The organism is Gordonia sp. NPDC127522 (genome assembly GCF_042672305.1).
Taxonomy (GTDB): Bacteria; Actinomycetota; Actinomycetes; order Mycobacteriales; family Mycobacteriaceae; genus Gordonia; species Gordonia hongkongensis.
Map to the genome: position 1 here is coordinate 1 of NZ_JBHXVK010000011.1, position 115,343 is coordinate 115,343.

Annotated in this window: 100 protein-coding genes, 1 tRNA gene and 2 pseudogenes (1 of these 103 running past the window's edge); 68 read left to right on the forward strand and 35 right to left on the reverse strand. The window is 68.0% G+C overall.

Annotation, left to right across the window (positions count from 1 at the left end):
- Positions 1 to 90: 90 nt before the first annotated feature.
- The 10 genes and pseudogenes from ACFVHY_RS16660 to ACFVHY_RS16705 all read left to right on the forward strand — a co-directional run.
- Positions 91 to 492, forward strand: a pseudogene (locus ACFVHY_RS16660) (transposase); the annotation flags it as partial.
- Positions 493 to 853: 361 nt separating this feature from the next.
- A complete protein-coding gene (locus ACFVHY_RS16665; protein ID WP_390273829.1) occupies positions 854 to 1,243 on the forward strand; it encodes a hypothetical protein in 390 nt (129 codons plus the stop codon).
- A gap of 51 nt (positions 1,244 to 1,294) precedes the next feature.
- Positions 1,295 to 1,483, forward strand: a complete 189-nt coding sequence (locus ACFVHY_RS16670) for a hypothetical protein (protein WP_390273831.1) — start codon at positions 1,295 to 1,297, stop codon at positions 1,481 to 1,483.
- A gap of 138 nt (positions 1,484 to 1,621) precedes the next feature.
- Positions 1,622 to 1,918, forward strand: a pseudogene (locus ACFVHY_RS16675) (ABC transporter permease); the annotation flags it as partial.
- Between the two features lie 320 nt (positions 1,919 to 2,238).
- Positions 2,239 to 3,144, forward strand: a complete 906-nt coding sequence (locus ACFVHY_RS16680) for a TauD/TfdA dioxygenase family protein (RefSeq protein ID WP_390273833.1) — start codon at positions 2,239 to 2,241, stop codon at positions 3,142 to 3,144.
- 183 nt (positions 3,145 to 3,327) lie between these two features.
- On the forward strand, positions 3,328 to 3,723 hold the full coding sequence (locus tag ACFVHY_RS16685; protein ID WP_390273836.1) for an ArsR/SmtB family transcription factor: 396 nt from the start codon (positions 3,328 to 3,330) through the stop codon (positions 3,721 to 3,723).
- Positions 3,720 to 4,214, forward strand: coding sequence for an SRPBCC domain-containing protein (locus tag ACFVHY_RS16690; protein ID WP_390273838.1), 495 nt, complete (start codon positions 3,720 to 3,722; stop codon positions 4,212 to 4,214). The genes ACFVHY_RS16685 and ACFVHY_RS16690 overlap by 4 nt, the downstream gene beginning before the upstream one ends.
- Before the next feature lie 2 nt (positions 4,215 to 4,216).
- Positions 4,217 to 4,834 carry a TIGR03086 family protein gene (locus tag ACFVHY_RS16695; protein WP_390273840.1) on the forward strand — a complete coding sequence of 206 codons (618 nt, stop codon included), beginning with the start codon at positions 4,217 to 4,219 and terminating at the stop codon, positions 4,832 to 4,834.
- The gene (locus ACFVHY_RS16700; protein ID WP_390273842.1) at positions 4,803 to 6,281 is read left to right on the forward strand and encodes a sigma 54-interacting transcriptional regulator; all 1,479 of its coding nucleotides are present in this window, start codon (positions 4,803 to 4,805) and stop codon (positions 6,279 to 6,281) included. Before ACFVHY_RS16695 ends, ACFVHY_RS16700 begins: the two co-directional genes overlap by 32 nt.
- Positions 6,282 to 6,429: 148 nt before the next feature.
- Positions 6,430 to 8,433: a VWA domain-containing protein gene (locus ACFVHY_RS16705; protein ID WP_390273844.1), complete on the forward strand. Its 2,004-nt coding sequence runs from the start codon at positions 6,430 to 6,432 to the stop codon at positions 8,431 to 8,433.
- Between the two features lie 60 nt (positions 8,434 to 8,493).
- On the opposite strand, the gene ACFVHY_RS16710 is transcribed toward ACFVHY_RS16705, so the two are convergent.
- Positions 8,494 to 9,144 carry a hypothetical protein gene (locus tag ACFVHY_RS16710; RefSeq protein WP_390273846.1) on the reverse strand — a complete coding sequence of 217 codons (651 nt, stop codon included), beginning with the start codon at positions 9,142 to 9,144 and terminating at the stop codon, positions 8,494 to 8,496.
- Between the two features lie 193 nt (positions 9,145 to 9,337).
- Between ACFVHY_RS16710 and ACFVHY_RS16715 the strand changes: the two genes are divergently transcribed.
- Positions 9,338 to 9,976, forward strand: coding sequence for a DUF1707 domain-containing protein (locus ACFVHY_RS16715; protein WP_390273849.1), 639 nt, complete (start codon positions 9,338 to 9,340; stop codon positions 9,974 to 9,976).
- 5 nt (positions 9,977 to 9,981) lie between these two features.
- On the opposite strand, the gene ACFVHY_RS16720 is transcribed toward ACFVHY_RS16715, so the two are convergent.
- Positions 9,982 to 10,917, reverse strand: coding sequence for an AEC family transporter (locus ACFVHY_RS16720; RefSeq protein WP_390273851.1), 936 nt, complete (start codon positions 10,915 to 10,917; stop codon positions 9,982 to 9,984).
- A 61-nt stretch (positions 10,918 to 10,978) separates the two neighbouring features.
- Between ACFVHY_RS16720 and ACFVHY_RS16725 the strand changes: the two genes are divergently transcribed.
- The 4 genes from ACFVHY_RS16725 to ACFVHY_RS16740 all read left to right on the forward strand — a co-directional run bounded on the left by ACFVHY_RS16725 (position 10,979) and on the right by ACFVHY_RS16740 (position 13,866).
- Positions 10,979 to 11,713 carry a DUF4190 domain-containing protein gene (locus ACFVHY_RS16725; protein ID WP_390273854.1) on the forward strand — a complete coding sequence of 245 codons (735 nt, stop codon included), beginning with the start codon at positions 10,979 to 10,981 and terminating at the stop codon, positions 11,711 to 11,713.
- Positions 11,714 to 11,864: 151 nt separating this feature from the next.
- Positions 11,865 to 12,785 (forward strand): DUF4190 domain-containing protein, encoded by a 921-nt coding sequence (locus ACFVHY_RS16730; RefSeq protein ID WP_390273856.1) that lies wholly within the window; start codon positions 11,865 to 11,867, stop codon positions 12,783 to 12,785.
- 180 nt (positions 12,786 to 12,965) lie between these two features.
- Positions 12,966 to 13,139, forward strand: a complete 174-nt coding sequence (gene rpmF, locus ACFVHY_RS16735; RefSeq protein WP_004020060.1) for a 50S ribosomal protein L32 — start codon at positions 12,966 to 12,968, stop codon at positions 13,137 to 13,139.
- A 118-nt stretch (positions 13,140 to 13,257) separates the two neighbouring features.
- Complete coding sequence (locus ACFVHY_RS16740) at positions 13,258 to 13,866, forward strand: trimeric intracellular cation channel family protein (protein ID WP_390273858.1); 609 nt, start codon at positions 13,258 to 13,260, stop codon at positions 13,864 to 13,866.
- A 124-nt stretch (positions 13,867 to 13,990) separates the two neighbouring features.
- On the opposite strand, the gene ACFVHY_RS16745 is transcribed toward ACFVHY_RS16740, so the two are convergent.
- Together ACFVHY_RS16745 and ACFVHY_RS16750 are read right to left on the reverse strand one after the other, a co-directional pair.
- Positions 13,991 to 14,872, reverse strand: a complete 882-nt coding sequence (locus ACFVHY_RS16745; protein WP_390274042.1) for a hypothetical protein — start codon at positions 14,870 to 14,872, stop codon at positions 13,991 to 13,993.
- Between the two features lie 127 nt (positions 14,873 to 14,999).
- The gene (locus ACFVHY_RS16750; RefSeq protein WP_390273860.1) at positions 15,000 to 15,770 is read right to left on the reverse strand and encodes an SDR family oxidoreductase; all 771 of its coding nucleotides are present in this window, start codon (positions 15,768 to 15,770) and stop codon (positions 15,000 to 15,002) included.
- A gap of 193 nt (positions 15,771 to 15,963) precedes the next feature.
- On the opposite strand from ACFVHY_RS16750, the gene ACFVHY_RS16755 reads away from it, so the two are divergent.
- From ACFVHY_RS16755 to ACFVHY_RS16785, 7 genes are all read left to right on the forward strand, one after another.
- Entirely contained in the window at positions 15,964 to 16,887 is a 924-nt protein-coding gene (locus ACFVHY_RS16755) for a diiron oxygenase (protein WP_004020056.1), read from the forward strand.
- Positions 16,887 to 18,506 carry an FAD-dependent oxidoreductase gene (locus ACFVHY_RS16760; protein ID WP_390273862.1) on the forward strand — a complete coding sequence of 540 codons (1,620 nt, stop codon included), beginning with the start codon at positions 16,887 to 16,889 and terminating at the stop codon, positions 18,504 to 18,506. The genes ACFVHY_RS16755 and ACFVHY_RS16760 overlap by 1 nt, the downstream gene beginning before the upstream one ends.
- A gap of 79 nt (positions 18,507 to 18,585) precedes the next feature.
- The gene (locus ACFVHY_RS16765) at positions 18,586 to 18,936 is read left to right on the forward strand and encodes a DUF2834 domain-containing protein (RefSeq protein ID WP_269552589.1); all 351 of its coding nucleotides are present in this window, start codon (positions 18,586 to 18,588) and stop codon (positions 18,934 to 18,936) included.
- A 115-nt stretch (positions 18,937 to 19,051) separates the two neighbouring features.
- Positions 19,052 to 19,399, forward strand: a complete 348-nt coding sequence (locus ACFVHY_RS16770) for a molybdopterin oxidoreductase (RefSeq protein ID WP_390273864.1) — start codon at positions 19,052 to 19,054, stop codon at positions 19,397 to 19,399.
- Positions 19,399 to 21,906 carry a nitrite reductase large subunit NirB gene (nirB, locus tag ACFVHY_RS16775; RefSeq protein WP_390273866.1) on the forward strand — a complete coding sequence of 836 codons (2,508 nt, stop codon included), beginning with the start codon at positions 19,399 to 19,401 and terminating at the stop codon, positions 21,904 to 21,906. Before ACFVHY_RS16770 ends, nirB begins: the two co-directional genes overlap by 1 nt.
- Complete coding sequence (locus ACFVHY_RS16780) at positions 21,903 to 22,238, forward strand: Rieske (2Fe-2S) protein (protein ID WP_390273869.1); 336 nt, start codon at positions 21,903 to 21,905, stop codon at positions 22,236 to 22,238. The genes nirB and ACFVHY_RS16780 overlap by 4 nt, the downstream gene beginning before the upstream one ends.
- Positions 22,239 to 22,524: 286 nt before the next feature.
- Complete coding sequence (locus tag ACFVHY_RS16785) at positions 22,525 to 22,833, forward strand: GIY-YIG nuclease family protein (RefSeq protein ID WP_390273871.1); 309 nt, start codon at positions 22,525 to 22,527, stop codon at positions 22,831 to 22,833.
- Positions 22,834 to 23,041: 208 nt separating this feature from the next.
- Here the strand turns inward: ACFVHY_RS16785 and ACFVHY_RS16790 are convergent, their stop codons facing one another.
- Positions 23,042 to 27,157 (reverse strand): molybdopterin-dependent oxidoreductase, encoded by a 4,116-nt coding sequence (locus tag ACFVHY_RS16790; RefSeq protein WP_390274044.1) that lies wholly within the window; start codon positions 27,155 to 27,157, stop codon positions 23,042 to 23,044.
- A gap of 240 nt (positions 27,158 to 27,397) precedes the next feature.
- On the opposite strand from ACFVHY_RS16790, the gene ACFVHY_RS16795 reads away from it, so the two are divergent.
- From ACFVHY_RS16795 to ACFVHY_RS16825, 7 genes are all read left to right on the forward strand, one after another.
- Complete coding sequence (locus tag ACFVHY_RS16795) at positions 27,398 to 28,084, forward strand: response regulator transcription factor (RefSeq protein ID WP_058251501.1); 687 nt, start codon at positions 27,398 to 27,400, stop codon at positions 28,082 to 28,084.
- Positions 28,084 to 29,622 (forward strand): ATP-binding protein, encoded by a 1,539-nt coding sequence (locus tag ACFVHY_RS16800; RefSeq protein ID WP_390273874.1) that lies wholly within the window; start codon positions 28,084 to 28,086, stop codon positions 29,620 to 29,622. The genes ACFVHY_RS16795 and ACFVHY_RS16800 overlap by 1 nt, the downstream gene beginning before the upstream one ends.
- Positions 29,623 to 29,828: 206 nt before the next feature.
- Positions 29,829 to 31,313, forward strand: a complete 1,485-nt coding sequence (locus ACFVHY_RS16805; RefSeq protein WP_390273876.1) for a S1C family serine protease — start codon at positions 29,829 to 29,831, stop codon at positions 31,311 to 31,313.
- A gap of 112 nt (positions 31,314 to 31,425) precedes the next feature.
- Positions 31,426 to 32,094, forward strand: coding sequence for a molybdenum cofactor biosynthesis protein B (locus ACFVHY_RS16810; RefSeq protein WP_058251498.1), 669 nt, complete (start codon positions 31,426 to 31,428; stop codon positions 32,092 to 32,094).
- A gap of 705 nt (positions 32,095 to 32,799) precedes the next feature.
- Positions 32,800 to 33,441: an MspA family porin gene (locus tag ACFVHY_RS16815; protein WP_390273878.1), complete on the forward strand. Its 642-nt coding sequence runs from the start codon at positions 32,800 to 32,802 to the stop codon at positions 33,439 to 33,441.
- A 70-nt stretch (positions 33,442 to 33,511) separates the two neighbouring features.
- A complete protein-coding gene (locus ACFVHY_RS16820; protein WP_390273880.1) occupies positions 33,512 to 34,198 on the forward strand; it encodes an MspA family porin in 687 nt (228 codons plus the stop codon).
- A gap of 186 nt (positions 34,199 to 34,384) precedes the next feature.
- Positions 34,385 to 36,286 carry an ABC transporter ATP-binding protein gene (locus ACFVHY_RS16825; protein WP_390273882.1) on the forward strand — a complete coding sequence of 634 codons (1,902 nt, stop codon included), beginning with the start codon at positions 34,385 to 34,387 and terminating at the stop codon, positions 36,284 to 36,286.
- Here the strand turns inward: ACFVHY_RS16825 and ACFVHY_RS16830 are convergent.
- The 3 genes from ACFVHY_RS16830 to ACFVHY_RS16840 all read right to left on the reverse strand — a co-directional run bounded on the left by ACFVHY_RS16830 (position 36,221) and on the right by ACFVHY_RS16840 (position 40,930).
- On the reverse strand, positions 36,221 to 37,174 hold the full coding sequence (locus ACFVHY_RS16830; RefSeq protein WP_390274046.1) for an alpha/beta hydrolase: 954 nt from the start codon (positions 37,172 to 37,174) through the stop codon (positions 36,221 to 36,223). The genes ACFVHY_RS16825 and ACFVHY_RS16830 overlap by 66 nt on opposite strands.
- Before the next feature lie 89 nt (positions 37,175 to 37,263).
- On the reverse strand, positions 37,264 to 39,165 hold the full coding sequence (locus tag ACFVHY_RS16835) for an ABC transporter ATP-binding protein (protein WP_390273884.1): 1,902 nt from the start codon (positions 39,163 to 39,165) through the stop codon (positions 37,264 to 37,266).
- Positions 39,158 to 40,930, reverse strand: a complete 1,773-nt coding sequence (locus ACFVHY_RS16840; protein ID WP_390273887.1) for an ABC transporter ATP-binding protein — start codon at positions 40,928 to 40,930, stop codon at positions 39,158 to 39,160. Before ACFVHY_RS16840 ends, ACFVHY_RS16835 begins: the two co-directional genes overlap by 8 nt.
- Positions 40,931 to 42,194: 1,264 nt before the next feature.
- Between ACFVHY_RS16840 and ACFVHY_RS16845 the strand changes: the two genes are divergently transcribed.
- A complete protein-coding gene (locus tag ACFVHY_RS16845; RefSeq protein ID WP_390273890.1) occupies positions 42,195 to 42,818 on the forward strand; it encodes a hypothetical protein in 624 nt (207 codons plus the stop codon).
- 658 nt (positions 42,819 to 43,476) lie between these two features.
- On the opposite strand, the gene mscL is transcribed toward ACFVHY_RS16845, so the two are convergent.
- Both mscL and ACFVHY_RS16855 read right to left on the reverse strand, forming a co-directional pair.
- Complete coding sequence (gene mscL / locus ACFVHY_RS16850) at positions 43,477 to 44,310, reverse strand: large conductance mechanosensitive channel protein MscL (protein ID WP_390274049.1); 834 nt, start codon at positions 44,308 to 44,310, stop codon at positions 43,477 to 43,479.
- A gap of 176 nt (positions 44,311 to 44,486) precedes the next feature.
- Positions 44,487 to 45,158, reverse strand: coding sequence for an SAF domain-containing protein (locus ACFVHY_RS16855; RefSeq protein ID WP_390273893.1), 672 nt, complete (start codon positions 45,156 to 45,158; stop codon positions 44,487 to 44,489).
- Positions 45,159 to 45,387: 229 nt separating this feature from the next.
- On the opposite strand from ACFVHY_RS16855, the gene nhaA reads away from it, so the two are divergent.
- On the forward strand, positions 45,388 to 46,665 hold the full coding sequence (gene nhaA, locus ACFVHY_RS16860) for a Na+/H+ antiporter NhaA (protein ID WP_390273895.1): 1,278 nt from the start codon (positions 45,388 to 45,390) through the stop codon (positions 46,663 to 46,665).
- Between the two features lie 45 nt (positions 46,666 to 46,710).
- Here nhaA and ACFVHY_RS16865 read toward each other — a convergent pair whose 3' ends face one another.
- The gene (locus tag ACFVHY_RS16865) at positions 46,711 to 48,258 is read right to left on the reverse strand and encodes an alanine/glycine:cation symporter family protein (protein WP_390273897.1); all 1,548 of its coding nucleotides are present in this window, start codon (positions 48,256 to 48,258) and stop codon (positions 46,711 to 46,713) included.
- A 221-nt stretch (positions 48,259 to 48,479) separates the two neighbouring features.
- On the opposite strand from ACFVHY_RS16865, the gene ACFVHY_RS16870 reads away from it, so the two are divergent.
- The gene (locus ACFVHY_RS16870) at positions 48,480 to 48,809 is read left to right on the forward strand and encodes an FmdB family zinc ribbon protein (protein ID WP_390273899.1); all 330 of its coding nucleotides are present in this window, start codon (positions 48,480 to 48,482) and stop codon (positions 48,807 to 48,809) included.
- Positions 48,810 to 48,890: 81 nt separating this feature from the next.
- On the opposite strand, the gene ACFVHY_RS16875 is transcribed toward ACFVHY_RS16870, so the two are convergent.
- The gene (locus ACFVHY_RS16875; protein ID WP_390273902.1) at positions 48,891 to 49,469 is read right to left on the reverse strand and encodes a 5-formyltetrahydrofolate cyclo-ligase; all 579 of its coding nucleotides are present in this window, start codon (positions 49,467 to 49,469) and stop codon (positions 48,891 to 48,893) included.
- A 163-nt stretch (positions 49,470 to 49,632) separates the two neighbouring features.
- Between ACFVHY_RS16875 and ACFVHY_RS16880 the strand changes: the two genes are divergently transcribed.
- The 3 genes from ACFVHY_RS16880 to ACFVHY_RS16890 all read left to right on the forward strand — a co-directional run bounded on the left by ACFVHY_RS16880 (position 49,633) and on the right by ACFVHY_RS16890 (position 52,858).
- A complete protein-coding gene (locus tag ACFVHY_RS16880; protein WP_065630200.1) occupies positions 49,633 to 50,577 on the forward strand; it encodes a UTP--glucose-1-phosphate uridylyltransferase in 945 nt (314 codons plus the stop codon).
- 159 nt (positions 50,578 to 50,736) lie between these two features.
- Positions 50,737 to 52,041, forward strand: coding sequence for a gephyrin-like molybdotransferase Glp (glp, locus tag ACFVHY_RS16885; RefSeq protein WP_058251484.1), 1,305 nt, complete (start codon positions 50,737 to 50,739; stop codon positions 52,039 to 52,041).
- Positions 52,042 to 52,201: 160 nt separating this feature from the next.
- A complete protein-coding gene (locus ACFVHY_RS16890; RefSeq protein WP_269552611.1) occupies positions 52,202 to 52,858 on the forward strand; it encodes a GNAT family N-acetyltransferase in 657 nt (218 codons plus the stop codon).
- A gap of 44 nt (positions 52,859 to 52,902) precedes the next feature.
- On the opposite strand, the gene ACFVHY_RS16895 is transcribed toward ACFVHY_RS16890, so the two are convergent.
- On the reverse strand, positions 52,903 to 53,673 hold the full coding sequence (locus ACFVHY_RS16895; protein ID WP_390273904.1) for an ankyrin repeat domain-containing protein: 771 nt from the start codon (positions 53,671 to 53,673) through the stop codon (positions 52,903 to 52,905).
- A gap of 89 nt (positions 53,674 to 53,762) precedes the next feature.
- Here ACFVHY_RS16895 and ACFVHY_RS16900 point away from each other — a divergent pair, with 89 nt between their 5' ends.
- Together ACFVHY_RS16900 and glpR are read left to right on the forward strand one after the other, a co-directional pair.
- Positions 53,763 to 54,428, forward strand: a complete 666-nt coding sequence (locus ACFVHY_RS16900) for an SIMPL domain-containing protein (RefSeq protein WP_390273907.1) — start codon at positions 53,763 to 53,765, stop codon at positions 54,426 to 54,428.
- 148 nt (positions 54,429 to 54,576) lie between these two features.
- The gene (gene glpR, locus ACFVHY_RS16905) at positions 54,577 to 55,851 is read left to right on the forward strand and encodes a gephyrin-like molybdotransferase receptor GlpR (protein WP_390273909.1); all 1,275 of its coding nucleotides are present in this window, start codon (positions 54,577 to 54,579) and stop codon (positions 55,849 to 55,851) included.
- An 80-nt stretch (positions 55,852 to 55,931) separates the two neighbouring features.
- Here glpR and ACFVHY_RS16910 read toward each other — a convergent pair whose 3' ends face one another.
- The gene (locus tag ACFVHY_RS16910; protein WP_390273910.1) at positions 55,932 to 56,675 is read right to left on the reverse strand and encodes a hypothetical protein; all 744 of its coding nucleotides are present in this window, start codon (positions 56,673 to 56,675) and stop codon (positions 55,932 to 55,934) included.
- Positions 56,676 to 56,750: 75 nt separating this feature from the next.
- On the opposite strand from ACFVHY_RS16910, the gene ACFVHY_RS16915 reads away from it, so the two are divergent.
- From ACFVHY_RS16915 to ACFVHY_RS16935, 5 genes are all read left to right on the forward strand, one after another.
- A tRNA-Ala gene (locus ACFVHY_RS16915) sits at positions 56,751 to 56,826 on the forward strand.
- Positions 56,827 to 57,206: 380 nt separating this feature from the next.
- Entirely contained in the window at positions 57,207 to 57,695 is a 489-nt protein-coding gene (locus ACFVHY_RS16920) for a DUF5994 family protein (RefSeq protein ID WP_390273913.1), read from the forward strand.
- A gap of 9 nt (positions 57,696 to 57,704) precedes the next feature.
- Positions 57,705 to 58,148 carry a hypothetical protein gene (locus ACFVHY_RS16925; RefSeq protein WP_065630194.1) on the forward strand — a complete coding sequence of 148 codons (444 nt, stop codon included), beginning with the start codon at positions 57,705 to 57,707 and terminating at the stop codon, positions 58,146 to 58,148.
- A gap of 109 nt (positions 58,149 to 58,257) precedes the next feature.
- Positions 58,258 to 59,202, forward strand: a complete 945-nt coding sequence (locus tag ACFVHY_RS16930) for an esterase/lipase family protein (protein ID WP_390273916.1) — start codon at positions 58,258 to 58,260, stop codon at positions 59,200 to 59,202.
- 59 nt (positions 59,203 to 59,261) lie between these two features.
- A complete protein-coding gene (locus tag ACFVHY_RS16935) occupies positions 59,262 to 60,548 on the forward strand; it encodes a family 1 glycosylhydrolase (RefSeq protein ID WP_390274051.1) in 1,287 nt (428 codons plus the stop codon).
- A gap of 15 nt (positions 60,549 to 60,563) precedes the next feature.
- Here the strand turns inward: ACFVHY_RS16935 and ACFVHY_RS16940 are convergent, their stop codons facing one another.
- Complete coding sequence (locus ACFVHY_RS16940; RefSeq protein WP_390273918.1) at positions 60,564 to 60,887, reverse strand: AzlD domain-containing protein; 324 nt, start codon at positions 60,885 to 60,887, stop codon at positions 60,564 to 60,566.
- Entirely contained in the window at positions 60,884 to 61,666 is a 783-nt protein-coding gene (locus ACFVHY_RS16945; protein ID WP_390273920.1) for an AzlC family ABC transporter permease, read from the reverse strand. Before ACFVHY_RS16945 ends, ACFVHY_RS16940 begins: the two co-directional genes overlap by 4 nt.
- 57 nt (positions 61,667 to 61,723) lie before the next feature.
- On the opposite strand from ACFVHY_RS16945, the gene ACFVHY_RS16950 reads away from it, so the two are divergent.
- On the forward strand, positions 61,724 to 62,287 hold the full coding sequence (locus ACFVHY_RS16950) for a helix-turn-helix domain-containing protein (protein WP_390273923.1): 564 nt from the start codon (positions 61,724 to 61,726) through the stop codon (positions 62,285 to 62,287).
- A gap of 411 nt (positions 62,288 to 62,698) precedes the next feature.
- Positions 62,699 to 64,327, forward strand: a complete 1,629-nt coding sequence (locus ACFVHY_RS16955; protein WP_280360978.1) for a DEAD/DEAH box helicase — start codon at positions 62,699 to 62,701, stop codon at positions 64,325 to 64,327.
- A gap of 371 nt (positions 64,328 to 64,698) precedes the next feature.
- On the opposite strand, the gene ACFVHY_RS16960 is transcribed toward ACFVHY_RS16955, so the two are convergent.
- The 5 genes from ACFVHY_RS16960 to ACFVHY_RS16980 form a co-directional block, all read right to left on the reverse strand.
- Positions 64,699 to 65,496 carry a maleylpyruvate isomerase N-terminal domain-containing protein gene (locus tag ACFVHY_RS16960; protein WP_390273925.1) on the reverse strand — a complete coding sequence of 266 codons (798 nt, stop codon included), beginning with the start codon at positions 65,494 to 65,496 and terminating at the stop codon, positions 64,699 to 64,701.
- 147 nt (positions 65,497 to 65,643) lie between these two features.
- Entirely contained in the window at positions 65,644 to 66,606 is a 963-nt protein-coding gene (locus tag ACFVHY_RS16965) for a DMT family transporter (RefSeq protein ID WP_390273927.1), read from the reverse strand.
- Entirely contained in the window at positions 66,603 to 67,088 is a 486-nt protein-coding gene (locus ACFVHY_RS16970) for a hypothetical protein (protein WP_390273929.1), read from the reverse strand. Before ACFVHY_RS16970 ends, ACFVHY_RS16965 begins: the two co-directional genes overlap by 4 nt.
- Positions 67,089 to 67,113: 25 nt before the next feature.
- A complete protein-coding gene (locus ACFVHY_RS16975) occupies positions 67,114 to 68,694 on the reverse strand; it encodes a 4Fe-4S binding protein (protein WP_390273932.1) in 1,581 nt (526 codons plus the stop codon).
- Positions 68,695 to 68,728: 34 nt separating this feature from the next.
- Positions 68,729 to 69,763, reverse strand: a complete 1,035-nt coding sequence (locus tag ACFVHY_RS16980; protein WP_078112166.1) for a diiron oxygenase — start codon at positions 69,761 to 69,763, stop codon at positions 68,729 to 68,731.
- Positions 69,764 to 70,296: 533 nt separating this feature from the next.
- Between ACFVHY_RS16980 and ACFVHY_RS16985 the strand changes: the two genes are divergently transcribed.
- The 5 genes from ACFVHY_RS16985 to ACFVHY_RS17005 are packed head-to-tail and all read left to right on the forward strand — an operon-like array spanning position 70,297 to position 76,832.
- On the forward strand, positions 70,297 to 71,928 hold the full coding sequence (locus tag ACFVHY_RS16985) for a hypothetical protein (protein ID WP_078112165.1): 1,632 nt from the start codon (positions 70,297 to 70,299) through the stop codon (positions 71,926 to 71,928).
- A 1-nt stretch (position 71,929) separates the two neighbouring features.
- Positions 71,930 to 72,379 carry a hypothetical protein gene (locus ACFVHY_RS16990; RefSeq protein ID WP_390273934.1) on the forward strand — a complete coding sequence of 150 codons (450 nt, stop codon included), beginning with the start codon at positions 71,930 to 71,932 and terminating at the stop codon, positions 72,377 to 72,379.
- The gene (locus ACFVHY_RS16995) at positions 72,376 to 73,878 is read left to right on the forward strand and encodes an FHA domain-containing protein (protein WP_390273936.1); all 1,503 of its coding nucleotides are present in this window, start codon (positions 72,376 to 72,378) and stop codon (positions 73,876 to 73,878) included. Before ACFVHY_RS16990 ends, ACFVHY_RS16995 begins: the two co-directional genes overlap by 4 nt.
- Before the next feature lie 16 nt (positions 73,879 to 73,894).
- On the forward strand, positions 73,895 to 76,018 hold the full coding sequence (locus tag ACFVHY_RS17000; RefSeq protein WP_390273938.1) for a cation:proton antiporter: 2,124 nt from the start codon (positions 73,895 to 73,897) through the stop codon (positions 76,016 to 76,018).
- A 1-nt stretch (position 76,019) separates the two neighbouring features.
- A complete protein-coding gene (locus ACFVHY_RS17005; protein ID WP_390273941.1) occupies positions 76,020 to 76,832 on the forward strand; it encodes a protein kinase in 813 nt (270 codons plus the stop codon).
- A gap of 428 nt (positions 76,833 to 77,260) precedes the next feature.
- Here ACFVHY_RS17005 and ACFVHY_RS17010 read toward each other — a convergent pair whose 3' ends face one another.
- Both ACFVHY_RS17010 and ACFVHY_RS17015 read right to left on the reverse strand, forming a co-directional pair.
- Positions 77,261 to 78,802 carry a serine/threonine protein kinase gene (locus ACFVHY_RS17010; protein ID WP_390273943.1) on the reverse strand — a complete coding sequence of 514 codons (1,542 nt, stop codon included), beginning with the start codon at positions 78,800 to 78,802 and terminating at the stop codon, positions 77,261 to 77,263.
- Positions 78,803 to 78,892: 90 nt separating this feature from the next.
- Positions 78,893 to 79,198, reverse strand: a complete 306-nt coding sequence (locus ACFVHY_RS17015) for a hypothetical protein (protein WP_390273946.1) — start codon at positions 79,196 to 79,198, stop codon at positions 78,893 to 78,895.
- A 203-nt stretch (positions 79,199 to 79,401) separates the two neighbouring features.
- Here ACFVHY_RS17015 and ACFVHY_RS17020 point away from each other — a divergent pair, with 203 nt between their 5' ends.
- The 7 genes from ACFVHY_RS17020 (at position 79,402) to ACFVHY_RS17050 (ending at position 86,582) form a co-directional block, all read left to right on the forward strand.
- Positions 79,402 to 80,265: a universal stress protein gene (locus ACFVHY_RS17020; protein WP_390273949.1), complete on the forward strand. Its 864-nt coding sequence runs from the start codon at positions 79,402 to 79,404 to the stop codon at positions 80,263 to 80,265.
- 76 nt (positions 80,266 to 80,341) lie between these two features.
- Positions 80,342 to 80,791: a redox-sensitive transcriptional activator SoxR gene (gene soxR, locus ACFVHY_RS17025; protein WP_065630178.1), complete on the forward strand. Its 450-nt coding sequence runs from the start codon at positions 80,342 to 80,344 to the stop codon at positions 80,789 to 80,791.
- A 56-nt stretch (positions 80,792 to 80,847) separates the two neighbouring features.
- Entirely contained in the window at positions 80,848 to 81,876 is a 1,029-nt protein-coding gene (locus ACFVHY_RS17030; RefSeq protein WP_390273951.1) for a patatin-like phospholipase family protein, read from the forward strand.
- Complete coding sequence (locus ACFVHY_RS17035) at positions 81,873 to 83,102, forward strand: MFS transporter (RefSeq protein WP_058251462.1); 1,230 nt, start codon at positions 81,873 to 81,875, stop codon at positions 83,100 to 83,102. The genes ACFVHY_RS17030 and ACFVHY_RS17035 overlap by 4 nt, the downstream gene beginning before the upstream one ends.
- A gap of 34 nt (positions 83,103 to 83,136) precedes the next feature.
- On the forward strand, positions 83,137 to 84,369 hold the full coding sequence (locus ACFVHY_RS17040) for an arginine deiminase (RefSeq protein ID WP_390273953.1): 1,233 nt from the start codon (positions 83,137 to 83,139) through the stop codon (positions 84,367 to 84,369).
- A 13-nt stretch (positions 84,370 to 84,382) separates the two neighbouring features.
- Positions 84,383 to 84,769 (forward strand): GntR family transcriptional regulator, encoded by a 387-nt coding sequence (locus ACFVHY_RS17045; protein ID WP_390273956.1) that lies wholly within the window; start codon positions 84,383 to 84,385, stop codon positions 84,767 to 84,769.
- A 31-nt stretch (positions 84,770 to 84,800) separates the two neighbouring features.
- A complete protein-coding gene (locus ACFVHY_RS17050) occupies positions 84,801 to 86,582 on the forward strand; it encodes a BCCT family transporter (protein ID WP_390273957.1) in 1,782 nt (593 codons plus the stop codon).
- Between the two features lie 63 nt (positions 86,583 to 86,645).
- Here ACFVHY_RS17050 and ACFVHY_RS17055 read toward each other — a convergent pair whose 3' ends face one another.
- Positions 86,646 to 87,959 carry an aminotransferase class I/II-fold pyridoxal phosphate-dependent enzyme gene (locus ACFVHY_RS17055; protein ID WP_390273959.1) on the reverse strand — a complete coding sequence of 438 codons (1,314 nt, stop codon included), beginning with the start codon at positions 87,957 to 87,959 and terminating at the stop codon, positions 86,646 to 86,648.
- Between the two features lie 91 nt (positions 87,960 to 88,050).
- Here ACFVHY_RS17055 and ACFVHY_RS17060 point away from each other — a divergent pair, with 91 nt between their 5' ends.
- Positions 88,051 to 88,467 (forward strand): DUF5313 domain-containing protein, encoded by a 417-nt coding sequence (locus ACFVHY_RS17060; RefSeq protein ID WP_390273961.1) that lies wholly within the window; start codon positions 88,051 to 88,053, stop codon positions 88,465 to 88,467.
- A gap of 24 nt (positions 88,468 to 88,491) precedes the next feature.
- Here the strand turns inward: ACFVHY_RS17060 and ACFVHY_RS17065 are convergent, their stop codons facing one another.
- On the reverse strand, positions 88,492 to 90,021 hold the full coding sequence (locus tag ACFVHY_RS17065; RefSeq protein WP_390274053.1) for a dolichyl-phosphate-mannose--protein mannosyltransferase: 1,530 nt from the start codon (positions 90,019 to 90,021) through the stop codon (positions 88,492 to 88,494).
- Positions 90,022 to 90,050: 29 nt separating this feature from the next.
- Here ACFVHY_RS17065 and rsmI point away from each other — a divergent pair, with 29 nt between their 5' ends.
- Positions 90,051 to 90,995: a 16S rRNA (cytidine(1402)-2'-O)-methyltransferase gene (rsmI, locus tag ACFVHY_RS17070; RefSeq protein ID WP_390273963.1), complete on the forward strand. Its 945-nt coding sequence runs from the start codon at positions 90,051 to 90,053 to the stop codon at positions 90,993 to 90,995.
- Here the strand turns inward: rsmI and ACFVHY_RS17075 are convergent.
- From ACFVHY_RS17075 to ACFVHY_RS17105, 7 genes are all read right to left on the reverse strand, one after another.
- Positions 90,919 to 92,166, reverse strand: coding sequence for a transcriptional regulator (locus ACFVHY_RS17075; RefSeq protein ID WP_390273966.1), 1,248 nt, complete (start codon positions 92,164 to 92,166; stop codon positions 90,919 to 90,921). The two genes, rsmI and ACFVHY_RS17075, sit on opposite strands and share 77 nt — an antisense overlap.
- 29 nt (positions 92,167 to 92,195) lie before the next feature.
- Positions 92,196 to 93,419 carry an aminodeoxychorismate synthase component I gene (locus tag ACFVHY_RS17080; RefSeq protein ID WP_390273967.1) on the reverse strand — a complete coding sequence of 408 codons (1,224 nt, stop codon included), beginning with the start codon at positions 93,417 to 93,419 and terminating at the stop codon, positions 92,196 to 92,198.
- 15 nt (positions 93,420 to 93,434) lie between these two features.
- Complete coding sequence (gene metG, locus ACFVHY_RS17085) at positions 93,435 to 95,009, reverse strand: methionine--tRNA ligase (protein ID WP_247451776.1); 1,575 nt, start codon at positions 95,007 to 95,009, stop codon at positions 93,435 to 93,437.
- Positions 95,010 to 95,167: 158 nt separating this feature from the next.
- A complete protein-coding gene (locus tag ACFVHY_RS17090; RefSeq protein ID WP_390273970.1) occupies positions 95,168 to 96,157 on the reverse strand; it encodes a HEAT repeat domain-containing protein in 990 nt (329 codons plus the stop codon).
- 2 nt (positions 96,158 to 96,159) lie between these two features.
- A complete protein-coding gene (locus ACFVHY_RS17095) occupies positions 96,160 to 96,855 on the reverse strand; it encodes a HEAT repeat domain-containing protein (protein WP_390273972.1) in 696 nt (231 codons plus the stop codon).
- 65 nt (positions 96,856 to 96,920) lie between these two features.
- Complete coding sequence (locus ACFVHY_RS17100) at positions 96,921 to 99,278, reverse strand: glycoside hydrolase family 65 protein (protein WP_058251451.1); 2,358 nt, start codon at positions 99,276 to 99,278, stop codon at positions 96,921 to 96,923.
- Positions 99,275 to 99,997 carry an HAD family phosphatase gene (locus ACFVHY_RS17105; RefSeq protein WP_058251450.1) on the reverse strand — a complete coding sequence of 241 codons (723 nt, stop codon included), beginning with the start codon at positions 99,995 to 99,997 and terminating at the stop codon, positions 99,275 to 99,277. The genes ACFVHY_RS17100 and ACFVHY_RS17105 overlap by 4 nt, the downstream gene beginning before the upstream one ends.
- A gap of 181 nt (positions 99,998 to 100,178) precedes the next feature.
- On the opposite strand from ACFVHY_RS17105, the gene ACFVHY_RS17110 reads away from it, so the two are divergent.
- The 4 genes from ACFVHY_RS17110 (at position 100,179) to rsmA (ending at position 104,161) form a co-directional block, all read left to right on the forward strand.
- Positions 100,179 to 101,012 (forward strand): PhzF family phenazine biosynthesis protein, encoded by an 834-nt coding sequence (locus ACFVHY_RS17110; RefSeq protein ID WP_137808869.1) that lies wholly within the window; start codon positions 100,179 to 100,181, stop codon positions 101,010 to 101,012.
- Positions 101,013 to 101,065: 53 nt separating this feature from the next.
- On the forward strand, positions 101,066 to 101,983 hold the full coding sequence (locus ACFVHY_RS17115) for a TatD family hydrolase (RefSeq protein ID WP_390273974.1): 918 nt from the start codon (positions 101,066 to 101,068) through the stop codon (positions 101,981 to 101,983).
- Between the two features lie 136 nt (positions 101,984 to 102,119).
- Complete coding sequence (locus ACFVHY_RS17120) at positions 102,120 to 103,271, forward strand: transglycosylase family protein (RefSeq protein WP_390274055.1); 1,152 nt, start codon at positions 102,120 to 102,122, stop codon at positions 103,269 to 103,271.
- Positions 103,235 to 104,161: a 16S rRNA (adenine(1518)-N(6)/adenine(1519)-N(6))-dimethyltransferase RsmA gene (rsmA, locus tag ACFVHY_RS17125; RefSeq protein WP_390273976.1), complete on the forward strand. Its 927-nt coding sequence runs from the start codon at positions 103,235 to 103,237 to the stop codon at positions 104,159 to 104,161. The genes ACFVHY_RS17120 and rsmA overlap by 37 nt, the downstream gene beginning before the upstream one ends.
- Before the next feature lie 262 nt (positions 104,162 to 104,423).
- On the opposite strand, the gene ACFVHY_RS17130 is transcribed toward rsmA, so the two are convergent.
- Positions 104,424 to 105,416, reverse strand: coding sequence for an LLM class F420-dependent oxidoreductase (locus tag ACFVHY_RS17130; protein WP_078112216.1), 993 nt, complete (start codon positions 105,414 to 105,416; stop codon positions 104,424 to 104,426).
- A gap of 140 nt (positions 105,417 to 105,556) precedes the next feature.
- Here ACFVHY_RS17130 and ACFVHY_RS17135 point away from each other — a divergent pair, with 140 nt between their 5' ends.
- Entirely contained in the window at positions 105,557 to 106,225 is a 669-nt protein-coding gene (locus ACFVHY_RS17135) for an HAD family hydrolase (protein WP_390273979.1), read from the forward strand.
- A 77-nt stretch (positions 106,226 to 106,302) separates the two neighbouring features.
- The gene (locus tag ACFVHY_RS17140) at positions 106,303 to 107,274 is read left to right on the forward strand and encodes a 4-(cytidine 5'-diphospho)-2-C-methyl-D-erythritol kinase (RefSeq protein WP_390273981.1); all 972 of its coding nucleotides are present in this window, start codon (positions 106,303 to 106,305) and stop codon (positions 107,272 to 107,274) included.
- A gap of 17 nt (positions 107,275 to 107,291) precedes the next feature.
- On the opposite strand, the gene ACFVHY_RS17145 is transcribed toward ACFVHY_RS17140, so the two are convergent.
- Together ACFVHY_RS17145 and ACFVHY_RS17150 are read right to left on the reverse strand one after the other, a co-directional pair.
- Entirely contained in the window at positions 107,292 to 109,199 is a 1,908-nt protein-coding gene (locus ACFVHY_RS17145) for an FUSC family protein (RefSeq protein WP_390273983.1), read from the reverse strand.
- Between the two features lie 11 nt (positions 109,200 to 109,210).
- A complete protein-coding gene (locus ACFVHY_RS17150) occupies positions 109,211 to 110,233 on the reverse strand; it encodes a linear amide C-N hydrolase (protein WP_390273986.1) in 1,023 nt (340 codons plus the stop codon).
- 730 nt (positions 110,234 to 110,963) lie between these two features.
- Between ACFVHY_RS17150 and ACFVHY_RS17155 the strand changes: the two genes are divergently transcribed.
- From ACFVHY_RS17155 to ACFVHY_RS17170, 4 genes are all read left to right on the forward strand, one after another.
- A complete protein-coding gene (locus ACFVHY_RS17155; protein ID WP_390274057.1) occupies positions 110,964 to 111,728 on the forward strand; it encodes an ATP-binding cassette domain-containing protein in 765 nt (254 codons plus the stop codon).
- 2 nt (positions 111,729 to 111,730) lie between these two features.
- Positions 111,731 to 113,695, forward strand: coding sequence for a YhgE/Pip family protein (locus tag ACFVHY_RS17160; RefSeq protein WP_390273987.1), 1,965 nt, complete (start codon positions 111,731 to 111,733; stop codon positions 113,693 to 113,695).
- A gap of 82 nt (positions 113,696 to 113,777) precedes the next feature.
- Positions 113,778 to 115,190: a glutamate decarboxylase gene (locus ACFVHY_RS17165; protein ID WP_390273990.1), complete on the forward strand. Its 1,413-nt coding sequence runs from the start codon at positions 113,778 to 113,780 to the stop codon at positions 115,188 to 115,190.
- A gap of 76 nt (positions 115,191 to 115,266) precedes the next feature.
- Positions 115,267 to 115,343: the 5' end (the start) of a hypothetical protein gene (locus ACFVHY_RS17170; protein ID WP_390273992.1), read on the forward strand. Its footprint extends 589 nt past the window's final position; 77 of the gene's 666 nt are visible here — the first part of the coding sequence; the start codon lies at positions 115,267 to 115,269; its stop codon lies off the right edge, out of view.

Below are 115,343 nucleotides of genomic sequence, written 5' to 3' on the forward strand. Positions count from 1 at the left end.
GATCCCCCCGACCGAGTTCGAAACGCTTCACTACGCTGGCCTCGGCCCCGAGGACCAGCCCATATTGGAGGCGGCACAGAACCTAGGGTGATTCACCTGTCCATGCCCGGAGTCGGTGACATCACCGGCGCCCGGATGCTCGGCGAGTTCGGGGACGACCCCGAACGCTATGCCACCGCCAAGTCTCGCAGAAACTACGCCGGCACCTCACCACGCACCATCGCCTCCGGCAAAGGACACGTCGTGCTGGCCCGCCATATCCGCAACACCCGACTCAACGCCGCCGCCATGTGCATGGCCCAAGGCGCGCTGACCGGCAGTCCCGGCGCCCGCGCCTACTACGACAGTCTCCGCGACCAAAAGAAATCCCACACCCAAGCCTTGCGTGCGGTCGCCAACCGGCTCGTCGGCATCCTCCACGGCTGCCTGGCCCACCGCACCCTCTACAACGAACACACCGCCTGGAACCACCGCACCAACCTCGCCGCTTGACACCTTGCACCCCTGGGATGTCTTCGTGACGCGCCCTCCGCAAGCTCCGGGCGCTCCTCAGGGAGCGGTGGGGTAGCGCGCTCCGCAAGCTCCGGACGCTCCTCAGGGACCAGGGGTTTTGCGGTTCTTTCGGATCAGGGAGCAGGGCTGACGCCCTCCCCGAGCTTCGGGCGCTCCTCCGGGAACAGGGCGGGCGAGTGGGCCGTGATTCTTCTGGAGAAGGGAGCGTGGACCATCTCGTTGCGTACGCTTCCGCGCCTAGGGCGCGGAGGCGTCTTGTCGCGCACCTCGGTCGCAAAGGGTTTGTCCCTCCGCGCGGCCGGGCAAATGTGAGATCCTGACCGATCGGGGGTGTGAAGAGATGACGAACAGCAACACAGCGCGGTCGGGTGGCGATGACGCCGGTGACGAGACACGCTTGAGACTCTTCGGTTTCGAGTACGACGGGGCCGGTTACCGCGCGGAGGTCCTCGACTACTCCGGATGTGATGTGACGACGGTGATCTCGGACGCGGATTACTTCTTCACCGATCAGGACAAGTTGTGGTCGCTCGCTGTCGTCGACGATCGAGCCGATCATGAGCGATTGATGTGGCTGTCGGGGTACGACTATCGGGAGCCCGCTCGTACACGGGTCGAGCGGGCAGGGCGAGCCGAGATGCAACTGCGATATCTTGCCTCCCGCTCCGCAGAGTCACGACCGGTGGTGCTTCCCGACGGTCTGCGGCTCATCCGCATGTTCCCCGAGTGAAGCGCCGGACCACTCTGGGAGAACTTCACCGAGAACTACCCCGCCGACCCAGTGCGCCTGGGCCTCGACCCCGAGTTGGCAGCGGAGCTCACCGAGTGGAACGACGTGTGGAACGCGCGTTCACACGACGCCGACCTCGACGACGAACCCGGATGGACAGCCGCCGGACTCGCTCTACACGCTCGCGTCCAGTCCGCGCTGGCCGGCGTCGCCGAGGTGACCGCGCAGTTCGTGTTCTAGGCAAGGCCCACGCGGACGCGACCAGAGAAACCCCACGCCACAAGCACATCGCCCCGGATCCGTTTGCATCCGGCGGGAGTTTTCCTCGCGGAGAGGGAAACTCTGGTCGCGGGGGTTCGCGATGTCTAGACATGCACGGTGACCTTGTTTGTGGACATCACCCCGGACGAAGCGGGTGGTGGGGCGGAGCGCACGTCGCCCGGCGGTTCGTCTCGCGCGCGATCACTGTTGACCCGGGTGGGACTCCCATTGCTCTCGGTGGTGGTGTTCGCCGCGGTGTGGCAGGTCGTCGCCGTCAGCGGGATCTGGAGTGAGACCTTCGTGCCGCGTCTGGGCACCGTGTGGCAGGCCTTCGTCGACATGTCCACCACGCACGACGGCATCCGCGGCTATGCCGACTACTACTGGTGGGGACACCTGTACATGACGCGCCGCGAAAGATGCTGAGGTGAAGGATGTCGCGGTCGCATGAGTGGCCGGCCTTTTCCTCAGCGTGGGCTCAACCCTGTGCGGTGGCGCGGCGGCCGGTTAGAAAGTGGGGGTGTCCTCCGTTCCAGCGTCGCCCGCCACCGCAGTGGCTTCGACTCGGCTCGTCGCCGGCTCAACCAGCGGAAATACGCGAGGCGCGTTCGGCTCGATCAGCGGACACCAGGGCACCCTCCACTCGATGAACTGGGGGGACGGATCGCATCACGGTTCGCCGCCGGCGCACCCCGCTCCGACCCCAGCCTGCATCGACCTGGAGAACGATCCTCATGACCACCACCTCTCGCCCCGTCGCCACCACGCACCGTCCTGACGCCGGAAGCATCTCCGGCGGAGTCGAATTCGACATCGACGAGTTCGGCCCGAGTTTCGGTGCCGAGATCCGCGGTGTCGACGTCGCGTCCGCCACCGACGCCCAGGTGTCCGCGCTGCGCCGGGCGCTGATCGACTACAAGGTCATCGTCCTGCGCGATCAGCACCTCGACGACGAGGCGCACATCCGGTTCGGAAACCGGCTGGGAGACCTGACCTTCGGGCATCCGGTGTGGAACAGCGGCGACGTCCCCGGCGAGGTCTACTCGCTCGACAGCGCCGACAACGGCTTCGCCGACGTGTGGCACACCGACGTCACCTTCATGCCGCGTCCGCCGATGGGCTCGATTCTGCGTCCGGTTGTGTTGCCGCGCAACGGCGGTGACACCAACTGGGCGGACGCCGAGCTCGCGTACCAGTCACTGTCGGAACCGGTCCGGCGGATGATCGACGGACTCAGCGCGGTACACGACGGCAACCGCGAATTCGGGTACTACCTCGAGCAACGACGCAACGGCCGCGGCAACACCTGGGACGGTGAGGAGGTCACCGAGCTGGTGCCGGTCACCCATCCGGTGGTGCGCATCCATCCCGAGACGGGCCGGAAGTCGTTGTTCGTCAATCCCGGTTTCACCTCGCACATCGACGGCGTCTCCGAGGCGGAGAGCCGTGGCATCCTCGACCTGCTCTACGCGCACATCACGAAGCCCGAACACATCGTCCGCCACCGCTGGCGTCTCGGCGATCTCGTGCTCTGGGACAACCGGAACACGCTGCACTACGCGAACCGTGACTACGGCGACGCCCGCCGGGTGATGCACCGGATCACCCTGCGCGGCGAGGCGCCCATCGGGCCGGCCTGACCGCGGCCTCCCGACGATCCCGAACTCCCACCATCGGCCACCCGGCCGGCGGTGGGAGTTCTCGTATGCCCCCTCGGTTCGTCTTGCACCGCGCTTAACCGGACCTGCTTATTCAACCGGGGGGTTGACAACGTCGTCGGTCCGGCGCACCATCGTATTCAACCAAACGGTTGAGGAGGTCGGATGGCAGACGAGTTGTCCAAGGTGTTCGCCGCACTCGCGGACCCGACACGGCGCGACATGGTTGCGCGGCTCGCGGTCTCGGATGCGACGGTCAGTCAGCTCGCCGAACCGTACGACGTCAGCATCCAGGCCGTCTCGAAGCATCTGAAGGTGTTGCAGGACGCCGGTCTGGTGACCCGAACCCGGGAGGCCCAGACCCGCCCGGTCCATCTGGAAGCAGAGGTGTTCGACCTCATGACCAAATGGATCGAGCGGTATCGGAAGCGGGCGGAGGAGCGCTACCAGCGCCTCGACGCGTTGCTCGCCGCGATGAACGACGGCCCCGAGGCCCAGCATCCGACGGTGTCGGACCCCGAGGTCGAACAACCACCCCACAAGGAAGGAAAGGTGTCATGACCGCAACGCAGACCCGCTATCCCGAGGCCGCCATCGAGGCCGACAAAGAGGTGCCCCTCATCCGCATCACCCGCGACTTCCGCGGGACGCCCGCGCAACTGATGAAAGCCCACACCGACCCCGAACTCTTCGTCCGGTGGATCGGACCGGACGCGATCAGCAGCCGGATCATCGACTGGGACGTCCGCGACGGCGGCAGTTGGAGCTATGTCTCCACCCACGAGGGGCAGGAGTTCGGATTCCGCGGGTGCTTCCACACCGTGGGCGAGGACAAGATCGTGCAGACGTTCACCTTCCTCGGCATGCCCGATGCGGTGTCGCTGGAGACCCTGTGGTTCGAGGATCTGGGCGACGGCACAACGCGGCTCCACGCCCAATCCCTGTGCGACAGCTTCGAAGCGCGCGACGGTTGGCTCGCCTCGGGCATGGAGGTCGGCGTGAACGAGGGATACGCCGCACTCGACCGCATGCTCACCGAGGGCGCGATCTGACCGTGGCCGACGTAACTCTGTCCGCACTCGACGCGTCCGGCCGGCACCGTGAGGTGGCGTCCGACTTCGCGGAGGCCATCGCCGACGTCCGCGACTGGGAGGCGCCGACGCCGGTCGACGGGTGGGTGGCGCGCGACGTCGTCGCCCACCTCGTCGACTGGTTCACCGGCTTCCTCGCCGCCGGTGGGGTGACTCTGCCCGCGGGCCCCGCTGTCGCCGACGACCCGGCCGGGGCGTGGTCACAGCACGCCGCCTCGGTGCAGGCACTCCTCGACGGGCCGGCCGCCGAGGACACGTTCACCCACCCGATGGCGGGCGAGCATCGACTCGTCGAGGCGATCGACCGGTTCTACACCGCCGACGCGTACATGCACACGTGGGATCTCGCCCGATCGCAGGGCGTCACCCCCGACCTCGACCCCGGATTCGCCGGACAACTGCTCGAGGGCATGGCGTCCATCGACGACATCCTCCGCAGTTCGGGTCAGTACGGTCCGAAGGTCGAGGTGGATGCCGATGCCGACCCGGTGAGTCGCCTCATGGGATTCATCGGCCGGGACCCGCGATGGACGCCGGCGACGAGGAGTGATGACGAGCACGCGCTCGACAACGCGGAGTAGCCTCGATGAGGTGCCAGAGGACAACTTCACCACGCATGGCTCCCAGTCGACCGAAACCCGGCATCCGTCACCCCGAACCCTGGGTGAACTGCGTGCCAGCGGTCACGTGCAGCGCAGTGTGCGCGACGAGATCCGCAACAACCTGCTGTCCGCACTCCGCGAGGGACGCGACCCCTGGCCGGGCATCGTGGGCTTCGAGGCGACGGTCATCCCGCAGTTGGAACGGGCGCTGATCGCCGGCCACGACGTCGTCATGCTCGGCGAGCGCGGCCAGGGCAAGACCCGCATCCTGCGCACCCTCGTCGGGCTCCTCGACGAGTGGACGCCGGTCATCGCGGGTTCCGAGCTGGCCGAGCATCCCTACGAACCCATCACCCCCGGGTCGATCCGAAAGGCCGCCAACCTGCTCGACGATCTGCCGATCGAGTGGCGTCACCGTTCGCAGCGCTACAGCGAGAAGCTGGCCACGCCGGACACCTCCGTGGCCGACCTCGTCGGTGACATCGACCCGATGAAGGTCGCCGAGGGACGCAGTCTCGGCGACCCGGAGACGATCCACTTCGGGCTCATCCCGCGCTCGCACCGCGGCATCGTGGCCATCAACGAGCTGCCCGATCTCGCCGAGCGGATCCAGGTGTCGATGCTGAACGTGATGGAGGAGCGCGACATCCAGGTCCGCGGCTACACCCTGAGATTGCCGCTCGACGTCCTGGTGATGGCCAGTGCCAACCCGGAGGACTACACCAACCGCGGCCGGATCATCACCCCGCTCAAGGACCGCTTCGGCGCCGAGATCCGGACGCACTACCCGCTCGAGCTCGACGACGAGGTGTCGGTGATCGAGCAGGAGGCGGATCTGACGGCCAGCGTCCCGACGTTCATCACCGAGATCCTGGCGCGGTTCACCCGCTACGCCCGTGACCATCCGTCGATCGACCAGCGATCGGGAGTCTCCGCCCGCTTCTCCATCGCCGGTGCCGAAACCGTTGCGGCCGCGGCGCTTCACCGGGCGACGGTGACGGGCGAGGACCAGGCGGTGGCACGCGTGGTCGATCTCGAGTCGGTGATCGAGGTGCTGCGCGGCAAGATCGAGTTCGAGTCCGGCGAAGAGGGCCGGGAACTCGAGATCCTCGAGCACCTGATGCGCAAGTCCATCGCCGACGCGGTGCGGGCCCACCTCGGCGGCGTCGACATGGCGCCGCTCGTCGCCGCCCTCGAGAACGGCGAGCCGGTGGTCACCGGCGACCGGGTGCGTGCCGACGACCTGCTGGGTTCCATCCCGTCGCCGGACACCACCTCCGGCGTTCTGGACCAGATCGCCGAGCGCCTCGAGGCGGACTCGGACGGGGAGCGTGCCAGCGCGGTCGAGCTCGCGCTCGAGGGACTCTTCCTCGCCCGACGGATCGGCAAGGAGGCCGACGAGACCGGGCAGACGATCTACGGGTGAGCGGCACCCTTCGTGGCTCGCTTCGCTCGCACCTCAGGGAGCAGGGCTCGCTGCGAGAGCGAGAGTGCAGGAACCGCCTTTGCTCCCTGAGGTGCGAGGAGCGTTAGCGACGAGCCACGAAGGGTTCGTGACGAAACGAGGAGAACACATGGCGCGCAAGAGCTTTCACCGTTCGCGCTACCAGCGGTACAGCGGCGGCCCCGATCCGCTCGCGCCGCCGGTCGATCTGCGGGAGGCGTTGGAGACGATCGGCGACGATGTCATGGCCGGCGTGTCGCCGCAGCGGGCGCTCCGAGAACTGCTGCGTCGCGGGACGCCGAACATGCGCGGACTCGACAAGTTGCGCGAGCAGATCAACCGTCGCCGGCAGGAACTGCTGAAGAAGCGCAACCTCGACGGCACCTTCGCCGAGATCCGTGAACTCCTCGACCGTGCGGTACTCGAGGAGCGCAAGCAACTCGCCCGTGATCTCGACGACGACGCCCGCTTCGCCGAGATGCAGATCGGGAGTCTGCCGCCGTCGACCGCCCAGGCCGTCGAAGAGCTGTCGGAGTACAACTGGCGCAGTCCGCAGGCGCGTGAGGACTACGGCAAGATCAAGGACCTGCTCGGCCGGGAATTGCTCGACCAGCGCTTCGCCGGCATGAAGGAAGCGCTCGAGGGGGCGAACGAGCAGGATCGGCAACGGATCTCGGAGATGCTCGGCGACCTCAACGAGCTCCTCGCCGCGCACAACCGGGGCGAGGACACCACCGAGGCATTCGACGAGTTCATGGCCAAGCACGGTGAGTTCTTCCCGGAGAACCCGCGCAACACCGAAGAACTCATCGATTCCCTCGCCCAGCGCGCGGCCGCGGCACAGCAGTTCTACAACTCGCTGACCCCCGAGCAGCGGGCCGAGCTCGACCAGCTGACGCAGCAGGCATTCGGATCGCCGGACCTCATGAATCAACTGGCGCAGATGGATTCGCAGCTCCGGGCGGCCCGGCCCGGTCTCGACTGGGACGACGCGCAGTCGTTCTCCGGCGACCAGCCGATGGGACTGGGCGAGGGGGCCGCGGCACTACGCGACATCTCCGAACTGGAGGCGCTCTCCGAGCAGCTGTCACAGCAGTATGCCGGCGCGCAGATGGACGACATCGATCTCGACGCGCTCGCCCGGCAGCTCGGCGACGACGCGGCGGTCGACGCGAGAATGCTGGCCGAGCTCGAGAAGGCGCTGTCCGAGCAGGGTTTCTTCGACCGCACCGCAGACGGTCAGCTCCGGCTGAGCCCGAAGGCGATGCGCCAGCTCGGTCAGTCGATCTTCCGCGACATCGCCGAGCAGCTGTCGGGCCGCCGGGGCGATCGCCAGACGCGCCAGACCGGACTGCTCGGCGAGCCGACCGGCGCTTCCCGGGAGTGGGAATTCGGCGACACCGACCCCTGGGACGTCACCCGGACCGTGTCGAATGCGGTGCTGCGCACCGTGTCCGAGACCCACGAACCGTCGCTGGCGACGTCGGAGATGGCGCGATCGGGAGTGCGTATCGACGTCCGCGACGTCGAGGTCTCGGAGACCGAGAGTCGTACGCAGGCAGCGGTGGTCCTGCTCGTGGACACGTCCTTCTCGATGGAGATGGAGGGCCGGTGGACGCCCATGAAGCGCACCGCGATCGCCCTGAATCATCTGATCTCGACGCGCTTCCGCAGCGACGAACTCCACCTCATCGCGTTCGGAAGGTATGCGCGGTCGATCGACATCGCGGAGCTGACCGGTCTGCAACCGCGGATGGAGCAGGGGACCAACCTGCATCACGCACTGTTGCTCGCCCAGCGACACCTCCGGCGGTTCCCGAATGCGCAGCCGGTGGTCCTGGTGGTCACCGACGGAGAGCCGACCGCGCATCTCGATCCGAGTGGGGAACCGTTCTTCTTCTATCCGCCGCACCCGCAGACCATCGCGCTGACGGTTCGGGAACTCGACCATGTCGCGCGAATCGGCGCCCAGGTCACGTTCTTCCGTCTCGGCGAGGATCCCGGGCTGGCCCATTTCATGGATCAGATCGCCCGCCGGATCGGCGGACGCGTGGTGGCGCCGGACGTCGACGGTCTCGGCGCCGCCGTGGTCGGCGACTATCTGCGGGCCCGGAAGGGACGCCGGCGCGGCTGATCGAGGCCCCGTCGATGAGCGCCGCGGCGACGTCGGTGCGAATGTGTCGACGCGAGAATGTCAGACGGTCTTCGGCTTTCGGCCGGCGATGATCCAGAGCACGATGCCCACCAGTGCGAGCAGGCCGCCGAATCCACCGCCGACGACTGCGAGCAGCACGCCGCCGACACCGCTGAGGATGCCGGACGCGTCGATGGATGCGACGACGGCCGGCGAATCGCACTGGAACGAGTAGGTGCCGGATTCCACGACCTCGAACGAATCGAACGATTCGACCCCGGAACCGTCGAAGGTGAACTCGGTCGTCGAGTTGGTACCCGACGCCAGCGCAGCGGGACCGGTGATCTCGCAGGCGGGTACGCCGTTCGTGCTGCTGCTGAACAGCTGGAACTCGTCACCGGCGTCGTAGTACTGCTCGGCGGTGGGGTTGACCTCGAACGCCTTGTCGGCCACGTTCCCGATACCGGCGATCGCCATGACCACCCCGACGGTGACCGACAGGACCAGGATCAGCACACCGAGCAGGGTCAGGATCTTGCCCCACCGTCGCATCCCGGCGCGGTCCTTGCGCGGGGCGGGGGGTGGCGGGTAGCCCGGGTACGCGGGTTGTCCATAGCCGCCCGATGGCGGGTGACCGCTGCCGGGGAAGGGCGACTGCTGATGGTTCGGCTGACCGTACGGGGACTGGCCCGGATCGTAGGGCTGACTCATCTTCGCCTCCGATGTACGCCGGTCGGCCGTCCCGCCCGGACGTGTTGGATTATGCCGCTCGGGCGGGCCTTTCGTCGGGCAGTTGGCCGGAGGGGTCGTCGGTGCGAGGCACCGGCCCGACGACTCCTCGGGGTCGTCTCCGGGGAAAGATCAGGGTGGTCGTGCCGGACTCGGGCAACTAGGGTTTCCAGACGTGACCCAACCCGGCGATTCACCGATGCCCGACGACCGTCGTGCCCGACTCCGCGCCGCGGATGCGGACCGCGAACTGGTCCACGAGATCCTCTCCGCCGCCATGGCGCACGGCAGCCTGTCTCCGGTCGAGTACGAGGAGCGAGCCGGGAAAGCGGTCCTCGCCAAGACCTTTGGTGACCTTGACGCCCTGACCGACGATCTCCCGGTGGCACAGCTCGGCGTCGCGATGCCTGCGGCCAGCCTGTCCCCGGGCCCGCGGGTGACGGGCGGCAGCGCGGACACGGCCGTCCGCCACCGGTTGGCCATCATGTCCGGGAGCGAGCTGTCCGGGACGGCGGTGGTCGCCGATCAACTCACCGCCACCGCCATCATGGGCGGGGTCGAACTGGACCTTCGCGAGGTGGAGTTCACCGCGCCGGTGCTGACGGTTCAGTGCGTGGCGATCATGGGCGGGGTCGAGATCAAGATGCCCGACGGAGTGACCGTCGAGATCGGGGGACTGGGCATCATGGGCGGATTCAGCGGCCGGTCGCAGAAGGCGTCCCGGCCCGGCGCACCGGTGGTACGGGTGACCGGACTGGCTCTGATGGGCGGCGTCGACGTCAAGTATGTGCCCCGGGACGAGCCCGACGCCTGACGAGTTCAGGCGAGCAGCAGGGCGATGATCATGATGGTGGGTATCGACGTGAGCGTCGTGATCAGTGCCGTGTCCCGGGCGAGGATCTGACCGCGCCGGTAGCGGGTCGCGTACACCAGGACATTCTGTGCGGTCGGCAACGCCGCGATGACCACTTGCGCGAACAACGCCTCGCCGGTCTGCCCGAATCCCCAACGGGCGATGGCGTAGACGGCCAGCGGCATGACGATCATCTTCAGCACGCTTGCCAGTGCGATGTCGCGGCGGGGGCTCGCACCCTTCTTGAACACCGCGACGCCGGTGAGCGACAAGCCGAATGCCAGCAGCGCCGCCGGCACGGAGGCGTCACCGAGCATCTTCAGCGGAGACATCAGGGCCGCGGGCGGGGTCCAACCGATCAGCGAGACCGACAGACCGGCGAGTCCGCCGACGACGATCGGATTGGTGATCGGGGCGACGAGCGAGTCCCGCAGCAGCGATCGCCCCGAATCCCGGTCCAGCGCGGTGAGATCCAGCGCGAGCAACGCGATCGGTGAGTAGATCAGGATCTGGAACAGCAGCAGCGGTGCGATGAACGACGCGTCGTCGAGAACGAAGATCGCGATCGGAAGACCCAGATTGACGCTGTTGACATACGACGACGACAGGCCGCCGATCACGAGTTCGGGAACCGCGCGTCGAAACCACAGTTTGGCGACGACGACGTACACCGCACCGATCAGAAACGCGCTGCCGCCCGCGATCACCAGCGTCGAGGAGAAGACGACCGACAGATCGGAGGTGACCATGGAATGGAACAGCAGCGCCGGGGTGAAGACGAAGAACACCAGGCGGGAGAGGACTTCGTGGGCGTGGTCGCCGATGACACGCGTGCGCCCGAGGAGATATCCCACCCCGACTACAATGAAGATCACCGTGAAGCCGGAGATGACGCCAGACACCGGTTGAGTCTAATCGTTAGGCTGGTGAACACATCGTGTCGGATCTACATGGGGGTTGTGCGTGAGTTATCCACCGGGACAGGGCTCGGGCCAGGGCCAGGACGACTGGGGTACGGTGCCGAGCTCGGGATCCTCGGGCAACTCGGGTCCCGACCTCTCCAAGGGTGACCAGGGCCAGGGTGCCGCACCGGAGTACGCGCCGACCGAATACGGCCAGACCTACCAGCCGGGTCCGTCGTCGGACCCCTACGGCCAGAACGCCTACGGTCAGAACCCGTACGGTCAGGAGCAGTACGGCCAGAGTCCGTACGGATCGCCGGCCGGCAACCAGGGCTACGGGACGCCGAGCCAGGATCCCTACGCACAGCCGCCGGGTGCGTCCTACGGTCAGGTCAACGATCCCTACCAGGCGCCGGCGTACGGCGGCGCGTACGGGTCGCAGAACCCCTACAGCGCGGCGCCCTACGGCGGCGGTTACGGATACGCGCCGCCGCAGAAGACCAACGGCAAGGCGATCGCGGCGCTCATCTGTGGCATCGTCGGCGTCGTCTCGCTGATCGCCTGCTTGTTCTTCTCGTTCTTCCTGTCGATACCGGTCGGCATCGCGGCCGTCGTGCTGGGGTTCATGGCGCGACGGGACATCGAACAGTCCGGTGGCACGCAGAGTGGTTCGGGGATGGGCTTGGCCGGGATCATCACCGGCGCGCTCGCCATCGTCGGTGGCGTGGTGTGGACCGTTCTGTTCATCGTCCTGATAGTCGCAGGCGACACGAGCTCCTCCACCTACTACTACTGAACGAATATCGGGCCGATCCGGGGTCATGTTCTTCGACTACGGCCCAGTTCGGAGCCCTTTCTCACTAAGCTGAGCCTGATGCACGGCCGGTTGGTCGTGCACGCATCTCCCCGCGTTTTCCCGCTGCGGCACAGCTTGTGAAAGGCATCCGATGACCACTCCGACCGGGGGTAGCGATCCGACGGATCCGGCCCAGGCACCGCAATCCCCACCATCCGGCCCACCTTCGGAAACCTCGGCAACCGACCCGTCGCCGTGGGAACCGACCCAGAAAGCGGCGGTCCCCGAGGCGGTGCCGGACTCGGTGCCGGTGACCTCGACCCCCGGGGCCGGACCGGATGACACGGAGATCCCCGAGTCGCACAGTCCGGCCGACGGTGTCACCCGGGTCATCCGCACCGGTGGACCGTCGAATCCGTCCGCTGCACAGCCGGTTCCGCCGCCACCCGCGCCCGGTGGCCCCGGCGGCCCGGGTCCGGGTGGCCCGGCCCCGTCCGGTTACGACGCCACGCGCGTGATCTCGACGCGGTCCCCAGCGGGAACGCCACCGAGACAAGCCCCACCACCTCCCCGGCCGGGATTCGGTCAGCAGCAGGGCTACGGACAGCCGCAAGGTTACGGACCACCGGGTCAGGGGCAACCCGGCCCCGGCCGGCCGGGATACGGCCCCCCGCCGGGGTACGGTCCGCCCCAGCAGGGTCCGCCCCCGGGTCGGCCCGGGCAACCGTTCGCCCCGCCCGGCGATGCCCGATCCCCGGAATCGGCGTCCGCCGAGTCCCGCGCCGAAGACGGCCGGCACGTCGACGCCGACGGCCCGTCGACCAACAAATTGGCCGTGGCCGCGCTGGTGGCCTCCCTGCTGGGTCTCCTGTGCGTCGGGGTCGGCGGCCTCGTCGGGCTGGTGCTCGGCATCGTCGCGCGGAAACAGATCGCGGCGTCGGGTGGCAGGCAGACCGGCGATGGGGTGGCGCTCACCGCGGTCATCATCGGGGCGTTCATCATCGTCGTGTGGGTTGCATACTGGGTGGCCATTGCGTTGACCGACCTCCGATCGCCGTGGGGCTACCTCTGAAGCAGGCGACCCCGGGCGCGTGCGGATCGGCCATTTTGGAATCGGGCGTCCTCGCCAGGTAGTCTGGTCGGGTTGTGTGCCGCGGCCGCGCCGGGTCGAGGGGTGCACTGATGGGGCCGATCCAGTGATGCCAGACGTCACCACCGGCCACGCAGACCACAGTAGGAGAAGGGCTCAACCATGGCTGTACCGAAGCGCCGGATGTCGCGGGCGAACACCCGTAGCCGTCGTTCGCAGTGGAAGGCGGAAAACCCCGCACTGCAAGAAGAGAAGGTGAACGGCGTCCCCGTGCGGATTCCGCGTCGACTGGTCAAGGCGGCTCGCGCCGGCCTCATCGACCTGGATCGTCGCTAGCCTCGTTCGGTCGCCGTATCGGCGCCGCACTGTCATACCGATGACCGCCCCTGGTTCGCCCGGGGCGGTCATTCGCGTGCTGACCGACCGGCCTGTCCCTGGATAGCGAGGTGATCTCGTGGTGCTCGATGTGCTCAACTTCGCGGGTATCGCGGTGTTCGCGGCGTCGGGGGCGATGCTCGGGGTCCGCAAGGACTTCGACATGTGGGGGATCATCACCGTCGGCGTGCTCACCGGGGTCGGCGGCGGCGTATTACGCGACGTCCTGCTGGGGATCACCCCGCCCGCGTCGATCAACGGGTGGGGTCCCATCGTCACCGCGACCGTCGCCGGCCTCGTCGTCTTCTTCTTCCATCCCGCCTTCACGGCACTGCACCGGTCGATACTCGTGCTCGACGCATTCGGGATGGGGCTCTTCGCCGCCACGGGTGCGAGCATCGCCCTCGACGTCGGGGCGAGCCCGTTCGCCGCGACGACCGTCGGGCTCCTCACCGCGGTGGGTGGCGGCATGCTCCGCGACGTGATCTCGAATGAGATCCCGCTCCTCCTCACACCCGCCGACCTCTACGCCGTACCCGCGGTACTCGGTGCCGCCATCGTCGCGGTCGGCGCGACGTACACCTCGGCGGCGCACTGGATCTGGCTCGTCGTCGGATCGGTCCTCGCGACCGCGCTCCGCCTGGTGAGCCTTCGGTTCGCGGTGCGGCTCCCGACCGCACGACGCTGACCTTGCTGCAAACCCACCCGTTCTCCGTGAACCCACCCGGTCCGAGCGCGGTGGATCTACGGAAAAGGGGTGGGTTTGCGGGTCACTCGACGCCGCCGAGTCGAAGCGCCTTCGTGATCTGCGCCTAGAAGCGCGCCTTGTCGGCGAGGTCCGGCCATGTCCACCGCACGAGGGCGTACCCCTGCGCGCGCAGCCTGTCCTCACGCGTCTTCTCTTCGACCACCGTCTGCCACGCGGGCTCGTCGCCGAGGCCGCCGCTGTACTTGATCATGCCGTCGAATTCGCCTATCACCCTGTTCGCCAGCAGGAAGTCGACGCGAGCGATGAACACGCCGTGGTCGTCGAAGATCTTGACCTGCTGTCGTGGGATCGGCAGGTCGGGGAACTCGAGCATGACTGCGCGACTGAGGGATTCGCCGATGCTCTCCGACAATGCGTTCGCGTGTGCCAGCGCGCGGCGGAGCATCTCGACCCCCTTGAATCCTCGGCACGAGTCGAGGATCTGTCTCATTCGGTCCGGATCGGCGTCACGTCGAAGCGCGGCGTCGAGCACCGCGAGGGCCTGCCGGTTGGTTCCCAGTCGGGCGACATCACATGCCGTGCGCTCGATGGATGTCACCGTGACCCCGTCGATGACGTCGATGTCCTGCGGCTTGACGGTGGCCTGATGTCTGACGATGTGCTTGGCCCGTTTTCCGACTTTCGGCGACGTCACATGGACCTGCGACAGGTCGGGCCACAGCATCGGCAACCTATGCATGGCAGCTGACGAAGTGTGACTGAAGATCCGACCGGGTCGTCCAGCCCTTGCCGCAGCAATGACGGTCAAGCGGTGCTTCTCGACTGCCTGGAGTTCGCTGACCGCGGTGAAGTCGGCCAACGCGCCCGGCCAGAGCCGCACGAGGGTCTTGTTGCCGACCATGTGCTGCAACTGTTCATCACTGATGTGGGTGCCGGCGGTTTCTTTGCGGAGAATCAGGCCATGCGGGTCGGTGGGTAGGTCCATACGAATCAGACGCACGAATGCGCCGTCCGGACCCACCTTCCGACAAACCCACCCCTTCTCCGTAGACCCACCTGGTTCGAGAGTGTTGGGTTCACGCAAAAGGGGTGGGTTTGCGAGTGGGGGTGGACTACTGCGCGATGTACTTGTTGACTGCCCGGTTCAGGAAGTTCGGGATGAACTTGGCGGCGTTCTGCAGGAACAGGGTCTGCGCGCCGACGGAGTAGCTGGTGCGGTGGAGCAGTTTGTCCTGACGGGTCGGGTGCACCGACTCCCAGATCTTCTCGGCGACCTGTTCGGGAGTGATCCGGATGCCCAGGGTCTTCGTCGACTTGGCGCCGCCGGTGGCGAGGGCGGTCTTCGCCCACAGGGGCCAGATGCTGACGACGCGGATGTCGTCGTGCTCCCATTCCAGTTCGAGCGCCTCGGTCAGGCCCGCGACGAAGAACTTCGTCGCCGAGTAGACCGCGATGCCGGGCTGGCCGTAGATCGCCGACGCCGATCCGATGTTCACCAGGTGCGCGCCCGGCGTCTTCTTCAGGTACGGGTATGCGGCCTGGGCGCCGAGTGCGACGCCGAGGGCGTCGATGTCGATCTGCCGCTTGATCTGGTCCGGCGTGATGTGGTCGATCTGGCCCTCGTGGAGGATGCCGGCATTGTTGTCGAGGACGTCGAGTGTGCCGCCGGTGTGCGAGGTGAACTCGGCGAGAGCTTCGGCCCACTGCTCCGGCTCGCGGACGTCGAGGGTGCCGGTGATGAAGTCGGGATGGTCGGCCTTCACCTTCGCCAGCGCGTCGGCATCGACGTCGTAGACGCCGACTGTCCACCCGTCGCGGCCGAAACGCTCCGCGGTGGCGAGACCGATTCCGGCAGCGCCGCCGGTGATGAAGATGGAGGGCATGGAGAACTCCTTGCAACTGAACGGACGGCTTCGACGCCGCTGACCTGCGAGGACGATCCTCGGCGCTGAACTTACCGGTGAGTATATTCGTCGATTCGTTTACTCGGTCACACGGCGGTGCTATCTTGACAACACGCATTGTCATTACATCGATCATTGTCACGATCGACGACGACCGGGAAGCGAGTTCTCCATGACCGCCGCGATGGAACGATCCGAGAATGTCATCAGTCTCCGGGACCAGGGCACCGAAGAGGTCTCGGCGCGGCTGTTGGCGTCGGCCGCCCGGCTGTCGCGCAACGCGATGACCGAGATCGACTGGTCGAAACCAATGGACCCCACCAAGTACGGGTGCAGTCCGGAATGGTCGTCGCTGTACGGGACCGCGTACTGGGACGAGCTCACCGAGGAACAGCGGATCTCGGTGACGCGCCACGAGTTCGCCTCGATCATGAACATCGGGATCTGGTTCGAGATGATCCTGCAGGAGATGGTCATCCGCGACCAGTACCTCGGCGACTACCACGGTTCGGAGTTCCAGTTCGCGCTCACCGAGGTCGCCGACGAGTGCCGGCACTCGCTGATGTTCGCCAAGGCGTCGGAGAAGATGGTCGGCGCCTCCTACCATCCGTCGAAGAAGGTCTCGCGCCTCGGCAAGATCTTCATGCAGACCGCGAAGAACGAGGTCGCCTACGCCGGCATCCTGGTCGCCGAAGAGGTCCTGGACGTCTTTCAGCGCGGCTGCATGCGCGACGACCGCGTGCTCGACTTCATCCGCACGGTCAACGAGATCCATGTGCTCGAGGAATCGCGCCACATGAAGTTCGCGCGCGAAGAGGTGCGTGACTCGCTGGAGGGCGTCAGCTGGGCGCGCCGCCAGTTCAGTGCGTTCGCGGTCGCCGTCGGTGCCTACTTCATCGTGACGAGTCTGGTGCAGCCCAAGGCCTTTGCCGACGCCGGGCTCGACGTCGACCGCGCGGTCCGAGAGATGCGCAGCAACTCGCACTTCCACTCGATGATCCGCAGCAGCTGCGCGCACCTCATGGAATTCCTCGACGAGGTCGGACTGTTGACCAAGCCCGCCATGCGGTACTACCGGAAAGCGCACATGCTCTGATGTTCGTCATCACCCAATCGTGTTGCAGTGACGCAGCATGCGTCGCCGTGTGCCCGGTCAACTGCATCCATCCGACACCCGAGGAGCGCGGCTTCGGCAGCTCCGACATCCTGCACATCGACCCCGAGGCGTGCATCGACTGCGGCGCATGCGCCGATGCCTGCCCCGTCGACGCCATCTATCCGGCGGACAAACTCGGCACCCGCGACAAGGTCTTCATCGACATCAACGCGGACTACTACAAGACCAACCCGGAGGTTCGCTCGGGATGGGCGCCCATCGGTGACGACTCCGCGTCGTCGATCACTTATCCGGACGTGCCGAAACTGCCTGCGGGACTTCGGGTCGCGCTGGTCGGAACGGGTCCCTCCGGCGGGTACGCCCTGCGCACGCTGCTCGACCGCACCGAGGCGCAGGTCACCGTCATCGACAAACTCCCCACTCCCGGTGGGCTCGTGCGCGCCGGCGTCGCCCCGGACCACCCGGGCACCAAGGGCGTGCTCCGCGGGTTCGACCTGCTTTACCGCGACCCGCGCGTCACGATGCTGACCAACGTGACCATCGGGGACGGCGCCGACCAGATCACCCCGGCCGAACTCGCGGAGCATTTCGACGCGGTGTTCTACGCGGTCGGTGCCAGTGAGTCACGGCGCCTGGGTATCCCGGGTGAGGACCTTCCGGGTTCGACGTCGGCCACCGATCTCGTCGCCTGGTACAACGGCGTGCCCGGTGTCGATGCCGGGCCACCGCTGCGCCGCGGAACCGCCGACGAGCCGGCGACGGGTCGAGCGGTCGTGGTCGGTACGGGCAACGTGGCCCTCGATGTCGCGCGAATCCTCGTGTCCCCGCCGGATTTGTTGGCCACCACCGATATCGCCGACCGTGCGCTCGAGCTGCTCGCCGAGCAGAACGTACACGAAGTGGTGCTGCTGGGCCGTCGTGACCAGGCGTCCGCGGCGTACACCGCGGCCGAATACCGTGCGCTGTCGGAGATCCCGGGTGTCGAGGTCGAGGTGATCGAGGACGCCGAAGGTGCCGATCTCGCCCGGTTCCGTCAACCCGCCGACCCGAAGCGCCGTCGGATCGTGTTCCTGTTCCACAGCAGTCCCGAAGAGATCACCGGTGATTCGCAGGTCGAGTCGATCACGGTGCGCACGGGCGAGGGGCGTCACCACGTCGCCACCGACCTCGTGGTGCGCTCGATCGGCTATCGCTCCACCCCGATCCCCGGCCTCACGTTCGACGACGCGCGCGGCGTCTTCAGCAACGTCGACGGTCGCCTCGTCGACGAGACAGGTGCGATCGTGCCGGGCGGATATGTGCTCGGCTGGGCCAAGCGCGGACCCAGCGGCGGCATCGGCGCCAACAAGATGTGTGCGACGCGGACTGTCGAGGACTTCATCGCCGACGCCGCGGCGGGCCGGCTGCCCCGGACCGAACGCGAGCCCGGAGCCTTCGGTGCGTTGGTGCGCACACGCGTCCGGACGGTGATCGGCTACCGCGGGATGCGGGCCATCGACCGTCGCGAACGGCGTCGCGGCCAAGAAAAGGGCCGGCCCCGTGTGAAGTTCACCCAGGTCGCCGAGATGGTGGGCGCCGCGGGATGGCGTCGGACCTGACGGCCACCGCTCCGGTTTCGGGCCGGGGTGTCGCTCTGCCGTGCCACCATCGAGGTTCCGACACGTCGAGGAGGGCCTGATGACCACCGATTCCGACCAGAAGTGGCGAGAGCGATCGTTGTTCGTCGTCTTCCTGTCCGCGCTGGTCACGCAGAACGCCATCGCGATCCCCTACGTACGACAGAACGGGCCGGGGTCGGTCAAGGACTTCTTCGTGGGGGACATCCTGAAGACGACGCCCGGACGGTTCGCGATGGTCGACCTGACGTTCGTCGTCATCGGCTTCCACGTGTGGGCCCTCGCGGAGGCCCGCCGCCTGCGCATCCTGCCGTGGTGGCTGGCGTCGGTCGTGCTGACCTTCGGCGTCGGCATCGCCACCGCGATCCCGTTCTTCTTCCTAGCCCGGGAGCGTGCGCTGGGTTCGCGGTAGCGGAACCGCGCGCTCGGTGGCGCTCTCGCGGGCGGGCCGGGCCGGTGAGAACCAGACAACGTCGCCGTAACACCGAGGCAAGTCGCATTTCATGCGCCTCGCGGATAGTGGCGGAATGTCGAGCACTCCACAATTCCTGCAGGGTGTCTACGCGTTCTCCGGCTCGGGCCTGTCGAAGCCGGGGCCGATCGATGCGTCGCTGATCTTCGTCGTCCCGCCCGGGATGACGGCTCAGCCGTTGTACTTTCGCGGCGGCAACAGCTCCGACGAACTCATCTGCGTGACCCTGGTTCGCGACGGCACGCCGATGCGGATGTTCCCGATGGGCGCGAGGTCGTCGGTCAACGTGCCGTTGCGGGTCGTCGAAGACGTGGAACCCGACACCACGCTGGAGCTCCTCCTCGCCGCGCCGGAGGGCGCGAGCGGTGAGGTCGTCGTCGATTTCGGGATGGTCATCTTCTGATGGGCGATGAGCACGTGACGCCGCCGGTTCCCACGCGTCGGCTGGTCGTGGTCGGCAACGGCATGGCCGGCGCGCGCACCGTGGAGGAGATCATCTCGCGCGGCGGCCGGGAACAGTTCGCCATCACCATGATCGGCGACGAGCCGTACGGGAACTACAACCGGATCATGCTCAGCCATGTGCTGGCCGGGGAGACCGCGGTCGACGACGACGACCTGATGCTCAACCCGATGGCGTGGTACCGGGAGAACGACGTCACGCTCCACTCCGGTGATCGCGCCGAGTCGATCGACCGGTTCGCCAAGACGGTGACCTGCGCGAGCGGACGGATCATCGAGTTCGACGTGCTGATCATCGCGACCGGGTCCCACACCTTCTTCCCCAACATGGACGGACTCCGCGAGCCCGACGGCAGGCTCGCACGCGGCGTGTTCGGCTTCCGCACCATCGAGGACACGAACGGCATGCTGCAGATGGCCGAGTCGCGCGACAACGTGCGTGCGGTGGTGATCGGCGGCGGGTTGCTCGGACTCGAAGCGGCCTACGGACTGCAAACGCAGGGTGTGGCCGTCGACGTCGTGCACTCGCCCGGGCACCTGATGAACCAGCAACTCGACGAGCGCGGCGGCAAGGTGCTGCGCAATCAGATCGAGGCGTTGGGGGTCGGCGTCCACACCGGCAAGCGGACGACAGCGGTGTTGCGCAACGACGACGGGACCGTCGCGGGAGTCGGTTTCACCGACGGGGATTCGCTGCCCGCCGACATGATCGTGGTGACGGCCGGCATCCGTCCCAACGTCGAGATCGCCCGCGGCGCAGGTCTGGTCGTCGAGCGCGGCATCGTCGTCGACGACCAGATGCGTTGCGAGGACGAGGCCTTCATCTACGCGGTCGGGGAGTGCGCGCAGCACCGCAGTGAGGTGTACGGTCTCGTCGCACCGCTGTGGGAGCAGGCGGTCGTGCTCGCCGACGTCCTCACCGGCGCGAATCCGGCTGCCGAATACCACGGTTCGCGACTGACCACCAAGCTGAAGGTCGCCGGTGTCGACGTCGCGGCGATGGGGGTCAAGGGACCGGAACGCGAGGACGACGAATTCGTCCAGTTCTACGAACCACGCAACGGCGTCTACAAGAGCGTCGTGGTCCGTGACAACAAGCTCATCGGAGCGATGCTGCTCGGCGACATCTCGAAGGTCAACTTCCTCACGCAGGCCTTCGACGACAAGGTACCGCTTCCCGACGAACGCATCTCGATGCTGTTCGACCTGGGCACCCCCAGCGCCGAGACCGGGGCGGCCGAGCTCGCCGACGACGTGCAGGTGTGCAACTGCAACGGGGTCACCAAGGGCGACATCGTGGCCTGCGTGGCGTCGGGGTGCACGAGCGTCGGTGAGGTGTGCGCGAAGACCCGCGCCGGCAAGGGATGTGGTTCCTGCAAGGGGCTCGTCGCCGACATCGTAGAACTCGCAGCGGGGGACGAGCTCACCGCCGACGCGTCCGCCGATTGGTACGTCCCGGCCATCCCGCTGACGAAACCCGAACTGATAGACGCCATCCGACGGCAGGACCTGCGGTCGGTCAGCGAGGTGTTCGACAAGCTCGCGCCCGGCGGCGAGGACGCGGCGGCGAAGATGCCGCTCGCCTCACTGTTGCGGATCATCTGGGGTTCGGCGTGGAAGCGCGAACCCGGTGCGCTGTTCGTCAATGACCGAGTGCATGCGAACATCCAGCGTGACGGCACCTTTTCGGTGGTGCCGCAGATGAAGGGCGGGGTGACCTCACCCGAGCAGTTGCGCAAGATCGCCGACGTCGCGGAGAAGTACTCGATCCCGATGATCAAGGCGACCGGTGGGCAGCGACTCGATCTGCTCGGCGTGAAGAAGGAAGACTTGCCGAAGGTCTGGGAAGATCTCGGCATGCCGTCGGGGTACGCGTACGGCAAGAGCTTCCGGACGGTCAAAACCTGTGTCGGCACCGACTATTGCCGATTCGGTCTCGGCGACTCGACGCAGCTCGGCATCGACATCGAGACGCGCTACCAGGGTCTGGAGTCGCCGGCGAAGCTGAAGCTCGCGGTGACCGGGTGTCCGCGCAACTGCGCGGAGGCGCTGTGCAAGGACTTCGGCGTGGTCGCGATCGGTGACGGCAAGTGGGAGATCTACGTCGGTGGCGCCGCCGGCGCGCACATCCGCAAGGGCGACCTGCTGGCCACCGTGGATTCGGCCGACGAGGTGATCCGGTTGTGCGGCATTTTCATTCAGTACTACCGCGAGCAGGGCAAGTGGCTGGAGCGGACGTACGCGTTCGTACCGCGCATCGGCATCGAGGAACTCCGCGCGATCATCGTCGACGACCGCGACGGACTGGTCGCCGGGTTGCAGGAGGGGATCGACGCCGCGGTCGAGGCCTACGTCGATCCCTGGCTGGACCGCGCCGAACCCAAATCGCCCGCGCAGTTCACCTCGGCGCTTCCGCTGCTGCCGCTGCCCCGGGTGCCGGTCCGATGACCAGTGTGTCGGCGGACGCCGGCGTCGTCGTGGGGCAACTGGACGACCTGCAGGTCGGCGAGAGTCGAGCATATGCGATGCAAGACAGGCAGATCGCGGTATTCCGCCTGACCGACGGGACCCTGCGCGCCACCGACGCCGTCTGCCCGCATCGCGGGGGACCGCTCGCCGACGGTCAGTTCGATCTGGGCAAGGTCGTCTGTCCGTTGCACCAGTACGCCTTCGAACTGGCCGATGGCCGATGCACCTCGGACGGTATCGACTCCATCGGCGTCTACCGCGTCGAGGACCGGGACGGGGACATCGTCGTCTGGTTGGACACCGCACGCTGACTTCGAAGGGTCGTCACCCCCCGCTCCCTGAGGAGGCCCGGAGCTCTGCGGAGGGCCGTCACCCCGCCGCTCCCTGAGGAGGCCCGGAGCTTGCGGAGGGCCGTCACCCCCCGCTCCCTGAGGAGGCCCGGAGCTTGCGGAGGGCCGTCACGAAGGGTCCTCGCAACCACAGCGATTGCGCCGACCGTTCGACCCAGCGATGTGGACCAACGCGACGAAGCCATACATTCATCCACAGAGGTGTGAGCACGTCGTCGGTGGTCACTTCCGCCCCGAGTATGGGTGGATGGCATGGGTCTATCTTCTCGAGTGCGCCGACGGCCTGTTCTACGTCGGGAGCACGCGCGATCTCGACGAGCGAATGCAACAGCACAGTTCCGCGCGAGTGGGGTTCACTTCCCGACGGCGCCCGGTGACACTCATGTGGGCGGCTGAACTCGAGTTACAGGACGCGTACGCTATCGAGCGTCGAATTCACGGGTGGTCGCGTGCCAAGAAGCGCGCCCTGATCGACGGCGACGTCGACCTCCTTCGACAGCTGGCGAGCCGCGCCCGCGGCAGCATCTCGGTCCGCTGTCGCCAAGACCCTTCGTGACGGCCCTCCGCAGGCTCCGGGCCTCCTCAGGGAGCGGGGGGGGTGACGGCCCTCCGCAGGCTCCGGGCCTCCTCAGTGAGCGGGGCAGGGTTGCGTGGACCCTTCGTGACGGCCCTCCGCAAGCTCCGGGCCTCCTCAGGGAGCGTGTGTGGTCACCCTCCGCAAGCTCCGGGCCTCCTCAGGGAGCGGAAGGCGTTGCGAGGGCTTGTCAGTACACGTCCCGCACATAGCGTTTGTCGGCTGCGAGTGCCTTGACGTACGACTCGGCGCTCGCGGGCGAGCGGCGACCGTACTGCGCGACAATGCCTTTCAGTGTCGCGTCGACGTCCTTGGCCATCCGTGTCGCGTCGCCGCAGACGTAGACGTGGGCGCCGTCGTGCAGCCACTGGTACAGCTCCTCGCCGTGTTCGCGCATTCGGTCCTGGACGTAGATCTTGCGATCCTGATCGCGCGAGAACGCGACGTCGAGGCGGGTGAGCAGTCCGTCGCCGAGCATGGTCGTCAACTCGTCGCGATAGTAGAAGTCAGTCGCCGAGTACTGCTCGCCGAAGAACAGCCAGTTCTTCCCGGTGTGCCCCAGGGCCTCGCGTTCGCGGAGGAAACCGCGGAACGGGGCGATGCCGGTGCCGGGGCCGATCATGATCATCGGGGTGTCGGGATCGGCCGGCGGCCGGAAATGGCTCGTGGAGGTGACGAACACGCCGATCTCGTCGTCGGCGCGGTCGGCCAGGAAGGTCGAGCAGACGCCACCGCGCGGCGTGCCGAACAGGTTGTAGCGCACGGCCGACACCGTCAGTTGGATCTCGTCAGGACTCTCCAGGGGGCTCGATGAGATCGAATACGACCGGGGGACCATCGGTTTGAGGACCTGCATCCACTCCGAGGCGTCGGCGGTGACGGGATGATCGGCCAGGACATCGACCGACTGTCGCCCCCACGCCCAGTCGTTGAACTGCTGTTTGTTCCCGGGTGCGATGAGCGTCTTGAGATCGGCGGAACCGGTACGGTCGGCGACGAAACGGACGAGATCCGGTGTCACACGAGCGAATTCGATGCGGTCGCGCAGGGCGGTGTGCAATGCGACCTCATCGCCGGCCACGGTCACCGACGTCTCGGCGTCGAGGCCGGTGCGGTCGAGGAACTCCTCGACGAGCGTCGGGTCGTTGCGCGGCCAGACCCCCAGCGCGTCCCCGGCCTGGTACGGCATCGTGCCGGCGGGCAAGTGGAACCCGAAGTTGCGCACGTCCTTACCGGACCCCTCGGAGTTGAGCTTGACGTTCCGCACGAGCGAGGTGAGCAGCGGCTTCTTTCGCGAATAGGCCGGCGCGGAACGTACCGAGGGTGCCGCCGCGGAGTCGGCCGGTTCACTGACCACGGTCACCCGGTCGCCGGTCACCCCGGAGGTGGGTGCCCGGTTCGACATGCTGATCGCCCGGATCACCTCGGTCAGCCAGCCGCCCGCCGTCTCCTCGAAGTCGGGTTCGCAGTCGACGCGCTCGAGCAGGCGACGGCCACCCAGTTCACCGATGCGGGTGTCGAGTTTGCGTCCGTGGCCGCAGAAGTCGTCGTAGTTGGAGTCGCCGAGCGCCAGCACCGCGTAGTCGACACCGGACAGGTCGGGTGCGTCCTCGGAGTTCAGCGCGTCCCAGAACGACGTGCCGTTGTCCGGCGGATCGCCGTCCCCGGTGGTCGAGGTGACGAACAGGGCCGTGCCCTTCAGTTCGCCGACCTCGACATCGTCCATCGACCGCGCGTCGACCCGGAGGCCGCTGGCCTTGACGCGCTCGGCTGCTTCTGCGGCGAGCTCCTCGGCGTTGCCCATCTGCGAGGCCCAGAGCACCGTCACCGTGTCTGTGTCCGGTTCCGACGACGATGAGTCCGACCGGGGGACAGCGGGATCGGGTGCGGCGGCCGCCCGGGAGTACAGGCCGGCGAGAACACCCGACACCCAGACGCGGAGCTCGGCACCCAGCGGCGCATCGGCCGGGAGCACCGGACTCCCCGCGGGTGAGTCGCCCACGCCGGCCACGAGGCCGGCGAGGTACAGGCGCTCCGCCGGCGACATGGCGGGCGGTACGACGCCCGTCACTCCCAGTGCTGCAGCCAGTTTCGTCGGGCCGGCGGCGACGACCGGCGCGTCGTCGACGTCAACGCGCGAGCCGGGCACCCGGATCAGGGTCACCGCACACACTTTCAGCTCCGGTTGCTGCGACAACGGATCCACCGCGTCGGACGTGACGGCATTGATCGCCAGGTGTTCACCGAAGACGTCGTTCCAGTGGAACGGTACGAAGCAGTTGCCGGGTCGCACGCGGTCGGAGATCCGCGCCGGCAACACCGCCCGGCCGCGACGGGACGCCACCTCGACCTTGTCCGCGCCGGTGATGCCCAACCGGTTTGCATCGTCGGGGTGTATCTCGACGAAGGGCTCCGGGTTGAGTTTGTTGAGCTTTGCCACCCGGCCGGTCTTGGTCATGGTGTGCCACTGGTGGGGCAACCGGCCCGTGTTCAGCAGGAAGGGGTAGTCGTCGTCGGGCATCTCGGCCGGGTCGAGGTGGGGGCGGGCGAAGAACTGGGCGCGGCGGCTGGGGGTGGCGAACGCGAGGCGCGGCGTCGACCCGTCGTCAAGGCGGTGGAGAGTCTGACTGCGACCGTCGTTGAGATATCGGATCGGGTTGCGGGCACCGGTGTCCACCGGATCGGGCTCGCCGTCTTCGGCCGGCGGGCACGGCCATTGCATCGGCGTGCGGCGGAGCCGGTCGTAGGTCACCCCGCGCAAGTCGTAGCCGGTGTTCGGGTTCGCGAACCGTTTGATTTCCTCGAACACCTCCTCGGCGCTCGCATAGTCGAAGGCGTCGGCGTACCCCATCTCGGCGGCGATGCGCGCGATGAGCTGCCAGTCCGGGATCGCCTGTCCGGGGGCATCGAGCGCGGGTTCGAACAGGGTGAGGTTGCGTTCGGAGTTGACCATCACACCGGTCGACTCCGACCACAGCGTCGCGGGCAGCACCACGTCGGCGTACTGGTTGGTCTCGGTGTCGACGAAGGTGTCCTGGGTGATCACGAGCTCGGCGCGTTCGAGTCCCTCGATGACGGTCTTGCGATTCGCCACCGAGGCAACGGGATTGGTGCAGATGATCCAGCATGCCTTGATCTCGCCGTCGGCCATCCGACGGAACAAGTCGATGGTGCCGCCGCCCACGTCGGTGCGCAGGGTCCCGGCCGGAACACCCCAGACGCCCTCCACGAACTCACGGTCCGCCGCGGACACGACAGCGCGCTGGCCGGGCAGGCCCGGGCCCATGTAACCCATCTCGCGTCCGCCCATGGCGTTCGGCTGTCCGGTCAGTGAGAACGGTCCGCTGCCGAGCCGGCAGATCGCGCCGGTGGCGAGGTGGAGGTTGATGAGCGCGTTGGTGTTCCAGGTCCCGTGGGTGGACTGGTTGAGGCCCATCGTCCAGCAACTCATCCAGTTGGCTGCGTTTCCGATGAGCTCGGCCGCGGCCCGCAGGTCCGACGCCGCGATCCCGGTGATCGATTCGACGACGTCCGGCGGGTACTGGGCGGCGAAGTCGGGGATCTGGTCGAAGCCGTCGGTGAACGATTCGATGAACTCGGTGTCGGTGTGGCCGTTCTCGATGAGCAGGTGCAGCAGGCCGTTGAGGAACGCGAGGTCGGTCCCGGACCGGATCTGCAGGAACAGGTCCGCCTTGTCGGCCGTCGCCGTGCGTCGAGGGTCGACGACGATCAGCTTCGCCCCGGCCTTGACCCGGTCCATCATGCGCAGGAACAGGATCGGGTGACAGTCCGCCATGTTGGCGCCGATGACCAGGAAGACGTCGGCGTGGTCGAAGTCCTGGTACGACCCGGGCGGCCCGTCGGAGCCGAGCGACAGTTTGTATCCGGTCCCGGCGCTCGCCATGCACAGCCGCGAGTTGGACTCGATCTGATTGGTGCGCAGGAATCCCTTGGCCAGTTTGTTCGCCAGGTACTGCGCCTCCACGGACATCTGGCCCGACACATACAGGGCCACCGCGTCGGGCCCGTGCTCGTCGACGATGTCGCGCAGGCGTCGCGCGGTGTCGGTGACGACGGCGTCGAGTTCGGCGGGCCGGAGCTGGCCGCCCCGGTCGTCTCGGACCAGCGCGGTGGACAGGCGCCCGCCGGCGGCGAGCATGTCCGCGGTGGTGGACCCCTTGGTGCACAGTCGACCGAAGTTCGTCGGATGATCGGGCCGGCCGATCGTTTTGGTGACGCGGTCGGAATCGTCGTCCAGCTTCATCTCCATGCCGCAACCGACACCGCAATAGGCGCACAGCGACATCACCGATCGGGACACGACAGATCGAGTCGGGGCAGACAGGGTCACGGGTTCCAGCGTCGGAGGTCGATGTTTCGCGACCCGAAGCCCGGCGTTACGCATCCATCAACTTGACCTCACAGAACTAGGTCCCCGATGTGAAAGGCCGCCGGAACCGCAGGTGAACGCCGACTCCGTCACTTGAACGGGTGGGTTTCGGCGTTGCTCAGCCGGATCTCAGCCGGGGTGGATAAGACTGTAGCCATGCGCATCCTCGTGGTCGATGACGATCGGGCCGTCCGGGAGTCGTTGCGACGGTCGCTCACCTTCAACGGCTACAGCGTCGAGACCGCGGGCGACGGCATCGAGGCACTCGAGAAGATCCTGGCCGACCGGCCCGACGTGGCGATCCTCGACGTGATGATGCCCAGGCTCGACGGCCTCGAGGTGTGCCGCCGACTCCGCTCTGCCGGTGACGACCTCCCCATCCTGGTGCTGACCGCTCGCGACTCGGTGTCCGAGCGGGTGTCGGGGCTCGACGCCGGAGCCGACGACTACCTGCCCAAGCCGTTCGCCCTCGAGGAACTCCTCGCCCGGTTGCGGGCGCTGTTGCGCCGTGCCTCGCCGGACGAGGACGCGGATTCGGAGACCCTGACGTTCGCGGATCTGTCGCTCGACCCCGTCACCCGCGATGTCACCCGCGGCGAGCGCTCGATCAGTCTGACGCGCACCGAGTTCGCCCTGCTCGAGATGCTCATGGCCAATCCGCGCCGGGTGTTGTCGCGCAGCCGCATCCTCGAAGAGGTCTGGGGCTACGACTTCCCGACGTCGGGTAATGCGCTCGAGGTGTACGTCGGCTATCTCCGGCGCAAGACCGAGGCCGACGGCGAACCCCGACTGATCCACACCGTGCGCGGGGTCGGGTACGTCCTGCGGGAGACGCCGCCCTAGTGATCGGCAAGTCGTCGAACTCGACGTCGCGACACCCGAAGACCCGGGATCTCCTCCGCGACCGCCTCACCCGGGCGATCACGGGGCACACCACCGGTGTCGGGTCGGACGAGAAGGAGATGCGGGCGCCGATGCCGCTGATGCGCGCGGTGTCGCTGCGTACTCGCGTGACGATCCTGTCGGCGACCGTCGTGCTGGTCTCGGTGAGTCTGATGGCCGCGGCCGCGTATTTCGTCGTGTATCGCGCGATGTACAACGATGTCGATCAGCAGCTCGAGAGTCGCGCCGACGGGATGGCCGCGCTCGCTCGCGCGGGGGTCCTGCGTACGCAACCCGAGCAGCTGGTGGCCGGAACGGTGTTCTCCACCAACATCTCCATCGCGCTGGTGACCCCCAGCGGCGAGACGTATCTCATCGGTCAGGTGCCGTTCGACGACGTCGAACGCGGCATCGTCCGCTCGCCGTCGGTGCCCGGTTCCACGCAGCAGAGCCTGCGCACCACGCGCAATCAGCGTGTCCTGACCCGCAAACTCGACGACGGCAACACCCTCGTGCTCGCACAGAGCCTCATCCAGACCGACCGGGTGCTCAAGCGTCTGGCCTGGGTGCTCTTCGTCGTCGGTTGCGGCGGGGTCGCCCTCGCCGCCCTGGCCGGGACGACGGTGGCGCGAGCCGGGTTGCGGCCGGTCTCGCGTCTCAACCGCGCCGTGGAGCGGGTCGCGCGGACCAACGACCTGACGCCCATCCCGGTGACCGGCAACGACGAACTCGCCAAGCTCACGGTCAGTTTCAACGCGATGCTGCGCGCCCTCGACGAGTCCCGGGATCGGCAGGCACGTCTGGTCGCCGACGCCGGACACGAGCTGCGGACCCCGTTGACCTCGTTGCGGACCAATCTGGAGTTGCTGATCGCCGCGAGTCGTCCCGGGGCGCGGGCGGTACCGGAGGAGGACATGGTCGATCTCCGTGCCGATGTGATGGCGCAGATCGAGGAATTGTCCACGCTCGTGGGCGATCTCGTCGACCTCGCCCGCGAGGACGCGCCGGAAGTGGTCTACGAGGAGGTCGATCTCGCCGAGATCGTGGAGCAAGCCCTCGAACGAGTTCGACGCCGCCGCAACGACGTCGAGTTCGAGGTCGACCTCGCCCCGTGGTTCGTGTTCGGCGAGGCACATGGACTGTCGCGCGCGGTGCTGAACGTGCTCGACAACGCGGCGAAGTGGAGTCCTCCCGGCCGCACGGTGCGCGTCAGCCTGACCCAGATCGGGATGTCGACCGCGGAGCTCACCGTCGCCGATGCCGGTCCCGGAATCCCCGAGGAGGACCGGGGTCTCGTCTTCGAGCGGTTCTATCGGTCGACGCAGTCGCGATCGATGCCGGGATCGGGTCTGGGACTGGCGATCGTGCGTCAGGTGGTCGAACGACACGGCGGCACCGTGGTCGCCGACACGTCGCCGCTCGGGGGAGCGCTGATCCGGATGACCCTGCCGGGCCGGGCAACTGCGGCGGAACCATCCCCGCAGGTGATTCGTCAGTAGAGGAGAAGCGGGTGGCGCCGGGCCGACGACTCGGTTGTCGACGACTGCGAACAGCCTTGAACTCGCCCGGTGTGACCTGGTCTCGGATCACCTAGGGTTGACCGAAGGCGCAGTTCGGGTACGACGATGCCGAGGTGTTGCGGTCCCGGCCCGGCCACTGACAACAAGCACCGGCGCATGGCCGGGCCGACGAGGAAGAGACGAAGATGACGACTGGCGGTTCGCACGGTGACAGCTCCTACGGGGGCGGTCAGCACGGCGGTGGTCAACACGGCGGTGGTCAGCACGGTGGGGGCCAACCGGGCGGGGGTCACCGCGCGGCGTCGGGCAACGAGGCGTCGGGACAGGGCGGTCCGTTCGGTCCGCCGTCGGGCTCCTTCCCCGCACCGGGCGGCCAGGGCTACCCGGGTACCAACGCGTCGACATCGTCGTACGGCAGGCCCGGGACGAGTCCGTTCCCGCCCCAGGGCAACTACGGTCCGGGTCCCGCGTACGGACAGTCGGGCCAGCCGCCGTTCGGCTCCCAGCCCGGCTTCGGGAACCAGGGCCCGGACGGCCCCTCGGCCGCACCCGCCAAGAAGAAGAGTGGCGGACGCCTCGTGGCGCTGGGGGTGGCCGGACTCGTCCTGGCGTTGGTCGCGGGCGGTGTGGGTGGCGTGGCCGGATACAACCTCGCCGAGTCCGACGGTGGTTCCAGCTCCAGCAACGGTCCGCTGGGCGGCGATCCCGGCAACGACAACACGACGCCGGTCGCCGCGCCGGCCGGTTCCGTGCAGGAGGTCGCGGCCCGGGTCACCCCGTCGGTGGTCTCCATCGAGGTCGCGTCCGGCGGGGCGATGGGTTCCGGCTCGGGCGTCGTCCTCAGCGAGGACGGCGTCATCATGACGAACAACCACGTCGTCAGTGCCGGCGGCAACGGCCCGGCGTCGAGGGTCGCGGTCAACTTCGCCGACGGTTCGCGGGCCGAGGCCCGTGTCCTGGGCGCCGACCCGATCTCCGACATCGCGGTCATCAAGGTCGACCGCGACGACGTCACGCCGATCACCGTGGGCAACTCGAACAACCTGGCCGTCGGGCAGGACGTGATCGCAATCGGTTCACCGCTGGGACTCGCGGGCACCGTCACCACCGGCATCATCAGCGCGCTCAACCGTCCCGTGCTGACCTCCCGTGACCCAGGGACCAACACCACCTCGGTCATCGACGCCATCCAGACGGACGCGGCGATCAACCCGGGCAACTCCGGCGGTGCCCTGGTGAACGCCCGGGGCGCGCTGATCGGGATCAACACCGCGATCGCCACCCTCGGTGGGGGCGAGCAGCAGGCCGGTGGCAGCATCGGACTCGGGTTCGCGATCCCGATCGATCAGGCCATCCGGGTGGCCAGGGAACTCGAGGCCACCGGCAAGGCCAGCCACGCCAACATCGGTGTGTCGGTACGGCCGAGCGGCGCGTCCGACGCACCCGGGGCCGTCGTCACCGCGGTGACGCCCGGCGGTCCGGCTGCGAACGCGGGCATCCCCGAGGACGCGGTCATCACGAAGGTCGACGACCGCGTCATCTCCTCCGGGGACGCCCTCGTCGCCGCGGTCCGGTCGCACGCCCCGGGCGACACGGTCACCGTGACCTACGTGGACAACGGCGCCACCAAGACCGCCCAGGTGAAGCTCGGCACGCTCGCGGCCGGCTGACCGACCACCACAACTGCATCGAGGAGGCTGTTCCGGCGCCCACCGCGGGCGCCGGCACAGCGCAGCACGAACGACCGTTTCGACGGTCCCACCCATCAAGAAAGGGCCTGTCATGTCCGACGCTGCTCCGCGCAACCCGGGTACCACCGCCGTCTCCGCCGAGACCGATCTCGACGAGAACTCATTGGACGTCCGCCTCGCGGGCGGGCCGGGTCCGGTCGACCCCGCCGACGTGGTCGCGGCCGACGCCGCGGCACGGGAGTTCGTCGCGCGCCACGAACAGGCCGCTCACCGCCCGCAGGGCGAAGAGATCGGTCGTGCGCTGGTCGTCGTCGTCGACGACGAGGCGGCCCACGGTGAGGACCAGCGTCTGCTCGGGCCGCTCGTGAGCGAACTGCTGGCCGAGGCGGGGTTCCACGTCGACGCCGCCGTGGTCGTCTCCGGGGACGAGGTGGAGATCCGCAATGCGCTCAACACCGCGGTGATCGGCGGAGTGGACCTCGTGGTCTCGGTGGGCGGCGTCGGCGTCGGCGCCCGGGATGTGACGCCCGAGGCCACCGAACCCCTTCTGGATCGGCGTCTGCGGGGTATAGAAGAGGCCGTCCGCAGTTCCGGACTGGCGGCGGGAGCCACCGACGGCGGACTTTCGCGCGGGCTGGCTGGAATCTCCGGACAGACACTCGTGGTGAACCTGGCCAACTCGCGGGCTGCGGTGCGCGACGGAATGGCAACTGCCGCGCCCCTCGCCAAGTACGTGATCGAGTCGATCAGCGAGTTCTGAGCCTGTCGCTCGGCAGGGCCTCCGAGCGGCCCCGAAATCTGTTCAGCAATACAAAGAAAACTCCTGGTTAACAGGGTGACGGGCCACTTTCGATGGGATATCCGACCGGTGGGAACAGAGTCTTCAGAACCCCGGAAATTGCCGATGAGCAGCGATGATGACGCCGCGCAGCACCGAGCTGCGCGGCGTCGTCGTCTCGATGCGGTGTTCGGAAACGCCCTTCCTGAACTGACTTCAGACGAGAGTGACGAACATCACACAGGGCGCTCTAAGGATTGGTACGAGGCGCAGCGGCCGCCGCATCACGGGTGATTTCGCTCTTTACGCACGTAGTCACATCAGCGTGTTTTCCTGTCGTTAACTTTCGCCGTTCTATCGTTGGCGAATCCGAGATTCACGCTGGTGCGTGGCCTCTTCGTGACACGCTCGAGTCCTCCTGTTGCTCGACTTGAGACCGCTCCGATAACGTTCGGCTCGACGACACGCCGGTCCCCAGAGTCGGGGACCGGGGGGAGTCCTGCGATCTGTCGCGAGTGACGACGCAGCAGTGACCAGGAATTCGATGGATTCTTAACGACGGCTAAGACATGCGTAAGAGCAGGCTTAGTGGTAACTGTGTGGGAGCCCATCGAACGTCGTGGGTCATGACTTGCGGGTGTGAGTGCATTCCGCGGGGTAACAGCCGAATCCTGTGAGAGGGAACGAATGAGCAAGTTCAGCAAGCTTGGGCTGCGCCGCGCCGCGGGCGCGGTCGCGATCGCCTCGGCCGCGGTCGTGGGCCTGGCCGGCATGGGCGTCGGCGAAGCGGCAGGTGCGCCGCTGCCGAACGGTTACAAGAACGCCACCGGCATCGACGGCGAGTCCATCCAGACCTGGCGGACCGGTGAGAACTCGTACCCGATCCCGACCGTGGCGAACAACCCCGCGTCGCGCGGCTTCGTGATCTCGGGTACCTACACCGCCAAGGCATCCGCCGGCGTCGGTGGCAAGCTGGCCGTGAAGTACATCGTCGGCTGCCAGGTCGATGTCAGCGGCATCACGCTGGACCTGGCTGGAGCGATCAGCCTCGAGGCCACCACGCTGTCCGGTTCGCTCGGCCTGCCGCTGGCTCCCGGGCAGGTCGCGGTCGTCGACATCACCGACAAGGACTTCTCCGACTCGGGCGTTGCCGCGATCCAGTTGTCGCAGCTTTCGTTCAACCTCAACCAGTGCGGTGGTTACGCATCGGCCCGCTCGGCCGTCAAGACCATCGGCGCCAAGGGCTACAGCACCGACGACGGCAAGGTGAGCGGCGAGGGCACCCTCATCCAGTCCACCCTGTACGGCAAGCCCTTCACCATCGGCTGATCAGCTCAGATAAACCAGCACTACCTGACTTATCTGCCCTGAGCAGATCGATATTCCACGAAGGGGAATCATGAAGAAGAACATCACGCGTCGCGTGGTTGCGGCGGCCGGTATCACCGGTGCCGTCGCGATGGGCCTCACCAGCCTCGGCGCTGGTGGAGCCACCGCCGGTCCGCTGCCGGGCGGCACCATCACCAAGACCCTGGTCGACGGCACCCCCGTCACCGTTCAGCTGTTCGACGAGTCGGTCAGCGTTCAGCGTCCGATCAGCAACGTGCCCACCACCCGTGAGGTGTGGCTGTCCGGCAAGGTCCGCGTGACCGTCGGCGGCAAGGCCGAGGGCGGCTCGATCAAGGTCGGTTACGACGTCGGTTGCCAGGTCAATTTCGGTGGCCCGGAAATCAGCGTGCCGGGTGTCTCCGGTGGGATCGACTACAGCGACCCGTCGAACATCACCGCTGGCGCCGGTATCGACGGTGAGTCGGTCGGCGGCGGCGTCTCGCTCGGGCCGGGTGAGGTCAAGCGCCAGTGGCTCATCAATGAGACTTCGGGCTCGGACAAGTCGTACGACGGTTACGAGGTCACCGCGTACACCTTCAAGGGCCAGAAGGGTGGCGTCGCCTACAGCCAGGAGCAGTTCAAGGTCGAGAGCTGCGCCGGTTACGCCGCGGCTCGGGCCTTCGTCCAGGTGACGGTCAGCACCGACGCCGTCAAGGGTGTCGTGGTGCTCAACGGAAAGCACTTCGGCCTCGGCTGATCGACTCTTCCCTCACGCCGCGGGGCGGGAATCCGAGAGGATTCCCGCCCCGCGGTCGTTGTTGTGGGGTCGGTTCGGTGTCGCTGTGAGTTTGCTGTATTCGCCTGTCTGACAGTGAAACTCATCAGTCCTCGGTCGTAGTCTCGGTGCCGGCGGTGCTCATCCCGCCGGTGAGGAGCCATCGACATGTCCACCGCCACCGAACCGAGGCCGGTCGACGATCCGAGCGTGGGCGACGTGGGCCCACGCGTCCCGACGTCAGAGGCCCTACCGGTCACTCTCTCGGTGCCGGCGACCGTCCGCCGTTTCGCGCCCCTGGTCGTCGGACTGCGATGGCGCCTCGCGGTCGCTGTCATCTGCCACCTCGTGCAGGTCGGCACCACGGTGGTCACCGTCGCGCTCTTCGCGCACATCGTCGACGACGTGCTGGTGACCGGCGATCTGAGCGCGCTGTCCACCCCGATGACGATCTGGGTGGCCGTCTCGCTGGTCGGCGCCGTGTCGTCGTATGCGGGCGGGATCCTGACCGCAGGTGTGACCGAGACGGTGCTGCTGCGTCTCCGGGGTCAGCTGTACGCGCACATCCAGCGACTCGCGCCGCACACGCGGGACCGGTTCGGTGACGGAGACCTGGTGTCGCGTACCACCGCGGACGTCGAGGCGGTCGACAGTCTCGTGTCGTCGGGTGTGGTCTCCGGCGTCGTCGCCGCCGTGAGCCTCCTCGTCTACGGTGCCGCCGCCTGCGCGACCAACTGGCAGTTGGCCCTCGTCGCCGCCGTTCTCGCGCCTCTTCTCTGGGTGACGGCCCGCCGGTTCGGCGCCGTAGTCAAACGTGCGTCGCGGCGCGAGCGGCAGGCCGCCGGCCGGATCAGTTCACTGATCGCCGAGGGGATCGGCAATATGGTGGCGTTGCAGGCCGACAACCAGACCTCGCACCACCGAGCCCGGGTCCTGGAGCAGAACCGCCGATGGCGGGAGGCCCGGTTGGCGGAGTCCCGCGCCGGGGCGGCGTTCGCCGAGGCGGTCACGGTCGTCGAAGTGGTCTGCATGATCGTCGTCATCGCGTTTGGGGCGTGGCTCATCGCCGGCGGTGATGCGCAACTGGGCACGCTCATCGCCCTGACCGGATATCTCGGGTACCTCTACCCGCAGATCCAGACACTCGGCGGTCTGCTCGTCGAGGTCACGTCAGCGACCGCGAGCGCCGAACGGGTGGCCGAGGTCCTCGACGCACCGGCTGGTGTCGCCGAACCGATTACGCCCGAATCGATGGCGTCCGAGTCGATTTCGTCCGAACAAGTGGCCATCGACCCGTTTCCGGCCCGTCGTCCGGTCGCGCCCGCCTCGGTGAGTCTGTCGTTGGCCGGGGTGTCCTTCGCCTACCCGGACCACGGGTCCCGAGTCCTCGAGGACGCCCACCTGGAGATCCGTGCGGGCGAGACAGTGGCGGTCATGGGTCCCAGTGGTGCCGGCAAGAGCACCCTGACCCGTCTGCTGCTGCGTCTGTACGACCCCGACGCTGGGTCGATCCGACTGAACGGCACCGACATTCGCCACCTCGACGTGAGCGACCTGAGAGAGCACCTGTCGGTGCTGCATCAACGGCCGGCGTTGATGCGTGGCACGATCGCGGACAACATCCGCTTCGGCTGCACCACGGCGACCAGAGCGGACATCGCAGCTGCCGCGCGGGCCGCAGGTGCCGCCGAATTCATCTCGCGGATGAACGGCGGCCTCGACGCCGAGGTCGTCGAACGTGGGGAGAACCTGTCCGGTGGTCAGCAGCAGCGAATTGCGCTGGCGCGCACGATCCTTCGAAACCGCCCGGTACTCGTCCTCGACGAACCGACCACGGGCCTCGACGACGAGACCGTCAGCGGGATCCTCGAACCACTCGCCAGGGTCGCGTCACTGCGGACCACGATCCTCATCACCCATGATCCGCGTGTGCTCGAGCTCGCCGACCGGACAGTCGAGTTGCGCGACGGACGGTTCGCCGAGGCGGCTCCGGTGGCGCCGCGGTCAGGCGAGGGCGCGCTCGTAGAACGACCACGAACGGTGCAGCTGGTCCTGCCAGTACAGCCATGAATGGGTTCCCGCGGGCGGGAGGTCCACCGTCGCCGGGATGTTCAACTGTCCGAGACGATTCAGGAGCTGGACGGTGCAGCCCAGGGTGGCGCCCTCGATGACTCCGCCCACGACGATCTGGTCGGCCAGGGTGTCCGGGTCCTTCACGTAGCGAGGATTGTCGTACTGCCCGGGCAGACCGCCGGCGTTCGAGATGTAGAGCTTCTGGCCACGCAGCTTGGCGGCGTTGACCACGGGATCGTGGGCGCGCCAGCCGGAGCCGCCGTACGGACCCCACATGTTGGTGGCGTCGCCGTCCCCGCGGATCTCCACGACGAGTCGGATGTACTCCTGACCGAACGGGTCGGACGTCGTCGGACATCCGCTGTAGGAGCCGACGGCCTGGTAGAGATCGGGATGCTCGATGGCGAGATTCAGCACCGACGTCGCCGACGACGAGATCCCGCCGATGGCGTTGCGCCCGGAGGTGTTGTAGGTGGCATCGACGACCGCGGGGAGTTCCTTGCCCAGGAAGGTCGACCACTTGTGCACGCCGAGAACCGGATCGGGCTTCTGCCAGTCGGTGTAGTAGCTGTACTGGCCGGCGTTCGGGATGACCACGTACAGGTTCTTGTTGCGCGTGAACTCGACGATGTCGGTCTTCTCCAGCCAGTTGGCGCGATCCTCACCGCCGCCGGCACCGTTGAGGAGGTAGAGCACCCCGCGCGGCTTGGACTCGTCGGCCGGCTTGATCACGGTCAGCGGTACATCACGGTTCATGGCGTCGGAATGCACGACGATGTCGGTCACGCGCCCGGGCGATCCGGCGTCGACGAGTCGTGGTGTGGCGCTCGCCCCGCCGGTCATCGGAGCGACGAGCGAGACACTGAGGGCGACCGCCGCTGCCATCCCGAGTTTGCGCAAACCTCTGTACACGTTTCCTCCTGATCGGGAGACGACGGGCCGGTGGTCCGACTCGCGCTTGCTCCTGCCTTCTGTCACGGGTCCGACCTCGCGTCCGGACCGCTGGGACTGCTGCCGCTCACACTCTCGTCGTCGCCGGCCGTGGCGTCCGCCGGCGGCAGTCCGCACCGTCGGGCGTAGATCCCGCCCGCCGCGAGCAACTCCTGGTGGGTCCCTGCCTCGGCAATCACCCTATCGTCGAGGACGACGATCTCGTCGGCCAACGCCGCGGTCGCCATGCGGTGGGTGATGAGCAGGGTGGTGGTCCCCGCACGCAGACGGTGCAGGGCACGTTGAACGAGCAACTCGGTGCGGGGGTCGGCGGCGCTGGTCGCCTCGTCGAGAATGAGGATCTTGGGCGACGCGGCAATCGCGCGCGCGACGGTGACCAGCTGTTTCTCGCCGGCGCTGAGATTCTCGGATTCCTGGCCGATCACGGTGTCGATGCCCTCGGGGAGTGCGGCGACGATCTGCGCGACGTGGCTGTCCGTGAGAGCCGCGTCGACGGCACGGCCGTCCTCGATGCCGAAGGCGATGTTCTCGCGGACTGTCCCGGTGAACAGCCACGGTTCCTGGGTGACGACGGCCATGTCCGCCCGTACCCGGTGCGGTCCGAGTTCGACGAGATCGACGCCGTCGATGGTGATCGAGCCCCGACTGGGTGCGTAGAACGCCTGCAGGAGATTGGTCAGCGTGGTCTTGCCCGACCCGGTGGTCCCCACCACGGCGGTGGTCGTTCCGGGCGCCATCCGGAAGCTCACCGAGTCGAGAACGGGGTTGTCCTCCTCGTAGGCGAAGCCCACGTCGTCGAAGACGATCTCGGGTGGGAGCTGGTGCCGCCCGGACGAGACGGGCACCGGCTGGCCGGTGTCGGCGCCGCCGTCTTCGGGAGCTTCGAGCACCTCGCGGACCTTGCTCGCCGACACGGTGCCGGACTGCACCTTGGTGACGAACCCGGCGAGTTCGCGAACCGCGCTCGTCAGCTGCTGTGCGAACACCACCACCACCTGAGCCGCCCCGAGACTGAGGTGCCCGTCGACCACCATGATCCCGCCGAGGACCGCCAGGATCAGGAACACCAGGGCGTTGACCGCGGTGAGGACCGAGGGCAGGGAACCGCCGATCCACTGGGCAGAGCGCACCGACGCGAAGAGTTTGTCGTTGAGGTCGTCGAAGCGGCGCGCGGCGGTCGGTTCGGCGTTGTACGCCTGCAACATCCGGCGCGCGCTGAGTTCCTCTTCGATGTGCCCCGTGAGGGCGGCCGTGGTCGTCCAGCGGGACTCGAGGTGCGGTCGTGCCCGGCGGGCGAGCAGGACCGCGGCCAGCGCCGACACGGGTGCTGCGACCAGGGCGACACAAGCCAGCACCGGGGAGATGACGAACAGCACGGCGGTGACGACGACAAGCGTCAAGGCATTCGTCGGAACGGTCACCAGCACTGGTGCGATCACCGTCGCGGCGTTGTCGGTGTGGGCTGTCAGCTTGCTCACCAACACACCGCGTGTGGTGTTCTCGAAGTAGCGCAACGGAAGACGGTGGATCTTGTCCTCGATGCGTGCGCGCAACCCGGCCACCGACCGCTGCACGGCGACGGTCAGTAATCGGCCCTGGGCGAGGCTGCAGACCGCGGCCGCCACGAACACCCCGACCTGGATCGCCAGCAGCGTCCAGAGCAGTCCCCAGTTCATCGGCGCGTCGCCGACCGTGCCGTCGACGATCACGTTGGTGACCGCACCGAACAGGATCGGCGCTACGACGCCGCCGACCGCGGCGAGGATCGCGAAGAGGGAGATGGCCGTCCCGCGTCCTCTGCTCAGGTCGAGTTGCCGGACGATCCAGCGCAACGATCCATCGCGCCGTCGAGGCGTCGGTCGGTCTGCCGACGACTGCTTCCCCTTCGGCCCGACCGCCGGCGCCTGCGATCTCTGGTCAAGCATTGGTCACCGCCTGCGCGTAGGCGATCTCCCGATAGATGTCGCTGCGTGACCGCAACTCCGAATCTGTTCCGAGGTCGACGATCCGTCCCGCGTCGAGCACCGCGATGACGTCCGCGTGCTGGACCGACGACACACGCTGCGCGGCGATCAGGACCGTCGCATCCGGATCGGTCCGGCGCAACCGTCCGATGATCTGGGCCTCGGTGTCGACATCGAGAGCGCTGAACGGGTCGTCGAGGACGTACAGCGCGGGCCGGCGGAGCACGGCACGCGCGAGTGCGAGCCGTTGGCGCTGACCACCGGAGAAGTTGCGTCCCTCCTGCGCCACCGTGGCGTCGAGAGCGCCGCGGCGAGCCGAGACGAAGTCGGCCGCGGCGGCGACCTCCAGGGCGTCCCACAGCTCGTCGTCGGTGGCGGTCGGTCGGGCGATCCGGAGATTGTCGGCGACCGTCCCGGTGATGAGCTCCGCACCCTGACCCACGAAGGCGCTGCGCGCGCGAACCCAGGCGGGCGCCAGGGCGGTCACGTCGGCGGCATCCCATCGGAGCACGCCCGACGTGGGGTCGGCGAACCGCAGGGGTAGGGACAGCAGCGTCGACTTGCCGCTTCCGGTTCCGCCGAGGACGCCGGTCACCGTGCCGGGTGCGCAGAACAGGGAGACCTGGTCGACGGTGGGGGACTCGGCGCCCGGATAGGCGACCGACACCGCGTCGAAGACGATCGCGGGCGGTGAGGGCGCCCGGCCGTCACCGGGGTCGCCGGGGTCGCCTCGGTCAAGCGGCTCGGTGTCGAGTACCTCGGTGATTCGTCCGGCGCTGGTCACCGCACGCGGGATGACCCCGGCGATCATGGTCAGCAGCGACACCGCCAGCAGGATCTGGGCGAGATAGCCGACCGTCGCGGTGATCTGGCCGATCTGCATCTCACCGCGGTCGACGAAGATCGCACCCAGTGCGGTCACCGCGACCACGGCGAGGTTCGAGACCACGGTGACCAACGGCAGCATCAGGACCTGCAGTCGGCCGAGGCGCAGGGCCACGTGGGTGAGTTCGTCGTTCTCCACCGCGAACCGGGCGCGTTCCCGGTCCTCTCGCCGAAAGGTGCGGATGATCGCGATCCCACGCAGCTGCTCGCGCAGCACCCGGTTCACGACGTCGAGGCGACGCTGCAACTGCGCAGCCCACGGCACCAGACGCCGGACGAGGACGGCGACGAGGACGACCAGCACCGCCCCGGCGACCACCAGCACGGGCGCCATCCGCCAGCCCTGCGCCAGCGACAACACCAGCGCGCCGAACAGCATCAACGGCGCGGTCACCACGACGGTCAGGCTGATGAAGAGGAATCCCTGGATCTGGCCCACATCTCCGGTGGAGCGCGTCAGCAGGCTCGAGAGGCCGATGGAGTGGACCTGCGGATCGCTGAAGGCGCTGATTCGACCGTGCACACGCGTGCGGAGGTCGCGAGCCGCGGTCGCCGAGATATGGGAGGCCAGGAATGTGGCACCGATCGACACCACCAGGTTGACCACGGCCACCACGACCATGAGCACCCCGACGCGCTTGATGGTCGCCACGTCACCGCGCAGGATTCCGTCGTCGATGATCGCGGCGTTGAGAGCGGGCTGGGCGAGCGTGGTGAACACCGACGCGAGCTGGAAGACGACGAAACCGGCGCAGGCCCAACGGGTTGTCCGGAGCGCGTCGAACAGAAGCGCGAGCAGCGCGCGTACCTCATCCTTGCTCATCGAGCGGGTGACGGGCATCTGGTGAGGCTACTCCGGGTCGTCGTGACGCTGGCCTATCGTGGGTGCGGAACTCCCACTGATATCGGTTTCGTGTGCGTGCCGTGAAGTGTTCCGAAGTGTACATGCGGCGGTTTCGTGCAGGGTGAGCCCGGATATGTGGGCCGCTGATCTCGTCGCTTCATCGCTAAATACGGATGAACAATACTTCGGGAATTGCTGTCGGAACCATAACCGGAACAGACGAAACCGCCCCGGACGCGTGTCCGGGGCGGTCGAGTCTCGATTCGAGATCTACACGGGTGCTTCTTCCGAACCCGATTCGATTGAACCCGTGACCAGTTCGACGATCGCGTCGGTGATAGCGCCCTGAATGATTTCCGCCATGAGATCTCCTTCGTCAGTGATGAGATGCTGGACGGGTATCGCATGCACGTGATCCACGCCCCCGTCGCAGACCTATGGATCATAGATGCTGAATTCGCCGCAGTGCTCGACCGATTGATGAACGAATTTCAAATCTTTCGTTCATGATGTCGCTGCGTCGGCTAATCAGCGCGCAATGCCGAACCGGCCCCGGAGTGCACCTGCGGAGCCGCTTGGCATCGGGCAACTGTCAGGCAGGCGGAGGCGTCGTCTCTTCTTCCAGTGAACCGCTGAAAACGTCCTTGAACAGCTCGTTGAGGTTGATCTCGATGCCAGTGGCCATATCGGTTCTCCTTGAGTCGGTTTGCTCGCTGTGCGGGATCGGGTCGACGTCTCAGTCGACCTCGACCTCTTCTCCGTAGTTGTCATCCGAGCCGCTGAACAGCGCCTTCAGCGCGTCTTCGATGGAACCGCCGTAGATTTCGCCCATGATGTTCTCCTAGGTGTTGATCGCTTTCCGGAAATTTCTGACCGGAGTAGATGCCTGCGCCGTCACGATCGGAAACGATCGAAAACGGCGAGAGTCGCTGTGCTTGCCTTACTCCGCTGCGTACGAGCCGAATCCGTCGTCGCCATCCGAATCGGTGACGATTTCCTCGAGGTAGAGGCGGATCCAGGAAATGCTGATCGCGTCGGACATGCGATTCTCCTAATGGGTGTCGACGATGTCGTTGTCTAGCACGGTCGTTCCGTCGCGAGGACGGCAACGCGGCTGACAATACCGCACGTTTCTACGCCTGTCCTGACCAGACAAGGTTGAATTCTCAATGAACTCATTCGGTTCTGACCCACGGAACGGTCCTGCCGGTCGCCGGTTGATGACTGGCCGTCGGCGATGTGAATGTGCTGGTATGAAGCGGTGACGCAGCGCGTGGAGGTGGGAGGCACGACGTCCCGGCGATTGGTCGAAACGGACATGGAGACGGCGCTCGACTTGCTCGAACGAGGTCTACGCGAGGTCCCGGTCTACCGCTGGCTCATCGGCGCTGACGCGGTCGCCGAGGCGTACCGCTGGTACGGCGAGATCCTGTTCATCGAGTACCTACCTGGTCTGCGGGGTGTATTCGACGAGAACGGAGAGCTGATCGCTCTGATCGCGGTCTCGGCCCCCACCGACGAGGCCGGGCGAATTGACGATGACCTCAAGGAGCGGACCAAGCAGATCGTGCAGGAGCTAGACGGCTTCATCCACCGCTTCACAGAGTTGCAGCAGAAGTCGGAGGAAGCGCAGGTCGCGGAGAATCCGATCAAGGTGATCTTCGCGCTCGTCCATCCGGATCATCGGCGAGGCGGGACCCTCGCCGGGCTGGTCGACCCGGTCATCGAGCGTGGCCGGCGCCAAGGCCTGCCGGTCACGTGCAGCACGAGTGACGAACAGCTGTCGGCCCTCTACGCGCGCCGGTGGGACGCGCAGGTCCGGGCTCAGTTCACCCTGACCGACGGGCCGACCGTCTGGGTGCAGCGCGTCGATCCGCCGGCGTGAACTAGCACTGCCCCTGAGGTGCCCTCCCCATGCTCCCTGAGGTGCCCTCCCCATGCTCCCTGAGGTGCGAGCGAAGCGCCCTCCCCATGCTCCCTGAGGTGCGAGCGAAGCGCCCTCCCCAGCTCCCTGAGGTGCGAGCGAAGCGAGCCACGAAGGGCTGACGAGGTAAGTCGCCAAACCCTTCGTGGCTCGTCGCTTGCGCTCCTCGCACCTCAGGGAGCAGAGGGCAGTGGCTTGCGCTCGTCGCACCTCAGGGAGCAAAGGGCAGTGGCTTGCGCTCCTCGCACCTCAGGGAGCAGAGGGCAGTGGCTTGCGCTCCTCGCACCTCAGGGAGCAGAGGGATCTGCTGGACTTCCTGATCGGAGCGCGTTCAACTCGGTGTGGTCAGCTACCGAAGAACCACGGGAACGTCCTGGGGCGGGCCTGCGCACGCGGTTGGGTGCGCTGCTGCGGACGCGCCGGACGCCGGTTCTGGGTCTGCGACTGACGGTTCGGTGCGGGCTTGTTCGGCATTCGTTCATCCTGTTCTCGTTCGGTCGCACCGGTCTTTCAGGTCCGGTGCGGTCGCACGTTCCGGCGACGAATCCCAAAGTAGGGGGCCGACCTTCGGGTTCGGATGGCTCCCGCTGTCAGCTTCCTGGGAGACGGGGCCCGCGTGTCAGCGCGAGTGACGCCCCGGCGCGTCCGGGCCCTCACCCGGGAAGTCGCCCGGGTATTGCTCACCGGGATAACCGCTTCCGGGGCCGGGAGGCGGGTAGTTGCCGGGGCCCGGGTAGTTCCCGGGCGGCGGGTAGCTACCGGGTGCCGGCTGCGGCGTCGGATACGGCTGGCCCGACGGGCTTCCCGGCGGCGGGCCCTGCGGAGGACGATTCTGCGGGACGGACTGGGACGGAATGTTCTGCGGGGGAACCGATTGCGGGGGAGTGGGGTGCGACGGCGGGCCCTGTGGTGTCGGCGGAGCCGAGATGCGTTGCGTCGTACCGGCTCCGGCGGGTGCTTCGTACGGGGCGAAGGAGCCCGACGGCGGACCGTACGAGTCGCCGACCGGACCGGACGGATCGGAGAGATGCGCCGGCAGATCACTCTCGGCCTCCGCCTTGGCCTTCGAGGTGCCGTCGGGGTCCAGCAGATCGCGGATCTCGGACAGCAGGGCGATCTCGGTGACCTCCGCCTTCTTGCCGAAACCGCCCAGCTCGGCCAACTTGTTGTACGGCAGGATGATGATGAAGTACACCACCGCGGCGATGATCAGGAAGTTGATCACCGCGGTGATGACACTGCCGAGGTCGACGAATGTCGATGGGTTGTCGGTGATCTGGAAGCCGAGTCCCTGCGCTGCGTCGGAGCCGACGGGAATCGAATTGATGATCGGCTGGACGATGCCGTCGGTGAACGCGGTGACGATCGCGGTGAACGCGGCGCCGATGATGACCGCTGTCGCCAACTCGACGACATTGCCCTTGAGTATGAAATCCCTGAATCCCTTGAGCACGGTGTACGGCCTCTTTTCGGTGATGTCCTGCTCTTGTCCGGTGATTCTGTGCACGATCGGAGCAAATCCGACATACGCTGTGCGAGCTCGTACTACCCTATCCACGATCGTGAACGAACCGATCCATTTGAGTTGATTGACTCGGCTGTGTCGTCATGCGGTGACCCGCCCGTTCGTCAGTGCAGGACCACCGCGAGCGCCGTATCGAGCCCTGCCGCCGCGACCCGATGGGCGGATGCGGCGTCCATCGCGAGCAGCACCGGGGCGGCCGCGGTCCCGCCGGGAGCGATACCACCCGACTGTGATTCGGCGGCGTGGAGTGCGACAACGGCGCGGCGGGCCAGCACTTCCGCCTCTTCGGTCAACACGTCGACAACGTCGCCGGGTCGCAGCAGCGCGGTCACGGCCTCGTCCGACAGTCGTATCGGTACGAGCCGGGCATCGTCGTCCCCGGTCAGGTCGGCGGGTAGACGTGACGACAGCAGGCGCGTGTCCGTCATGATCTCGCCCCGGCGGACATGCCCGGTCACGGTCTTTCCGATGGCCGGACCGGCATCGGCCAAGGCGCCGCCGGGAACTGTGCCTGCCACAATCCGCCGCGACTGCAGATCACCGACGTCGACCACCTGACCCGGCCGCAGTTCATGTGCGGCCACGACGACCTCGACATCGCCGTCGGCGCGTGTCCCGGTCACCCCGACGACGACAGCCGCGAGGACGAGCGCCGCCGCGACGACGCGTCGGACCAGGAGGCTGCGGGTCCATCCCGGCCGTAGTGCGGTGCCCAGCCGGTCGCGGAGCCGGGGAGCGAGGGAGTCGCGGTAGCGGTGCGTCGACGCCGGAGACATGTGGCGAACGGTAGGTCGGTGGTCGACGGCCGTCGGCCATCCGCCCCGCCTGTGGACAGAGCCGGGCCGCACGGCCGGCCCTGGGGAGAGCGGTGCCGCGGACGGGGTGCGGTGGTGCGCCGCGACGCGGTGGAGGAGAATCGTTCCCCGGTGTGCCGGGAAGTCTGGTCGGCCGTCGCCCGTGCGGGTGGCGCGACGATGACTTGTCCACTCGATCCAGAGGAGCGCGATGACCGACCAGACACCAGGCGATGTCACCGACGGCCCGGCACCGGCGAGCGGACGGACAGACCGCCTGCGGACATGGGCCGCCCTCGACACGACGAGTGGAGCGTTGCTGCTCGTGGCTGCGGCGGTCGCGGTGCTCTGGGCCAACTCGCCCTGGCGGGAGGCCTACGACTCGCTGCTCCACATCGAGGTGGGGCCCGAGGCGCTCCACCTCCATCTGTCGCTCGCGCACTGGGCCTCCGACGGCCTGCTGGCGATCTTCTTCTTCGTCGTCGGTGTCGAACTCAAACACGAGTTCGTCGCCGGGAGCCTCCGCGATCTCAAACTCGCTGGTGTGCCGATCGCGGCCGCCGTGGGTGGCATGGTCACCCCGGCCCTCTGCTACGTCGTGATCGTGGCGATCGGCGACCCCGAGGGACTGCGCGGCTGGGCGATCCCGACGGCCACCGACATCGCGTTCGCCCTCGCGGTTCTCGCGATCTTCGGGCGCGGGCTGCCGCTCGCCCTCCGGACGTTTCTGCTCACGCTCGCCGTCGTCGACGATCTGCTCGGCATCATCGTGATCGCGACCTTCTACACCGAGGAGATCGATTTCGTGATGCTGGCGGCCGCGCTCGTCGCGGTGGCCGTCTTCGCCGTGCTGGTGCGACGGGCGTGGAGGTGGTGGCCGCTGCTCATCCCGGTCGCCATCGCGGCCTGGGGGCTGATGCACGCGTCCGGTGTGCACGCGACCGTTGCCGGCGTCCTGCTCGGCTTCACGGTGCCCGCCGTCGCGATCCGCGGAGAGAAGCAGCCGCGCACCGAGAGGCTCGACGACGCGGTCCGCCCGTACTCCGCCGCGATCGCGCTGCCCGTGTTCGCGTTCGCCGCGGCCGGGGTGAGCGTCGTCGGCGGCGCAGGGTCGATCGTGCAGCCGGTGTCCATCGGGATCGTCGTCGGCCTCGTCCTCGGCAAGGTCGTCGGCGTGATGGGTTCGACGTGGCTGATGACCAGGTTCACACCGCTACGCCTCCCCGACGCGGTGGGCCTCCGCGACCTGCTCCCGGTCGGGCTGCTCACCGGCGTCGGGTTCACCGTGGCGCTGCTCATCGCGGAACTGAGCTTCGAGGCCGGCTCCGATGATCATGCGGCCGCGGCGAAGGCGGCCATCCTCGCCGGGTCCGTCGCGTCGGCGATCCTGGCCGCGATACTGCTGCGGTGGGACGCCCGCCAGGCGCGCGACCCCGACATGAACCGAGACAACATCCCCGACATCGACAAGGACGTCATCGGGGGATGAACCCGCGGGCCTCGGTTCGAGGCCCGCGGTTCATGTAAGACGGTCCTACTTCGCGACCGTGACCTCGTCGGCGCGTTCGTCGGTGCGACCATAGGATTCCCAGAACGTCGCCCCGACGATGCCGAGGGCGACGGGATCGAAGATCGGATCCTTGCCCTCTTTCTTCTGCTTCTCGTAGTCGCGCAGCGCCTTGAAGGCCGGCTGCTGCAGGATCAGGATGCCCACGATGTTGAGCCACGCCATCAGCCCGACGCCGATGTCGCCGAGAGTCCATGCCTCACTCGCGGTGGAGACGCAGCCGATCGCCACCGACACCAGGATCAGCGCCTGCAGGACCAGCGTGAGGTTGACGCCCAGCGTGCTGCGCAGGGGGCGGATGTAGAGGGTGGCGGACTTGCCCATCAGGAACCGCAGGTTGGTCTCGGCCATGTAGTAGTACGCGATGATCGTCGTGAGGCAGAAGAACGCCAGCGAGATCGCCACGAACGTCGAACCGGCACCGCTCCACATGCTGTCGAAGCCGACCTGGACGAAGGCCGGACCGACCTCGACGGGGCCGTTCAGCATCCCGCCGTCGGAAAGCACTGCACCGTCGGCACTCTCGCCCTCGAAGACGCGGTAGGCCCCCGTCGAGATGATGAGGAAGCCGGTCGCGGAACAGACGAACAGGGTGTCCACGTAGACGGCGAAGGCCTGCACGAAGCCCTGCTTGGCGGGGTGCGAGACCTCCGCGGCAGCGGCGGCGTGGGGTCCGGTGCCCTGCCCGGCCTCGTTGGAGTAGATGCCGCGCTTGACGCCCCACATCACGGCCGCGCCGACGATCGAACCGAACACGGAATCGATGCCGAAGGCGCTGGCGAAGATGAGCCGGAGGACATCCGGGATCTGCGAGGCGTTGGTGAAGACGACGACGAGCGCGAACAGGATGTACAGGACGGCCATGAACGGGACGACGATGGTCGCGAAGGTGGCGATGCGCTTGACGCCGCCGATGATGACGAACGCCAGCACGATGACGACGCCGATCGCGACGGCCCAGTCCGCGATACCCCACGCCTGGTTCATCGCGATGGCCATGGAGTTGGACTGCACGCTCGGGAGCAGCAGCCCGCAGGCGAGGACGGTCACGGCGGCGAAGATGAGCCCGTAGACCTTGAAGAACGGGGCCGCCTTGGTGTGGGCCAGCGCCTTGCTGAAGTAGTAGGCCGGACCGCCGCGGTACTCGTTGGTCAGCGGATCACGGGTCTTGTAGATCTGGCCCAGCGTGCACTCGACGAACGACGTCGACGCCCCGAGGAAGGCCATCGCCCACATCCAGAACAGGGCGCCGGGACCGCCGAAGGCGATCGCTGTGGCCACACCGGCGATGTTGCCGGTGCCGACCCGGCCGGCCAGCGAGATCATCAGCGCCTGGAACGACGACACGCCGTCGGGGGAGCTCTCGCCGTGCCGCATGACCCGGATCATCTCCGGTACGTGCCGGATCTGGAGGAACCTCGAACGGATGGAGAAGTAGACCCCGACACCGAGGCACAGGTACACCAGCGGATTGCTCCAGATGATGCTGTTGAGGTCGTTCAGGAAGTCGGTCATGGGACTCCAGCGTCGTGCGGGCGGCCGCTCAGGGCGTCGCTATCGGTCGTCATGCGGTGAACCGTTGGCTTCGGCTAGGGGAACACTTTGCACGACGGCGCGCGGCGGTGCGCGACAAGGTGCGAAATCCGCCGGTCGGAACTCGCGCTTAGCACTCGGAATGAGGGAGTGCCAAAGTCGGTTACACTGGTCATCGTTTACTGACATTCGGAGGTTTCGCGGTGCCCACCTACTCGTATGCCTGCACGGAGTGCGACAACAAGTTCGACATCGTCCAGTCCTTCTCCGACGACTCGCTGACCGAGTGCCCGCAGTGCGCAGGCCGCCTGCGCAAGCTGTTCAACTCGGTCGGCATCGTGTTCAAGGGCAGCGGTTTCTACCGCACGGACTCGCGTCCCGGCTCGTCCTCGGACACCTCGACGCCCTCGTCGGACAGCTCGTCGTCGTCGAGCTCCTCGTCGTCGGACAGCTCGTCGAGCAGCTCCAAGTCGGACTCCGCGAGCTCGGCGTCGTCGACCAAGAGCGAGACCAAGGCCGCGACCCCCGCCTGACCGGCGTCCCGCGACGACAACGTCATAAGCCGAACCCGGGCCGGTGTCACCCGACACCGCCCGGGTTCCGCTGTACCCGGGTCAGCCGAGTCGGCGGAACCCGTCTCCGGGAGTGAGAGTCCAACCGACCGGGACATCGTGGTCACCGGACGGCAGTGAGTCGACGACCTCGTCGTCATAGACCACGCCGACGAGGTCGGCCGACAGACCGTGCAGGGTCCGGTCGTAGTATCCGGCGCCGCGTCCGAGCCGCACACCGCTCTTGTCGATCGCGAGCGCCGGGACCAGGATCACCGACGCCGTGCGGATCGCGGTCACCCCGACGCGGTCGGTGGTCGGTTCGAGAAGTCCCCAGCGTCCGGGAGCCAGCGAGTCCGGCCCCGTGTACGGCGCCCAGTCCATCGGTGCGGGATCGCCGTCGGGAACCACCGGGACCAGAACCGACACGCCTCGGTCGACGAGCGCGTCGAGCATCGAATTCGAGCCGGGTTCGTTGCCGATGGGGACATGCGCGGCGACCGTGACGTCGTATTCGAGCCGGAATGGGCAGGAATACATCCATTCGGCGAGGGCCGCGGCGGACCGGTCCCGCTCGTCGGCGGACCGACGCGATCGTCGATCCTCGATCTCTTGTCGCAGTTGCTGTTTCAGCGTTGTCAAGACCCGACCGTCCTTCGCGTCGTCTCGAGACCGGTGGCATGTGCGCCCCGGCCGGGACAGCCGGGACGCCCGCACTGTATCCGACCGTCGGAACGAGCGTGGTGAGGTCCCGGTCACCGCCGTCTGTCCGGCCGGGAACCGGCACCTGTCCTAGGGTGGATTCATGAGTGCGACGGATAAAGCTGGTTTCAGTGAGTACGAAGGTGTACCCAACACTCCGCCGATCCCGCGTACCGCGGTCGTCCCGGCAGCCGGGTTGGGCACGAGGTTCCTGCCGGCGACCAAGACGGTGCCCAAGGAGTTGCTGCCGGTGGTCGACACCCCCGGCATCGAGCTCGTCGCCGAAGAGGCCAAGGCGGCCGGCGCCGATCGTCTCCTGATCGTCACCTCCCCGGGCAAGGACGGCGTGGTCGCCCACTTCGTGGAGGACCTCGTACTCGAGAACACCCTCGCCACGCGTGGCAAGGAGTCGATGCTGGCCAAGGTGCGCAAGGCGCCCAACCTGCTCGAGGTCGCGTCGGTCGTGCAGGAGAAGCCGCTCGGCCTGGGGCATGCGGTCGGTTGCGTCGAGAGCTACCTCGACGACGACGAGGACGCCGTGGCAGTTCTGCTGCCCGACGATCTGGTGCTGCCCGGAGGTGTCCTGGAGGTCATGGCGCGCACCCGTCAGCGCCGGGGCGGCTCGGTGCTGTGTGCCATCGAGGTCCCCGAGGAGCGCATCAGCGCCTACGGCGTCTTCGACGTCGAGCCGCTTCCCGATGCCAACAACCCGAATGTCATGCGCCTCAAGGGCATGGTCGAGAAACCCGAACCGCAGGATGCGCCGTCGAATCTGGCCGCCGCGGGTCGCTACATCCTCGACCGCAAGATCTTCGACGCGCTGCGCCGTATCGAACCCGGGGCCGGTGGCGAGCTGCAGCTCACCGACGCCATCGCGCTTCTCATCGAGGAGGGCGAGCCGGTCCACGTCGTCGTCCACCACGGCACCCGACACGATCTCGGCAACCCCGGCGGCTATCTCAAGGCCGCCGTCGACTTCGCGCTCGACCGCGACGACTACGGTCCCGATCTGCGCGAATGGCTCGAGAAGCGTCTCGCCGACAGCTGATTCCGCACGGGCGATCACCGGTCGCATCCGCGCGCCTCGCACGCTGCCGCGGGCGCGCTCGATAACGTTCTCCTGTGTTGTATCGAGTGCACGACGTGCCGAGCGCTGTCGGCCGCACGTCCCGGTGCACTGACCGGTTGAGACGGGAAGAGCGGTGAGATGCGGTCTGTCGAAGATCATCTGACGCTGGTGACCGCGGCGGCAGTGGCGCCGCGTCCGGTGCGCGTCGCGATCTCCGAGGCGCAGGGCCTGATGTGCGCCGAGGAGGTCGTCACCGAGCACCCGATGCCCGGCTTCGACCAGGCGGCCATCGACGGCTACGCGGTGCGTGCGGTCGACGTCGGTCTGGCCGGGGTGCTCGCACCCGAAGACCTGGAAGACTTCGACGCCAACGGCGCCGAGCTCGTCGACCTCGAACCGGGCGAACCGATGATCGTGTCCCTGCCGGTGGTCGGCGAGGTCGGGCCGGGCTCGCGGACACCGACGCGGCTGCAACCGCGTCAGGCGGTGCGCGTCGAGACCGGGGCCCCGATGCCGACGCTCGCCGACGCCGTGGTCCCGTTGCGCTGGACCGACGGTGGCGACCAGAAGGTCAAGATCGGACACGGCGTCGAGAGCGGCAACTACGTCCGGCGGGTCGGCGACGACGTGCAGCCGGGCGATGTCGCGGTCCGCGCGGGCTCGATCATCGGCCCGGCCCAGGTCGGGCTGCTCGCCGCGGTCGGTCAGGCACGCGTGATGGTGCACCCGCGCCCGCGCCTGTCGGTCATCTCGGTGGGCAGTGAGCTCGTCGACATCGACCGCACACCCGGTCCCGGTCAGATCTACGACGTCAACAGCTACGCGCTGGCCGCTGCCGCCCGCGACGCCGGCGCCGACGTGAACCGCGTCGGCATCGCCGAGCGCGAGGCGTCGCGGATGCGGGAGGTCGTCGAGGCGCAGCTCATCCGCTCCGAGATCGTGGTGATCTGCGGTGCCGTCGGGGGAAGTGCGTCGACCGCCGTCGCCGACGCCCTCGCCGACCTCGGCGACCTGGAGATCGTGCGGGTGGCGATGCACCCCGGGTCGGTCCAGGGCTTCGGGCGCCTCGGACGCGACGAGGTGCCGACGTTCCTGCTCCCCGCCAACCCGGTGAGCGCTCTGGTGACCTTCGAGGTGATGGTCCGGCCGCTCATCCGGATCGCGCTGGGCAAACGGCAACCGATGCGGCGGATCATCAAGGCGCGCACCATCGGACCGATCGCGTCGGTGCGCGGCCGCAAGGGTTACCTGCGTGGGCAGCTGATGCGGGACGAACGGTCGGGGGACTACCTGGTGCAGGTGCTCGGCGCCTCACCGACCGGGTCGTCGCACCTGCTCGCCGAACTCGCCGAGGCGAACTGCCTGATCATGGTCGACCCCGATGTCGAGGAGATGGGCACGGGCGACGAGGTGGAAGTGGCCTTCCTCGCGCAACGCGGGTGAGCTCACCCCCGCTGGTTGAGCCGGCACCGAGCGCAGCCGCCGGGCCGAGCAAGCGACGAAGGAGCGCGTCGAGGTCGAGGCGCCGAGTCGAAGCCACCACCCCGACGCGAGATCCAGGTCTCACGCCGTCGGCACTGTGACAGCGCATAAACTTCTTCTCGTGTTCAGGTGGTTGAGCGGCAGTCAGGGAAGTCCGGGATGGCCGGCCACTCTCGGGCCGCTGCGCACCCGGACCGGTACGGTCACCCTGCGGCCCGTGAAGGTGCGGGATGCCAAGACGTGGAGCGAGTTGCGGATCCGCAACCAGAACGCCCTGTTGCCCTGGGAACCGACGGGTGTGGGGAGCTGGGCCGAACGCCATCAGCCGGGGTCGTGGCCGCCGCTGTTCGCGGTGCTGAAGTCCGAGGCCAAACGAGGTGCGCTGCTCCCGTTCGTGATCGAACTCGACGGCCGCTACGTCGGGCAGCTGACGGTCGGCAACATCCAGCGCGGCGCGGTGCGGACAGCGTGGATCGGCTACTGGGTCGACTCGGCCGTCGCCGGCAACGGCATCGCGACCGCCGCGGTGGCACTCGGGGTCGACCACTGCTTCGGGGCCGTCGGCCTGCACCGGCTCGACGCGACAGTCCAGCCCGCCAACGAGGCGTCGCAGAAGGTGTTGACCAACATCGGATTCCGGCAAGAAGGTCTGCTGCAGCGCTACATGGACGTCAACAAACGCTGGCGTGACCACATGCTGTTCGCACTCACGGCCGAGGAGGTCGTCGGCAGTGCCGCCGAGGCGCTCGTCCGGGCGGGTCGTGCGTCGTTCCACTGACCCTCCGCTGGCGATCCGGCGGTCGCCCTGAGTTCGCGGCGGCGTCACCGCCCGGTTTCGACCGGGAAATCCCGTGCGCGCATCTCGGATTCGATCGCGTCACGCGTCCGGAGGTACGAACTCGTCCGTATCGAGTCGTCGGCGGTGTACAGCGACGGCATGAAGGTCGCATCTCGCTGATCCCGATGCGCACCGTCGGCGCCCGCGCGTAACAGGACGAGGCAGTGGTCGATGTTGAGTACGTCGGCCGCGGTGAACAGTGGTGTCCGGCCGGCCAGGGGCTGCACGGAGTCGAGGTCGGCGCCGCGGTCGATCAGCAGGCGCAACGCATCGTCGCGACGATGGCGCACCGCGGTGTGGACCACGTTGCCGCCGATCCGGTCGGATGCCTCGACCAGTCCCGCGTCGAACTCGATCAGGGTGCGGAAGGCGGCGAAACGGTCGAGCAACACGCTGTAGGCAACTGCGTTGTATCGGCCGGCGCCGGGGAGATGCGGGTCGGCACCCGCCTGCAGCAGTGCCGACACCGCCGCCGGCGGTTCGAACTCCACTGCCCACTGCAGCGGCGTGATGTCCACGCGGCGCGGGTCGGTGTCCGGATCGCCGCCGTGTTCGTCGAGGTCAGCGCCCTGTGCGAGAAGGGATTCGATCTGCGCCCGGTCGTCCCGCCGGGCGGCGTCGAGTAATCGAACGGTGGGGGCGGTGAAGTAGTCGGCCGCGTCCACGCGCGTCGAGACGACCTCGGCGATCCACCCGCACCCGGCGACCGCGCACGCCGACATCGCTGTCGCGAACAACGCAACCAGTCTTCTCATCCGCACCACGATCGTCCCTTCACGGCACTTGAACGATGTCCGATTTGTACGATAGTCCGCGCCGGCCCGCCGACGCATAGGCTCTTCGCATGACCGAGCACACCGACCATCTCGAGATCGTCGTCCGTGGCTCCGCCCGCGGGCGCTACCGGCCCGAACGCGGGATCATCCACCTCGCCGTGCGAGTGGAGGGTGCGGACAAGTCGGCCGTCTATACGCGGGCGGTCGAGGTCCACGCAGACCTGACGCGCGCGCTGACCGATCACGAGACGGGCGGCGCGGTGGCCCGCTGGTCCGCCGATTCGGTCCGGGTGTACTCGTACCGCCCGTACTCGGAGACCGGCGATCTACGAGACCCGGTCTACAACACGCGTATTCGCGTCGAAGCGGAGTTCGTCGACTTCGAGCGGCTGTCGGAGTTCATCGATGTCTGGGCGTCGGTCGACGCCGTCGAGATCGGTGACGTCGACTGGGACCTCCGCGCGGAGACCCGGCGGGACCGCGAACGGGAGCTGCGTCGTGCCGCGGTCGACGACGCGATCGTCAAGGCGCAGGCCTACTCCGACGCCGTGGGTCGAGGGCCGGTGGTTCCCGTCCTCCTGTCCGATCCGGACATGGCGCCGCGGGTGCCGCAGGCATCTCGTCGGGCCATGCCGATGGCGGTCGCGGCCGGCCCGCCCCCGCCGTCACTGGAACTGCGGACCGACGACATCGAGATCGGCGTCGCGGTCGACGCGCGCTTCCGCACGGCCTGACCCGCTTCTGCTGCCGGTGTTGCTGAGAGGCGCGTGTGAAACCACGCCGATTCGGTTGTCCCACGGCGCGTCTACCCGGGCGTGACTGCTCGCAGCCCTAGATTGTGGAGTGGCCTCGTGTGACCAGAGTGAATGAAGGGAGAGTCGCATGCCCAACTCCGTACTGTGGGTCTGTCTCGTCGCGGTCTGGCTCTTCGTGCTGGTCCCGATGGTCATCAAGGGACGCCCGCAGATCCTGAAGTCCACCGACGCGGCACGGAAGACGCGACTGCTGCATCGCGGAGGATCGCGTGCCACGACCGCGACGAAGAACCGCCGCCGGTCGTCGGCGCGTCACCCGCACGATCCGTCCTGGAAGTCCTCGCGCCGCAGCGCCACCGCGACGCTCGAGGCCGACGCCGACACCGAGAACGATGTCGACGCCGAGAACGATGTCGACACCGAGAAGGCCAAGCCCTCGACCCGACGTGCCGGCAGTGTGAAGGTCGAGAAGCCGACGGTGGAATCCGTGGATGGCGACACCGACTCCGAGACGGTGGACGCGGCTTCCGACGACGACTCCGTGAACGGTGACATCGCCGCCGACGCCGACGCGGACACCGACCGGTACCTCGATGCGGAGTCCGACGACGAGGCGACCGCGGACAGCACCCCTGCCGCCGAGGTCGATGACACCGACGAGCTCGACGACGAGTACGAGGACGACTTCGCCGACGTTGACGGAGAAGTCGAGAACGGTGAGCTCGAGGACGCCGAATACGACGACGACGCCGAATACGAGGACGACGCCGAATACGAGGACGCGACAGACGAACTCGACGAGGACGAGTACGACGACTACGCCCGCGGGTCGCGTCACACCGAATCGTCGTCGGCTCCCGTCGCGGAGTCCGAGGAGGACGACGCCGACGACGCCGACGTCGACGAGGTGGCCGACAGCCGCCCGGCGGCGCGGACGGCGAGCAACCGGCGGACGGGGCGCAGCGTCTATTCGTCGGAGAAGGAACGCGAGCTCAAATACCGGGAACGCCAACGGGTCACGGTGGGCCTGTTCGTCCTGGTGCTGCTGTCGATCGTGGCCGGCGTCGTCGTCGGGATGCCCGGCTGGGTGGCCACCGGCGTCCTCGGCCTGCTACTGGTCGGCTACCTCGCCTACCTGCGGCGCGCGGTGAAGACGGAGCAGCAGATCCGGGCACAAAGACTCGCCCGTGCCAAGCGGTCGGCGCGCGCCGAGGAGGAGCGCCGTCGACGCGCCGCCGCGGTTCCGGAGTTCGCCGCCGCCCCGCCCCCTCCGCGACTTCGGCGACCCGGTGGCGCAACGGTTCTCGAGATCGACGACGAAGATCCGGTGTTCGATCACATCCCGCCGTTCCAGCGTCGACGGATGGACCGCGAAGACCTGCAGTACCGCCGCGTCGGCTGACTCGTCGAGAGCACTTCGGCAGCAGATCCGTCCAGCAGTTGGTGTCGCCCGGCGACACCCACTGCTGACGCGTTCAGGGCCTACTTGGTGAGTGCCGGCTTGCCGTGCGCATCGAGCCACGCCTGACCGGCTTTCGCGGCCCGCGACAGTGCGAAACGCTCGCCGAGGTACGTGGCCGGCGCCCCGATCACGGGGATGTAGGCCAGCATGCGGAAGAAGGCCATCGGCTGCGGGCGCTTCTCGAACTCGTCGTCGACGGCGCGAAGCAACTTCGCCGCATCCCAGATCGCGGCGAACAGCGACTTCTCGCGCTCCTTGGGTTCGGACGGCAGGGATTTGCCGGACTCGGCGGTGACATCGGGGTTCATGAGGTCGCGCTTGCACAGCACCGACGCCAGCAACTGCACCTGTCGCTTGCGATCGGTGACCCCGTACTCCCGGGAGATCGCGACCAGCACCATGGCCTGGTTGGCGAACCCGAGGTAGGGCGTGATCGGCAGCCGCTTCGCCCACACCCCGAAGACGCCCGGGAACGCCACGGCGCCGGTGTTCAGGGTGCCGATCCGGGTCACCCACCAGCTCGCGCGCTTGTGCATCGACCGCTCGGACCAGCCCTTCGTGCCGGGCCACTCCGCGACGTCGAGCAGCTTCGACGCCGCGTGCTGAGCCTGCTGCAGGCGCGAGTCGGAATGGTCGTCATCGTGGAAGGTGTGGCCCTTCAAGCCGAGCGGATCGCGCTCGGCGAGGGCATCGAGCACCGGGTTGATCACCCCCACGACATTGTCGAGAACACCGGCCAACTGCTGATCAGACATCTGAGGCACCCGACCAGCCTAGCCGTTTGGGAGTCGGCGGCCCCGGGCTGATAAAGTGGCTCGCGGTTGGTCGCAAGGCCTCCCGGGGCTATGGCGCAGTTGGTAGCGCGACTCGTTCGCATCGAGTAGGTCTGGGGTTCGATTCCCCATAGCTCCACCACACGAGAACCCCGTACGCCCAAGCAGCAGGCGTACGGGGTTCTCGTTGTCTGATGTGCTGGTGGTCCAGCCACGGCCCAGAATTCGAGAGACCGGTCAGCTGATCGCAGCGATCCCGGTCGAACAGACCGTGGGGTGCGACGTCGACCTGGTCACGGTTGAGAAGCCTGACGGTCCCCACCGACAGCCGCGGCGGTGTTCACAGGTTTCGCGCCGGGCGTACACTTCGAGCAACTGGATCGAACATCTGACAGACCCCTGTCGGCGTCGCCGGGGTCAGATGATCGCCCGCGGGTGATCAAGACAGGTGGCAATGGTGATGGTTGTTCCGCGCGTCATGGGTCTTCGTTCACGAGTCTCGTCAACCACCAGGCGAACGCGATGAAGCCGCTGCTCGGCCCGGTCCGAGTGCGATTCGGCGTCGATCCCGCAGCCGCGGTGGCCGGTGCGTGGTATCCGTACACACTTCAACTCGCCGACGAACTACCCGGGATGCTCACGACTGTGCGGGCGATGGTCGGTGACGTCAGCGGGATCGACGTGAACTGGAGCAGCTTTCGCCGTCTTCCCGGCCTGGACTCGCCGGACTCGCCGGAGACGCCTCCCTTGATGACACTCACCACGCCCGCGCGGTCGGTGACCCTGTTGGTCATCCCGCCTCGGACGGTGTCCTCGCTCGCGGCGATCCTGCTGCGACAAGCGAGTGGCAGTGTCATCGCGGATGGGCGGTGTCATTCGTTGGAGTTCCGTCGCGCCGAACGAATCCTGGTGCGTGCCTGCCTGGCGGCCACCAGTTGTCGCACAGACGCTCAAACCTCCAGTGCCACTCACGAGGTCGCTTCCAGGATCGTGCCGGGCCCTGCGGTGTAGATTTCGCACATGACCGCCGCGATGCTGACGTTCGCCGGAACGCTGCTCGTCGCGATGATCGGCGCGGTCATCGCGCGGCTCGACGCCAATGACCGGCACCAGAAGCTCTCGCAGAAGGTCGACATCCTGGCGAAGCTGCCGCACGACTCGGCGGCACATGCACGGATGAGCGGAATCGTCCTCGACGCCATCGACGAACTCGCGGAGTACGAACACCGGCGGCGGAGCGCGGTCTTCCAGCGTCGGGCACTCACCATGGCGTTGCTGGCCTGGCTCGTGGTGGTCGGCCTGCGCATCGCGGCCGAGCAATTCGACGTCGGGCACTACGAGCAGATCATGCACTACGTCGCGGTCACGCTTCTCGTGCTGGGATTCGTGCTCGTTTTCGCCTCGGTGGTGGCCACCATCCGCGACATCCGGCACCGTCACGACGAGGAAGCCGCGTCCAACTGACGACGTTCCGCTCCCGGAAGCCGAGGTCTGTCGCGCTGGGATCTGCCATTTCACAGTGGGTCCTGTGAAACACACATCGTGCCCTGAGACGGTTTGTTAGTTTCCGTCCATGAGATCGCCGAGGATCGTGTGGGGCCTGGTCGTCGCCGTGATCGGGGTGCTGGTCGTGACCGTGGCACCGGCGCGCGCCGACCCGCTGCCCGTCACCTACAACTTCCTGGCCGGGATACCGAACGAGCTCGCGAACCCTGGGGATTCGCTTCCGGGGTCGAACGACTGGAACTGCAAGCCGTCGGCGCGTCATCCCAACCCGGTCATCCTCGTGCACGGGACCGGCGGATCGCAGCAGACCAACTGGGGCACCTACGTCCCCCTGCTGAAGAACGAGGGTTACTGCGTGTTCGCGTTGACCTACGGCGCGGTGAAGGGAACCCCGTGGCCGATCAGCGCGATCGGCGGCATGGGTGAGATGTCCGCCAGCGCAGCCCAGTTCGGTGCATTCGTGGACAAGGTCCGCCGGACGACCGGCGCGTCCAAGGTCGACATCGTGGGCCACTCCCAGGGGACGGTGGTGCCCGCGTACTACGCGAAGTACCTCGGCGGACGGGACGCCATCGACAACTATGTGTCGCTGGCGCCGGCGTGGCGGGGCTCCGGGGTCGGCGGGAACGATGTGATCATGCCGATCGTCCGGTCTCTCGGATTGCGGCCCGAGCAGGTGCCGTTCTGTCAGGCCTGCGCCCAGCTCGACCCCGGGGCCGAGGTGATGCGCAAGATCGCCGCCGGCGGCTTCTACCTGCCGTCCATCCGTTACACCAACATCGCCACGCGGTACGACGAGCTCATCGTGCCCTACACCCTCGGACTGCCTCCGGGCGGATCGAACGTGCGCAACATCGTTGTGCAGGACGGGTGTTCGGTCGACTACACCGAGCACGCCGGGATCGCGGGTTCACGGCGCGCGGCGTTCTTCGTGCTCAACGCGCTCGATCCGGCGAATCCACGACCGGTTCCGTGCGATCGCGCCGCACCCATCACCGAGAGTCCGTTCTGAACGTGAGCAGGCGACGTCTCGGTGGTGGCCGTCGGCGGGTGCGGGCCGGCGTCGTGGCCATGTCGTGCGCCGCGATGCTGCTCGCGATCTGCGGTCTCGGCGGTGTCGGAACCGCCTCGGCATCCGTTCCGCCGCTCGGCCCCGCCTTCGAGTTCGGCGTCGCCCAGTCCGGCTTCCAGTCCGAGGGGTACAACCGCGACTCCAACTGGGTCCGTTACGGAAACCAGGGCCGGGTCGCCCACCGTGTCGGCAACGCCGTCGACTTCTACCACCGCTACACCGAGGACATCGCCCGCGCGAAGAGTCTGGGCGTCGGCATCTATCGGACCTCCGTCGAATGGTCGCGAGTGGAACCGTCACGCGGCCGGGATGATCCGGCGGGGTGGGCGTTCTACGATCGGGTGATCCGCGCGGTCGTCGACGCCGGGATGCGACCCATGATCACCCTCAACCACTGGGTGCACCCGGGCTGGGCGGTCGACCTCGGCGGTTGGAACCGTCCGCAGATGTCCGCGGACCTCGTGCGTTTCGCCGAGCGGGTGGTCGACCGGTACTCCTGGGCCGATCCGTTGTGGATCACCTTCAACGAGCCCACCGAATACGTTCGGCGCGAACTGATGTACGGGGGAGTGGCACCACAGAACGTGGGGCTCATGGCCGACGGGATCGTCGCCGCGCACCGGTCGATCCACCGATACATCCACCGCGTGCAGCCTGGCGCCCAGGTGTCGTCGAACATGGCGTACTATCCGATCGCCGGCCTGCAGACATGGCTGGAATCGGTCTTCCCGCAGCGAATGCGCGACACGCTCGACTTCGTGGGCGTCGACCACTACTACTCGTTCTCGGTCACCGACGCCTCCGTCGCCAATGGTGCCTCCGGTGAGTTCTGGAAGAGTTCGCAGGCACCGGAGAGCATCTACTACGTACTACGTCATGTCTCGCAACAGTTCCCGGGTAAGCAGATCCGGGTGATCGAGAACGGACTGGCCACCGACCCGCAGGGCCGGCGGCCCGACGGTTACCGCCGGGCCGATCACCTTCGCGACACCGTCTACTGGTTGCAGCGCGCCCGACAGGACGGCATCGACGTGGCGTCCTACAACTACTGGAGTCTCACCGACAACTACGAATGGGGCGACTTCGATTCGCGCTTCGGCCTGTACACCGTCGATGTGGAGCGTGACCCGACTCTCGCCCGTCACCCGACCGATGCAGTCGCCGCCTACCGTGAGATCACTCGCGACAACGGCGTTCGCCCGGGGTACCGCCCGACGCGGATGCCGGTGACGTGTTCGCTCGTGGCGGTGCCGGACAGTTGCGCGAATCCGGCTGTCGTGCGGTGACTTTCTCGCCGTCACTCACGCGACGCCGAGGGCCCGCAGGCCGGCGGCGGTGGCCGCGGCGAGGATGACCACGACCGCGAGGGGCGCCCTCAACAGCGCCGCGATCACCCCGACCGTCACGGCGGCGGGCCGCGCCCAGCCGGCGAAGTCGTGGTCGACGAAGAACGCGCCGGTCAACGCGACGGCGACGAGCAGGACCACGGTCGCCCGATCCATCAGCTTCTCGACCGCGTCCGAGACCGAGATGCGATTTCGCAGAACGGGTCCGGCGGCGCGCATCGCATAGGTGCCGACCGCGAGGACCGCGATGCCGATGGCGAGGGAGATGCCGGTACTCATCGACAACCCGGAGCGCTGTTGTGCTGGAGCGCCTCTCGCGACGATGCGGTCTCGTTCACGGTGTCCGTCCTCGTGCCGGGTAGGGCCGGTGCGCTCGGTGGGGTCCGCCGAATCCGGCGGAGTGACTCCACGGCGGCGAAGCCCACAAGCGCTCCCATGATGGGCAACCCGGCCGGTAGGAACGGCGTCGAGGCCACGGCCACCGCCGCGCCGACGGTCACGGCCGCCCAGGTGGCGCCGTCGCGCAGGGCCGGGATGGCCAGCGCGGCGAGCAGAGCGGGGAAGGCGGCGTCGAGCCCGAGGCTCGCGGGATCGGCGACCACACCGCCGAGCGTGGCACCCAGTGCTGCGCCGACGGGCCATGAGACCAGAACGCCGAGTCCGCACAACAGGAAAGCGGCCCGTGCCCGACGCGGGTCGGATTCGGCGGTCGCCAACGCGGCCGTCTCGTCGTTGATGAGGTGGGCGCCGAGGACGATCTCCGGGGTGCCGCGCAGGTGCTTGCCGACGGCGAGGCCGTACCCGAAGTTGCGGGTGTTGACCAACAGGCCCGCCAGTGCGGCGAGGATCGGCGCCCCGCCGGCGGCCAGGATGCCGACGAAGACGAACTCCGACGATCCGGCGAGGACGACCGTGGCGATCAGGACGATCTGCCAGAGGGCGAGACCCGCGCCGTGCGCGGCCACCCCGTACGACGTCCCGATGACCAGAACCGACAGGGACATCACCACGACGGCGCGCAGGGTCGCCGTGTCGAGTGTTCTCCAAGCCGAACGCATGACTATCATAGTGAACAACGGAAGTGTGTTCGTCAAGATGGACGATCGGACGGTTTGATGAACGAGGCTCGGTCGGTGAACCCCAAAGAACTGGTCGCCGCGTCGTTGAAGAGGGAACGCACACGAGCGGGTCTGTCGCTGACCGAGCTCGCGCGTCGTGCCGGGATCGGGAAGTCGACGCTGTCCCAGCTCGAATCGGGGGAGGGGAACCCCAGTGTCGAGACGCTGTGGGCGCTCTCCACGGCGCTCGGTGTGCAGTTCTCGGCGTTGCTGGACTCGCCCACCCCAACCGTCGAGGTCATCCGGTTCGGTGAGGGGCCCGTGATCCCCGCCGCGGACGCGGACTACTCGGCAACCCTGTTGTCCACCGCGTCGCCGGGGTCGCGGCGCGACATGTATGTCATCCGCGCCGAGCCGGGCAAGCCTAGGGTGTCGGCACCACATGCGCGCGGGATCATCGAACACGTCGTGATCAGTTGCGGCCGAGCGCGTCTCGGACCCACCGATGCCGCCGAGGTGTTATCGGCCGGTGACTACATCTCGTATCCCGGCGATGTCGAGCACGTCTTCGACGCGCTCGAGCCCGGCACTGTTGCCGTGATGCTCAGCGAGGCGTTCTGAGGTTGCGGGACACAACCTTTCAAGTTCGTGCAGGCCTGGGAAGCGCCGGTGAAAACCGCCCTCGGGCGGCGCAGCGTCGACCGCATGCCCTCGTGAGCACCGTCCTGGGCGGTCTTCGGTCGGATTTTCGACGACCCTGCCGGTGTGGGCGAAACGCGACGTGCATCACAGCGATTCGCGGTATCGATCACCGACGCGTACTGTTGCCAGAAGTGATGCGCCCGTACAGGCCGCGTCTAGCGTCGTAGAACGCCTCTCTCGCAGGTCCGGACATCCGACACCGGTCGGCCACCTGCCATTGACTTCATACGGCGAACGAGCTCGCGCACCCGCGTGTTCGCCACCGGCACCGCCCTTGCACGTCAGTCGTGCTGTTCGCGTGCCAAGCACAGGAAGAAACCTGCACACCACATGACTGCTGTCCTCGAAAACCCGGCCACCTCCACCGATGCTGCTGCGTCGGCGCCTGGTGTGTCGTTCGAATCCCTCGGTGTCCCAACCGAACTCGTCAAGGTTCTCGCCTCTCAGGGCAAGACCGACGCCTTCCCGATCCAGAAGGACACCCTCCCCGACACCCTCGACGGCAAGGACGTCCTGGGCCGCGGCAAGACCGGCTCGGGCAAGACCCTCGCCTTCTCCATCCCGCTCGTCGCCGGCCTGGCCGAGATGCAGGTCAAGCGCTACGTGGGGGCACCCACGGGGCTGATCCTGGCGCCGACCCGCGAACTCGCGACCCAGATCGCCGCGGTCGTCGAGCCGCTCGCCGCCTCCGTGGGACTCACCGTCACCACCGTGTTCGGCGGCGTCAAGCAGACCCGCCAGGAGCAGGCGTTCCGGCGCGGTGTCGACATCGTCGTCGCGTGCCCCGGACGTCTCGAGGACCTGATGCGTCAGGGCATCGTCCGGCTCGACGAGGTCGAGATCACCGTGATCGACGAGGCCGACCACATGGCCGACCTCGGCTTCCTGCCCGTCGTGACCAAGATCCTCGCCGCGACCCCCGCCGACGGTCAGCGGATGCTGTTCTCGGCGACGCTGGACAACGGCGTCGACAAGCTCGCCAAGCGGTTCCTCGACAACCCGGTGCTCCACTCGGTGGATTCGGCGGAGTCGCCGGTGGCCGCGATGACCCACCACGTCTTCGAGGTCTCCTCGGCAGACAAGCAGGATCTCGTCGCCGAGCTCGCCTCCGGCACCGGTCGACGCATCCTGTTCATGCGCACCAAGCACCAGGCCAAGAAGCTCGCCAAGAAGCTGACCGAGGCCGGGATCCCGGCCGTCGACCTGCACGGCAATCTCAGCCAGGCGCAGCGCGACCGCAACCTGGCCGCATTCGGCGAGGGTGACGTCCGCGTCCTCGTCGCCACCGACGTCGCCGCCCGTGGCGTGCACGTCGACGGCATCGAACTCGTCGTGCATGTCGATCCGCCGGCCGAGCACAAGGCGTACCTGCACCGCTCGGGCCGCACCGCCCGTGCCGGGTCGGCCGGCGACGTCGTGACCGTCTGCCTGCACGAGCAGCGTCGTGAGGTCGCACAGCTACTGCGCAAGGCCAAGATCAAGGTGACACCCATCGCTGTCGACGCATCGTCGGCAGCCGTCGACGAACTCGTCGGCGAGCGCGCCCCCCGCGTGTCCGCGGCGGCACGCGCAGCCGCCGAGGCCGCTCGTGGTGGCGGTGCACAGGGCGGCCGGTCCCAAGGAGGTCGTTCCCAGGGCGGCCGTGCGCAGGGGAGTCGACGCGGCGGTCGTGGTCGAGGCCAGGGCGGCAACGGCGGCGCTCGCGGCGAGAGCCGGAGCGCCGGAACCGGCGGCGGCCGGAACGCCACCGGCGGTGACTCGCGCGGTACTCGCGGCGAGGGCCGCGGCCGTCCGGCTCGGAGCGACTCGCGCGCGGGCGGTTCGCGCTCGTCGGACGCACGAACCGGAGGCCAGGGACGCGGCGCCGGGCAGTCGCGCGGCGGTGACCAGCAGCGGGCGGGCGCCCGCGGGCAGGGACGCCGGGCGAGCCGTCCGGCGGGTTCGCCGACCGGTCGCTGACCGGGCCTCACCCGCGAAAGACAACTGAAGAACGATGTCGAGCCTCGAGGGGCCGGTGACCACGGTTGCCGCCCTTCGAGGCTCGTCGCTTTCGCTCCTCGCACCTCAGGGGGCAAGTGCGCTCGTCGTTGTTGCGCGCCGGGAGTATCTGCGGCCTGGCGGAGTCGTTGTGGACTACGAAAGAACACCCGTGAGCGTCCAGATTCATGCTCCCTGAGGTGCGAGCGAAGCGAGCCACGAAGGGCGAGGTGCAACGCTCGCCAGCCCTTCGTGGCTCGTCGCTATCGCTCCTCACACCTCAGGGAGCAAGGGTTATGTGCTTCTTTCGGAACAGGGAGCGGGGGTTGGTCGCGCGCTCTGCAGCGGGGCGATCAGGCAGGCAGGAACCGCTGGGCGAGTCGCGGTGCGAGCCACGGCCGGGCACCCCAGGCGATGCCCTTCCCGGTGAGTCCGACCCACCCCGGTGACAGGCGACCGTAACCGGCGAGGAGAGCGGTCGCGGGGTCCACGCTGATGTGGACGTCGGGCCGGCGTGGCTCCGGCGGATCGATCTGCAGCTCGCCGTCGGTGAACTCGTAGACGTGCCGTTCGCCGCACCCGCGGAGCCGGATGTCGTAGGTTCCGGAGTGCCCGGCGGCGTGCACCGGATCGACCCAACTGGGCAGGATGTGTTGGCGTGCCCGGATGATCATCAGCACCACGTCCGGTTCGACCCACCAGCGGGCCCCGACAGCGCGTGCGATGTCGTGGGCGTGCACCACGAACTCGCCGATCAGCAGGCCGAGAGCGGCGTCGGCCCGGATGACGCGGTCGCCGTCGAAGTGCATCTTCGGGACCTGCGCGTGGAAATGCGACACCTCGTCGACGAGTTCGCGGAGGTCGTCGGTCAATCGTCGGCAGAGCACTGTCACGTCGCGCGTCGGCAAGTTGGCGATCTGTTTGGCATTGAAGTCGGGTACGTCGACCGCCGAACAGCACCACTCACCTTCGCCGCGCGCGAGTTCGAGAAAGCGCGACGGCGCCATCGCGACATGGCCGACACAATCGGTCAACGTCCAGGCGGGGGTGTCGGGGAGCCGGGTGTCGGGGTCGCCGACACCAAGCACGAGATCGGTGAACCGATCCGCAGTCGTGAGCGCGGCGTCGATGTAGTCAAACCTCGAGAACATCCCCGTCGCGCGTGGTTCCTCCCCCCACATGGGGCACGAGATTACCCCGGCCCGTTGCGACGTGCGACACATTCCGTGCCAACACGTCGAACCTGTGGACAGATGTGCAAGGTGCGCAACATTATTCACAAACGCGCACGGTGATTCTCAGTCGCGCGACACCGCCGGGACGGCTTCGCCGAGCCGCACGCAGACGACGCCGAGCACGATGAGCAGGCCGCCGGCGAGTTGGATCGGTGCCGGCAGTTCGTCGAGTACGAGCCAGGCGAAGACCACCGCGAACAGCACCTCGGACAACGCCACGAACGACATCACCCGCGCGCCGAGCAGCCGACCGCCCGCGATGCCGAAGCCGTAGGCCATGGCGGCCGAGACCACACCCAGCAGCACGAGCGGGATCCACCAGGCCACCTCGAGCGCACCGACCTTCACCGGGTCCGTGGTCATGGTCATCGGCAGGATCCCGGTCAGTCCGGCGACGACGAGGGCCAGTGCGCCGATGAGCAGGCCACCCGCGGCCAGGCTCAGGGGCGGCCAGCCCGTGCGGTCGTCGGCTGAGATCACGAAGTAGGCGGCGGCCCCGACCATCGCGGCGAGCGCCCACAGCACCCCGATCGCGTTGATCGGGACGTCGCCGGTCAGGTCGAGGACGAGCGCGAGTCCGCCGATCGCGAGTGCCGCGCCGAGCACGGTGACGCGACCCGGACGCTGACCGTGGCGCAGCCACATCCACACCAGCACGGCGACCGGGGCGGTGTATTCGATGAGCAGCGCGACGCCGACCTGCAGGTAGGTCACGGCATAGAAGTAGGCCAGCTGACAGCCGGCCACCGCGAGGAGTCCGTAGGCGACGAGCACCGTCCAGGACCGTCGGCCCGGCTGCTCGGGCAGCGGCTGCCGACGGTCGCGAAAGGCGAGGAAGCCGGGAATGGCCAGGACCAGACCGCCTAGTGCGATGCGGACGGTGACGGTCGCACCGGCCGTCCATCCCGCCTCGATCATGGCCCGGGCGAGCACCCCCGAGATGCCGAAACAGGCCGACGAGATCAGCGCGAGTGTGAGACCCAGCGCGGGTCGCGAGAGCGGCGCAGTGCGGTCCGCGGTCCTCACGGATTCTTGGCGGCGACGATGGCCGAGCGAACGGCTTCCCGGCATTCCGTGCCCGCCGGCTCACCCGTTCCGAGGTAGAAGCTGCCCGGACGTCCTTCATGACCGGCGAAGCCGGTCACCGAGAATCCGTCGGACTCCGGGACATACGGGGTCGACGACATCGACGCGACGGCGAGCGGACACGACAGCGCCGACACCCCACGCTCGGCCCCGGACACCACGACGATCAGGTGGGTCGGATGCAGCACGATGAGCGTCTGGTGCTCGGAATCGGGGTCGACGGGGTTGCTGCGTCGTCCGAAGAGCTTGCCGAAGAACGTGGTCGACGGCGGGTTGATGCTCCGGGTGATCCACGCCGGCAGGCCGTCGGTGACGGTGAGCTGTGTCGACTCGGCATGGTCGCGCAGCGTGGCGGCGACGTCGGCGGGTAGATCGGACAGATCGGCGCGCACGGTGGTGCGCTGGTACGCGGGGAGCCCCATGGCTGAAATCTAGCGCAGCAGTCCGTCAATCGAGGCCGGCGACGGACGACGCGACGCCGAGGCGTCGGCCGAGCAACCGACGGCGACGCGGTGCCGAGGCCTCGGTCGCGTTCGACTCGAGGTCGTCGAGCAACGAGGCGACGGTCTGCGCCGAGTCGGTCTTGTTGGTGCCGATGAAGCCCGACGGACCGCGCTTGATCCAGCCGGTCACGTACATCCCGGGTACGGGCTCGGTCCCGTCGAGCACGCGGCCGTCGAGGTGCGGGATGATCCCGGCCGCGTCGTCGAACGGGAGACCCGGGACCGCGACACCGCGGTAACCGACCGAGGTGAGGACGAGCCCGGTCTCGAGCCCCACCGTCTCGCCGGTGGGTTCGATGCCGACCGCGGCTCCGGAGTCGTCGGTGACCGGGCGGTTGCGGCCCGCGGTCAACGTGCTCGCGCGGCCGTCCGCACCGGCGGTCACCTCCATCGGAGAGGCGAAGAACGCCAATCGGATTCGATGGCCCTCGGGTTCGGGGCGGGCGGCGCACTCGGCCAGGAGATCGAGCTTGGCACGAGTCGTGGTGTCCAGGTCGGCGGGTGCGGGCAGCGCTTCGAGGTCGGCGGCGTCGACGGTGACCGGGACCCCCGAGTCGACCAGTCCGATGAGTTCGGGCAGGGTGAAGGCCGCGTGCGCGGGTCCGCGACGGCCCATCACCACCACCTCGCGGACCGACGAGGACCGCAGCTTCGCCAGTGCGGGACGGGAGATGTCGGTGGCGGCGAGGGTGCGCGGGTCGGCGACGAGGATGCGTGCGACGTCGAGGGCGACGTTGCCGTTGCCCACGACCACGACGCGTTCGGTGTCGAGATCGACGTCGAGGTCGGCGAAGTCGGGATGGCCGTTGTACCAACCCACGAAGGACGTCGCGCTGGACACTCCGGGGAGATCGAATCCCGGCAGCGCGAGTTGCCGGTCGGTGGGTGCCCCGCCCGCCCAGATCACGCCCTGGTGACGGTTGCGCAGGTCGGCCAGGGTGAGGTCCCGCCCGACCTCGGTGTTCAGCAGGATCTCCAGTCGGGGGTTGCGCGCGATGTCGTCGAACAGCTCCATCACTTTGCGGGTGTGCAGGTGATCGGGCGCGACGCCGAACCGTGCCAGCCCGAACGGCCGGTCGAGACGTTCGTACATGGTGACCGAGACCTGTGGCTGCCGCAGCAGCTCGTCGGCCGCATACATCGCCGACGGGCCCGAACCCACGATGCCGATCGAGATCGAGGTGTCGACGGCCAACTGCCGCGGACGATCGATGGGCGCGAGGGGCAGCCGACGGGCCGGGTCGACGGGGAAGCGCGCGGCTCCGTCGGCCGGATCGTGGTACTGGGTCGCGTTGACCTCGACGAACCGTTCCTGTCCAGCCGGCAGGCGATGTCCCGGGACGATGGCGCCGACTGGGCACGCACTGACACATGCGCCGCAGTCGACGCAGGTCGCGGGGTCGATGTACAGCATCTCGGCAATGCTGAAATCCGGCTCTTCAGGTGTGGGGTGGATGCAGTTGACGGGACATGCGTACACGCACGACGCGTCGCCGCAGCACGCCTGGGTGACGACGTGGGGCATGGTCTCGGGTTCTACCTGCGTTCGGGGTTCGGGTTCAGGCCGCGGTGTAGGTGGGCTCGCTGCGGAACCGCGACGGGCGGCCGCTGATGCCGAGCGCGCGCCACAGCAGGCGCGAGACCGGGTTCATCAGTCCGCTCTGCTCGCCGAGCATGCGGACGTCACCGAAGACGTTGCGCAGGAACCGCTTCGACTCGGGTGACCGCCAGAAGATGTCCTTCATGACCGCGTCGGGTACGTCGAACCGCTTGGCGAAGCTCCGCGGCGGCACCACGATGGCGCCGCAGAGGATGCGCATGGTCAGCGGGAGCATCAGCGACAACAGGAAACGCTGGACGCGTCCGCGCTGCGGCACCTGCTCGCGGATCAGGTGGTGGGCGAAGGAGATGTGGCGTGCTTCCTCGGCGACGTGCAGCTGCATCACCGCGGCCATCGTCGGGTGCAGGCTCGCGCGGGTTCGCAGGAAGTCCTTCTGGATGTGGTCGATCGGCTCCTCGCCGCCGAGCACACCGAAGAAGAAGACGGTGGGGAAGACCGTCGAGACCAGCGGAACGAGAGGAGAGATGAGGCGATAGCCCAGCTTGGCCCCGGGAACGTCCATGCCGGTTCGGTTGACGAACTCCTGGAACATCAGGGTGTGGTTGCACTCTTCCTTGGATTCGTGCGTGGTGTAGCGGAATTCGCGGGCACCGTTGGGGAGTTTGAAGCTGTACTGCATCAGGCCGCGGATCAGGACCGACTCGAACTGCAGGCCGACCTTGGCCACATTGGCCTGACGCCACATGCCGATCTCGATCTGCTTCTCCTGCGGCAACTGCTGGTACCACGGGTGGCGGCCGATCGGGTCGACCTCGTAGGACAGAATCCACCGCGGATCGTTCTCGACGATCGCCATATCCGGCGCGTCCCAGTCGATGTCGACGTACGGGTCGAAGTTGCGATGGACCGACGCCGCGGACAGGTCGTCGAGGACCTGGTCGTAATCGTGGTCGCTGCCGGACTTGTCGTGCTGCGGCACGTAGCGGGCGGGGGCCTCGTGCTCCCGGTCGGTCGGGGTCAGTGCTTTCGTCATCGTCGCATCCCTTCGGGGTGGGCGGCTCGGCCGGTGAAACAGACCACAGCGGATGACTCGAACGTATTTCGACGAGCCGCTATTTGTCAACACTCGATGTCACGTTCGATACCGGCACAATGCACCGGTGCGTTCACCGGCAGACCTGCCCGACTCCGCGCAGTTCAGGGGCTGACCTGGTGCGACGGGTGTAATTCGTTCGGGTTATATAACCCCGTCGCGGGCATCGCCGCGGGTTAGAGTTACCGCACCATCCGTGCCCGCGTCTGCTCACCTGGAGGAGCGATGTCCCGTCGTGTTCCGCACGCGTCCCGGCGTTCTCGGGGCGCGACGCATGCCGCCCGCGTCGGTCGACGCGGCCTGCCGGCGGTACCACGCACCCGGGTCCGGTCGTGACTCAGCCGCCGCACGGTCCGACGCGTGTCGTCCCCAACCCCGGCGGGCCACTGCCGGGCGCACAGGGTCCGCGGCCACCGGGGCCCTCCCCGCGTCGCCCGGGACCTCCACCGCCCGTTCCGCCTCGTCCCGGACCGATGCCCGGCCAGGCGCCCCCCGCGCCGCGGCCGGGCCCTGGGCCTGTTCCGGCGCCCGGACGAGGCGCTCCCGGGCCCGCAGGTGCAGTCGGTGATCTGACACCGGGGCTGGTCGACACCGACATCTGGACCGATGCGATGGTCGAGGCCGCGGGCATCCCGATCGTCGACGTCCCGTTCGTCACGGTCGGCTCGGGCATCGGGTCATTCGTGACCGTCGACTATCTGCGCATCTGCGGGGTGCCGCTGGACCGGATCGCGGTGCTCGGCCCCCAGGACGTGCCCTGGCACAGCTACGAGTACCTGACCCGGGTGTCGCAGATCCCGCGCACGGAGCGCCTGCGTTCGGATTCGGCGTCGACCCCGGACAACATCTGGGGTTTCCCGTCGTACGCGGTGCGGGAGGCTTGGGCGGACAAGAAGCTCAAGCCACTGTGGAATGTGCTGGTGGAGCCCGTTTTCGCGAACTTCTACACGCCGAGGGCCGGGCAGGCATTCGAGTCGATGCAGAAGGAATGCGAGCGGATCGGCTACCTGAAGTGCCTGCACCGTGGTCAGGTCCGGATGATCCGACGCCGCGCCGCCGGTGGCTACTTCACGATTCTCACACCGCCGCAGGGGACTTCGCCCACCAAGCGGGTGGCCTTCCGCAGCCAGTGGGTCCATGTCGCGATCGGATACCCGGGGATCAAGCTCCTGCCCGATCTCCAGGCGTTCCGCGAGACCTACCGCGACGCCAGCAAGGTCGTCAACGCCTACGAGTCGCACGAGCACATCTACCAGTCGCTGCAACGCAAACCCGGCACCGTGGTGATCCGCGGAGCGGGGATCGTCGCGTCGCGGGTCCTGCAGCGGCTCATCGACGATCGCGACGCGTACGGGCTCCAGACGCAGATCGTGCACCTCTTCCGCACGTACTACGACAAACCCCACGGCCCGCACATCTTCATGCGGCGCAAGGGCAAAGACGGTTGGGCCTATCAGGGCTTCAACTATCCGAAGTCGGTCTGGGGCGGGCAGCTCAAGGCCCGCATGCGCAAGCTCGAGGGACACGAGCGCGCGGAGGCGTACAAGCAGATGGGCGGGACGAACACCCCTGTCCGCGACGACTGGCAGGAGCAGTTGGCCCGTGGGCGGCGCGAGGGCTGGTACCGCGTCGCCGTCGGCAAGGCGGAGAGTCTGCTGCCGGCTGCGGGCGGGCAGGGGGTGGTGACCACCGTGCGGGTCGACCCGCACGCACCGATCCGGCAGGACCACCGGCCCGACGGCACCTTCGAGATCTACGCCGACTACGTGATCGACTGCACCGGACTCGAAGCCGACGTCCGCGAGCACCGCCTGCTGCGTGATCTGCTGGACCACACCGGCGCCGGCATCAACCCGGTCGGCCGCATGGACGTCGAACGCGACTTCGAGCTGAAGGGGACACGCAGCGGAAACGGCAAGCTGTACGCCTCGGGCAGCGCGACGCTCGGCGGTTACTTTCCCGGCGTCGACACCTTCCTCGGTCTGCAGATCGCCGCCCTCGAGATCGTCGACGACCTTGCCCGCCAGGGGTTCTGTCGACGACTGACGCCCTGGCGATCGACCGCCCAGTGGTGGCGCTGGATGAACAACAAGGGAGTCGACTGACATGTTGCCCACCCTGTGGGGGCGAATCCAGACCCGCGTGCTGGTGCTCGGCATCCTCGGCGGCCTGTGGACCATCGTGCTCGTCCCGTTCCTGTGGCTCATCTCCTCGGGGGACCCGTCGATCCTCGACGTCTACCGGGTCGCCTTCACCGTGCTCGTCACCGTCATCGTCCTCGGGGTGCTCTGGGAATTCCTGTACCACTTCCTGCAGCAGTTCCGCTGGGAGAAGGACTGGCCGACGCTCTTCGGGCTCCTCACGGCGATCAACGAGGGCATCCTGGTGTGGATCGTGATCGATGGCACGGGACTGATCCGGGAGTCGCTGCAACCGTCGCCCGTCGTGTTCACCGTCCAGTTCGTCACCACCTGGTTGCTGGTGTGGGTGGCGGTCAACGGTCCACTACGCGCCGTCTTCCCCCACTGGCGATTCCAGGGAGGACGATTCCTGTGACCGGTCCGGGCGACATCCCGAGCGTCACGCCGACGGTGACGCTGATCCCCGGGGCGGGGATCGTGATCCGCACCCCGGCGTTTCTGTGCCTGACGAACGACGCGGTGCCCGCGTCCTTCCTCACCGATCTGCTCGACATCGAATCTGCGGTGGCCGTGCCGGATTCGGCACCGCGGCGGGGCCGGCACCTGGTACGGGCGCTGGCTCAGCTGGTGGCCACCGCCGACGACCCTGTCGACATCGCCTTCGCGGCTCCCGACAATGCCGGCATCGCGATCTTCCTCACGGGTCGGGTGTACGGGGAGACCGACGGCAAGCGGATCGAGCCGCCCGCGGGCGACTCCTATGACCGCGCCGTGCCGTGGCCGTTCGAGGGTCTCGGGCTCTACCTCGCCGGCACGAAGCCCGCGGAGGTCGGTGACGAGCGCTTCGACCTGGTCCAGGGCACGGTGCCCGCCGCGGGCGCGCTGCTGCACACCCCACTGGGGTTGCGCGGCACCGAATTTCACTCCCTGGCCGAGCGCCCGCCGCAGCCGCGGCCGGAACCGGCGGCGGCGCGGCCGGAACCGGCCGTCGAACCGTCCCGACCCGACCCGGACGCGGGTCCACCGACCGAGGCCCTGGACGATCTCGACAAGCCCGGGGCGCCGGAGCCCCCGGCGCCCGAGCCCATCCGGAAACGGTCACCCTTCGACGACTTGCCGCCGGAGCCGGACCCGATGGGCACGACCGAGCGGATGGCGCCCGGCGCCGATGGTGGTGCCGACCTGCCGGCACCCGATCCGTTGCCGTTCACCTCGACTCCGCTGGGCGGTCCGTTCGAATCGGAACCGTTGTCCCCGAACGTTTCCCACCCACCTGAGCGGCCGCCGCGGGACGCCACCCCGCCGAGCGGCCGGCCTCGCGTCGAGCCGGCTCCCGCGCCGAATCCGTTCGCCGAACCGCTCGAACCGCGCGCGCCGCTGCCCAAAGAGGAGCATCAGAAACCCGCGACCGAGGTCGTCAAGATCGAGGCGTCGCGGGCCATGGTGCACGGCATCCGTTGTTCGCGAGGCCATCTGAACCATCCGCAGTCGTGGCTGTGCGGGGTCTGCGGAATCCGGATGGACCAGTTGACGACGTTCCTCGTCGAGGGCGAACGGCCCCCGCTGGGCTGGTTGCTGCTCGACAACGGGTTCACCTTCCTCCTCGACGAGGACCTGGTGATCGGCCGGGAACCGGGATCGGCCGGCGGTGGACCGGCGGGTTCGCCCAAACCGATTCGCGTGCAGGACGAGACAGGTCAGCTCTCGCGCCGCCACGTGGAGATCCGGCTGGTGGAGTGGACGGTGCAGCTGGTCGACCTCGGGTCGGCGAACGGCACCTTCGTCACCGATCCGAGCAGCGGCAACCGGGAGACCCGGCTGCTCCCGCATCGTGCCCACGTGCTGGTGCCGGGGTCGCATGTCCGGATCGGGGGGCGCCACTTCATCTTCGAGTCACACCACGCCCGTATCTGAGAACGGATCCGAGGTCATGGACAAACACACGGTCGCCTTCCTGCTGCTCGACGTCGCGATCGTTATCGCCGCCGCCCGGGTGGGTGGGATGATCGCGCGCGCCTGCCGTCAGCCGGCCGTGGTGGGCGAGATCGCCGCCGGGATCGCGTTGGGTCCCAGCCTGCTCGGGCTCCTGCCCGGCAATCCCGACCAGTGGCTCTTCCCCGACGACGTCCGGCCGCTGCTGGGAGCACTGGCCCAGATCGGCCTCGTGCTGTTCATGTTCATCGTCGGCCTCGAACTGGACATGCGGCTGACCAAAGGGCGTGAACGCGCGGCGGCCAGCATCTCGGCATTTTCGATCGCGCTGCCGTTCGCCCTCGGCGCGGCCCTCGGCCTGCTGCTCTATCCCTCGCACAACATGGTCGGGGGAATGGAGATCGAGCGGCTGGGGATGGTGCTGTTCATGGGTGTCGCGATGTCCATCACCGCCTTCCCGGTACTGGCGCGGATCCTCACCGACCGCGGGATGATGAGAACGATTCCCGGGGTGTTCAGCCTGGCCGCGGCCGCCATCGACGACATCCTCGCCTGGACACTGCTGGCGTTCATCATCGCCATCATCCAGGGCGGCAGTCCGCTCGAGGTCGCGAAGATCGTCGGACTCACGCTCGTCTACGCCGCGGTGATGTTCGGTGTCGTCCGTCCACTGCTGGCGAAGCTGATCGCCTGGCGCGACAGCGCCGGCCGGCTCACGCCGGACATCCTGGCGGTCATCCTGATCGGGCTCTTTCTCTCGGCGACGGCCACCGACGTCATCGGCATCCACCAGATCTTCGGCGCCTTCGTGTTCGGCGCGGTGATGCCGAAGGTGGGAGCCGAACAGCTGCACCGGGAGATCCTCGAACGGCTCGAGCAGGCGAGCGTGCTGCTCCTGCTGCCGATGTTCTTCGTCGTCACCGGCCTCAACGTCGACCTCACCCAGATCGGCGTCGCGGGCATGGGGCAGCTGCTGCTGGTCCTGCTCGTCGCGATCGCGGGCAAGTTCCTCGGCGCCTATGCGGGCGCGCGGGCGAGCGCCATACCCACCAGACAGAGCGCGGCCATCGCGGTGCTCATGAACACGCGCGGACTCACCGAACTGGTGATCCTGGCCGCGGGGCGCGAACTCGGTGTGCTGAGTGACGAACTGTTCGCGATGCTCGTGGTGATGGCGCTCGTGACCACGATCCTGACCGAACCCCTACTGCGCGTGGTGTATCCGGACAAGGTGGTGGCCAATGACATCGCCGCCGCCGAACGTCGCGCCCTGGCCACCGCCACCGCCCCGCGGGTCCTGGTGCTGATGCGCGATCCCGTCGGGACGACCGCCGACCTGCGGGCGCGGCATCGGCGAATGCTGGACTGCACCACCGGATTCGACGTCGTCCTGGCCGGGTTGCTCACCGCCCCGGACCGGTCCGTGCGCCCGCTCGAGGTCGGGATCCCGGTCGTGCCGGACTTCGCGGCGATCGCATCGGCCGTCGAGCGGCTCAACGAGCTGGGCGCGTCGCTGACCGGCGCGGGTGCGGTGTCGGTGCTGTGCCGGTTCAGCGCCGATCCGGCTGCCGACCTCGAGGCCATGTCGGAGAACGCCAATGCCGACCTCGTCCTCGTGGACAGTGGCGACCGGCCCCTGGGGGAGTCGCTGCGATCGGCTCCGGTGGCCGTCGTCGACGAGACCGCCGACGACACCGTGGCACCGAGTCGTAGCACCATCACCTGTATCGCCGCGGACGATCGCAGCGGCCGGACCGCTGCGCTGATGGCCGCGGGTCTGGCGCTCTTCGGGTCGCGGTCGCTGACCGTCGTCGCATCCGGCTCTCGGCGTCGCTGGCTGGCCGACCTCAACGCTGTTGCCGAACAGGGGGTTTCGGTGTCGGTGCAGGATCCGCGCCGGCACCGCGACAACGCCGTGTCGTTCACCGTCGCCGGATCGGACGAAGGCGATCCGGCCGTGTCCGTTCCGGTCACCGTCGTTGACAACACCGAGACGAGCGAGGAATCGCTGGGCGACCGCGTCGCGATGCTCTACCCGTCTCCGGCCGTACCGTCCGCACCCACGACGGCGGCCGACGATCCGTCCAGTCCGAACATCGGTTCATCATCGGAGAGGCACTGACATGCCAGAAGTCGAGATCCCGCAGCAGCTGGCGGATTTCACGGTGCTCGAGAAGCTCGGCATGGGGGGCAACGGCACGTTCTATCTCGCCGTACCCCCCGCGCGACTGGGCCTGGCCACCGACCGCGTCGTGGTGAAGGTCTTCGGCGGCGTCTGCAGCGACGACGCCTACCGCCGCGGGGTACGCGAACTGCGGGCGTTCGCCGCCGTCGTCTCGCCCTACCTCGCCGGGCTCTACGACGCCGTGCTGCAGGGCCAGTTCATGTATGCGATGGAGTATTTCCCGCTCGGCTCGCTGGGTAGTCCGGCGCGCGAGCTCAGTCGAGACGAGAAGCTGGCGGCGATCGCGGACGCGGCGCGCGGCGTGGACGCCTTGCACGAAGCCGGTATCGCGCACGCCAACGTCACGCCGTCGAGCATCATGGTCACCGAGACCGGCGGCAAGATCTCCGATCTCGGTCTGGCCCGGGTGCTGGCGGCCGACGAGCCCATCACGAGCTTCGCCCAGCCCGGGGCGGTGCAGTACATGGACCCCGCATTGTTGGCCGGCGATGTGCCGTCGCGGGCGACCGACATCTGGTCGCTCGGGGCGTGTCTGCACCGTGCCCTCACCGGCGACGGGGTGTACGGGGAGGTGCCGGACACCCAGCCGCTGCTGGCAATCCGGGCGGCGCTGTCGACGCCGCCGGCCCTCTCGGAGAACCTGGACCGCGACGAGCGCACCCTGATCGCCAACTGTCTGGCCCTCGCCGGCTCCCGTCCGTCGACCGCGATGGAGGTCGCCGGCCGGATCGACGGGCTGCGCGGGCGCTGACGACCGGCGTCATCGGGCGGTTCTCGCCCCCTGCTCCCCAATCCGAGAGAATGACCTGCCCTCGGCTCCCTGAGGAGCGTCTGGAGCTTGCGGAGGGCGCGTGCTCCCTGCTTCCTGAGGAGCGTCTGGAGCTTGCGGAGGGCGCGTGCTCCCTGCTTCCTGAGGAGCGTCTGGAGCTTGCGGAGGGCGCGTGCTCCCTGCTCCCTGAGGAGCGTCTGGAGCTTGCGGAGGGCGCGTCACGAAGGGTCTTCGCAACCCGACTCACCAGGACCCTTCGTGACGCTCGCAAGCTCGCTCCTCAGGGAGCAGGATGACGCTCGCAAGCTCGCTCCTCAGGGAGCAGGGGTGACGCTCGCAAGCTCGCTCCTCAGGGAGCAGTGGTTGGGCTCGCTTCAACACAACGGGTTCTTTCGTCCCGGTTACGGTCGTCAGCCGAGCGGCGCCGTGCGCCACCATTGGTCGAGGATCTCGCGGCCGGTGTGTCCGGGCCACGTCGTCACCAGGGTGTACTGCGCATGCGGTGGCCCGCTGAAATTGGTGACGACCCAACCGTCGACGACGCTGTCCCGGCTCGCCGAAGCCGGACCGTCGCGCCAGCTGATCTCGTCCCCCGGGTAGCCCTTGAGGCCGGTGGTGACGGCAGCGCGTGATGGTGACGTCGGCGTGTGCCACACCGCGAATCCGACGTTCGCGGCGTCGGTGCACGAGATCCCGTCGATGCCGTCGCGGACGACGGGCGCACAGTCGGCATCTCCCCACCCGGACGCCTCGGGCGTCTCCGGCAGGAGTTGCGGGAAGGCGGCAGCGATAGGGGCGACACCCGCCGGCCACGGCGGCGGTGTGGTGCGCGCGCCGAGCAGCATCACCGTTCCGACGACGACCGCGACGATCGCCGTGGCGACGAAGAACGGCGCGATCAGCCGTCGTCGACGCATCGACCGGGAGGCCGCCGGCGGGGTTGGCGTCGGTGGGGGTGTCGACGGCCGGTTCACCGGCCCGGCCCGCCGCGGCCGGTCGGTGACGACCTCGGTCGGCCGATCCGGGTGACCGACGGGCTGGAACACGCGCGGGACGCCGGCGGCCTCCCCCGCGCTGTCCACGACCTCCGTCGTGTCGGAATCCATTGCGGCGAAATCATATTCGGAGTCAGGGTGGCTCGCGGGGATGACCTCGGTCGGTGGTTCGCCGTCGGAGTGGGTGAGGTGCAGGGCGAGCTCGGCCGCTCGGACGAACTCCGCGCAGGTGCGGTATCGGTGTTCTGAATCGGCGTCGAGCGCCCGTGCCAGCACGGCGTGGAATGCCGGCGACACCGCTCCCGACACCCGGTGCCGAGCGACCGAGCTTGTGCCGGTCAGCATCTCGACGAGGGTACGACCCAACGAGGCGACATCGGCTGCCGGGTGCGGCATCTCGTCGCCTGCCGTCGGTGCGGTGAGGCCGAAACCGGTGAGCGTGACGGCGCCGGGCACCGACGCCGCGGCGACGCTCGGGTTTGCGGAGCCGGTGAGCAGGATGTCGGCGGGAGAGACGTTGCCGTGGACCAGGCGCCGGCGATGGGCCGCGTCGAGCGCCTCGCCGACGACGGTGACGATGCGCACCGCCAGATCGATGTCGATGCCGTCGGGGTGGCGCCGGATCAGCAGGGCGGCGTCGGAGGCGGGCACGGGAGCCACCGCCACCCAGGCGCGGCCGTCGGCGACGCCGTGTCCGGTGATGCGCGCGATCCCGGGATGCGCCATCGCGGAAGCCTTTTCGATCGCATCCGGGAACCAGTTGCGGAACGCGGGAATGGCCGAGGCGGCCCGGTCCACGACGGTGAGCAGCACGCGCTCGGCGGGCGCCCCCGGATATGGGGCCGTCGCCAGGTAGTCGGTGCCGGCGACGCGTCTGCGCAGGAGGCGCTCGATGCGGTGACGCCCGACGAGAGCGCCCGAAGGAAGTGGTGCGTCGTGGGTCGGACCGACGGACACGGCGCCTCCCTCACCTCACGTGGAAGACCCGACTCTACCGGCCAGGGGGCGTCGACCGGGGCGAACAGGCGGCGGTCGACCCCGCCCGGGTCATTCGAAGAGGACCGGCGCGGAGTTGAACAGCATGACGATGAAGAAGAACAACAGGAACCACGCCGCCCCCTGCCACACCTGCCAGCGACCGTTGCGTTTCCAGACCCGGTACGTGCGGTACAGCATGGTGCTCGCGCCCAAGAGGACCACGACGGGAGAGGCGACGACCAACACGGTCTGCAGGGGGTCCGACGACGCATGCGCGGAGAACAGCAGGCCGAGTCCGAGTGCGACGGTGATCCCGATGTGGATCATGATTGCGCGAAAGTCGTTGGTGCCGTTCCGCGGAAGGGGTGACGTCATGGTGTCCACCAGGTTACACGGCGCCCGAATCGTGGAGAAAGCGACGGTGGTCGGGACCTCGTACTCATTGCCGCGGCAACGGCGCCGGGGCAGGATGGGGGCCGGGGCCGACACCGGGCCGCCCGGGGCGAGCCCGGGCCGACCCGCGGCCGAACCGAAGACCCCGCCAGGGGCCGTCGCGATCAGAGGAGATGAGCCACAACATGAATGCGATACTCGTCGGCGTGGACGGGTCGGACGCGGCCACGGGCGCGGTGCACTGGGCGGCGCGGGCGGCCGCTGCCGAAGGTCTCGACCTCAAGGTCGTCGGTGCCTATGACGCCAGCACGAGTGACTACGCCCCCGGCCTGATCATCCCGCAGGACGTCGTCGACGCCATCCGCCAGGACGCCTCCGACGCGGTCCATGCGGCCGCCGACGCCGCGAAAGAAGCGGCACCCGGCGTGACGGTCGCCACCTCGATCGTCGACGGCGACGCCGCGCGCGTGCTGCTCGAGCTGGGCAAGGACGCCGCGATGATCGTCGTCGGCACGCGCCGTCTCGGCAGCGTCAAGGGCCTCTTCCTGGGTTCGGTGAGCACCAGTGTCGCCGCTCACGCACACGGCCGGGTCACGGTCGTCGCCGCCGAGGGCAACCCCGACGGACCGGTGGTCGTGGGGGTCGACGGTTCACCGGTCAGCGATGCCGCGGTCGCCGAGGCGTTCCGGCAGGCCTCGCTGCGCAATGTGCCGCTCCGCGCGGTACACACGTGGACCCCACTCGACGCGGACGCGCTCCACGGATACGGCATCGGCGCCGACGAGGTGGCGCGGATGACCCAGGACGCGGTCGAGGTGCTCGCCGAGCGACTCGCCGGCTACGCGCAGGACTACCCGGACGTGACGATCGAACGGTCCGTCCTGCCCGAGGAGCCGGCGAAGGCGCTGCTCGACGAGGCGGGCGCGGACGCGTCGCTGCTCGTGGTCGGCAGTCGCGGCCGGGGTGGCTTCCGCGGACTCCTGCTGGGCTCGACCAGCCAGAAGGTGATGCATCACGCCGACTGTCCGGTGATGGTCGTCCGCACCTGACCCCACGGTGAGCGCTGCCCGTCGTCCCCGGTCGCGCACCGGGGACGACGCCATCGGTGGCGCTTACCATCGACCCATGACGCTGAAGAAGCTGGAGCTCTCGGTCGGCGAGCTGGCCCAGCGAGCCGGGATCGCCCCGTCAGCGGTCCGCTTCTACGAGGACCAGGGCCTGATCTTCAGCCGGCGCACCTCCGGGAACCAGCGCCGCTATCACCGGGCGATGCTGCGGCGCGTCGCATTCATACGCGCGTCGCAGGTCGCCGGGATTCCGCTGTCGGTCATCGGCGAGGTGCTCGCCGAACTGGGCGACCACGAGTCGCCCCCGAAGTCGATGTGGGAAGCGGCGTCGAAACGCTGGATGGACGACATCAACCAGCGCATCGCGCTGCTCGAGAACATGCGGGACATGATCGGGTCCTGCGTGGGTTGCGGTTGCCTGTCGCTCGGGGAGTGCCATCTCCTCAACCCCGGCGACGAACTGAACAAACTCGGCCCGGGGCCGCGGCGACTCCTCACCGAGCAGTAGCCGTCTCCGCCAGTTGCGATGTCGGGGAGCAGAACAGGCGGCGGTACTGTTGGCCCATGGCTCGACCGTCGCGCGTGGCGCTGGCTCTGGGAAGTGGCGGCGCCCGCGGTTACGCGCACATCGGGGTGATCGCCGAACTCGAGGCGCGGGGGTTCGAGATCGTCACCGTCGCCGGCTCGTCGATGGGTGCTCTCGTCGGCGGGCTGTACTGCGCGCGGAAACTCGACGACTACGTGGACTGGATCTCGGGTCTGTCCCAGCTCGACGTCGTCCGGCTGCTCGACGTCTCGCTGACCAAGCCGGGCGTCATCGGGGCCGAGCGCATCCTGCTGCGGGTGCGGGAGATCCTCGGGGACACCGCGATCGAGGACCTGCCCGTCCCGTTCACCGCGGTCGCCACCGATCTGAACGCCGGCCGCGCGGTCTGGTTCCAGCGCGGTGTCCTCGCCGACGCCCTGCGTGCGTCGATCGCGATCCCGGGCGTCATCAGCCCGCACGAGCACGGTGGGCGGCTGCTGGCCGACGGCGGGATCCTCGACCCGCTGCCGGTGGCACCCACCTCGACGGTGCCCAGCGATGTGACCATCGGCGTCATCATCGGTTCCGACGGCGGCCCGGAAGCGGGCGCCACGCGCGAACAGAAGGCCAGGGGACTGCTGCGACGCAACGTGGCGCCGATCCTCGACAACGAGTTCATCCGCGCGGTGCGTGACCGGCTCGGCCACGAGATGCCCTCGGGGGAGGCCGAGGCGTCCGATGCGGCGGTGGCCGCGACCGGTGGCGGTGCCGTCGCGGTCGATGCCGCGGCCGAGCCCGGCTCCGTCCCGGCCGCCGAGCAGACGGCGCCCGTGCTCGGCGTCGACGAACCGGCCCGGATGGGACGCGTGGAGGTGCTGAGCCGGTCGCTCGACATCATGCAGGAGGCCCTGACCCGCTACCAGGTCGCCGGCTATCCGCCCGACGTGCTGATCCGGGTACCTCGCCGGACGGTCCGCACGCTCGACTTCCACAAGGCCTCGGAGATGATCGAGCTCGGCCGGACCCTCACCGCGCGGGCCCTCGACGACCTCCCCGAGCTGCCATGAGGCAGATCCCCCGCGGCATCTGGGTGCTGCTGTCGGCGAACGTCGTCATCGCACTCGGATACGGGTTCATCGCGCCCGCGCTGCCGACCTTCGCCCGCACCTTCAACGTCTCGTTCACCGCCGCGACCGCGGTCATCTCGGCGTTCGCGGTGATGCGCCTGGCGTTCGCGCCCGCAACGGGACGGTTGGTCACCGTCTTCGGCGAGCGGCGCATCTACCTGACCGGTCTGCTGATCGTCGCGGCCAGCACTCTGGCGTGCGCGTTCGCCCAGTCCTACTGGCAGCTGCTGATCTTCCGCGGTCTCGGCGGCATCGGGTCGACGATGTTCAGCATCTCGGCGATGGCCTTGCTGATCCGTATGGCGCCGAGCGACATTCGCGGTCGCGTGTCGGGCTTCTTCTCGGCGGGGTTCCTCATCGGCAGCATCACCGGTCCGCTCATCGGGGCGGCGCTGGTCGGCTTCGGACTCCGGGTCCCGTTCGTGGTGTACGCGGTCGCGCTGCTCGTCGCGTCGACGGTGGTGGCGACCCAGTTGCGGGAGGTGATCGCACCGGATCAGGCCGACGGCCCGACGGGCGGGCTGATCGGTTTCCGTACCGCCCTGCGCGACAGCGCCTACCGGGCGATCCTCGCGTCCAACTTCACCCAGGGCTGGGCGTCGATGGGGGTCCGGGTCGCGGTGGTGCCGCTGTTCATCACCGAGAGTCTCGGTGCCGGAGCGGGAATGGCGGGAATCGTGCTGGCGATCTACGCCGCGGGCAACGTACTGGCGATCCTGATCGCGGGCCGTCTGTCGGACCGGTTCGGACGGCGGCCCATCATGCTGCCCGGACTCGTCATCACCGTCGTCGCCACCATCGCGCTCGGGTTCTCGCCGAACGTGGGCGTCGCACTGGCGTTGTCGGTGGTCGCCGGGGTGGGCTCGGGACTGTTCGCACCCACCCATCAAGCCGCTCTCGCCGATGTCCTCGGCAACCGTCAGCAAGGCGGTTCGGCGTTGGCGGCCTATGGCATGTCGTCGGACCTCGGTGCCGTCACCGGTCCGGTGATCGTGGGATTCGTCGCCGATCGGGTCGGCTTCGGGCCGGCGTTCGTGCTGACCGGGGTGGTGGCCGCGGTGGCGCTGGTCCTGTGGATCTTCGCGCGTGAGACCGCGCCGGTGATCGTGGGCGACGGTCCGACGATGACTCCGACCGACACGAAGGCCCGCGCAGACGATGAGTGATGTGCGCGGGCGGACGACGAATTACGGTTGAGCGATGACCGCGCCCGCCTACGACTACGCCCTCGGCGCCGACTCGGAGGTCGGCACCCTGCGAGCGGTCATGCTGCACCGCCCGGGCGACGAGTTGCGCCGGCTCACCCCGCGTAACAGCGACCAGCTCCTGTTCGACGGGCTGCCGTGGGTCGGGCGTGCGCAGGAGGAGCACGACGCCTTCGCAGAGGTGCTGCGCGAGCGGGGAATCGACGTCTATCTCCTCGGTGACCTGCTCGCCGAGACCGTCGCGCACAGCGGTGCGGCCCGCATCCAGGGCATCGCCGCGGCGGTGAGCGCGCGGCGGCTGGGCACACACCTCGCGGAAGATCTCGCGACCCATCTGCGGGGGTTGTCGCCGACCGACCTCGCGTACGTGCTGACGGCCGGCATGACGTTCGACGAGCTGCCGATCACACCCTCTGCCGAGCGGTCCTCGCTCGTGCGTCGGATGCACCACGGACCCGAGTTCGCGATCGAACCGCTGCCGAATCTGCTGTTCACCCGCGACAGTTCGTTCTGGATCGGCGGCCGGTTCGCGATCACCTCGCTCGCGCTTCCCGCCCGCGCGCGGGAGACGTCACTGACTGATCTCATCTACGCCCACCACCCGCGATTCACCGGGGCGCGGCGGGCCTACGAATCGCAGGTCGCGCCCATCGAAGGCGGTGACGTGCTGTTGCTCGCCGCCGGTGTGGTGGCCGTCGGGGTCGGCGAACGGACGACGCCCGCCGGGGCGGAAGCACTGGCGCGCAGTCTGTTCGACGACCACCTGGCGCACACAGTGCTGGCGGTGCCGATCGAGCAGTCGCGCGCCTTCATGCACCTCGACACCGTCTGCACGATGGTCGACACCGACGCCGTGGTGATGTATCCCAACATCCGCGACACCATGTCCGCATTCACCCTCGTGCACGACGCCGCGACCGACGCGGTCCGGATCACCGGGGAGCGGCCTTTCGTCGACGCCGCCGCCGAGGCGATGGGCATCACCAAACTGCGTGTCATCGACACCGGGCTCGATCCGGTGACAGCCGAGCGGGAGCAGTGGGACGACGGCAACAACACCCTCGCCCTCGCACCCGGGGTGGTGGTGTCCTACAACCGGAACGTGGAGACCAACCGGCGACTCCGGGATTCCGGCATCGAGGTCATCGAGATCGAGGGTCGGGAACTGGGATCGGGCCGCGGTGGGCCGCGGTGCATGTCGTGTCCGTTGGCCCGTGATCCCCGGTGAGGAGGAGTATCCGGTGACCCCCGACACCCCGGTGGCGCTCGATTCACTGCAGATCGACCCGGCCTCCGACCGGCCGCCCTTCGAGCAAGTACGAGTCGGCATCATCGAGCTCATCGAGTCCGGCGAACTGCTCAGCGGCGAGCGTCTGCCGACGGTCCGGGCGCTCGCCTCGCGGCTCGGCGTGGCCGCCAACACGGTCGCGCGGAGCTATCGGGAACTCGAGGCGGCCGGCGTCATCGAGACCCGCGGGCGGCAGGGCTCGTTCATCAAGGCGGGTCGCCACGATGCGCTCGACGCGGGTTTCGCGGCTGCGAAGCAGTATGTCAAAAACGCTCGCGAGCTGGGCCTGGACGATCCCGTGATCGTTGAGATACTCAACCGTGCGCTCGGGCGAACTTGAATACCTGAACCGAGATTGATTGGCTTGACGAATGACAAGTGAACAGGATGTGATCACCGGGCGTCCGAAGCAGACACTGGACCCGGTGGTATTCACGGTCACCGCGGTACTGGTCATCGCGTTCGTGATCTGGGGGATCGGGGACAAGGAGAGTCTCAACACGACGACCACCGAGGTGCTGGGTTGGATCACCAAGAACCTCGGCTGGCTGTTCATCCTCTCCGCCACTGGCTTCGTGATCTTCGCGGTGTTCCTCGCCGTGTCCAAGTACGGCCGGATTCCGCTCGGCCGCACCGGGGAGAAGCCGCAGTTCCGCACCGTGAGCTGGATCGCGATGATGTTCAGTGCCGGCATGGGCATCGGCCTCATGTTCTTCGGTGCCTACGAGCCGCTCTACCACTTCGCCAGTCCGCCACCGGAGATCGGCTCCGACGACATCCGCGCGGCCATGGCGACAACCATGTTCCACTGGGGCTTCCACCCGTGGGCCATGTACGCGGTCGTCGGGCTGGCGCTGGCCTACAGCACGTACCGGCTGGGCCGGACCCAGTTGATGAGTGCGGTGTTCACCCGGCTCCTCGGACCGCGGGTGGCCAACGGCCCGGGCGGGAAGATCATCGACATCCTCGCGATCTTCGCGACGCTGTTCGGGACGGTGGCATCACTCGGCCTCGGCGCGCTGCAGATCGGATCGGGACTCGACACCCTCGGTTGGGTCAACGAGCCGACGAAGATGCTGCTGGTCGCGATCATCGCCATACTCACCGCCGCGTTCGTCGCGTCGGCCGTGTCGGGGATCGCGCGCGGCATCCAGTGGCTGTCCAACATCAACATGGTGCTCGCCATCGTGCTGGCTCTGTTCGTGTTCGTCGTCGGACCGACGATCTTCATCCTGAACCTGCTGCCGACGACCCTCGGCGCCTACTTCACCGATCTGACGAGCTTCGCAGCCCGCTCGGACGCCACGATCATGACCGAGGAGGGTCATCAGTGGCTGGCGGACTGGACGATCTTCTACTGGGCGTGGTGGGTGTCCTGGACCCCGTTCGTGGGTCTGTTCCTCGCGAAGATCAGCCGCGGCCGCACCATCCGCGAGTTCGTGATCGGTGTGATGGTGGTACCCACGACGGTCTCGCTGGTCTGGTTCTGCGTCTTCGGCGGTACCGCGATCCATCAGGACATCGAGGGCACCCTGGCGTTCGATCCGGCCACTGCGGCCAGTGAGAGCACGCTGTTCGACGTGCTCGCCCACCTGCCGTGGACCGGGGTGGCCTCGGCGCTGGTGATGATCCTGGTCGGCATCTTCTTCGTCTCCGGCGCCGACTCCGCGTCCCTCGTGATGGGCACTCTCTCGCAGCGCGGCGTCGAACACCCGTCGCGTCCCCTCACCGTGTTCTGGGGTGTGCTGACCGGTGTCGTGGCTGCGCTGCTGCTGGCCATCAGCGGCGACGACGCCCTCGACGGCATCAAGACGATGGCGATCATCGCCGCGTTGCCGTTCGTCGTGGTGATGATCGGCATGTGTCTGTCGCTCTATCTCGACCTCCGACACGATCCGCTGATCGTCTCCCGCCACGTGCTGACCGCTCAGGTCGACGAGCATGTCCGGGAACAGGCCAACGCCATCGCGACCGGCGAGCTCGAGGCGATCGATGCCGACGCGATACGACACCTCGAGAAGATCGACCCCGACTACGTCGACCAGGCGAACGGATCGGCGCCCGCCGAGCCGACGGTAGACCCGGCGCCGGACGACGAGCCTCGGGACAAGGGCACTCACGGCACCGACCGGTTGACCGGACCGGCGGTGTGACAACCCCCACCGGGGTCGGCAACCGATCCCGGTGGGTGAGCCCGTCGTCGGGTCGGTGGGTCCTCAGCCCTGTCCGACCGCCCCGGCGAGCGCTGTGCCGAAGGTCTTCGCGGTCGCCCGGTCGAGCCGGGAGGTGGTGACGCGCAGACCATTTCGCTGCTCGGCGCCGTCGACGGCGAAGACCGTCCCGGGTTGCACGGCCCACCCCAGGCGCGCCAGTTCGACGCCGACCCGCTCCGCGGGCACCTCGGGCGGGAGATCGACCCACACGTTGATCCCGTCGGGCGGTCCCATGGTCGACGCCACCCCCCGGGCATCGAGCACGTCGATGAGAAGTCGTGTGCGACGGGCATATTCGAGGCGTGCGGTGGCGATCAGCGCGGTCGTCGCCGGATCGGTGAGCAGATGCGCCGCGGTGGTCTGCAGCAGGTGGCTGACCCAGGGGCGGCCGGAACGCAGCCGGGCGTCGAGCGCGGCGGCCGTCGTCGGGTCGGCATCGACGAGCGCGACCCGCAGATCCGGACCCAGGAATTTCGCGACGGACCGGACGACCGCCCAGTGTCGGCTGTTGTCCGGGATCACCCGCTGATAGTCGCGAACCGACAGGAGTGAGAAGTGGTCGTCTTCGATGACGAGCACCTCGGGGTATCGCTCGAGAACCGTGCGTAGTTCATCGGCACGAGCCGCGGAGAGGGCGATCCCGCCGGGGTTGTGACCACGGCAGGTGACGATGACCGCTCTTGCGCCCGCTCCGAGCGCCCGCGCCAGATGATCGGGCCGCATGCCGTGCTCGTCCAATTCCATTGGTAGCGCCCGATAACCGTTGACTCGGATCGTGCCGACGCTGGCGAGGAAGCACGGATTCTCCACTGCGACGCAGTCGCCGCGGACGAGGTGGGTGTTCAGCAGCCGTTCCATCGCGTCGACGGCTCCATGGGTCGCGATGAGTTCCCCCCGCTGTGGGTGCTGACCGAACAGAACCGACGCCGCCTCCCGCAGTGCCGGCGCCACCGCGGCGGTTCCGTACATCGTCGGTCGGTAGGGGGCCGCGGCGATCGCGGCGCGCAGGTCGGGCAGGAGATCGGGATCGGGATTGCCGTCGGCGAGGTCGATGGTGTCCGCCGGGGCGGCGAGTTCACTGCCGGGGTGGAGCCGGTCGGCGACCACCGTTCCGCCCCGGCCGCGGGTGTCCGCGGCGCCCACCGAGACGAGCTGCCGGTACGCAGCGGCCACGGTGTTGCGGTTGACTCCCAGCTCGGCTGCGAGTTCACGGATCGGCGGCAAGGAGTCGCCCGGTCGCAGACGACCGGAGACGATGGCGTCTCGCACGCTCTGGACGATGGCCTGCACCGTCTGCCCGGTGATCACGACGCTCACCAGAACCTCCCTGCTGATCAAGATCACGGTCTTTTGTCCTAGGACAAATGCTACGGTGGTCGCACGGCACCGAGATCAGGAGTTGTGCGCCATGAACCGAAATCCCGAATCCGCCCGTCCGACCTGGGGTCGCCAGGTCGCCTACTGGTACGGCGGGCGACTGCCCGCCTCGATGACGGAGTGGGTCGGCAACGACCTCGCCGGTCCCGGTGCGTCCGTGCGGATGGTCGCCCGGTGGTCGATACCGTGCATCCTGCTCCTGCTGCCGATGTTGTTCGTCCCCGCCCCGTGGGGAGTGCGGATCACCATGACGATGCCGATCCTGCTGTCGTACCTGTTCTTCTCCATCGCCCTGAACCGGGTCTACCGTCGCTACCGACTGGTCCAGCACGGACTGGACCCCGAGCTCGTCAACGCCGTCGATCGTGTGAAGAACGCTGACCTGTACGCCGAGTACCACCGGAAATACCGCGGCGAGAACGGCCGGCCGGTGTCCGTCTCCCGGTAGGGGACCAGGCCGCGTCACGGTTGCTCAGCCCCAGCTCGGCAGCCAGATCTGCTGCCGCCACAGGCCGGGCGAGATCGGGGAAGCGGTGAGGATCGGCCACAACCACACGAAGTTGGTGACGACCAGACCCACGTAGATCGCCACCACCATGATCGCGAGGGCCCGACGCTCGGGCCGGGCGCGGGCGGTCGCCGCGGCCGAACGCAGCAGGTCGCCGCAGCACAGCGCGAGGCCCATCACCAGGAACGGCGCCAGCACGGTCGCGTAGAAGAAGTACATCTGCCGGTCCAGGGCGAGGAACCACGGCAGGATCCCGGCGAGGTAGCCGACCAGGACCGCCGCGTACCGCCAGTCACGCCGCACGATCCACGACCACAGTCCCCACAGCAGCATCGGCAAGGCCAGCCACCAGAGAGCCGGTGACCCGATCAGCATCTGCGCGCGCACGCACTCGCCCGCGCCGCACTGGTCGGGACCGTTCTCGAGCGCGTAGAGCATGGGGCGCAGGCTCATCGGCCACGTCCACGGCTTGGACTCCCACGGATGCTGGTTGCCCGCCGAATTGGTCAGCCCCGAATGGAATTCGAGGATTCCCGACTCGTAGTACCACAGCGATCGCCAGGCGCCCGGGACCCAGGCGAACGGTCCGTCGGAGCCGATCGTGTTGCCCACCTGATAGCGGTAGACGGCCGTCTCGCTGTTGAACCAGGGCAGGTAGGTCAGGAAGTAGATGACGACCGGCATCACCGCGAGGCTCGCGCCGCTCGGCACGACGTCGCGCACCAGGGTGCCCACCCAGGGGCGCTGCACGTGGTACGCCCGGCGGGCGGCGACGTCGAAGCCGATCGCCAGTGCGGTGAAGAAGATGACGTAGTAGATGCCCGACCACTTGGTGCCGCAGTTGAGCCCCAGCATCACGCCGGCGACGAACCGGTACCACCGGAAGCCGAGGCGCGGCCCGAAGGGACTGTCGGCGATGCGGCCCTCGCGGTACACGCGGTCCATACGCGCCCGGACCTGGTCGCGGTCGGCGACGAGCGCGGCGAAGGTGGCCACGATGAACAGCGTCTGGAAGATGTCGAGCATGCCCATCCGCGACTGCACGAACAGCACGCCGTCGCAGATCGCGAACACACCCGCGATCGCTCCGACGAGCGTCGAACGCGTGAGCCGCCGAACCGCACAGTAGATCAACACGACGATGAGGACGCCCGAGATGGCCGGTGCGACGCGCCATCCGAGCGGGCCGTAACCGAAGACCGCCTCCGAGGCGGCCAGCATCCACTTGCCGACCGGCGGATGCACGACGAGGCCGTACGCCGGGTTGTCCTCGATCCAGTTGCCGCCGGTCAGCACCTGCCAGCCCTGCGGGACGTAGTGCTTCTCGTCGAAGACCGGTGTGCCCTTGTCGGTGGGGTGGGTCAGGGCCCAGAAGCGGGTGATGGTGGCCAGCAATGCGATGACCACGCCGACGAGGAGTCCACGCCCGCGGTCGGGGGCACCGAAGAGCGGTGCGGGCACGTCCGGGCCCAGGCGAGGTGGCACCCGATCGATCCTAGTGGTCCCTCGTAAGCTGGCTGTCGATGAACGCCGCCCAGTCCGACTCGCCCCAGCTCGACGACGATACGACAGTGTCTCCTGACGCCACCGGGGGCGCCGATCCCGGTCCCGGTCACTCGTCGGACGCGCGCGGCCGGCTGGTGTTGGCGGCCACCCCGATGGGACAGGTCGACGACGCCTCGCCGCGTCTGCGTGCGGCGCTGCGGACCGCGGACATCGTCGCCGCCGAGGACACCCGTCGCGCCCGTGCGCTGGCCGCGGCGCTCGATGTCGAGATCGGCGGACGGTTGGTCAGCTATTACGACCAGGTCGAGGCCGCTCGGACGCCGGGTCTCGTCAGCGCGATCGCCGAGGGGCAGACCGTACTGGTCATCACCGACGCCGGGATGCCGTCGGTCAGCGATCCCGGGTACCGCGTCGTCGTGGCATGCGCGGACGCGGGACTACCGGTCACGGCACTGCCCGGGCCGTCGGCGGTGACGACGGCCCTCGCGGTGTCGGCCCTGCCCTCCGAGCGGTTCTGTTTCGAGGGGTTCGCTCCCCGCAAGCCCGGCGCACGGGCCGCGTGGCTGCGTGAACTGGTGTCCCAGCCCCGGACCGCGGTCTTCTTCGAATCACCGCACCGGCTCGCCGACACGCTGGCGGCCGCGGCCGAGATCCTCGGTCCGGACCGTCGCGCGGCGGTGTGTCGTGAGATGACCAAGACCTACGAGGAGGTCCGGCGCGGCGGACTCGCCGAACTCGCGGAATGGGCGAGTGGGGGCGTCCGCGGCGAGATCACCGTCGTGATCGCGGGTGCGGTCGCGGCCGAACCCGACATCGACGACCTCGCCGATCGAGCGGAGGAACTCGTGGCCGGCGGCATGCGCCTCAAAGACGCCTGCGCCGCGGTCACGCAGGGTTCCGGTGCCTCTCGACGCGACGTCTACCAGCAGGTGCTCGAAAGACGTCGAGCTGATCCGGGCTGACGCGCAACTCCACCCGCGGCGCGAGGCGGTAGGGGCGGCTCGAGACGAGCGCGCCGACCACCCGGCGCAGCCGTGACAGTTCGGCGCGCACGCTCACCGTGTGGCCGTCGTCGCCGAAGAGCAGCTGGCTCAACCGCTGTGAGGTGAGGCCCTGCTCGCCGGCGTCGGCGAGCAACAGCAGGATCTGGGCGTGGCGACGGGTCAGGACGGTGCGCCACGGTTCACCGTCGCCGGTCACCGTGACCGTCGGCTCACCGTCGAGGGAGAGCTCGGCCAGGACCGGGCCGGACGGACCCGCCGGACGCACCAGCCATCCGCGGCCGAGACGTTCGACCACACAGATCCCCAGTCCCGGCACGAACTGACGCATGTCGTCCGTCGGGACCGCGACGCGCACGGGCGGGGTGCAGCCGCGTCCTTCGGCCACCCACCCGTCGTCGTCGATGAGCAGTCCCGGTCCGTGCAGGCCGGCCAACTGCGCCTGGCCGGAGAACCGGAGTTCGGCGAGCTCTCGCTGGTGGGCGAGGGTGATCTCGTGTTCGCCGAGTGCGGCCAGCGCGGAGGTGAATGCCGATGCCGCCGGCTGCATCTCCATGGCCGGGCCCGCCAGGCCGGCGATGGCGATCATGTCCCCGGTGCGGTGGTCGTGCACCGGCACCGCGGTGCAGAACAGTCCGTGCAGCGAACTGTAGTAGTGCTCGGCGCCGAACAGCCGGGTCGGGCGCTGGAGATGGACCGCGAGGCCCACGGCCGTGGTCGCGGTGGAGTTCTCGTCCCAGCGGCTGCCCTCGACGAGGTCGAGTCGATCGGCCTCCGGGAGAACGGACGCGGAACCTCCCCGCCACAGCAGCACGCCGTCCGCGTCGAACACGCCCAGGGTCATCGACGCGTCGTCCGCGGACTGGGCGAACAGACGCTGCAGCGGCTGCACCGCGTCCCGCAGCGGGTGCGTGGCCCGGCGCGTCTCGAGTTCGTCGTCGGAGATGTGGCCCGGATTGTGCGTGTCGACGGTGGACCGGTGTCGACCCGACCGGACACGGCCCCATGATTCGACGACATCCCCCGGGACCTCGGCACGTGGGGTGCCGCCGGACATGAAGGCATCGTGGTCACGGCGCAGATCACGATCGAGCACCGCGAGATCGGTGGACGACCGGATGGGCACAGTCATGGCGGAATCGTACCCAAAGCGGCACTCGATCATGCCGATCCGCGCGACCCCACGATGCTCGCGGCCTTGTCGAGGCACTCCTGCCATTCCCGAGCCGGGTCGGAATCGATGGTGATCCCACCGCCGACACCGAGGGCGATGGCCCCGTCGGGTGCGATCTCCACGGTCCGGATGGCGACGTTGAGATCGAGGGCGCGGTCGGGTCCGGCCATGCCGATGGCGCCGCAGTACACGCCGCGGGCATCGGCCTCCCAGTCGTCGAGCAACTCCATCGCCCGCAGCTTCGGGGTGCCGGTGACCGACGCCGGCGGGAACGTCGCCGCGAGAACGGCGTCGTTGCCCGTGCCCGGTGCCACGATGGCCTCCACCCGCGAGACGAGGTGCCAGACGCCGGGGGCGGGCACGACCGACAGGAGCTCGGGTACCCGCACGCTGCCGGTCACCGCGATGCGTCCCAGATCGTTGCGGACCAGGTCGACGATCATGATGTTCTCGGCGATGTCCTTGGCCGACGCCGCCAACGCGTCGGGGTCGGCGTGCGCGGGCAGGGTGCCCTTGATCGGCGACGACGTGATGATGTTGCCGGTCCGGCGCAGGAACGTCTCCGGCGACAGGCTCGCCACTGTTCCCCAGTCTCCTTGTAGGAAAGCGGCTTTCGCCGGTGCGGTGGCGCCCGCGAGTTCGGTGAAGAAGTCGACGGGGTCGCCGCTGAGCGTGCCGGTGAAACGGGTGCACACACAGGCCTGGTAGACCTCGCCGTCCCGGATCGCGTCGAGACACCTCTCGATGGCGGCGAGGTGCGGAACCCGCTCCGGGGCATGCCATTCCGTCGTCGACGGTGGGGTGGTGGCGCTCGGCCGGGCCGAGGAACGGTCGCCGGCGGCACGGACGGTCGCCGTCGCCCAGTCGGGGATGCCGGTCCCGACGGACTCCCATCGGCCGTCGCGGAGCACGAGCACGCCGTCGGTGTGCCCGCCGACGTTCGCGGGCAACGGCGCCTCGTCCGGCCGCACCGGGAACCCGAGGTAGCCGAACCAGAACCGGTCGGGATCGTCGGGTGGGAGGCAGCCGGGCGTCAGTGCGACCGACGGTGCGATGACCGCGTCGGCGTCGTACCAGTCACCGATCAGCGCGGCCGGCGGCGGCAGGCGACGGGCGGCGGTCTCGGCGTGCAGGGCGCGGAGCACGTCGAGCGCAGGCGCTGCCGCGACCGGGCCGGGCAACGCGGATCCCACCCCGTTCGACGCGACCATACGGAGTGTGCGAGGTCAGTTCTCGTATCGCGGGAACACCGGAGTCGGCTTCGGCAGCACGGTTCCGGGTTCCAGCCGGCTCGCGACCGCGGTGAACTGACGATCGACGTCGGCGACGAGCAGATCGAGGATCTTGTTGGACGACTCCGGCATGACCGGCTGGCTCAGGAGTGCGACGATGCGCACGACCTCGGCGCAGACATAGAGAACCGTGCCGGTGCGCTCGAGATCGGTCTTGGCCAGCTTCCACGGTTCCTGTGCCGAGATGTACCGGTTGGTCTCGGCCAGCGTCGCCCACAGGGTCTCCAGCGCCAGGTGGATGGCCTGGTTGTCGATGTGGGCCCGCACGGCGTCGAGCAGGGAGTCGGCACGCGCGAGGAGCGCGGTGTCGACGTCGGTCAGTTCGCCCGGTGCCGGCAGGGTGCCGTCGAAGTACTTGCCGATCATCGACAAGGTGCGCTGGGTCAGGTTGCCGAACTCGTTGGCGAGGTCGGCGTTGATGCGCGACACGATCGCCTCGGCGGAGTACGAACCGTCCTGTCCGTAGGACACCTCGCGGAGAAAGAAGAACCGCACCGGGTCGAGCCCGAACTCGTCGATGAGGTTCTCCGGGTCGACGACGTTGCCGACCGACTTGCTCATCTTCTCGCCCTTGTTGAACAGGAATCCGTGCGCGAACACCCGCTTCGGCAGTTCGACGCCGGCGCTCATCAGGAACGCGGGCCAGTAGACACAGTGGAACCGGATGATGTCCTTGCCGATGATGTGCAGGTCGGCCGGCCAGAAGCGTGCGAAGGCGTCCGGGTCGTCGACGAATCCGACGCCCGTCAGGTAGTTGGTCAGGGCGTCGACCCACACGTACATGACGTGTTCGGGATGGCCGGGCACCGGGACGCCCCAATCGAAGGTCGTGCGCGACACCGACAGATCGGTGAGACCGCCCTTGACGAAACTGATGACCTCGTTGCGCCGGACGTCGGGGCCGACGAAGTCCGGCTGGGACTCGTAGAGCTCCAACAGTTTGTCCTGGTATGCCGAGAGCCGGAAGAAGTAGGTCTCCTCCTCGGTCCAGGTGAGCACGTGTCCGGTGTCGGTCGCGACGCGGTCGCCGGACTCGTCGACCCGGGTGTCCGCCTCGGCGTAGAAGGTCTCGTCCCGGACGTCGTACCAGCCCGAGTACTTGTCCAGGTAGATGTCGCCGCGGTCGCTCATCCGCTTCCACAGTTCCTCCGACGCCCGCTTGTGGTCCTCGTCGGAGGTGCGGATGAAGCGCTCGAAGCTGGACCCGAGGCGTTCTTGCAGGGCCTGGAATCGGTCGGAGTTCCGCTTGGCCAGCTCCGCGGTGGGGATGCCCTCCGCAGCGGCTGTCTGCTGCATCTTCTGCCCGTGGACGTCGGTACCGGTCAAGAACCGGACGTCGAAACCGTCGAGCCGCTTGAACCGCGCGAGTGCGTCCGCGGAGATGTACTCGTAGGCGTGCCCGATGTGCGGAGCGCCGTTGGGGTAGGCGATCGCGGTGGTGATGTAGTACGGGCGTCCGCCGCCGTGGGACGCGCCGGACGGATCAGGGCTGGTCAGATCGGGTGCCATAGTGCCCAACAGACTACCGACCGCGCGCGACCGGACCCAATTCCGGTCCGGCCGATTCGGTCGATTCACACCCACCCCTTTTCGGTGAACCCACCGCCCTGTGTGTGGACGTGGGTTTACCGAAATGGGGTGGGTTTGCGGCTCATGAAACCTGACGCTCAGTCCACCGGCCGCTGGTCCAGAATCACGACCGCTGTCCTGGCGACCATGTCGTCGGCATCATGGATGTACACCTGTAGCGCCGAAGTCGATGCGGTACCGGGGATTTCGGCGAGCGCCTGCACCAGCCTCGATCGGACGGCCGCGTCCGGGTCGGCGCCAAGGCGGTCGACGAGCAGGTCGACGATCCGTTCTCGGTGTGCCTCGTGGCCGGCGAGGATCTCGGCGGCCTCGACGTCCCGGTCGCCGGCTGCGATGAGCTCGACCAGTGCATCGACCGCAGCGGCGACGCCGCGACGCCCGAGGGTCAGGGCGGCGATGCGTCGGACCACGGTGTCGGGGTCGTCGAGGAGTCCGCGCAACACCGAGGCGACCTCCGGGGTCTCGTCGACGGCGGCGAGGGCGGTGACCGCTCGGCGTCGGATCGACGGGTCGGGGTCCGACGCGCCGGTGGCGAGACGCTCGACGCCGCCCGGCCGCTGCGCGAGGGCCCAACGCAGCGCGCCGGCGACGTTGGGATCGGTCTCGGCCAGCACCGCGTCGGCCAGCGAATCCCCGGACACGCCCACCTTTCCGGCGAGCAGTGCGGCCTGCTGACGAAGGGCCGCATGCTCGGACTGGACCGCACGGAGGAGGCCGATCACGCCCAGCACCGACGACCAGTCCGAGGGGCCCGTCGCCCGGACATGTTGCAGGCGCTCGAGGAGCTGCGCGTCGGCGGCCATCCTCGCCTTCGTGTCGTCGACGAGCCGGTCCATGAGCGAGTCCGGCGCGAACTCCGGGTCGTCGAGCGCGAGTCCCACCTCCCGCAGCGACAGTCCGAGCGAGCGGAGACTCTCGACGTGCATCAGCCGTTCGAGGTCGGCGTCGGAGTATTCGCGATAACCGCCCGACGTCCGGCCCGTGGGCCGGACGAGGCCGAGCGAGTCATAGTGGCGCAGCATCCGGTTGCTCAGACCGGTATGCCGCGCCACCTCGCCGATCAGCACCGCTACGTACCGTCCTCTGGCCCGATCGCCGACGAATCCTCAGCCGCGGCATCGCTGTTCACCAACCGTGTCGCGTACTCCAACGCAGCGGCGAAGTCGCTGTCCGGGTCGTCGATCAACCGCTCGGTGGCGGCCACGTGTGCCCGTACCGTCAGATCACCGCGCTTCTTCGCGGCCTGCAATGGTCCGGTGGCGAAGCCTCCGAGCCCGGCCAGGGCACGGCTGAGACTCCGCTGTACGTCCGTGCTCCCACGACCGAGTTCGCCGGCCAGTTCGTTCGCGAGCCAGGTCTCCCGCCCGGACGGGACCAGGCCGACGGCGGTCCGCCACGCGGCGCGCGCCACCTCGTCGTCCGTGTCGTGCAGGAGCGCGAGGGTGATCGACGTCCACGCCGATCGATCCCCGATCTTCGACAGGGTGTGCAGGGCCTGGGCTCGCGCCTGTGGGGACGCCGACCCCAGCTCGGTCACGAGTCCGGGAACCGTGAGATCGGCGGGCAACCGCGTGAGGGCCCAGGTCAGCATGTCCCGCACGAAGAAATCCGGCTCGACGCCGCAGCGTCGGATCAGCTCCCCGGCGTAGCCGGGATGGGGGTTGCTGCCCGCCGCCATCGCGGCACGCAGCCTCGTCGAGGCGTCGTCGGCGGCGAGCGCCGCCAGCAGGGCAGGGTCGGGCGCGTGGGTTGTCTGGTCGGTCATCGTCGACCACCTCCTTCGCCACCCATCTGAGCGCTTGACACAGTGAGAAGGTCAAGCGCTGAGATCTAGATCTCCCGGCGATACGGTTCGCACCCCGGCGGGGCCTTCGGTGGTTCGCGGTATTCCAGTTCCGGAATGTGCATGGTCATCGGCGCGGATTCGAGCGTGAACTTCTCGCCGTGGTGCGCCAGGTCGATCGGCGGACCCGACAACAACCGGTACGTCGCATTGTCCTTGTCGACGGCCACCACGATCTTCGAGTCCCGGATGATCATGCGGAAGGACATGTAGGTCAACCGCTTCGGCAGCCGCGGTGCGAACGTGATGTTCCCGCCGAAGTCGCGCATACCGCCGAAACCCGCCACGCAGTCGGTCCAGGCACCGGCGAGAGCCGCGATGTGCAGGCCACTGCTGACGTTGTTGTGCAGGTCGTGCAGGTCGGTGAACACGGACTCGGCGAGCAGGTCGTAGGCGAGATCGGGGTAACCGACCTCGGCGGCGGTGACCGCCTCGCAGCAGGCCGACAGCGACGAGTCACGAACGGTCAGTGGGTAGTAGTAGTCGAAGTTGCGCAGCTTCTGCTCGGGCGTGAAGGCGTCGCCGAACAGGTAGGTCGCGAAGACCAGGTCGGCCTGCTTGACCACCTGCTTGCGGTAGAGGTCGTAGTACGGGTAGTTCAACAGCAGCGGATAGCGTCCCACCGAGGACTCGAAGTCCCAGGCGCCCAACAACGTGAACGACTCACACTGCTGGTGCACGCCGAGCGCATCGTCGAAGGGGATCGTCATGTCGTCGGCGCACGCTTCCCAGTGCGCCGCCTCGGCGGTCGTGACCCCGAACTGCTCGGCGAGATCCGGACGGCGATGCACCGCCGCCACGGCGTCGCGGAGATTCTGTTGCGCCGCCAGGTTGGTGAAGGTGTTGTTGTTCACGACGGCGGTGTACTCGTCGGGACCGGTGACCCCGTCGATGCGGAACTTGCCGTTCACATCGTGGTGCCCGAGACCGGCGAACAGTCGGGCGGTCTCGACGAGAAGTTCGACGCCGCATTCGGTTTCGAACTGCTCGTCGTTGGTGGCCCGCAGGTAGCGTGCGGTGGCGTTGGCGATGTCGGCGGAGACGTGGACGCCCGCGGTGCCCGCGGGCCAGTACCCCGAACACTCGTCGCCGTTGATCGAGCGCCACGGGAACATGGCCCCGCGTTGCCCCAGTTCGGCGGCCCGGGACTTCGCCTTGTCCATGGTGGAGTGGCGCCATCGCAATTCCTCGCCGGCGGCGGCGGGCACGGTGTAGGTGAGCATCGGGAGGATGAAACTCTCGGTGTCCCAGAAGGTGTGACCGTCGTAGCCGGGGCCGGTGAGACCCTTGGCCGGGATCGCGCGGGACTGACCGCGCGCGCCGGCCTGCAGGACATGGAACAACGCGAAGCGAACCGCCTGCTGCAGTTCGGGATCGCCGTCGAGTTCGACGTCGGCGTCGCGCCAGAAGTCCTCGAGGTACCGGACCTGGTCGGCCTTGAGCGAATCCCAACCGGTCTCCATCGCCATCGCGAGGGCCGCGTCGACCTGGGCGCGCAGCGCCGGCACCGAGCGTCGGGCCGACCAGCCGTACCCCATGTACTTGGTGAGGGTGAGACTCTTGCCCTTCGGCACGTTGGCCGCGATGGTGAGCCGGGCCAGGTCGCCGTCGGCGCGGATGAAGGTGTCGGCCTTGTCGGGGAAATAGATCTCGTGGTCCATGCCGGCCGCCATGTGCAGGCCGGACTTCTTGGTGTGGTGGACCAGCATGCCCCAGTAGTTGCGGCAGGTGGCGAGGTCGGAGACCAGCGGGGCGTCGAGCGCCGCCGCCAGACGCGGGTCGTTGCCCGGTGCCGGAACCGGCTCGTTGGCCAGGAGATCGGACTGCAGAACGAGTTTCATGTCCTCGTCGACCGGCTCGACCTCGTACCGGATCGCGGCGATCGTGCGTTTGGTGAAGGACACGAGGCGTTCGGACTTGATGCGGACCTTCCGGCCGGTGGGTGAGGTCCACACCGTGTGACGACGCAGGGTGCCGGTCCGGAAGTCCAGCGTCCGCTCGTGCTCCTCGGTACGCCCGTACCGAAGGTCCATCGGCTCGTCCTCGACCAGCAGCCGGATGATCTTGCCGTCGGTCACGTTGACGACGGTCTGTCCGGATTCGGGATATCCGTAGCCGCTCTCGGCATAGGGCAGGCCGCGCAGCTCGTAGAAGCCGTTGAGGTACGTGCCGGGATGATCGACCGGCTCACCCTCTTCGAAGGACCCGCGTAAACCGATGTGCCCGTTGGACAGTGCGAAGAGCGTCTCGGTTCGGCCCAGCATGTCCAGATCGACGCCGCCGCGCCACTTCAGCTGCCACGGATGGATCTCGAAGCCGAAGTCGTGGCCGTGCTCGGCGGTCATGCGGGGAGCAATTCGACGAGGTCGTTCACGACGATGTCGGCGCCGGCGGCACGCATCGCCTCGGCCTGGCCGCCACCGACCCGGTCGATGCCGACGACGTAGCCGAAGGCTCCCGCGCTGCCGGCCGCGATGCCGGAGATGGCGTCTTCGAAGACGACCGCCGCGGCCGGCTCGACGCCCATCAGTTCGGCGCCCAGGAGGAACGAGTCGGGTGCGGGTTTGCCCTTCAGGCCTTTCGACACGATGTCGAGTCCGTCCACCCGGACCTCGACGAATTTCGACAGGTCTGCCGCATCCAGCACTGCTGCTCCGTTCTTCGAGGAGGTCACCACGGCGATCCGGAGACCGGCGTCGCGCGCCGCCTCGAGATATCGCACGGACCCCGGATAGGCCTGCCCGCCGTCCTCGGCCAGGCTGACCAGGAACATGTCGTTCTTCCCGTCTCCGATCGCGGTCACGGTCTGCGCGTCGACATCGTCGATTCCGCGAGAGGCGAGGAAGGCCCGGACGCCGTCCTCACGGGGACGTCCGTCGACGTAGTCCAGATAGTCCTGATCGGTGAACTCGACGAAATCGGCGTGGTCTGCGCCGCCCGCACGGGCGGCGAGAAAGGCGTCGAACGCCTTCTTCCACGCCTTGCGGTGCAGCACCGCGGTCTCGGTGAGAACCCCGTCGAGGTCGAACAGTGCGACGGTGATCGAATCTGGCAATCCCAACACGCTTCGCCACGCTACCCGTCCCGGGCGACTCCGGCGCGATTTGCGTGGCCACCCCGGGCGTTTTCTGCCGGCCGCGGGCGCGCGATCCCACCTGACGTGCCGGGCCGCGGCTCCGCACGGGATGTCTCGTAGCCCGAAAAACCTTTGACCGGGCGACAACTGGAGGTGAGACGATGGTCCGATGACTCGACGATTCGCTCAGATCGATGTGTTCTCCGCTACCGGTACCGGTGGGAACCCGGTTGCCGTGGTGCTCGATGCCACCGACATCCCCGACGACCGGATGGCCGCGTTCGCGCGCTGGACGAACCTGTCGGAGACGACCTTCGTGCTGCCGCCGACCGACCCTGCCGCCGATTACCGTCTGCGCATCTTCACCCCGGACGGCGAGTTGCCGTTCGCCGGGCATCCCACCCTCGGCTCGGCACATGCCTGGCTGACGACGGGCGGCCGGCCTGCGGGGGAGGACATCGTGCAGGAGTGCGGCGTCGGCCTGGTGCGACTGCGGCGCACTGGTGCACGGCTGGCCTTCGCGGCGCCGCCGTTGCGGCGGTCCGGACCCGTCGACGCCGCCGTCGTCACCGAGGTCGCCGCGGCGCTGCGGGTCGACACGGCCGAGGTCCGCGCGGCCGAGTGGGTCGACAACGGGCCGGAATGGATGGTGTTGCAACTCGAATCGGGCGAGCGGGTGCTCGAGGTGACCCCGGACATCCCTGCCCTCGGCGATCACAAGGTCGGGTTGTTCGGGCGGTACGGCTCGGGAGACGGAGAGGTCTTCGGCGAGGTGCGCGCGTTCGTGCCGGGCATCGGGGTCCCCGAGGACCCGGTGACGGGCAGTCTCAACGCCGGCATCGCCATGTGGTTGCGGGCCACCGGGCAGGCGCCGGCGTCCTACGTCGCCGCGCAGGGTGCGGCGCTCGGTCGGGCCGGCCGCATCCACGTCCACGACGACGGCGAGCACATCTGGATCGGCGGCGACACGACGACGGTGATCGAGGGGACCGTGACGCTCTAGCGATGTCGGGACCGCACCGGATGGTGTCGACGCGCTGTGCCAAGGTGGGTGCCATGACCGACGCCCCGGGTGCCGCGGACAAGGCTGATGCCGAGACCGGCGGCGGCGAGACCCTGAGCAACAAGGCCGCCAAGAAGCGACGTCGCCGCGAACCGCCACCGGACCCGGCGCCGCTGCCCGGCCTCGTCGACGCGCACACCCACCTCGCTGCATGCGGCGGACGCGACGCCGAGACGGTCCGCGCGATCTGCGACCACGCGCAGGGCGTCGGCGTCGGCCATGTGGTCACCGTCGCCGACGACATGGTCGATGCACGGTGGGCGGTCGCCGCCGCGGAGTGGGACGATCGCGTCTACGCGGCGGTGGCCCTGCACCCGATGCATGCCGGCGATCTGACCGACGAGACCGCCGCCGAGCTCGAGCGGATGGTGCGTCACCCGCGAGTCGTCGCGGTGGGCGAGACCGGGCTCGACTACTTCTGGCCCGGGAAGTCCGACGACTGTGCGTCGCCCGAGGTGCAGCACGAGACGTTCCGCTGGCACATCGACCTCGCGAAGCGGGTCGGCAAGCCGCTGATGATCCACAACCGCGAGGCCGACCGGGACCTACTCGACGTCCTGGCCGCGGAGGGCGCCCCGGAATCCGTGATCATGCACTGCTTCTCCGGTGACCGAAATGTTGCACGCGAATGTGTCGAGCGTGGGTTCATGCTCAGTTTCGCCGGCACTGTGAGCTTCGCCAACGCCGATGAGCTCCGGGTCGCGGCCGAGCTGGTCCCCGACGACCAGATCCTCGTCGAGACCGACGCGCCGTTCCTGACCCCGCATCCCTACCGTGGCCAGCCCAATCAGTCCTATTGTCTGCCGTACACAGCCCGGGCCCTCGCGGCCGTGCGTGGCGTGGCGGACGAGGAGATGGCTCGCATCCTCGGGGCGAACGCGCGGCGCGTCTACGGCATCCCTTTGCCATAATCTGGCCGGTTCGTTATCGTACTGTGATCCAGCTGGCCGACGTGCTGATCCACTCGGCCGGCGTGGTGCCAGTGTTGCCTATCAGGATGTCGTGCCCTTGTCTTCTCTGCCCAACCCAGAGCTGCAAAACCCCGGACTGTCGAACCCGGAGCCGTCCGCTCCGACATCGTCGGGTTCGGTGTTCGCCAAGATCAACGGCTCGAAGTCGTTGCGTGTCCGCGTCGCCGTCGGCGCCGTGTGCGCCACCGTCGCGGCCGGCGGGGTCATGGGCGTCAGCATGCACAAGAACGTCGCGATCGACGTGGACGGCGACATCCGGCACGTGTCCACCATGGCGATGTCCGTCGAGAGTCTCCTCGAGTCGGAGGGGCTGGCGCCCGCCGACGGTGACAAGGTGAGCCCGGCACCCGACTCGGGCTTCGGCGACGGCCAGACCATCAAGGTCAACAAGCTCAAGGAACTCACCCTCGACATCGAGGGCAAGCGCGAGACCATCGTCACCAACGCCTCGACCGTGGACCAGCTGATGGCCGAACGCGGACTGACCCACGCCGCCGAGGAGACCGCCTTCGGCGAGGAACTGCCGGTCGACGGCGGTCAGATCGAGGTCGCGCTGCCCAAGCCGGTGAACCTCGTCGACGGACCGGCCCGCAAGCGCCCGACCGTCGCCGCGCACACCGTGAAGGATCTGCTCGAGTCGCTCGGCACCCCGCTGGGCGCCGAAGACAAGGTCAACCCGGCCGCCGACACCAAGATCACCCCGAACCTCAAGATCGTCGTCACCCGGATCAAGACCGAGGACGTCACGCTCACCGAACCGGTCGCCCCGCCGGAGGTCAAGAAAGAGGACCCGACCCTCGTCCGCGACCGCAAGGTCGTCGAGAAGAAGGGCACGCCCGGCGAGGCGCGTGTCACCTACAAGGTGACCACCGTGAACGGCCGAGTCGTCAAGCGCGACAAGCTGACCAGCGAGGTGCTCAGCGAGCCCGTCGCGGCCACCGTTCGCATCGGCACCAAGCCGGGTGCGCCGTTCGTGCCGCCGGGATCGGTGTGGGACGCGCTCGCCGCGTGCGAGGCGACCGGCAACTGGGCGATCAACACCGGCAACGGCTTCTACGGCGGCGTCCAGTTCGACCAGAACACCTGGGAACGCTGGGGTGGACTCGAATACGCGCCGCGCGCCGACCTCGCCACCCGCGAAGAGCAGATCGCCATCGCGAAGAAGACCCAGGCGGTCCAGGGCTGGGGCGCATGGCCGTCCTGCTCGTCCAAGCTGGGCCTGCGCTGATCAGCGACTCGACAGCGGGTTCACCCGACGGCGCGCCCGACGAGGCTCCGCGTCTCCTCGGGCCGGCACAGATCAGGGAGCTCGCGGCGGAGGTCGGCGTCCGGCCGACCAAGACTCTCGGACAGAACTTCGTCCACGACGCGAACACCGTGCGAAGGATCGTCGCGGCATCGGGGGTCGGGCCCGAGGACACCGTCCTCGAGGTCGGTCCGGGCTTGGGCTCACTGACCCTCGCGCTCCTCGGGACAGCGGGCAGGGTCGTGGCCATCGAGATCGATCCGGTGCTCGCAGAACGTCTTCCGGCGACGATCGCGGAGTATGCCCCCAGTCGGCAGGGCAACTTCGAGGTCATCCTCGCCGACGCGCTGCAGGTGACGCGCGACGACCTGCCGGTGGTCCCCACCGCGCTGGTCGCGAACCTGCCGTACAACGTGTCGGTGCCGGTCCTGTTGCACCTGCTCGGACTCTTCCCGGAAATCACCACCGCCCTCGTGATGGTGCAGGCAGAGGTCGCCGACCGCCTCGCCGCCGGCCCGGGCAGCCGCACCTACGGGGTGCCGAGCGTCAAGGCGCGCTACCACGGTCGCGTGAGCCGGGCCGGTGCGGTGGGGCGCAACGTGTTCTGGCCCGAACCCAAGGTCGAGTCGGGTCTCGTCCGCATCGAACGAACCGACGACCACTCGACCGATCCCGTTGTGCGGCAACAGGTGTTCGCCGCGATCGACGCCGCATTCGCCCAGCGACGCAAGACGATGCGATCGGCGCTGGCCGGCTGGGCCGGTTCGGCGGCCGAGGCCGAACGCCGGCTCCGTGAGGCCGGTATCGATCCGGGTGTGCGGGGCGAGACGCTCGACGTCGACGACTTCGTCCGCCTCGCGGAGACCTCCTGATCGGAGTCGACAGCCCGGTCAGCTCCGCTCGTTGATCCGAAGGAGCGACCTCACCCCTGCTTCCTAATCCGAGGAATCGCACAACCCCTGCTCCCTGAGGTGTGAGGAGCGCAAGCGACGAGCCACGAAGCGTCCCGCGGCAATAGGTGACGAAGACCCTTCGTGACGCGCCCTCTGCAAGCTCCGGGCGCTCCCAGGGAGCGATGGGGGTCGCTTCTTTCGGATCAGGGAGCGGGGGACGGGCGAACTCGATCTGCAGTCCTCAGTTCGACGCGGCGCGCAGTTTCTCCAGTAGCTCGGGAGCGGCGTCGCGCAGGAACGCGTCCTGGGTGTCGCCCCCGATCTGCACCAGCGCGATGTCGGTGAACCCCGCCTCCCAGAAGGGTTTCACCGCCTCGACGATCTGGTCGAGGTCCGGGCCGCAGGGGATGTTGCCCGCGACGTCGTCCGGCGTGACGAACTGCGTCGCAGCGGCGAAGCCCGCGGTGGTGCGCAGGTCGGCGTTGACATCCCACCCGCCGGCGAACCACCGGAACTGATCGTGGGCGCGCTCGATCGCCTTGTCGCGGTCGGGATCCCAGCTGATGGGGATCTGCCCGATCGCGCGGGACCGCTGCCCGTCGACGGTCGGCGTCGACGAATGTTCGTTCCAGGCCTTGATGAAGTCGGCGTCGGGTTCGACGGCGATCAGGTGGTCGGCGAGTGGCCCGAACGTCTCGATACCCGCGTTGCCCGCCACCGCGACGCCGATCGGGACGGGCTGGTCGGGCAGATCCCAGATCCGGGCGGCGTCGACCTGGAAGAACTCGCCGCGGAAGTCGACGAGCTCACCGGTGTGCAGTGTGCGGATGATCTCGATCGCCTCGGCGAGCATGTCCTGGCGGTCGGCGACCGAGGGCCAGCCCTCGCCGACGACGTGCTCGTTCAGGTTCTCGCCCGAGCCGAGGCCCAGAGTGAAGCGACCGTCGGCGAGGATCTGCAGCGTCGCAGCCTTCTGCGCGATGATCGCCGGGTGGTAGCGGATCGTCGGGCACGTCACGTAGGTCATCAGGTCGACCCGCTCGGTCGCGTGGGCCACGGCTCCCAGGACCGTCCACGCGTACGGGGCGTGTCCCTGGGCCGAGAGCCACGGGAAGTAGTGGTCGCTCGACACCTCGAAGTCGAAGCCGGCGTCTTCGGCGCCGACGGCATACCGCACCAGCTCTTTCGGGCCTGCCTGCTCGGTCATCAGGGTGTAGCCGAAACGTGTTGCCATGGAGGTCTCCTCTGCGAGATGGGTCGCTTCGGTGTAGCCATGAGTCATGGGTCCGAAACCCGGGACGCTCGAGACGGTGGTGCCCGGACACGGACGTTCGACGACGGGGCGCGGTTCTCGACCCCGGAAACGAGGCGCAGATGCCAGACCGGACAGCGGATGGGTCGATCGACACCGTGCTGCTCGATGTCGACGGTACGCTCGTCGACTCCACCTACCTCCACGCATTGGCGTGGATGCGGGCCTTCGCTGCTCACGACCTGATCCCGCAGTGGTGGCAGGTGCACCGGGCGATCGGCATGGGCGGCGACCGTCTCGTCGGCGAGTTGCTCGGCGACGACGTGGAGGAATCACTCGGTGACACCTTGCGCGACGAGTGGGAGGAGGCCTATCGCGATCTGCTGCCCGACGTGCGGCCCCTGCCCGGCGCGGCCGATCTGGTGAGGGGACTGCTGGACGGCGGCTACCGGGTGGCGCTCGCGTCGTCGGGCAAGTCGGAGTTCACCGACGCCGCGCTCGAGTCGATGGGATTGTCGCGGAACGACTTCGCCGCCGTGACCACCTCGGACGACGCAGATTCGTCCAAACCGGCGCCCGACATCCTGTCGGTCGCGCTCTCCGCGGCCGGCGGTGGACAGGCTGTCGTCGTCGGCGACACCGTGTGGGACGTGGCGTCGGCGCATCGCCTGCCGGCGGAGTGCGTGGCGGTGCGGTCCGGTGGATTCGCGGAGGGTGAGTTGCGCGACGCGGGCGCGGTGCTGGTCGTCGAGCACGTCGGCGAACTCGTCGACCGCGGCTGGCGACCCTGATCGACGGCAGCTGGAGCCGCCGGACCGACCGCATCGGTGGGCGCGGGGCCGACGCCGGGGCGCTAGGCTGGAGCATTGTGTCGCGAACGTCGCTGTCGGTGGTGTCGGACTCCGTCACCGCGCGGGCTCCGTCGAAGGTCAATCTGCACCTCGGGGTCGGTCCGCGCCGCGAGGACGGCTACCACGACCTCGTGACCGTCTTCCAGGCGCTGTCCCTGCACGACGACATCAGGGTCGCCCGGGCCAACGAGATGAGCATCACGGTTCGTGGCGAAGGCGCCGGGTCGGTCCCGACGGACGAGTCCAATCTGGCGGTCCGGGCCGCGCTGGCACTGGCCGAGTGGGCGGACCGTCCCGGCAAGGTCGCGATCGACATCGACAAGACGATCCCGGTGGCCGGGGGCATGGCCGGTGGCAGCGCGGATGCCGCCGGGGCGCTGGTCGCACTCGCCGCCCTGTGGAAGCTCGACATCGGCCGCGACGACCTCGCCGCGATCGCGGCGGACCTGGGCAGCGACGTCCCGTTCGCGTTGCACGGCAACACCGCCCTGGGTACCGGACGCGGCGAGCGGCTGATGCAGGTCCTCTCCCGCGGTGACTTCCACTGGGTGCTCGCGCTCGCACGCGACGGGCTGTCCACGCCCGCGGTGTACCGCGAACTGGATCGTCTGCGCGACAGCCGTTCCGGAGAGTGCGCCACCGACGACGAACGCGACCTCCTCCGCCGCCCCGACGAACTCATGCAGGCACTGGCGTCCGGTGACCCGCACGCGGTGGCGCCCCTGCTGCACAACGACCTACAACCGGCGGCGCTCTCGCTGCAGCCCACCCTCCGCCGGACCCTGCGTGCCGGAATCGACGCCGGAGCACTGGGCGGCATCGTGTCCGGCTCCGGTCCGACGTGCGCCTTCCTGTGCGCCGACGAGACCGGCGCGGTGAACGTCGCCGCCGAACTGTCCGGCGCCGGCGTCGCCCGGTCGGTCCGCACCGCGAGCGGTCCCGCCGCCGGTACGCGCGTCCTCGGAGCCGATGTCCGCCACCGATCGTGATCACCCGTCGGCCTGGGTCATCCTTCGTGCTCGGTCGGCGCAGGCCGGGACCGGCGGCCGATCATGGACCGGAGGTGTGCGAGTTCGTCAGCGAGTTCACGCACCGCGGGGTCGGTCGAGTCGTCTTCTGCTCGTGTGGGAGGCCGGGGAGTACGGCGAGGGGACTCACCGGGGGTGACCTGATGGTCGAGTGAGATGAGTTCTCCGGCGAGCGCCGACAGGTCGGCGGCGAGCGGAGTCGTCGTCGGCGGCGTCCGAGATGCGGCGGCGCCGGTGATCCGGTCGGCGACACGCTCGGTCGCGCTGATCACCGGAATCCAGGCCCAGGCTTCGGCGCCGGCGGGAGGCGGCTCGGACAGTGTGCGCTGCAGGGTGGTTCGGGCGTCGGAGAGACGGCGATACACGGTCCGACGGTCGGCGGACACGATGTCGGCCGGCGCGTCGTCGGCCACGTCCTGTGCATAGCGGCCCAGGACGGCCAGGGTCTCGTCGAACGGCCCGGCCATCTGTGCATGGCGTGTGGTGGGCCAGATGAGATATCCGGCGACGATGACGATCGCGCCGCCGATGACCGTGGTGGCCACGCGGGCCGCACTGGTGTCGGGGACCGAGTCATGGGGGACCACGAGGTCGAGCAACACCATCACCAGCGGAGTGAGGATCAGCGCCTGCCATAGATACGATCGCGCCATCGCCCAGGGCAGGCATGCCGCGAGCAGCGCGATGACGAGTCCGGGGACGATCGATCCGTCGAGAGGCACTGTGACCGCTACGGCGATGACGGCGCCGCCGATGGTGCCGATGCAGCGCAGCACCGCCCGGCTGAACACCGAACCGAGATCTGGTTTCATCACGAGTGCGACGGTCAACGGGATCCAGTATCCGTGGGCCATCGGGACGAGAAAGTAGGCCGTGTACGCCAGCCCGGTACACAGCCCCAGGCGACCAGCCGACCCCAGTAATGCCGGACCGGGTAGGGACAGCCTCACTCTCTCGGTCGACGACAGCGCCTCTGTGGGCTGCGGGGGGTCGTGCCAGATCGCGTCCTCGAGCATGCCGAGACGGATCAGGGTTCCGTCTGCCGGGCGAGACGGAGGGCGGCAGTGGCGAGTGAGTGCATCCGCCAGGGCGTCCAGTCGTGAAGCCGTCGCCGCGGAGAGGTCTCGGTCCGCATCATGGGCGAGAAAGCGGGCCATCAGTTGGTCGGCGGCACGGGAGATCCGGGCCGACCGGTCGTACAGGGGCACGGGTCCGCCCGCGGTGCCACGAGTTGAGACCGCCATCTGGTCGAAGGCGCCGAGCGCTCTGATCGCTCGGGAGCGCTCGGCGGCCAGGTCTGTGGTACCCGTGGCCTGGGCGCGCGCGAACGCCGCGAGCGCGCGAACCAGCGTCACCAGTGAGTCTTGCTGCGGCCGTTGCCGACTGACGACGGCTTCGGCCGCGAGTGCCAGGGTGTAGAGGCCGGCTCCGGCGATGAACAGTGCCGCCGGCTCCCAATAGGGCCGGGCGGCCGGTACACCGATCGCGATCGCCGCGATCACCATCGCCTGCATCGTGGCGACGGACACGACACCCGAGTAGCCGCTCAACACCCCCGACGCGCAGGCGATGGCCGTCATCACCGCGATTGTCACTACGTGCGGGGCGGTCGAGAGAGCGCCCAAGAAGTACGCGGCGGCTGCCAGAGGCGTGGTGACCGCGGCCTGGCGAAATCGTTCGCGGTACGCCACCGGATGTTCGCCGGCCGACAGCAACAGGGCCGCCATACTGACCCACATCGCGATCAACGCATGTCCGGTGAGTGCGCCGAGGACCAGTGGTCCGGCAATGGTCACCGCGGACCGGATCGACCGTCCGAGTGGCCACGTCGCCGGGGTCGCGGACAGAAGCGCCCGCATCCACACCGCGGGCCGCCACTCGGCCACGGCCGTGTCGTTCAGTGCGAGTCCTGCGACCCGGCCAATTGAGCGAGGAGCGCGAAGGACAGGAAGGTCATCGGCCCCTCGTCGGCGAACTGGCCACTGACGTTGCCTGCGATCCCGCCTTCCACCGACAGCTTGCTCTGCAGGTCGAGCTTCAGTTGAGGAGAACCCTCGGTGAAGTCGAGGTCGTCGAGGTCCACCCAGACGATGTTCGGGCGCGTGGTCGACTCGTACACATACCGCTTGTTGGTCAGATCCGTGACCGTCTGCCAGATGGTCTGCGACGCATCAGGTTTGCCGGGATCAGGTAGCCGGAAGGGTTGTGCCGCATTGCGGATGACGCTGAACATCCCGGCGATCGCGTCGACCTTGCCCGCAGGCTGTGGGAGGCGCCCCGCGTAGTATGCGGCCCTGGCGAAACGGTGCTCGGCCTCGGTGTCACCGGGCAGGGGCTGATCACCGCCCAGGCCCTCCCACCGGCCGAGCAGTTCGATCTGCTTGTCGTAGGTCGGCGAATTGGTCATGACATGGTACGAGCTGTCGTGATAGACGACGGGTTTCCCGTCGATGTATTCGATGACCGCCGAGTCGCCGCTTGCGTCGTCGAGCGCGAGGTGGATGGTGGGCGGGTTTCCGCCGGTGGGGTCGGGCATCTGGATGACCTGGACGTTGGTGTCCTCGATCCACTGCACGGCATCGGCGACGGTTGCGAAGTTGTCGAGGAAGTACTGCAACCACACCGCCTGGCTCAGGGCGGGTCTGGACTTGTCGTGCTCGCCGTACGTCGACTCCGCCAGCCAGAGGACGTGTCCGGCGAGTCCGGCTTCGTTGATGCCGTCGACGGAGATGATGTCGAACGCGGCAGCGATCACGCTGCCGTACTTCGAGGTCCAGGTGAGTTCGCCATCGACGCCGTCATCGCGGCTGATGCCGCGGGGCTGGGTCCACAGGTTGGTCATCAGGTCTTTGTGGAAATCCATGTTGCGGCCCACGAGCACTGCGCCGGCGGCGTCAGGCCAAATCACTCGGGTGCACATCGTCGACCACCACTTCCTATGTAGCGCAATTGATTTGACTGGCCGAAGGGCCTGCGGGCACGAATGTACCAACGGACAGCGTCATCGTCTGAGGTGATTCGCCTGGGGCGTATCGCCTTTCGCGATTCAGTGACTCACTTCAGTCGAACAGAACCCTAATAGTTTCAAGGGTCCGGTCGGCGCTTCGGGACCCATCTGGCACAGAATCGTCGTTTTGTGGTCTCAAAATCCGGGCAGATCACGGGGTGTCCATTTGGGACATTCCAGGCGCGGATTCGTGCCGTCTTTGACGCGGTCGGCAGTGGACGGCTGCGGGGTCGGTTGGATGGAGTCCATCACGATCTCGTCACGTCTCGGGTGTTCGACATCTGGCTTATTCGCGTGAAAAGTGCTGTACAGCAACGTGCTCGATCGATCAGCGTGTGCTCCGACATGATGTGGCACGCGTCCCTCGACGCCGGCGCTGCTCACAGATGGACGCGAGCGAGCGGGTGCACCAGCGGATCTCGAATCGAGGAGTATCGCTGTCCCGTGGCGCAATTCGGCGCTAGTCTCCGCCCGTAACAGAAGCTGAGCCGGGCAGATGGAAGTCTCAATCAGTGCGCTGTTCGAGCAGAGTCTCTAGTCCCGAACAAGCGGGACGAAAAGTCCTGTGTCATTGCCGTCGGGGCAGAACGATGCCGATCTCCGCGGAATCCGCGGGTCGCCACTCGGAGATGAGAGGTCCATGATGAGCACGACCGGAGAACACGGGCGCGAGAATCCGGGTCCGATCGAAGTCGACGGGTATCGCGACCCGGACGAGTTCCTGGTCATCGCCCAGGGGATCGCGGTACGTGCGTCCTGGGGGCCGATCTTCGGGCCGACCGATGTCGCCATCAGGCCCGGGGGCGTCACGGTCCTGGAGGGCTCCGGTGGACGCGGCCGAACGGCACTCCTGCTGACCCTTGCCGGACGGATGGCGCCCACCAGCGGTTCGCTCACCGCGTTCGGCCGGACCAACGATGCCCGGAGGCTATTCGCGAACGCGGCCATCGCCGACATCGACGAGGTCGATGGGATCGAGCAGACCATCCGGGTCCGGGATGTCCTGACCGAGCAGATCCGTTGGCAGGCCCCGTGGTTCCGATGGGTGGGGCAGTCGACCGCCGAGGATCTGGAGCGGTTGTGCCGGCCGGTGTTCGGGCCGCTCACCCTCCCGCATCTCGATTCCTTCGTCGAGGAACTGCCCGAGCTGACCGCTGCACTGTTCCGCATCTCGATGGCGAACCTGAGGCGACCGCCGCTGCTGGTCACCGGTGGCGTCGACCGGATGACTCGGACGAGCAGCGCGCGCCAGTTGCTGGAGCGACTGGTCGACCTCGGGCGCCAACAGACGGTCGTCACCGCCGATGTCAACGGTGTCCACCTCGATGTCGGCGTCCGCGATGTCCTCCGGGTCGACAACCTCACCGACGACGAGTTCGTGCGAATCGTCTCAGAAGATCGGAACTGAACATGCTTGCCGCATTCTCGCCGGGCAGCGACTTCAAGCGTTACTACCGGGGCCGCATGCCCCGACTGGCGCTGATCGTCATCATCCTGATGCCGCTGATGTACGGCGCGCTCTATCTGTGGGCCTTCTGGAATCCCTTCAACGCCGTGGACAAGATCCCGGTCGCTCTCGTCAACGCCGACAGCGGCGCCGTGGTGCAGGGTGAACCCCTCAAAGCCGGTGACCAGGTCGCCGCGGGCCTGATCGACTCCAAGCAACTCGACCTCCATCCCGTGTCGGCGAAGGAGGCAGAGGAGGGTGTCGCGAACGGGACCTACTACTTCTCGATCACCCTTCCCGCGGACTTCAGTGAGGCCCTGGTGTCCCCGACGAGCGGCACGCCGCGATCGGCCGAGCTGATCTTCACCTACAACGACGCGAACAACTACTTGTCGACCGTGATGGGGCAGGACGCCGCTCAGCAGGTCGTCAACCAGGTCGGGGCGCAGGTCGGTGCGCAGACCTTCGACATCGTTCTCAACGATGTCAGTCAGATGATCCCGAAACTGCGGCAGGCACAGGCCGGAGCCAATGAGCTGAACACCGGAATGCAGACCGCGAACACGGGTGCCAATGAACTGGCCACCAACCTCGTGACGGCACGCGACGGCGGTCAGCAGCTGGCCGGCGCCCTCGACGAGCTCGACACGGTAGTCCAGCGCGCCACGACCCCGCTGGTCGCGGCACTCGGGCAAGGCAGTGGTGCCGGGCCGAGCCCGCAGGAACTCGCGGCGACCGCGTCTCGGCTGGGCGCCACGAGCGGGTCCATCGCCGAGCAGCTCGGAGCAGTGTCCTCTCGGCAGTCTCAGGCGAGTCGATTGCTGTCCGACGCTGTGACTCGCCTGCGGTCCAGTCCTGACCCCAACATGCGTGCCATTGCCGACACCATCGCACCAGCCCAATCGCTGCTCGACACGGGGGGATTGAGTCCCGACGCGAACAACCAGCTGGCACAGCTGCGAACGGACGCCCAATTGTTGTCCGGTCAGTTGTCGAACCCGCAGAGCCCGACGCGGATCGCGCTGGGCTTGTTCGCCGATGACGGCCTGCGCAATGATGTTCTCGCCGCACGGTCGGCGGCCGCGCAGTTGAGTTCGGGTGCCGACCAATTGAGCACCGGACTGATCGAACTCAGCAACGGAGCCGACCAGCTGGCAGCGGGAACGGACAAGCTCGCAGCCGGTACCCAGCAACTCGCGAACGGGATCAACGAGGGCGTCGCGGCGATCCCTGCCTGGTCACAGCAACAGAAGGACGAACTGACCGCGACCCTGGCCCGCCCGGTCGCGCTGCAGGAGAACACGCTCAACGAGGCCAAGACCTTCGGCACCGGTTTCACGCCGTTCTTCTTCGGACTCGCACTCTTCGTCGGTAGCATCATCGCCTGGATGTTGTTCAACCCGTTGCAATCCCGGCCGATCGCGCAGGGTCTCAACTCGTTCCGCGTGGTTCTGGCGTCGTTTGCCCCGACCTTCATGGTCGGACTCCTGCAGGCCACCATCCTGTACGCGGTGGTTGTCTTCGCGATCGGGCTTCGGCCGGCGTATCCCGTTGCGACATACGGCTTCATGCTGCTGATGGTGGCGATGTTCCTCGCGATGATCCAGATGTTCAATGCACTGTTCGGCCCAGCGGTCGGGCGGGTGGTCACCCTGGCCTTCCTGATGATCATGCTCACCTCGGCGGGAGGTATCTATCCTGTCCCGACCACGACGAAACCGTTCCAATACATCCACTGGGTGGACCCGATGACGTACACCGTCAACGGGCTGCGGCAATTGACGGTCGGCGGCGTCGACCATCGCCTGTGGATCGCCGTCGGCGTCGTGGCAGGCCTGACCGCGGTGTTCCTCGCCGTGTCCACCTGGGCGGCGCGCCGGAACCGTCAGTACAACATGGACCGTCTCTACCCGCCGGTCGAGGTCTAGGCAGAGGAGCTCTGGTACGCCCTGGTGAAGTCGTGACACCCCGAACCATCCGCCATCACCCAGCTTTTCCGAGGAGGAAGACATGAGCACCATCGAACACTCGAACGCCCGAACCACCACCAACGCAACCGATTCGCTGTCCATCAACCCAGTGTTCGTCCGACCCGGTGAGGCCACCGAGTTGCCGAAGTTCCAGATTCCGGACGGAATGAGCCTGCCCCAGACGGCATATCAGATCGTGCACGACGAGGCCATGCTCGACGGCAACGCGCGCCTCAACCTCGCGACCTTCGTCACCACCTGGATGGACGACGAGGCACGGCAACTCTACGCCGAGACCTATGACAAGAACATGATCGACAAGGACGAATATCCGCAGACCGCGGCGATCGAGGACCGATGCTGGAAGATCCTCGCCGACCTGTGGCACGTGCCCGACGTCGACTCGTCGATCGGTACCTCGACCATCGGCTCGTCGGAGGCGGCCATGCTCGGGGGCCTGGCGCTCAAGCGGCACTGGCAGGCGCGCCGCAAGGCGGAGGGCAAGTCGACCGAATCGCCGAACCTGGTCTTGTCGACCGCGGTTCAGGTCTGCTGGGAGAAGTTCCTCAACTACTTCGAGGTGGAGCCGAGGTGGGTTCCGGTCACCGAGGACCACGTCGTCTTCGACGGTCACGAACTCGAGAAGTACGTCGACGAGAACACCATCGGTGTCGTGGCGATCATGGGTGTCACCTACAACGGGTTGTACGAGCCCGTGAAGGCGATCTCGGAGAAGCTCGACGAGATCCAGGCGTCGACCGGACTGGATGTGAAGATCCACGTCGACGGCGCGTCGGGTGCGATGATCGCGCCGTTCTGCCAGCCGGATCTGGAATGGGACTTCCGGGTACCGCGGGTGGTGTCGATCAACACCTCCGGGCACAAGTACGGTCTGGTCTACCCGGGCCTCGGCTGGATCGTCTGGCGCGACACCGAGTCCCTGCCGGAGAGCATGGTGTTCCACTGCAGTTACCTCGGTGGTGACATGCCCACCCTCGCGCTCAACTTCTCACGGCCGGGCGCACAGGTTCTGTTGCAGTACTACAACTTCCTGCGTCTCGGGCGGGAAGGCTACCGACAGATCCAGCAGAGTTCACTGGATGTCGCGCAGTACCTGTCCGGGAAGATCGCCGAGATCGGACCGTTCGAATTGGTGAGCCGGGGTGACACCATCCCGGTCTTCGCATGGCGGCTCAAGCCCGATCACACCGCGAACTGGACCCTGTTCGATCTGTCCGACCGGCTACGGATGAAGGGCTGGCTCGTCCCCGCTTACCCGATGGCGGACAACCTCGCATCGATGACCCTGCAGCGCATCGTCGTACGGGCGGGGTTGAGCCACGATCTGGCGACCGCATTGCTGACCGACATCGTGGCCGAGGTCGACTTCCTCGACAGTCTCGATGCTCCGATGCCGCGAGTCTCGGACACCGGTTCGCACTTCCACCACTGATGTCCCGGTGCCGGGGCGCCCGTTGACGCCCCGGCACCGGGACGCGTGGTGTCCGACTACTGAGGACGCACAACACATGAGCATCGCTGTCGAGCCCCGGCACTGGCGCCATCTCCTGCTCGAACCGACCCTCGGCAAGCAGTGCTGGGGTTT

Coding starts and splice junctions, on each gene's coding strand:
- ACFVHY_RS16960 (WP_390273925.1), bottom strand. CDS start 65,496: ATGTTCTCGAGGTTTGACTACATCGACGCCGCGCTCACGACTGCGGAT.
- ACFVHY_RS17040 (WP_390273953.1), top strand. CDS start 83,137: ATGACCGCGCCCGCCTACGACTACGCCCTCGGCGCCGACTCGGAGGTC.
- ACFVHY_RS16815 (WP_390273878.1), top strand. CDS start 32,800: ATGAGCAAGTTCAGCAAGCTTGGGCTGCGCCGCGCCGCGGGCGCGGTC.
- ACFVHY_RS17130 (WP_078112216.1), bottom strand. CDS start 105,416: ATGGCAACACGTTTCGGCTACACCCTGATGACCGAGCAGGCAGGCCCG.
- nhaA (WP_390273895.1), top strand. CDS start 45,388: ATGACCGACCAGACACCAGGCGATGTCACCGACGGCCCGGCACCGGCG.
- ACFVHY_RS16925 (WP_065630194.1), top strand. CDS start 57,705: ATGACCGCCGCGATGCTGACGTTCGCCGGAACGCTGCTCGTCGCGATG.
- ACFVHY_RS16865 (WP_390273897.1), bottom strand. CDS start 48,258: ATGACCGACTTCCTGAACGACCTCAACAGCATCATCTGGAGCAATCCG.
- ACFVHY_RS17100 (WP_058251451.1), bottom strand. CDS start 99,278: ATGACCGCCGAGCACGGCCACGACTTCGGCTTCGAGATCCATCCGTGG.
- ACFVHY_RS16945 (WP_390273920.1), bottom strand. CDS start 61,666: ATGCGTTCGGCTTGGAGAACACTCGACACGGCGACCCTGCGCGCCGTC.
- ACFVHY_RS16855 (WP_390273893.1), bottom strand. CDS start 45,158: ATGTCTCCGGCGTCGACGCACCGCTACCGCGACTCCCTCGCTCCCCGG.
- ACFVHY_RS16760 (WP_390273862.1), top strand. CDS start 16,887: ATGTTCGTCATCACCCAATCGTGTTGCAGTGACGCAGCATGCGTCGCC.
- ACFVHY_RS16985 (WP_078112165.1), top strand. CDS start 70,297: ATGCCCGGCCAGGCGCCCCCCGCGCCGCGGCCGGGCCCTGGGCCTGTT.
- ACFVHY_RS16830 (WP_390274046.1), bottom strand. CDS start 37,174: ATGGCAGCGGCGGTCGCCCTCAGTGTCTCGCTCGTCGCTCCGATGACC.
- ACFVHY_RS16710 (WP_390273846.1), bottom strand. CDS start 9,144: ATGAGTCAGCCCTACGATCCGGGCCAGTCCCCGTACGGTCAGCCGAAC.
- ACFVHY_RS17135 (WP_390273979.1), top strand. CDS start 105,557: ATGCCAGACCGGACAGCGGATGGGTCGATCGACACCGTGCTGCTCGAT.
- ACFVHY_RS16970 (WP_390273929.1), bottom strand. CDS start 67,088: ATGGGGCTCCCCGCGTACCAGCGCACCACCGTGCGCGCCGATCTGTCC.
- ACFVHY_RS16805 (WP_390273876.1), top strand. CDS start 29,829: ATGACGACTGGCGGTTCGCACGGTGACAGCTCCTACGGGGGCGGTCAG.
- rsmI (WP_390273963.1), top strand. CDS start 90,051: ATGAACGCCGCCCAGTCCGACTCGCCCCAGCTCGACGACGATACGACA.
- ACFVHY_RS16690 (WP_390273838.1), top strand. CDS start 3,720: ATGACCGCAACGCAGACCCGCTATCCCGAGGCCGCCATCGAGGCCGAC.
- ACFVHY_RS16835 (WP_390273884.1), bottom strand. CDS start 39,165: ATGCTTGACCAGAGATCGCAGGCGCCGGCGGTCGGGCCGAAGGGGAAG.
- ACFVHY_RS17060 (WP_390273961.1), top strand. CDS start 88,051: ATGAACCGAAATCCCGAATCCGCCCGTCCGACCTGGGGTCGCCAGGTC.
- ACFVHY_RS16900 (WP_390273907.1), top strand. CDS start 53,763: ATGACCGAGCACACCGACCATCTCGAGATCGTCGTCCGTGGCTCCGCC.
- ACFVHY_RS16685 (WP_390273836.1), top strand. CDS start 3,328: ATGGCAGACGAGTTGTCCAAGGTGTTCGCCGCACTCGCGGACCCGACA.
- ACFVHY_RS17095 (WP_390273972.1), bottom strand. CDS start 96,855: ATGACCGACCAGACAACCCACGCGCCCGACCCTGCCCTGCTGGCGGCG.
- ACFVHY_RS16785 (WP_390273871.1), top strand. CDS start 22,525: ATGGCATGGGTCTATCTTCTCGAGTGCGCCGACGGCCTGTTCTACGTC.
- ACFVHY_RS16840 (WP_390273887.1), bottom strand. CDS start 40,930: ATGCCCGTCACCCGCTCGATGAGCAAGGATGAGGTACGCGCGCTGCTC.
- ACFVHY_RS16790 (WP_390274044.1), bottom strand. CDS start 27,157: ATGTCGCTGTGCGCCTATTGCGGTGTCGGTTGCGGCATGGAGATGAAG.
- rpmF (WP_004020060.1), top strand. CDS start 12,966: ATGGCTGTACCGAAGCGCCGGATGTCGCGGGCGAACACCCGTAGCCGT.
- ACFVHY_RS16810 (WP_058251498.1), top strand. CDS start 31,426: ATGTCCGACGCTGCTCCGCGCAACCCGGGTACCACCGCCGTCTCCGCC.
- ACFVHY_RS17020 (WP_390273949.1), top strand. CDS start 79,402: ATGAATGCGATACTCGTCGGCGTGGACGGGTCGGACGCGGCCACGGGC.
- ACFVHY_RS17165 (WP_390273990.1), top strand. CDS start 113,778: ATGAGCACCATCGAACACTCGAACGCCCGAACCACCACCAACGCAACC.
- ACFVHY_RS16665 (WP_390273829.1), top strand. CDS start 854: ATGACGAACAGCAACACAGCGCGGTCGGGTGGCGATGACGCCGGTGAC.
- metG (WP_247451776.1), bottom strand. CDS start 95,009: ATGGCACCCGATCTGACCAGCCCTGATCCGTCCGGCGCGTCCCACGGC.
- ACFVHY_RS16755 (WP_004020056.1), top strand. CDS start 15,964: ATGACCGCCGCGATGGAACGATCCGAGAATGTCATCAGTCTCCGGGAC.
- ACFVHY_RS16955 (WP_280360978.1), top strand. CDS start 62,699: ATGACTGCTGTCCTCGAAAACCCGGCCACCTCCACCGATGCTGCTGCG.
- ACFVHY_RS16795 (WP_058251501.1), top strand. CDS start 27,398: ATGCGCATCCTCGTGGTCGATGACGATCGGGCCGTCCGGGAGTCGTTG.
- ACFVHY_RS17035 (WP_058251462.1), top strand. CDS start 81,873: ATGAGGCAGATCCCCCGCGGCATCTGGGTGCTGCTGTCGGCGAACGTC.
- ACFVHY_RS16975 (WP_390273932.1), bottom strand. CDS start 68,694: ATGCCCCACGTCGTCACCCAGGCGTGCTGCGGCGACGCGTCGTGCGTG.
- ACFVHY_RS16895 (WP_390273904.1), bottom strand. CDS start 53,673: ATGAGAAGACTGGTTGCGTTGTTCGCGACAGCGATGTCGGCGTGCGCG.
- ACFVHY_RS16880 (WP_065630200.1), top strand. CDS start 49,633: ATGAGTGCGACGGATAAAGCTGGTTTCAGTGAGTACGAAGGTGTACCC.
- ACFVHY_RS16765 (WP_269552589.1), top strand. CDS start 18,586: ATGACCACCGATTCCGACCAGAAGTGGCGAGAGCGATCGTTGTTCGTC.
- glp (WP_058251484.1), top strand. CDS start 50,737: ATGCGGTCTGTCGAAGATCATCTGACGCTGGTGACCGCGGCGGCAGTG.
- ACFVHY_RS17155 (WP_390274057.1), top strand. CDS start 110,964: ATGAGCACGACCGGAGAACACGGGCGCGAGAATCCGGGTCCGATCGAA.
- nirB (WP_390273866.1), top strand. CDS start 19,399: ATGGGCGATGAGCACGTGACGCCGCCGGTTCCCACGCGTCGGCTGGTC.
- ACFVHY_RS16700 (WP_390273842.1), top strand. CDS start 4,803: ATGACGAGCACGCGCTCGACAACGCGGAGTAGCCTCGATGAGGTGCCA.
- ACFVHY_RS17115 (WP_390273974.1), top strand. CDS start 101,066: ATGACCGACGCCCCGGGTGCCGCGGACAAGGCTGATGCCGAGACCGGC.
- ACFVHY_RS16940 (WP_390273918.1), bottom strand. CDS start 60,887: ATGAGTACCGGCATCTCCCTCGCCATCGGCATCGCGGTCCTCGCGGTC.
- ACFVHY_RS17000 (WP_390273938.1), top strand. CDS start 73,895: ATGGACAAACACACGGTCGCCTTCCTGCTGCTCGACGTCGCGATCGTT.
- ACFVHY_RS17005 (WP_390273941.1), top strand. CDS start 76,020: ATGCCAGAAGTCGAGATCCCGCAGCAGCTGGCGGATTTCACGGTGCTC.
- rsmA (WP_390273976.1), top strand. CDS start 103,235: ATGGCCGTCCTGCTCGTCCAAGCTGGGCCTGCGCTGATCAGCGACTCG.
- ACFVHY_RS16770 (WP_390273864.1), top strand. CDS start 19,052: ATGTCGAGCACTCCACAATTCCTGCAGGGTGTCTACGCGTTCTCCGGC.
- ACFVHY_RS16780 (WP_390273869.1), top strand. CDS start 21,903: ATGACCAGTGTGTCGGCGGACGCCGGCGTCGTCGTGGGGCAACTGGAC.
- ACFVHY_RS17015 (WP_390273946.1), bottom strand. CDS start 79,198: ATGACGTCACCCCTTCCGCGGAACGGCACCAACGACTTTCGCGCAATC.
- ACFVHY_RS16930 (WP_390273916.1), top strand. CDS start 58,258: ATGAGATCGCCGAGGATCGTGTGGGGCCTGGTCGTCGCCGTGATCGGG.
- ACFVHY_RS16730 (WP_390273856.1), top strand. CDS start 11,865: ATGACCACTCCGACCGGGGGTAGCGATCCGACGGATCCGGCCCAGGCA.
- ACFVHY_RS17150 (WP_390273986.1), bottom strand. CDS start 110,233: ATGTGCACCCGAGTGATTTGGCCTGACGCCGCCGGCGCAGTGCTCGTG.
- ACFVHY_RS16680 (WP_390273833.1), top strand. CDS start 2,239: ATGACCACCACCTCTCGCCCCGTCGCCACCACGCACCGTCCTGACGCC.
- ACFVHY_RS16705 (WP_390273844.1), top strand. CDS start 6,430: ATGGCGCGCAAGAGCTTTCACCGTTCGCGCTACCAGCGGTACAGCGGC.
- ACFVHY_RS16950 (WP_390273923.1), top strand. CDS start 61,724: ATGAACGAGGCTCGGTCGGTGAACCCCAAAGAACTGGTCGCCGCGTCG.
- ACFVHY_RS16820 (WP_390273880.1), top strand. CDS start 33,512: ATGAAGAAGAACATCACGCGTCGCGTGGTTGCGGCGGCCGGTATCACC.
- ACFVHY_RS17075 (WP_390273966.1), bottom strand. CDS start 92,166: ATGACTGTGCCCATCCGGTCGTCCACCGATCTCGCGGTGCTCGATCGT.
- ACFVHY_RS17110 (WP_137808869.1), top strand. CDS start 100,179: ATGACTCGACGATTCGCTCAGATCGATGTGTTCTCCGCTACCGGTACC.
- ACFVHY_RS16990 (WP_390273934.1), top strand. CDS start 71,930: ATGTTGCCCACCCTGTGGGGGCGAATCCAGACCCGCGTGCTGGTGCTC.
- ACFVHY_RS16980 (WP_078112166.1), bottom strand. CDS start 69,763: ATGACGAAAGCACTGACCCCGACCGACCGGGAGCACGAGGCCCCCGCC.
- glpR (WP_390273909.1), top strand. CDS start 54,577: ATGCCCAACTCCGTACTGTGGGTCTGTCTCGTCGCGGTCTGGCTCTTC.
- ACFVHY_RS17050 (WP_390273957.1), top strand. CDS start 84,801: ATGACAAGTGAACAGGATGTGATCACCGGGCGTCCGAAGCAGACACTG.
- ACFVHY_RS16825 (WP_390273882.1), top strand. CDS start 34,385: ATGTCCACCGCCACCGAACCGAGGCCGGTCGACGATCCGAGCGTGGGC.
- ACFVHY_RS16745 (WP_390274042.1), bottom strand. CDS start 14,872: ATGGACCTACCCACCGACCCGCATGGCCTGATTCTCCGCAAAGAAACC.
- ACFVHY_RS17030 (WP_390273951.1), top strand. CDS start 80,848: ATGGCTCGACCGTCGCGCGTGGCGCTGGCTCTGGGAAGTGGCGGCGCC.
- ACFVHY_RS16750 (WP_390273860.1), bottom strand. CDS start 15,770: ATGCCCTCCATCTTCATCACCGGCGGCGCTGCCGGAATCGGTCTCGCC.
- ACFVHY_RS16935 (WP_390274051.1), top strand. CDS start 59,262: ATGTCGTGCGCCGCGATGCTGCTCGCGATCTGCGGTCTCGGCGGTGTC.
- ACFVHY_RS16920 (WP_390273913.1), top strand. CDS start 57,207: ATGAAGCCGCTGCTCGGCCCGGTCCGAGTGCGATTCGGCGTCGATCCC.
- ACFVHY_RS17160 (WP_390273987.1), top strand. CDS start 111,731: ATGCTTGCCGCATTCTCGCCGGGCAGCGACTTCAAGCGTTACTACCGG.
- ACFVHY_RS17080 (WP_390273967.1), bottom strand. CDS start 93,419: ATGGTCGCGTCGAACGGGGTGGGATCCGCGTTGCCCGGCCCGGTCGCG.
- soxR (WP_065630178.1), top strand. CDS start 80,342: ATGACGCTGAAGAAGCTGGAGCTCTCGGTCGGCGAGCTGGCCCAGCGA.